The organism is Sulfitobacter albidus (assembly GCF_018200035.1).
Classification (GTDB): Bacteria; Pseudomonadota; Alphaproteobacteria; order Rhodobacterales; family Rhodobacteraceae; genus Sulfitobacter; species Sulfitobacter albidus.
In genome coordinates, this window is sequence record NZ_CP073583.1 from 1 (window position 1) to 87586 (window position 87586).

The following is an 87586-nucleotide window of genomic DNA, read 5'->3' on the forward strand; positions in this document are numbered from 1 at the left end:
ACCGTGAACAGCCTCGCGCCCGGCCCCTTCGTCAGCCGCATGACTGCCTTTGCCACCCACGACGAGGGCATGCGCGAGAGGGTGGGAAAGGACGTGCCCATCGGACGCGTGGGTCGCGATGAGGACATCGGCGGCTGCATGCTGTTTCTGTGCGGGCGCGGCGGCGCCTATGTGACCGGCGCGGTGATCCCCGTCTCGGGCGGGATCAACGTGATGAGCGGGCCGAACATCTTTGAACAGGCGCTGCCATGAGCATCCGTTTCGACGGGCGCGTGGCGATTGTGACGGGCGCGGGGGTTGGCCTTGGCCGCTCCCACGCGCTGGGGCTGGCCGCGCGCGGTGCCAAGGTCGTCGTGAACGATCTGGGCGTGGGCCGCGATGGCGCGGGCCAATCGTCGGAAGCCGCCGACGCTGTCGTGGCCGAGATCGAGGCAATGGGCGGCGAGGCCTTTGCCCACGGTGCCGACGTCTCCGACGAGGCGGCGGTCGAGGATATGGTCGCCCAAGCGGTGGACCGTTGGGGCCGCGTGGATATTGCCGTCAACAACGCGGGTATCCTGCTGGACAAGACATTCGGCAAGATGGAGATGCGCGCCTTTGCAAAGGTCGTCGACGTGCATCTGATCGGCAGCGCCAATGTGGCACACGCCTGCTGGCCGCACATGCGCGCGCAGAAATACGGGCGCATCGTGCTGACGTCGTCGGCCTCGGGGCTTTACGGGAATTTCGGGCAGTCGAACTACGGCGCGGCCAAGGCCGCGATGCTGGGGCTGATGAACGTGCTGCACATGGAGGGCGCGCGCGACGGCATCCGTGTGAACACGCTGGCCCCCACGGCAGCGACCCGCATGACCGCCGATCTGCTGCCCGAGGCCGCGCAGGAACTGCTCGCTCCCGAGACGATCACACCCGGCCTTCTGGTGCTGGTAAGCGAGGATGCACCAAGCCAGATGATCATGGGCGCAGGCGCGGGCAGCTACGCCGAAACCCGCATCTATGAGACGCGCGGCATCACGCTGATGGACGAGGACAACACGCCAGAAGCCGTGGCCGCGCGACTGAACGACATTCGCGATCCGCAGGATCAGGAACAACTGGGCGACGCCTTTGGCCAAACCCGCAAATACGCCCTCAGTGCAGCCAAGGCCCGTGGCCTGAAGCTGGACTGGTAACACATTCAAGGAGAGACATCATGCGTGACGCCGTCATCGTATCCACCGCCCGGACCCCCATCGGCAAGGCCTACCGGGGTGCCTTCAACAACACCACGCCGCAAGCGCTGAGCGCCCATGCCATCAGCCACGCGGTCGAGCGGTCCAAGGTCGACCCGGCCGAGATCGCCGATGTGGTCTGGGGCTCTGCCCTGCAGCAGGGCCATCAGGCCGGCAACATCGCGCGTCAGGCGGCGATCCGTGCGGGCCTGCCCGTCACCGTGGCCGGCATGTCGCTGGACCGCCAATGCGCCAGTGGCATGATGGCGATTGCCACGGCGGCCAAACAGGTCATCACCGACGGGATGGACGTGGTGATCGGCGGCGGCGTCGACAGCATCTCGATGGTGCAGACGCAGGAAATGCGCGTGAAGGCCGACCCATGGCTGAAAGAGCACAAGCCCGAGATCTACATGTCGATGCTGGAAACCGCCGAGACGGTCGCCGAACGCTACAACGTCAGCCGCGAGCGTCAGGACGCCTACGCCGCCGAAAGCCAGAAGCGCACCCATGAGGCGCAAGAGGCAGGCAAGCTCGACGACGAAGTCGTGGCAATGACGACCAAGATGATGGTCCAGAACAAGGAAACAAAGGAGATCACCGAACATGAGGTGACGCTCTCCAAGGATGAGGGCAACCGCCCGGGCACGACGGCAGAGAGCCTCGCGGGCCTGCAACCGGTGTTCAAGGATGGCATCCACATCAAGGAAGGCAAATTTATCACGGCGGGCAATGCCTCGCAGCTGAGCGATGGCGCCTCCGCGTCCGTGGTGATGGAGGCCAAGCGGGCCGAGCAACTGGGTGTCACGCCGCTGGGCCGCTACGTCGGCGTGATGGCCGCAGGGCTTGAACCGGATGAGATGGGCATCGGCCCGATCTATGCGGTGCCAAAGCTGCTGGCGGCCCATGGCCTCAAGATGGACGACATCGGCCTGTGGGAGCTCAACGAGGCTTTTGCCGTTCAGGTGATCCATTCGGCCGACGTGCTGGGCATCCCCTACGAGAACCTCAACGTGAACGGCGGCGCGATTTCCATCGGGCACCCTTACGGCATGTCGGGCGCGCGCATGGTCGGCCACGCGCTGATCGAGGGCAAGCGGCGCGGCGTGAAATACGTGGTCTGCACCATGTGCGTGGGCGGCGGCATGGGCGCGGCCGGCCTCTTCGAGGTACTGTGAGAACGGGGAGTGACACCTGCGGGTCGTTTCGCCCGGCCCCGGGCCGGGCAGCCCCCGACCGCCCCCACGGGCGGGGGCTTCACCCCCACCCGCGGTCGGGAACTGCCCTGCTCACTCCATAGCTCCGCCACATGCGTTTCGCCAATAAACGGGGCGGATTCTCCCGCCCTCTTACCGTCAACATGAGGATTCCTATGCCCCGCTCCGACGCCCATCTTCCCGCCGCGCTGCAAGGGCTGCGCATCCCGCTCATTGCCTCGCCACTGTTCATCATCTCGGTGCCCAAGCTGGTGATTGCCCAGTGCAAGGCCGGCATTGTCGGGTCGTTCCCCGCGCTCAACGCGCGCGAGGCGGAGGGCGAACATCCGCTGCTCGACACCTGGCTGACGGAAATCCGCGAGGAGCTGGACCGCCACAATCAGGCGAACCCGGATCAACCCGCCGCGCCCTTTGCGGTCAATCAGATCGTGCACCGATCAAACGCGCGGCTTGAGCGGGATCTGGAGATCTGCGTCAAACATGAGGTGCCGATCTGGATCACCTCGCTGGGCGCACGGGTCGAGGTCAATGAGGCCGCGCACAGCTGTGGCGGCATTGTGCTGCATGATATCATCAACAACAAATTCGCCCGCAAGGCCGTGGAAAAAGGTGCCGATGGTCTGGTCGCCGTGGCCGCGGGTGCGGGGGGCACGCGGGCCAGCAATCCCCCTTCGCGCTCGTGCGCGAAATCCGCGAATGGTACGACGGGCCCATCGCGCTGTCGGGCGCCATCGCCACGGGTGAGAGCCTGCTGGCCGCGCGCGCCATGGGCGCCGATCTGGGCTATACCGGTTCGCCGTTCATTGCGACCGATGAAGCGAATGCCGAACAAGGCTACAAGGACATGATCGTGGACAGCGGGGCGGAAGATATCGTCTATTCCTCGCTCTTCACCGGTGTCTGGGGCAACTATCTGAAAGGGTCGGTCAAGGCGGCGGGCATGGATCCCGATAACCTGCCGACTGCGGATGCCTCATCGATGAACTTTGGCACCGACCGCGAAAAGCCCAAGGCGTGGAAAACCATCTGGGGATCGGGCCAGGGCATCGGCGCGATCAAATCCGTGGGGCCTGCGGGCGCGATCGTCGACCGCATGGCGGATGAATACGCAGCGGCGGGCAAAAAGCTGGCGGCGGAGTTTTCCTGACATGGCCGAGCTGCTCGTCATACGGCACGGGCAGGCGTCGTTCGGCGCCGAGAATTACGACGTGCTGTCGGATCTGGGCCGGGCGCAGGCGCGCGCGGCCGGCGACTGGCTGCGCCAGATGGGATGGACGCCCGACCGCGTGCTGACCGGCACCTTGCAGCGGCAACGCGACACGGCGACCGAGATGGGATTTCCCACGGAAGAGACGCACGCCGGGTTCAACGAATACGACTTTGGCGCGCTGCTGGATAAACGGTTTCCGGACGGGCTGCCCCACGATGTCGCCGCCGACCGGCGTGTGCATTTCCAGACCCTGCGCGAAACCGTGTTCGACTGGCAGGATGACAAGATACCCGATCCCTACGAGACATGGGCCGCGTTCGAGGCCCGCACGCAGGCCGCGATGGATCACGCCACGGACACGGACGCGCGCCGCGTGCTGGTTGTCAGCTCTGGCGGGGTGATCGGGCAGCTGGTGGCGGCGACGTTGGGCGCGCCAAAACGCCAGATGATGCTGCTGAACCTGCAGATCAAAAACAGCGCCATGACCCGCTTTGTCTTTTCCAAGGGTCGTGCCAGTCTGACCGAGTTCAACGCCACACCGCATTTCGCCACGCCCGAGGGCGCGGCGTTGATGAGTTACAGTTAAGGGCCCCGAGATGAGCGATACACAAACATTGGATGAAGCGGCGGTCTCCGCCTATTTGCGTGACCACTTGCCGGGGTTCGAGGGGCCGATGACGGTGACCAAGTTCCAGGGCGGCCAGTCAAACCCCACTTTCCGCCTCGACACGCCCGGCCATGCCTACGTGTTGCGGCGCAAACCGCCCGGCGTTCTGTTGAAGTCTGCGCACGCGGTGGATCGTGAATTCCGCGTGCAACGCGCGCTGGAAGGCAGCGACGTGCCGGTGTCGAAAATGCACCTGCTCTGCGAGGATGACAGCGTCATCGGGTCGATGTTCTACATCATGGATCACGTCGAGGGCCGCAATTTCAACGAACCCGCCATGCCCGGCGTCTCCCCCGCCGACCGGACTGCCATCATCACCGAGATGAACCGCGTGCTGGCCGCGCTGCACGAGGTGGACATCGACGCCGTGGGGCTGGCTGATTACGGCCCGGAGGGCAATTATTTTGAGCGGCAGGTCGGACGCTGGTCGAAACAGTACCGCGCCTCCGAGACTGACAAGATCCCTGCGATGGATGCACTCATGGAGGCGCTGGTTGCCGAGCGCCCCGCCGATGACGGACAACGCACACTGGTGCACGGCGATTACCGCATCGATAACATGATCTTTGACGCGACTGGCACCGGGTGCCGCGCCGTCCTCGATTGGGAGCTGTCGACAATCGGCCACCCCTTTGCGGATCTGGCCGCCGTCATCATGCAATGGCAGATGCCCGCAGGCTCTGAGGGCCGTGGCATGGGCGGGCTTGACCGTGCAGCACTGGGTTTGCCGACGGATCAGGAGTTCGTCGCGACCTATTGCGCGCGGCGCGGACTGAAAGGCATCGACCATTTCGGCTATTACCTCGGCTTCAATTTCTTCCGCATGGCGGCGATCATTCAAGGTGTGCTGAAACGCGCGCTAGACGGGAATGCGTCGAATCCAGAACGGGCAATGAAGGTGGGACAATACGTGCCGGTCTTTGCACAACACGGGCTCGACGCCCTGAAGCGGGGCTAAGACGGGATGGATCATTTTGACCCCGATCTTGACGGGAAGGATCGCAATTTTGTCACGGCCCTCGCACGGGGGCTCGAGATCCTGCGGTGTTTCCGCTCGAACGAAGTCACGCTGACCAATAGCGATTTCTCGGAACGCACGGGGCTGCCAAAAGCCACGATCTCACGGCTGACACATACGCTTTGCGCGCTCGACTATCTGGTGGCCGACACGCGCGTGGGCACCTACCGGCTGAGCGGAGGCGTGTTGCAGCTGGGTTTTGCCGCGCTGTCGTCGATGGATATTTCAGACCGCGCCGCGCCGGAAATGCGGGCGCTGCGCGAAGAGGGGCCGAACCCTTTCATCACCGTCGCTCTGGGAGAGCAGCATCGCAACGATGTTGTATATCTGGCAACCGAAACGTCGAGCGAGGACGTGAGCCTCGTGATCCGTGTGGGCTCTCGTTTGCCGCTATACCACTCGGCCATCGGCAAGGCGATCCTCGTCGGCATGAGCGAGCCACAGCGCGCGCGGGTTTTCGCATTTGCCCGCGACGAGGGTCCGGAATTCGAGGCCGAAGCCCACGCCCTGTTCGACGCCGCGCATAGCGAGTTTGCCGAACGGGGCTTTTGCAGCGGGTACGGATCGTGGCGCCCGGATGTGAACGGGATCGCGGTGCCCGTCGTTCAGGCGCAGGAAGGTCGTGTCTACGGGCTCAACGTCGGCGGCCCGGCCTATCGGGTGAAGCCAAAGCAGCTTGAAGGGATCTACGCCGAGCGGCTCATCAAGGCAGCGGGTGCGCTGAGCATCCAGACCTGACACAGCGCGGATTCGCAGGCGGGCGCCGGTTCCGCTCTGCGGAACAATGTGGTTGATAGGCGGGGGCATCGGTTCCCCCCTTGCACGGCTCAAATCGGCCTGTCTCATTTTCTGAGACGGCTGTGCATGGCCTTAGTGCAAGCACGTTTCAGGGCGGGCCTGGATGGAAGCGATCTTATTTTTCATTTATTTTCATATACATAGATCCTTTCCCATTTATCACCTTGGACCCGCAGACAGGGCACGACGCACATTCCCTTGGGTCAATTCGCCGTGCGGGGGGCGCAAACCGACATCGGAACGCTTGACTTACTCAGGGGGTGTGCAACTCTGACGTCAGTGGCACCAAACCCAAAATCTCGCAGTTAGCGATGGGCCACCTTAGGGAGGACTTTATGAAGAATATCACTAAAATCGGTGCGGTCTCCGCGCTGTCACTCATCATCGGCGCCAGCGCCGCATTTGCCGAAAACATCAAGGTCGCGTTCATCGATCCGCTGTCCGGTCCATTCGCCAGCACGGGCACGAACGGTCTGCACCAGTTCGAGCACGCCGCCGACTACATGGTCAACAAGGACGGTGGTCTGCTGGACGGGCAGATGATGGAAGTCGTCGGTTTCGACAACAAGATCAGCCCCAAAGAGTCGCTGATCCAGCTTCAGGTCGCGATCGATCAGGGCATCCGCTACATCGTGCAGGGCAACTCCTCGGGTGTTGCGAACGCGCTGACCGAAGCGATCGACAAGCACAACCGCCGCAACCCCGACAGCCGCGTCCTGTTCCTGAACTACGCTGCCGTCGATCCGGCGCTGACCAATGACAAGTGTAACTTCTGGCACTTCCGTTTCGACGCGAACGCCGATCTGAAGATGGATGCGATCACGGATTCGATCACCCAGAACCCCGATGTCAGCAAGGTCTACGTGATCGGTCAGGACTATTCGTTCGGCAAGGCGGTATCCGCCGCGGCCAACCGTTTCTTGAGCGAGAAGTCCGAGACGATCGAGATCGTCGGCGATGAGCTGCACCCGATCGGCAAGGTCAACGACTTCACCCCCTACAGCCGCAAGATCGTGGCGTCCGGTGCCGATGCTGTGATTACCGGCAACTGGGGTGCGGACATGCTGGGCCTTGGCAAATCGATCATCGAAAACGGCTTTGAAGGGCCGATCTATACCTATTACGCGGCGGGCTCCGGCATCACGGCAGCCTTCGGCGAAAGCGGCAAGGGGTCGATCCGTCTGGTCGGCGAGGGGAAAATCAACCCCGGCCCAAGCGATGAGGTGACAGCCTACTACAACGCGTTCCTCGAAAAGCACCCCGATGGCAACCTTGACCAGACCCGTATCTCGAACACGATCGGGATGCTGGCACAGGCCATCGAAGAGGCAGGCACCGCCGATGACGTTGTCGCCGTGGCCAACGCGCTGGAAGGGATGGAATACCAGACCATCTTTGGCGGTACTGTCATGATGCGCGCCGAGGATCACCAGGCGATCCAGGATCTGCACATCTTTGAGCACACGAACGAAGATATCGCGTTCCCCTACGACGGGTCCGAGTACGGCGTGAAGGTGGTCAACACCATCGAGATGGCCGGCGCGGATAGCGAAACCACCTGCAAGATGCGCCGTCCGAACGAATCCTGATTTCGGACTGACGCGCGCCCGCCCCCGATCGCCGGGGGCGGGCGACACCAAATCTGCATCACTTCACATCGCGGAGGGGCCTGATGGACCTCATACTCGTCAATTTGATCGACGGGCTGGTGACTGGACTCTTGTTGTTCATGTTGTCCGCCGGCCTGACCCTTATTTTTTCGATGATGGGGGTACTGAACTTTGCCCACGCCAGCTTTTACATGTTGGGGGCCTATTTTGCCTATCAGATCAGCATCGCGCTGGGTTTCTGGATGGGGCTTTTGCTGGCGCCGCTAATCGTCGGGCTGATGGGTGCGGGAGTGGAGCGATACGGGCTGCGGCGCGTGCACCAATACGGTCACGTGCCCGAGCTGATCTTTACCTTTGGTCTGGCGCTGCTGATCGAAGAACTGGTGCAATTCGTCTGGGGCAAGAACCACGTCCCCTATAACGCTCCCGAGATCCTCGAATTCACCGCCTTTGCCATCGCCGGAAATTCGATTCCAGCCTATAAGGTTTTCATGATCTTCATCTCCGTGGGGATCTTCATCGGGCTGCTTTACGTGCTGACAAAGACCCGCGTCGGTATGATCATTCAAGCCGCACTCAGCTATCCGCGCACCGTTGAGGCCCTGGGCCATAATGTGCCGCTGATCTTCATGGGGGTCTTTGGTGTCGGCACCGCCCTTGCCGGGGTTGCCGGTGTCATTGCCGGGCCGGTACTGTCGACCTTCCCCGGTATGGCCTTCGTGCTTGGTCCCATCGTGTTCGTCGCCATCGTCATCGGGGGGCTGGGTTCGCTCTGGGGTGCGCTCGTCGCCTCATTGCTGATTGGCTGGATCACGACCTTCGCCAAATCCTACAACATCGAGATGGAGGCGATCCTGAACGGGATCGGCATCGCAACCCCCGAGAGCCTGAGCGACAGTCCGTTCCGGGATGTGTGGAGCCTGACCTCGCCGCAGATTGCGGATATCCTGCCGTATATCCTGATGGTTCTGGTCCTCATCTTCCGCCCCGCGGGCCTGTTCGGAAAGCGTACCCAATGACCGATACAAAATCAGACGTGAAGGGCGCACGCCCCAAGGAACAGATCACGACACCCGGCACCCCTGCCTCGCAGCGGATGCGGGCGGGGTCGATGACGATCTCGCTGGCGCCCTGGCTGATCGCGGCGTTTATCATGCTGATCCTGCCGATGGTCTTCACCAACAACTCCGCGCTGACGATCATGAACCAGATGTCGATCACGATCATCTTTGCGCTGGCCTACAACATGCTGTTGGGGCAGGGCGGTATGCTCAGCTTTGGCCACGCGGTCTATGCCGGGGTTGGCGGGTTTTTCTGCATGCACATCATGAACGCATCCGATTTCTTTGCAAGCTTCCCGCTGCCGGTGCTGCCGCTCTTTGGCGGGCTCTTCGGCATGGGCCTTGCGCTGATCATCGGCAGTTTTTCGACCCGCTCGGCGGGCACTGTATTCGCGATGATCTCACTGGGGGTCGGGCAACTGATCGCGTCAAGCTCGGTCATTGTCGTGGCTTTCTTCGGTGGGGAAGAAGGGATATCCGGCGACCGTACCTACGCGATGCCCTTCTTTGGCGTCGAATTCCTGCAACAGATAGAGGTGTACTACCTCACCGCCGGCTGGGTGCTGATCTCTGCCGCGCTGATGTATCTATGGAGCCGCACGCCCGTGGGCCGGATGGCCAACGCCGTGCGCGACAACCCCGAGCGGGCCGAGTTCCTAGGCTACTCCGCGCGCTGGGTCCGGTTCTACAGCTTCGTGGCGTCTGGCTTTTTCGCCGGCATCTCCGGCGGGCTATTCGCCATCAACTACGAGATCCTGACCGAAGAGAACCTGAACGCCACCTCTTCGGGGCTGATCCTGCTGGTAACGTTCCTGGGCGGCGTCGGTTTCTTCTTTGGTCCGATCCTCGGCGCCATCGTGTTCACGCTGGTACAGACGGTTTTGAGCCTTGAGACAGACCTGTGGTCGATCTACGCCGGTGCGCTCTTCGTGGCGACGGTGATGTTCTTTCCCGGTGGCCTCGCGGGGCTCATCATGATGCATGTGCCCGCGTTCAAGCTGGGCAAAGCACGATTACTGCTGATGCCTTACGTGAAAACGCTGATCCCCGCCGCCATCGGCATCCTCGCAATCTGCGCGCTGGTTGAGATGACATTCCACTATCGCCACGGTGCGCTGGGGGATAATGAGATGACGCTGTTCTGGACCACCTTCGACAGTCACAGCGTCCTGCCCTGGCTGATCGCCGCCGCAATCGCGGTCGTGGGCATCGGGGTCGCGCGCAAAACGGCGCCGTCCCTGCGCGAGGCCTGGAATGAAGCTAACACGGCAGGAGGCACCCGATGAGCGTTCCAGCACTGCAACTGACCGGGCTCAAGAAAAGCTTTGGCAAGGCCGAGATCATCCGCGGCATTGACCTCGAGATCGGTCGCGCCGAGCGCCACGCGATCATCGGGCCGAACGGGGCGGGCAAATCCACCCTGTTCAACCTGATCACCGCCCGCTTTCCGGCCACGGCCGGCACGGTCAAGCTGCACGGTGAGGATCTGGCCGGGCTGCAACCCTTCCAGATCAATCGCAAGGGCCTGTCACGGTCGTTCCAGATCACCAACATCTTTCCCAAGATGAGCGTGTTCGAGAACGTGCGCTGCGCGCTCTTGTGGTCGCAGGGGTACAAATACAGCTTCTGGAACCTGGTGGCGCGCAGCCGTGCGCTGACCGAAGGGGCCGAGGCGATCCTGGATCAGATCAACCTGCTGGAACGGCGCAACCTGCCCGCGGGCACGCTCAGCTACGCCGAGCAACGCGCGCTTGAGATCGGGATCACCATCGCCGGTGGTGCGGATGTCATCATGCTCGATGAGCCGACGGCGGGCATGTCGAACACCGAAACCGACTATATCACCGACCTGATCCTCAAGGTGACCGAGGGCAAGACGCTGATCATGGTGGAGCATGACATGGGCGTCGTCTTCGGCCTTGCCGACCGGATTTCGGTGCTGGTCTACGGTGAGATCATCGCGACCGACACGCCAGAGCGTGTGCGCGCCGATCCCAAGGTACAAGAGGCCTATCTGGGCGCTGCACTGGAGGCAGAACATTGATCGAAGTTCAGGACATGCACGCCTATTACGGCAAATCCCACATCCTTCAGGGGGTGACCATGAACGTGCAGGAAGGCGAGATTGTTGCCCTTCTGGGCCGCAACGGCGTGGGCCGGTCGACCACCTGCAAAGCGATCATGGGCGAAGTGGAGCCGCATGGCTCGGTCAAGTTCAAGGGGCAGGAGATCGCGGGCAAGAAGGCCTATGAGGTCGCCAACCTCGGCATCGGATACGTGCCCGAAAATCGCGATATCTTTCCCGGGCTGACCACACGGCAGAACCTGACGCTGGGCCTCAAGCCCGGACAAAAGGACGGCGCCGGGCGCTGGTCGATGCAGATGATGTTCGAGATGTTCGAAAACCTCGATCGTCGCGCGGATGTGGAGGCTTCGGTGTTGTCGGGCGGAGAGCAGCAGATGTTGACCATGTGCCGCACGCTGATGGGCGATCCGGATTTTGTGATGATCGACGAGCCGACCGAGGGGCTTTCCCCGCAGATGGTGCAGAAGGTGGCCGAGGTGCTGCAAGCGATTGCGCAGAAGGGCATCTCGACCCTGCTGGTCGAGCAAAAGTTGAGCATCGCGATGGATATCGCCGATCGTGTCTACGTGATGGGTCACGGGCAGGTCGTATTCGAGGGCACCCCCGCAGAGCTCAAAGCCCGCGATGACGTGCGCAGGGAGTGGCTGGAGGTGTGACCGCCCCCGACGAAAGCTGGATCACGCTTACGCATCCGCATCCGGGCATTGCGCGGCTGACGCTCAACGCCGCGCCCGTCAACGCCCTGACCCCGGCCAAGCTGATGGGCCTCAAGGCGGTTGCGGATCGGCTGAGCGGGCGGGAGCGCGTGCGCGCAATTGTCATCGACAGCGCGCTGCGGGTCTTCTCCGCCGGGCTGAACCTCAAGGACGCGCAACACTACGATGACGCAGATCAGGCGGCCATCGTGCACGGCCTGAATATCGGATTTCACGCGCTCTTTGCCTGTCCGAAACCCGTTATCGTCGCCTGCGACGGTGCCGCGATTGCGGGCGGTCTTTTCTTTGTGCTGAGCGCGGATTGGCGCATCGCAACGCCACGCGCTTCCTTTGGTCTCGCCGAGGTGCGCGTTGGCGTTGATTTCCCTGTAGGCCCGATGGAAATTGCGCGCGATACGCTGGATCCCACCGCATTGCGCCGCCTGATCCAACGGGGCCAACCCATTGACGCATCGACAGCGCAGGAGTGGGGTGTGATCGACGAGATTGTCGAGGCATCGCCGGTGGATCGTGCGCTGGAGGTAGCCGTCGAATACGCCGCCATTCCACCATTGGCCTACGCTCAGGTAAAACGGCAGGTTCGCGGCGCCACGATTGAGCGCATCGCAAAGGCGATGGACCGCACGCCCGACCCCTGGTTCAACGTAGAGACCCGCGCCGCGATGGCGCAGATGCTGAGGTAGCACCGAATGGCCGGATTTGACGCAAGCAGGCTCGACCGCATTCGCGATTGGATGCAGGGCTATATCGACACGCGCCGCTATGCCGGCGGTGCCGTGCTGATCGCGCGGGACGGGAAAGAAGCGTTCTATCACGACGCCGGGCTGCGCGATACCGCCACCGGTGCGGTCTGGACCCGCAACACCGTCGCGCGGATCTATTCGATGACCAAACCCGTGACCTCGCTGGCGCTGATGCAATTGGTGGAGCGGGGTTTGATCCACCTCGAACAGCCGATTTCTGATTTCATCCCTGAGTTTACCGACTGTCGTGCGCTGGTGCCCGGTGCCACCGACATCACCCGGACCGCGCCCTGCGCACCGCCAACGCTGCACCAGCTGCTTACCCACACCTCGGGCCTCAGCTACGCGTTCAATCCCGGATTGGTCGGCGCAGCGATGGCGCAGGCCAAGGTCGAATTTCGCGCCAATCAGGGCACTTTGGCGCAGATGTGTATTGAGGCGGCCAAACTGCCGCTGGCCTTTACTCCCGGAAGCCGCTGGGAATATTCCGTAGGGATCGACGTGATCGGCCGCGTGGTCGAGGTCGTTTCGGGCCACTCGCTGGACGCGTATTTCACCCAGAATATCTTTGACCCGCTCGGCATGTCCGAGACGCGGTTTTCGGTGCCGGAGGGCGCGCGCGACCGTTTCGCCGCCTGCTACACCCCGCTCGCGGAGGGCGGGTTCACCACCGGCAAGCCCGAGATGGGGAGCGACACGCTGCGCGAAATCGACGGCGCGCGCAAAAGCCCGTTTCTGAGCGCCACGCTTTTTGGCGGAGGCGGTGGGCTGGTTGGCACCATCGACGATTACATGAGCTTCTGCGAAGCGCTGCGCACCGGCGGCGCGGGCATCATCGCACCGCGCACGCTGACATTCATGATGCGCAACCATCTGGGCTGCGAGATTGCGGCGATGGGGCCATCGTCCTTTGCCGAGCAACCGATGGAGGGGATGGGATTCGGCATCGGCGGCGCGGTTGTGCTGGACCCCGCCCGCGCCCGCGCCCCCGGCAGCATCGGCGATTTCAGCTGGGGCGGCATGGCCTCGACATTCTTCTGGATCGACCCGGTGGAGCAGTTGTCGGTGGTCTTCTTCACCCAGCTCATCCCGTCGAGCAGCTATCCCGCCCGCCCCCAGCTCAAGGCGCTGGTACACGGGGCACTGACATGAGCCGCGTTCTGTGGACGCCATCGCCCGAGCGCGCCGCCGCCAGCACGATGGCAGAATTCGAGCGCTACCTGGCCGAGAAACACGACCTGACCTTCAGCGACTACAACGCGATGTGGGCGTGGAGCGTTGACGATCTGGAGGGCTTCTGGGCCGCGATCTGGGATCATTTTGGTATCCGCGCCTCCGCAGCGCCCGACCAAATGCTGGCCACACGCCAGATGCCGGGGGCCCAATGGTGCCCCGGCGCGATGCTGAACTACACCGATCAGATCCTAAAACACGCCGAGGGGCGCGAAGATGAGGATGCCATCGTGCGGTATTCCGAAAGCTTTGGCGCCCGCACGCTCAGCTGGGGGGCGCTACGCGCGCAGGTGGCATCGGTCGCACATCATCTGCGGGCGATGGGGGTCGTACCGGGCGACCGGGTCACGGCAATCCTGCCCAATACGGAAACTGCGCTGATCGCCTTTCTGGCGAGCGCCAGCATCGGCGCGGTCTGGTCGATCTGCGCGCCCGACATGGGTCACGTGGCGATCCTCGACCGGTTTCAGCAGATCGCACCCAAGGTGCTGATCACGCAGGATGGCTATGTGCACGCGGGCAAAACAACCGACCGGCGCGATATCAACGCAGGCATCGTCGACGCGCTGCCCAGCCTGACGCATTGCGTGACCCTGCCGCTGGTTGGTGATCTGCCAGACGGCCACGTGGCGTGGGACGCGATCACCGGCGATGATGTCGACTATCAATCCACGCAAGTCCCCTTCGATCATCCGCTGTGGATCGTCTATTCCTCCGGCACGACGGGCAATCCCAAACCCATCGTGCACGGGCACGGCGGCGTGGCGCTTGAGGCGGCCAAGCAATCCCTGCACCATGATCTACGCGCGGGTGATCGGTTTTGCTGGCTCACGTCATCGGGCTGGATCATGTGGAATGCGCAGTGGATGGCACTGGGGCAGGGGGCCGCGGTGTGCCTCTATGATGGGGCGCCAAATCACCCCGACATGCTGGCGGTCTGGCGCTTCGTCGCCGATAACGGCGTGAGTTTTTTCGGCGCGGGGGCCGCGTTCTTTCAGGGCTGTCTCAAGGCGGGGGTGATCCCGCGCGACGCGGTGGATCTGACCGCGCTGGCCTCTCTCGGCTCGACAGGTTCCCCGCTGAGCGAGGACGCCTATGACTGGATCTATTCAGAAGTGAAGCCCGATGTCTGGCTTGCCCCGATTTCGGGCGGCACCGATCTGGCGGGTGCATTCGTGCTGGGTCATCCCGCGATGCCGGTGCGCGCGGGCGAGATGCAGTGCCGTGCGCTAGGCAATGCGGTGCGGGCCTTTGATGCGCAGGGCAACGAGGTTGTCGGCGAGGTGGGGGAGCTCGTCTGCACCGAACCGTTGCCCTCCATGCCACTCTATTTCTGGGGCGACGACGACGGCAGCCGCCTGCATGACAGCTATTTCGACATGTATCCCGGCATATGGCGCCACGGCGACTGGATCAGCATCGCCGAGGACGGCAGTTCAGTGATCTACGGCCGCTCGGACGCCACGATCAACCGCCGTGGACTGCGACTTGGCTCGGCCGAGATCTATCAGGCGGTCGAGGGGCTGGACGAAATCCTCGACAGTCTGGTGGTCGATCTGGAGTTTCTGGGCCGGGAAAGCTTCATGCCGCTGTTCGTCGTCACAGCGCCGGACGTGACGCTGGACGACGCACTGCGCGACAAGATCAACGGCGCGATCCGCACTTCCGTCTCCGCGCGCTTTATTCCCAACGAAATCGTGCAAGTCGCTGAGATCCCCCGCACCCTGTCAGGAAAGAAGCTTGAGGTTCCGGTGAAAAAGCTGATGCTGGGCGGGGATCCGGCAACGGTCGTCAACCGCGATAGCATGGCCAACCCGGACAGTTTCGACACCTTTATCGCCTATGCGGATGCACGGGCGCCCAGCTGAAAGCCCCCCGCATGAGCACCGTTGCCGACGAACTCCTCAGCCTTCTCGACATCGAACAGCTGGAGGTCGATCTGTTTCGCGGCATCGGTTCGGGCGGGGAGACAAGCGTGCGGATCTTTGGCGGGCACGTGATTGCGCAGGCGCTGATGGCGGCCTACCGCACGGTGCCCGACCGGCTGTGCCACAGCCTGCACGCCTATTTCATCCGGCCCGGCGATCCAAAGATCCCCGTGATCTATCAGGTCGATCGCGCCCGTGACGGCGGCAGTTTCACCACCCGGCGGGTGGTCGCGATCCAGCACGGCAAACAGATCTTCAACATGTCGGCGTCTTTTCACATCGACGAAGAGGGATGGAACCACCAACACCCCATGCCGGACGTCGGCGCACCGGAGCAGTGGCCCAGCCGCGATGAGCTGCGCGAAACCCATGTGGACAAGATCCCCAAGAAATACCGCGCCGATTTCCTGCGCGAACGCCCCATAGAGCTGCGCGAGGTCGCGCCGCGCGATTTCTTCACGCCGCAGGTCACGGATGATCGCAACCAGCTGTGGTTCAGGATGGAGGCGGCAAAGGGGCAGGGGCCGATGATGCAGCACTGCCTGCTGGCCTATGCGTCGGATATGAACCTGCTCGGCTCATCCCTGCGCCCGCACGGGCTGACGTGGTTTCAGGGCAGCGTGATGAGCGCGAGCCTGGATCACGCCATGTGGTTTCACGCGCCCATCGAGTTCTCTGACTGGCATCTCTACGATCTGGATGCGCCGTGGACGGGTAAGGCGCGCGGGTTTAACCGTGGCGCGGTCTATGCGGCGGACGGCACGCTGGTCGCTTCCGTCGCGCAGGAAGGGTTGGTACGACCTTTAAAAAAGGGGTGAGCCTTGCGCGGCAGACACGCCGTGCTTATACTCCTAACCTATACGCATGATGGAGACGCCTGCGATGGGCCGGATCAAGGTCAATATGACGCTGGACGCGCAGATCGCCGATGAGGCGCGGGCGCTGGGGTTGAATATGTCGCGCCTCGCGGAGGCCGCGATTGAGCAGGCCGCCAAGGCCGAGCGTAACCGCCTGTGGCGGCAGCAAAACGCCGGTGCACTGGAAACCTACGAGGCCGAGATCGCGGGCGAGGGGCCGGCCCTCGCCAGATACCGCAGCTTCTGACGTGGCGCAGTTCGATGTGCACCGGCTGGACGGCGGGCAGCTGGTGGTGGACATGCAGACCGATCTGATCGGGATAGACGCGACGCGTCTGGTCGCCCCCTTGCGGATCGCCGCACGCTACGCGGAGTTTCCGGGCCTCACCCCCTCGGTCGACATCGACGACACCCGCTATATCGTGCGCATGCAGGAGCTTGCCGCCGTGCCGGGGGCCATTCTTGGCCCGCCGGTGTTGTCACTGGCGCCCGAGCGTGATGCGCTCAAACGCGCGCTCGATATCCTGATCGACGGCGTTTAACCAAAGACAAAAAAGCACAGCTTGTTGCCGTCCGGGTCGCGCACGTAGGCGCCGTAGAACCTGTCGGGGATGCGCTGGCCCGGGGCGCCGTCGTCGGTGGCGCCCAGTTCAAGCGCGCGGGCGTGCATCTGGTCGGCCTCTTGCTTGGTGTCTGCGGTGAAGGCGATCATCGTCCCGTTGCCGGGCGCCGGGTCGCCCTTGTCGTAGGGCTCGCACACGGCGACCATCGGCTGACCGCGCGCGACCGAGATGAACGCGATGCGCCCGTTGTCGATGACGACCTTGCCACCTTTGCCCTCGAAGAGGTTGGCGTAGAAGGCCTTGGCGCGCTCCATGTCGCGCACACCGATTGTCACGTATCCGATCATTCTCTTGTTCCTGTCCTAAGTGTCGAACGCACCGAAACGGCGGTTGAGCTTGCGCATCCCGCCGATCCAGCGGTCGTAATTGTCGGTCTTGTTCTTCATGTAGGTTTCGACCTCTTTGTGCGGCAGCACAAGAAACGTCTCATCACGAATAGTTGTGACGCAGGCCTCGGCGACGGGGCCGGGCTCCATCATGCCGTCGATGGCGGCGACGTGATCCTCGTGGCCCCGGGTCATTTCCGTGCGCACGGCCTGCGGACACAGGACGGACACCTTGATCCCCTGATCGCCGTAGGTCAGCGCCAGCCATTCGGCCAGTCCCACGGCCGCGTGTTTCGTCACCCCGTAGGGCGCGCTGCCGATCTGGTTGAGCAGCCCCGCCGCCGACGCGGTGTTGAGCAGATAGCCACCCCCGCGCGCGGACATCAGCGGCACCAGATGGCGCGCGGCCCAGACGTGGGACATCACGTTGATCTCCCAGATGCGCTGCCAGTCGTCGTCGGGCACCTCGACACCGCCCGCGACCGAGATCCCGGCGTTCGAGCAGAAGAGATCAATCGGACCGATGTCCTCAACCGCGTCAATCATCGCCGTGATCTGATCCTTGATCGCAACATCGACCCGGTAGGCCGTGCCGCCCATCATCGCCGCCGTCTCTTCGGCGCCTTTCAGATCCCGGTCAACACAGGCGATATAGCGCGCGCCCTCTTCGGCAAAACGCAGGCACATGGCCCGCCCGATGCCCGAGGCCGCCCCGGTGACGACAATGATCCTGTCCTTGAGTTCCATATCAGGTCCACATATTCGAGCCGCCGCAAACGGTCAGCGCCTGCCCGGTCATGTATTTGCTGGCGTCCGAGGCGATGAAGACCGCAAGCCCGGCAAAATCCTCCGGCTCACCCAGACGGCGCAGGGGGATTTCGTTCTCGATCCGCTTGGCGACCTCGGGGTTGTCCCACAGCTCCCGCGCGAATTCGGTCTTCACCAGACCGGGGCAGATTGCGTTGAAACGGATACCCTTGGGGCCGAACTCAGCCGCGAGGTTACGGCACAGCCCGATCAGCGCCAGTTTGGACATCCCGTAGGTGCCCAGCATCACAGATGGTTTGAACGCGCCGATCGACGAGGTGAACGCCATGGAGCCGCCGCCGTTGGCCACCATATCCGGCGCCACCATCTGTGCGAGCCACAGGTTGGATTTCACGTTGGCGTTCATGGTCTTGTCATAGGCATCGTCGGGGATCTCGGACGTGACGCCGTAGTAGGGGTTCACGCCCGCATTCCCGATCACCACGTCGATCAGCCCCGCGCGGTCGTGCGTTTGATCGACCAGCGCTTGCAGCTGATCCTTGTAGCCGACATTGCAGGCAATTGCGTGCGCGGTGCCTTTGCCGAGGGCGTTGATCCCCTCGGCAGCGGCGTCCAGCTGATCCTGCTTGCGCGCAGAGATGACGACGGTGGCACCGTGTTCGGCCAGCGCCGTGGCCATCGCCAGCCCCATCCCCTTGGAGGCGCCAGTAAGCAGCGCCACCTTGCCGGTCAGATCAAACAACGCGCTCACACGCCGCTCCGCGTGCGGCCCGTGGCGATTTCGCTGCGCGCGCGGTCGGTGCGGGCGTTGGAGGATTGGTAATCCTTCACCTCGGCGCGCGCGATCACGTGGTGGTGCACCTCATCGGGGCCATCCGCATAGCGCAGCGTGCGCTGTGCGGTATACATGCCCGACAGGGGCGACCATTGGCTGATGCCCGTCGCACCGTGCACCTGCATCGCCTCGTCGATGATGTTGCAGACCTTCTCCGGCACCATCGCCTTGATCATGCTGACCCAGATGCGCGCTTCCTTGTTGCCCAGCGTATCCATCGCCTTGGCCGCCTTGAGCACCATCAGGCGCATCGCTTCTATCTCGATCTTCGCGCGCGAAATCGTTTCCATGTTCTTGCCCAGATCAATGATCTTCTTGCCGAAGGCCTCGCGCGACAGGCCGCGTTCGATCATCAGATCCAGCGCCTTTTCCGCCGCCCCGATGGAGCGCATGCAGTGGTGGATGCGGCCTGGCCCAAGCCGGACCTGGCTGATCTCGAACCCACGGCCCTCACCCCAGAGGATGTTTTCCTCGGGCACGCGCACGTTCTTGAACCGGATGTGCATGTGGCCGTGAGGCGCATCATCATGGCCAAAGACGTGCATGGGGCCGACGATCTCGACACCCGGCGTGTCGATGGGCACAAGGATCTGGCTTTGCTGGCGGAAGGGCTCGGCATCGGGAGAGGTTTTCACCATCGTGATCATGATCTTGCAACGCGGATCGCCCGCGCCGGAGATATAGTATTTCTCCCCGTTGATGACCCATTCGCCATTCTCCAGCACCGCAGACGTGCTGATATTCTTGGCATCGGACGAGGCCATATCCGGCTCCGTCATGGCGAACGCGCTGCGGATCTCACCGCGCAACAGCGGCTTGAGCCATTGCTCCTTTTGCTCTTTGGTGCCGATCCGCTCCAACACTTCCATGTTGCCGGTATCGGGGGCAGAGCAGTTGAGGCTCTCGCTCGCCAACGGGCTTTTGCCCAGTTCGGCGGCGATGTAGGCGTAGTCGAGATTGCTCAGACCCTCGCCGGTCTCCGCATTGGGCAAAAAGAAATTCCACAGCCCGTTGTCGCGCGCCTTTTGCTTGGCGGTCTCCAGCAGCTCAAGCTGACCCGGGGCATAGGACCACCGATCCGCGCGGCCCTCGCCAAGGCGATAGAACTCCTCCGTGATCGGATCGACGTTTTCGCGGATGTGCTTGATCACGGCGTTCAGCAACGGTCGCGCTTTTTCGGACATCTCGAGGTTGTTCATTCCACTCGGTGTGGCACCAGAATCCAGCATTGTGTCGTCTCCCTATTTGTTGACCCATTCGGGTTTGCGTTTCTCGACGAAGGCTTGCACGCCTTCCTTGAAATCTTCGGTCTTGCTCAGATCCGCGATCACCTCGCGGGAAAATCCGATGCTGGCGGCCATGCCGTCGGCCTTTGCCATCTCGTTGAGCACACGTTTGGTGGCCTTCACCGCCGATGGGGACACGGTACACAACTCCTCGGCCTTGGCCATAGCCACATCCATCAGATCGCCGTGCGGCACCACTTGATTGACGCAGCCCATCGCCAGCGCCTCATCCGCCATGATGGTGCGGCCGGTAAACATCATCTCCTGCGCGGCGAGCCGCCCGATGTAGCGCGACAGACGCTGCACGCCGGAGGCGGCGGCGAAAAAGCCAACCTTCACCTCGGGCAGCGCGAATTTTGCGTTCTCGGAGGCGATCAGGATATCACACGACAGCGCCGTCTCAAACCCGCCGCCCATGGCAAATCCGTTCACGGCGGCAATGATCGGTTTTTCCAGATCAAAGCGTGACGACAGCCCCGCAAACCCACTGTCCGGCATCCCGCGTGCGTTACCGCCCGTGGCGGTCGCCTTCAGGTCGTTGCCCGCGCTGAACGCCTTGTCGCCCGCGCCGGTCAGCACGGCGACCCACAGATCCCGGTCGGCGGCGAAGTCATCCCAGCACGCCGCCATCTCGTGGTGCATGTCGGCGTGCACGGCGTTGTAGACATCGGGCCGGTTCATCGTGACCTTCAGGATATGCCCGTGCTTTTCGGTGGTGATGAAATCATAGCTCATACCTTGAGCCCTCCGGTGTCGATCTCGGTGAATTTGCCGCCGTCCTCGGCCAGTTTGCGCAGCAAAGCGGCGGGGGCAAAATCGGCGTCTTCCGCGCCCAGTTTCTCCATCCGGGCCAGCACCACCTGCGCGCCGACCATATCGCCGTAGAACATCGGCCCGCCTTTATCCGCAGGCCAGCCGTAGCCATTGAGCCAGACCACATCGATGTCCGACGGGCGCTGCGCCTTGTTCTCTTCGAGGATCTTCACACCTTCGTTGATCATCGGATAAATGCAAATCTCGATGATCTCTTCCTGCGAGATGGTGGATGCACTGGCCCCGGTAATGTCGCGGATGACCTCGGCCACCTTGTCGGACGGCACGGGCCGGCGGTTTTCATCGTAGTCGTAGAAACCGGCTTGCGTCTTTTGCCCCCGGCGATCCATCTCGCACAGCGCGTCGCGGATGGGATTGTCGGTGGTGGCCCCCTTGCTCCACCCGATGTCGAGGCCCGCCAGATCGCTCATCTGGAACGGCCCCATCTTGAACCCGAAGGCATTGAGTGCTGCATCCACGTCCCAGGGCATCAGCCCTGCCTGCAACAGCTTGTTCGCCTGCCGCTGGCGCATGAACAGCATCCGGTTTCCGACAAAGCCGGGGCAGACGCCCACAAGCGTCGCGATCTTGTTGATGTCTTTTGCCAGATCCATGCAGGTCGCCACGACATCATCCGCCGTATGCTTGGCCCGCACGATTTCCAGCAGCTTCATCACATTGGCCGGCGAAAAGAAGTGCAGCCCGATCACGTCCTGCGGACGCCCGGTCATGCCCGCAATCTCGTCGATATTCAGCGCCGAGGTGTTGGTGGCGAGGATCGCGCCCGGCTTCATCACGCGGTCAAGCTCGGTGAAGATGGTGCGCTTTAGCTCCATATCCTCGAACACCGCTTCGATCACCAGATCGCAGTCGGCAAGGGCCGCCAGCTCAAGCTTGCCATCAAAACGCGCCATGCGCGCCTCGACCTCGTCCTGCGGGAAACGCCCCTTGTCGGCGGAGCGTTGGTAGTTGCCGCGCACGACCTTCAGGCCCCGCTCCAGCGCCTCCTGCTTTGTCTCGACGATGGTGATGGGATAGCCCGCGGTGGCGAAATTCATCGCGATCCCGCCGCCCATGGTGCCCGCGCCGATGATGCCCACGGATTTGATCTCGCGCTTTTGGCTGGCATCAAGGCCCGGAACCGCCCACGCTTGTTTGCCCGCCTCGGCGATATAGGCGCCGATCTGTTCTTCGCTTGGTGTCATGTCTTTTCCTTTTGCAGACAGGCCGCTTGCAATCCGCGCCTGTCAATCTTGTCCGTAGCACCCCGCATCAGCGGCGTGTCCTGTGTCCACAGCTGCACCGGCAGCTTGAATTTCGCGATCTGCCCGTCTAGCGCCTGCGCCATCTCGTCCACGCTCAGGCTGGTGCCCGCGCGCAGTTGCACAGCGGCGCCCACCACCTCGCCCAGCCGGTCATCGGGCACCGAAAAGGCGCAGGCCTCCATCACCTGCGGCAAGCGGTGCAGCGCGCCCTCCACATCCAGACAGGCGATGTTTTCGCCGCCCCGGATGATGATGTTTTTCTTGCGGTCCAGGATGGTGACATAGCCCTCGGCATCCATCACGGCGAGATCCCCGGTACGCAGCCAGCCGTCCTGCAAGACCTCCGCCGTCGCCTCGGGCTTGTTCAGATAGCAGCGCATGTTGGCGGGGGATTTCACCGTGATCTCACCCAGCTGCCCCAGCGCCACATCGTTGCCGTCATCGTCCAGCAACCGCAGCTCTTGCACCGGCGGGTGCAGCTTGCCCGCGCTTTCGGGACGGTTGAGGTAGTCGTCCCCGATCATCCCGATCCCCAACGCGTTGGTCTCGGTCATGCCCCAGCCGGTGGCGATACCCGCGTTGGGAAAGGCCTCCGCCAACTGCGCCACCTGCGCGCCGGGCCGCTTTGCCCCGCCGGAGCCGAGATAATCGAGCGTTTCCAACCGCGTCTCCGCCGTGCGCGCGGCCTCCATCAGCTCTGCCGATTGGGTGGGCACGCTAAGGAAACGCGTGATCTTCTCCGCCTCGATCAGGCGCACGGCCTCGGCGGCGTCCCATTTGTGCATTAAGGTGATATGCGCGCCCGCGACAAGGCTCAGCAGAAACAGCGGATGCGTGGCGGTGACGTGAAACAGCGGTGTGACCACCAGCGCAGAGGGGCGCGGGGCGGGCGGAGCATCCGGCGCGGGCGGGTCGACCAGCGGCGCAATCACCGCTTGCATCAGCCAGCTGAACACCGCGTTTGTCGCGCCGCGGTGGGTCTGCACGACGCCCTTGGGCTGCCCCGTGGTGCCCGAGGAATACATCACCGCAAAATCATCGTCCGGCGCAATCGCCACGCTCAGCGGCGCATCGCTTTGCGCGGCGTTCAATAAATCGGCGTAGCTGTGCGCGGCCGCCCCGGCACCATCGCGCACCCCGATCACCGTCAAACCCAATTCATCGACGAGCGGGCCCAACCGTTCGACGCGCGGACCGTCGGCTATCACCAGCCGCGCGCCGCTGTCTTCCAGGGCATAGTGCAGTTCGGTCGTGGTCCACCACGCATTCACGAAAACCACTGTCGCGCCGGTAGAGGAAATCGCGAGGACCGAGGCCAAGAGCTCGGGGTAGTTGCGCATCGCGATGGCGACACGGTCACCCGGACCGACGGTAAAACTGGTGGCAAGCACCTGCGCCATGCGCCGCACTTCCGCGCAGAACTGCGCGTAGGTCCACCGCTCCCCTTCGTACAAAAGATAGGGCAGGGTGCCATCGGCATGCTGCGCGTGACCGGCAGCCATCAGGGCGGGGACGTTTGGCGGAATGTTCTGAAAAGCGCGAAACGTGACGCCGTCGACATCCGTCGGAGCGACCGCAAACGTCGGGTTTGTCGCGACCACATGCGCCACGGCCTCTTCAGGCGTCATGCCACTCATGCGGCCGCCGCTGCGGCGATTGACCGGTGTTTCATGATGACCCTCCCAAGTCGTCGGGGCAGCGACACCGCTCTTCCGGCGGGGCCACGACTCTCCTCGAAGGATAGCTTATGCGGAAAAATCCCGCGTGCCAATCCCGCAGAATGGAACCACGTTTCGCAATCTTGGCACGGTACGATTTCGCTTCTAATCCGTTTTATGTAATTATTATTCAGGTTCAAAACGCACAGTTGCATGATTCAAATATCTATGGACAGCTGCAGTATGGACCCCTGCACAGGAAACACACCCATGCCACAGCTCACGACAACCGCCGCGCAGATGGTCGCCGCCGCCCGCGCGCGGATCGATGAGGTTGAGACCCCAGATCTGATTGCCATGCTCGACGATCCCGATGTCGTCATCGTCGATATCCGCGACATCCGCGAGCGTCAGCGCAGCGGCGCGATTCCGGGATCGATACACGCGCCGCGCGGGATGATCGAATTCTGGGTCGATCCGGACAGCCCGTATTTCAAGGACGTTTTTGCACAGGAAGACAAGAGATACGTCTTTCACTGCGCCTCCGGCTGGCGCTCTGCGCTGACGGTGGCGACGCTTGCGGATATGGGGTTCAAGGCATCGCACCTGCGCGAGGGGTTCTCAAGCTGGGCAGACCAGGGCGGCCCTGTCGAGACGATCGCAAAGAAATAGCCCGCGTTGACGCAGGCGCGGCGCGATGGTCTGCTATGCTCAAGGAGGATCCGACCCATGATGCCCCAACTTCACCTCGACCACCATCCGGCAGTCACCTCGTTCTTTGACACGCAGTCAAATACGATCAGCTATGTGGTCAAGGATCCCGCGAGCAGCGCCTGTGCGGTCATCGATGCGGTGATGAATTTCGACTACCCCGCCGGGCGGCTCAGCTTTTCCTGCGCGGATGAGATAATCGCGCATATCACCCGCGAAAAGCTGACGCTTGAATGGATCATCGAGACCCACGTGCACGCCGATCACCTCTCGGGCGCGCCCTACATCCAGGAACGGCTGGGCGGCAAGATTGGCATCGGCGAGCATATCCAGACGGTGCAGGAAACCTTTGGAAAGGTATTCAACGAGGGGACAGCCTTCCAGCGCGATGGCTCGCAGTTCGACGCGCTGTTCAGCGACGGCGACACCTATACCGTGGGCGGGATGCCCTGTTTCGCGTTGCACACGCCGGGACACACACCCGCCTGCATGGTGCATGTAATGGGCGATGCGGCCTTTGCCGGTGATACGCTGTTTATGCCCGACGGCGGCTCGGCGCGCGCCGATTTTCCGGGCGGGGACGCGGGGCAGCTCTACGATTCCATTCAGCGGGTTTTGAGCCTGCCCGACGACGTCCGCCTGTTTGTGTGCCATGACTACGGCCCCAATGGCCGTGCCATCGCGTGGGAGACGACTGTGGGCGAACAACGCGCGGCCAATATTCACGTCGGTCAAGGCGCCAGCCGCGAAGCGTTTGTAAAGATGCGAACCGAGCGAGACGCGCAGCTGTCCATGCCGGGCCTCATCATTCCCGCATTGCAGGTCAACATGCGCGCGGGCGAAGTGCCGCGTGACGCCGATGGCAACATGATGATCAAGGTGCCCGTCAACAAACTGTAGCGCGGCACCGTTTCCGGCCCGCGCTACAGATTTTCTTTGTGAAAAGCCCGGAAACTCCGGGCCTTTGTCTTAGGCAACCAGATCGAAGCGATCCGCGTTCATCACCTTTGTCCAGGCAGCAACAAAATCACGGGCGAACTTTTCGTGATTGTCGTCCTGTGCGTAGACCTCGGCATAGCTGCGCAGGATCGAGTTGGACCCGAACACCAGATCGGCGCTTGTAGCGGTCCACTTGATCTCACCGCTGGCACGGTCGCGGATTTCGTAGGTGCCGTCGTCCAACGGGTGCCAGCTGTTGGACATATCCGTGAGGTTCACGAAGAAATCCGTGGTCAGCGCGCCCTCCCGGTCGGTGAACACACCGTGTTTGGCCCCGCCGTGGTTGGCGCCGATCACGCGCAGACCACCCAGCAGCACCGTCACCTCGGCTGCCGTCAGACCCATCAGCTGCGCACGGTCCAGCAGCATTTCCTCGGCAGAGACGGCGTATTCGTCTTTCTTCCAGTTTCGGAACCCATCCGCGACCGGCTCTAGCACGTCAAAGCTCTCGGTCTCTGTCATAGCGTCGTCAGCGTCACCGCGACCGGGGGCAAAGGGCACATCAACCGACTGGCCACCGGCCTTGAGCGCCTGCTCAAGCCCGACGTTGCCACCCAGCACGATCACATCCGCGATGGAGGCGCCGGTTTCCGCCGCAATCGGCTCAAGAATGCCGAGCACCTTTGCCAGACGCTGCGGCTCGTTGCCCGCCCAGTCCTTTTGCGGTGCCAGACGGATGCGGGCACCATTGGCCCCGCCGCGCTTGTCAGAACCACGGAAGGTCCGCGCGCTGTCCCAGGCGGTGGTGATCAGATCGACGGCGGAAAGCCCGCTGTCGGCAATCTTTGCCTTGACCGCATCGACGTCGTAATCGGTCGCACCGGCGGGGATCGGATCCTGCCAAATCAGATCTTCGGCGGGGACATCGGGGCCGTAGTAGTTGACGCGCGGACCCATGTCGCGGTGCGTCAGCTTGAACCAGGCGCGCGCGAAGGTGTCGCGGAAATAGGCCTCGTCTTTGGCAAACCGCTGGCAGATCTCGTTGTAGATCGGGTCAACCTTCATCGCCATGTCGGCGTCGGTCATCATCGGCATCTGGGCCGCACCACTGCCACCGGCATCAACGGGCTTTTCGCTGTCTGGCATGTCGACAGGCGCCCACTGCCACGCACCGGCGGGGGATTTCGTAAGCTCCCACTCGTAGTTGAACAGGTAGTCGAAATACCCCATGTCGAACTGCGTCGGATGCTTGGTCCAGGCGCCTTCGATCCCGGAGGTAAAGGATTTGGCCGCGCTGCCGCCGTGGTCTGGGTTGTGCCAGCCAAAGCCCTGCTGCTCGTAGGGGGCCGCTTCGGGCTCAACGCCGATCGACAGCTCTGCCGTGGCACCGTGCGCCTTGCCGACGGTGTGACCGCCACAGGTCAGGGCTGCGGTCTCTTCGTCATTCATCGCCATGCGCGCGAAGGTTTCGCGCACGTGCAATGCGGTGCGCGCCGGGTCGGGCTGGCCGTTCACGCCCTCGGGGTTCACATAGATCAGGCCCATGTGTACCGCCGACAGCGGGTTTTCCAGCGTGGAGGCGTCTTCAAGATCGCCATACCGGCCTTCAGATGGTGCCAGCCACTCGTCTTCGGATCCCCAATACACGTCCTTCTCGGGGCCCCAGATATCCTCACGACCGAAGCCAAAGCCAAAGGGTTTCAGACCCATGGATTCGTAGGCCATGTTGCCCGACAGGATGATCAGATCCGCCCAGGACAGGGCGTTGCCGTATTTCTTCTTCACCGGCCACAGCAGGCGGCGCGCCTTGTCGAGGCTGGCGTTATCGGGCCAGGAGTTCAGCGGCGCAAAACGGATGTTGCCGCCCGCCGCACCGCCGCGACCGTCCTGCATGCGGTAGGAACCGGCGGAGTGCCACGCAAGGCGGATCATCAGGCCCCCGTAGTGGCCCCAATCGGCGGGCCACCAATCCTGGCTTTCGGTCAGCAAGGCTTTGACGTCGGCCTTCACGGCCTCAAAATCCAGACCCTTCACCGCTTCGCGATGGTTGTAATCCGCATCCATCGGGTTGGTGCGCGCACCGTGCTGGTGCAGGATGTCGAGGTTCAGGGCATTGGGCCACCATTTGGTGACAGGCTTGTCCATACCGGTGTTGCCACCGTGGTTGACCGGGCAGCCGCCCATTCCGTGAATGCTGTTTCCGTCCATCGTGCGATCTCCTGAAAAGGGTGTCTTTGTGCAATATAGGTACAGCGCTATAGCTATAAATTCCAATTCATTATTCTTAAAGATGTGATAGGATCAGGTTATGATGAACGTGACCCTGAAACAGCTGCGCTATTTCGATGCGCTCGCCCGGTTGGGCCATTTTGGCCGCGCGGCGGAGGCGTGTTCAATCTCGCAGCCCGCCCTGTCGGTGCAGATCAAGGAGCTTGAGGCGATGCTGGGCGCGCCGCTGGTGGAGCGCGCGGCACGCCAGATCCGGCTGACCACGCTGGGCCACGATGTGCTGACCCGCGCGCGCAGGATCCTCACCGATGTCGACGAGATGGCCGAGCTTGCCCGCTCTGCCGAGGGGCCGCTGAAAGGGGCGCTGCGCATCGGGATCATTCCCACCGTCGCGCCCTATCTGCTGCCCGCCATCATTCAGGAGCTTGGCCGCCAATTGCCTGACCTTGACCTGATGCCGCGCGAATCGATCACCCAGTCGCTGATCAAGGATCTGCTGGACTCCCGGCTGGATTTTGTCGTCGCCGCCCTGCCGATCTCGGAGCCTGCGCTGCGGGAATTCGCCTTGTTCGACGAGGAGTTCGTGCTGGTGCGCAGCCACGCCGACGCGCATACCCCCGTGCCCAGCCCCGAATCCCTGCCGCAGATGAAGCTGCTGCTGCTCGAAGAGGGGCACTGCTTTCGCGATCAGGCACTGTCGTTTTGCGACATGCGCCCCTCGGATCCCAGTCTGGTGATGGAAGGCTCGTCGCTGTCGACGCTGGTACAGATGGTCAGCGCGGGCCTGGGCCTGACGCTGATCCCGGAAATGGCCGTCCCGCTTGAGACACGCAACGCCGATCTGTCGGTCGCGCGCTTCACGTCCTCACGGCCCAAGCGCACCATCGGCATGGTCTGGCGCCGCACCAGTCCGCTCAGCGCGCAATTGATGGAGATCGGCGCCATCGTGCGCCAGGTCGGTCAGGCGCAGGTGGCAAAGCTTCCGCGCTAGCACAGGCTCTCAGCCGAAGCCTCCAATTCACGCGGCTTCAGTCGAAGCCAACAAACCGCGCGACCTCATCCACCTCGCGGCGGCGCGAGACGACCGCGTTGGCGGAAAATTCCTCATCCGGCCAGCCGAGCGCCACACAGGTCATGATAACTTCATCCTCGGGGATCTTTGCGTGCTCGCGCACGACCGGGCTTTGCATGATGCCCTGCCCGTTGATAACGGCGCCCAGCCCCCGCTCCCACGCCGCCAGCACAAGTCCGTAGGTCACGGCACCCAGATCGAAATGCGCGATGGTGCCACCCTCAAGGCTCTTGTCGAAGGTCACGACAATGCTGACGGGCGCATCGAATTGCCGGAAGCCGCGCATGACCCAATCCTGCCGCATCTCCTTGTCCTCGCGCGCAATGCCCATCGCGGCAAACAGCTGTTTGGCGATCTCGACTTGGCGATCACGGTGCGGCCCGGCATAGGCACCGTGATCAACGATCTCGCGCACCGGCGGCACCCCTTCGAGCATGCGGGTGGAGTTCCCCTCCCGCACCCGCTCAAGCGGGGCGCCGGTCAGAACGTGGAAATGCCACGGCTGTGTGTTCATCGACGAAGGCGCGCGATTGGCCAGTGCGATGATCTCCTCGAGCAGCGCACGGTCGACCGGTTTGTCCCGGAACCCGCGGATGCTGCGGCGGGTCTGCATCGCCTCCGTCAGCTCCATCGCCGGCGCCTAGAAGTTGAGGTTGAACACGCGGCTCAGCCCCACGCGGATCCGGAACTGATCGTCCGAGCCAAGCTGCGTCACCGGGCTGTCTCCGGCATCGCCGATCAGCTTTTCGTAGGAAACCGCGCCTTCGATCGCCCAGCGATCATCGAGATAGTACGCCCCCTGAACCTCGATGCCGGCCCCCAGCGCACCGCCGTCCGCGTCAAACGCGTTCAGCGACGATGTTGCCGCCTCCACGCCGCTGACACCGAAATAGGTATTGGCGTAATCACTGTCGCCAAAATTCACCCGCGGTCCGGCGCTGATCACCCAACGCTCGGCGTCGCGGAAAATCACATCGGCGCCCAGCGTCCCGGTCACGCCCGAATGGCCGGTCACACCCTTGCGGACCTCACCAAACGCACGCCAGTTCGTTTGCTGGTATGTCAGACCAAGGCCAAGCTCCACCGCGGTGTCGATTTCATCGAGGGCTTCGATATCGCGACCGCCGATGACCTTGAACGCGCCCCGCACGCCAAACCCGTTTGCCGCAACACCCCGCACGCCGTTGCCCGCGCTGAAATTCCCCCACCGCAGCGCACCGAAGGTAAAGCCAAGATCGGGAACCGCCTCGTAATCATCCGAGCCGGGATACTCCGGTGCCGCACCCACGCCGCCGCGCAGCGAGAATTCGAATGATCGCTCCTGTGCCGCCACAGGCAGCGCCAACACCAGCGCCAGTCCCGTCGTCCCGATCAAACCAAACCGCATTTTACGTACTCCAAACACAAAGCGGGAATCCCCCGCCGTTCGCACCACCATAAAGCAGGCTAAATCCTTCGTATACGGTGAATTTCATCCTTCACCGCTCCGTCATAGCCCGGGCAGCCACAACGCGATCTGCGGAAAGACGATCAAGAGCGCCACCAGCAGCATCGAACAGGCCATATAGGGGATCGCCGCACCGTAGATCTCGCGCATGGTGGTATCCTTGGGGGCCACCCCTTTCATCACGAAGAGCAGCAGTCCGAACGGCGGCGTGGTAAAGCTGATCTCGAGCGCCAGCAGGATGATCAGCGCAAACCAGATCGGATCGAACCCCAGCGACAGCGCCAGCGGGAAGAAAATCGGCACTGTGAGCAACATCATCGAGATCTGCTCCATGAACATGCCCAACAGCAACAGCACCGCGAACATCACCAGCAGCATCGCAATCGGGTCCAGCTCGAACGAAGTGGCCCAGCGGATCAGACCCGACGATGCACCGGAGAACGCCAAAAGCTGGCTGAACGTGGCCGAGCCGAAGACGATCAGATAGGCCATCAGCGTCACACGCAGGGCGCCGACGATGGATTTCTTCATCGCCTCCCAGCTCAGGCAGCGGAACACCACCGCAAGGATCAGTACCCCCAGCGCGCCAAACGCCGCCGCCTCGGAAGGAGTGATCAAACCGCCCACCATGCCGATGACGATCAGAACCATGACCGACAGCATCGGCAGGATATCCTTGAACAGCAGCCCGAATTTCGCGCCCGTGCTCAAGGGCTCCACATCGTAGGCGGGCGCGGCGGAGGGATCAATCTTGGTCTGGATGTAAATCGTTGCGATGTAGAAACTCGCCAGGATCAACCCCGGAATGATCCCCGCAATTAGCAACGCGCCCACGTCGATGCGCGCCAATGTTGCCAGCAACACGGCCAACGCGGAGGGCGGGATGATGATCGCCAGCCCCCCGGTGCCCAGGATCGGACCGATGCTCATGTGTTTCTTGTACCCGCGCTGCGTCATCTCGGGCACCATCAGGCTGCCCAGCAGGGCGGTTGATCCCATGGACGATCCCGACAGCGTCGAAAACGCGGTGCCGCCCAACACGGTCACATAGCTCAGCCGCCCCGGCAGACGGCCCAACAGCTTGTCGATCGCGGTGAACATCCGCGCACCAAGCCCGGTATGGAAAAAGATCTCTCCCATCAGCAGGAACAGCGGGATCGGCACCAGCGCGAAATTCGTCAGACCGCCGAACCCGTTGTTCAGCATCAGGGTCACGCCCCGCGCGCCGCCCATGAAGAACCACGCGCCAATGATATTGGCCGCCAAGAACGCCAGCGCCACCGGCATCCCGATCGCCATCAAAACAAGGATAGAGCCGATCAGCAGGCCAAGCGCTTCGAACCATTCCATTACTCGTGAATCCCCGCTTCGCCCGAATGCATCAGCTCTGCCCCAAAGACAAAGCGCGCAAACTCAATCGCCATCAGCCCGAAACTGATCGGGAAGGCGGCGGTCAGGATCCACTTGGGGAAATAATAGGCGCGCACGTCCAGATCATTGCGCTCGATATTGGTGAGCATCAGCTCAAACCCCTTCCAGGCGAGCATCGCGCAGACCGCCACGCAGGTGATCGCCACGCCCCGGCTGACGATGCGCCGCGCCCCATCGGGCAGCGCGGCGGTTACCAGTTCGATATGCACATGGCCGCGTTCGCGCACCAACCACGGCGCGCCCAGCATCGTCATATACAGGATCGCGTATTCGCTTGAGGTGAACAGCCACGCAAACGGCTGCATCCCGAGGTTGCGCATCGTCACCGATACCACGACCGAGATCATCAGCCAGACAAGCATCGCCCCCGCGATCCCCGCCATTGCGTATAAAACGCCGAGATAGAGCCTGTTTGCCGCCTGCATTCCGATCCCTCGCATGAAATGCGCCGGAGGTTTCCCCCCGGCGCGATTGGCTTACTTGTCGTAGAAGAGCTCGATCAACTTGTCGTAGTTGTCAGCCCCCTGCGGCGCTTCCTCCATCAGACCTTTCATGCGGTCCCACGTCTTTTCGACAGCGGCGCCGAGGTAGGCATCGGCGGCCTCTCCCTCAAGCGTGACGACCTGCATCCCGGCCTCTTCGAGTGCCGCAAAATCCTCGTCGCGCTTGGCGCCAAGGTTTTCAGCGGATTCAACCTCATGGGCGATGGCCACGTCCTGCACGATCTTGCGCGCCTCTTCCGACAGGCTGTCCCATTTTTCGAGGTTCACGATCACACCCAGATCGGTCGAGAAAAAGCACGGCTCGATCCGGTAGTTCAGAAACTCGTTCCACTTGAGGTCGATCAGGCCGATCTGTGTCCAGCCCGTCGCGTCCACCACGCCCCGCTCCAGCGCGGAGTAGACTTCGGTGGTGGGCAGGTCGATCACCTGCGCGCCCAGATAGTCGGTAAAGAACGCGTTGTAGACCGCGTTGCCCCGCAGCTTCAGGCCGGAAACGTCGAGGTTGCCACCATCGTCCAGCGTCGGCTCGTCGCGGGTCCACAGGTTATAGCAGACACCGCTATCGAACCAGCCGAGGTATTTGACGCCCATCTTTTCCTGATGGATCTGGTCGATCAGCTCGATCCCGCCATTCTCGCGCGTCTCGCCAGCGGTCTTGTTCGACGTCACAAGCGCGTCCTTTTCGGGCAGCGCACCGGCGTAGAACGAACCCGGCGTATAGACCATATCGACCACGCCGTTGCGCACCGCATCGGGTTGCTGGAACATGCCGATGGCCTCCGGCCCGCCGCGCACTTCGATCTGCACAACGCCTTCGCCCGCCGCATTTACCTTGTCGACGAATTCGAGGAAGGATTTAGTGTAGATCAGGCTTTCGGGAAAAGCGTGCACCGCCGTGATCGTTTCCTGCGCGTAGGCCGTACCGGCAAGTGCTGTCGTGGCGAGGATCCCGCCGAAAATCGTGTGTTTCATCTGGTCTTTCTCCCTGGTTTGGTGACGCTTTTGCGTCGGTCTTTAGGTTGCGGGCACTGCCCACGGATACGCCGCCACACGGGCGGCGGCAAACTCGGATATCTCGGCGTCGTGTTGCGCGGTCAGGTCAATATCGTCCCAGCCGTTCATCAGTTTTTCGCGCCAGACGGGATCAAGATCAAAGGCGACCTCCTGCCCCGCGATCACCGCCGTTCCGGCAGCAAGGTCAACACGGGCCTCGGCCCGCCCGCCCGCCAGCACGCTTTGTAGCTGCGCAATGGTCTCCGCATCGATCCGCGCGGGCAGCAGGCCGTTATTCACGGCATTGCTGGCAAAGATGTCGCCGAAGCTCGGCGCAAACACCGCGCGCACGCCAAAATCAACCAGCGCGTAGACCGCCGCCTCCCGGCTCGACCCGCTGCCAAAGTTGCGGCCCGCGACGATCACCTCGACCGTACCGGCGTCCAGCGGATGCCCCTGCCCGCGCACATCATGCAGCAGGAAGTCCCCGTAGCCGTCCGCGCGCGGCTGCGACATGAACCGCGCCGGGATCAGCTGATCGGTGTCGATGTTGTCCTGCGCAAGTGCCACCGCCTGCCCCGTGATCTCATGCCAGCCGCTCATGCCCGCCCCTCCAACAAGGGGCGCACGTCGGTCAGATGCCCGGTGACGGCGGCGGCGGCGACCATGGCAGGGCTCATCAGATGGGTGCGCGCGCCGCGCCCCTGCCGCCCCTTGAAGTTCCGGTTGGTGGAGGAGGCACAGCGTTTGCCCGCTTCAACCAGATCGCCGTTCATGCCCACGCACATCGAACAGCCCGCATTCGCCCATTCCAGCCCCGCCTGCACGAATATCTCTGCCAGCCCTTCGGCCTCGGCCTGTCGTTTCACTGCCGCAGAGCCGGGCGAGACGAGCCCCGGCACCCGCGCCTGCCTTCCGGCCAGCACCTTGGCCGCCATGCGCAGATCCTCGATGCGCCCGTTGGTGCAGCTGCCGATAAACACCTGATCCACGGCCACCTGCGACAATGGTGTGCCCGGTTCCAATCCCATGTATTCGAGCGCGCCGCGCGCGTGCTCCGCCTTGCCATCGGCCAGGGCTGACGGCTCTGGAACAGTCTCTGTAATGGGCAATGCCTCTTCAGGAGAGGTCCCCCACGTCACCGTCGGCGCAATCGCGGCGGCGTCGATCCGCAGCTCACGGTCGAATGACGCGTCCTCCTCCGAACGCAGTGACCGCCAGTCTGCGACCGCCGTGTCCCAGCTGTCGCCCTTCGGCGCAAACGGACGACCCTTGAGATAGTCAAACGTCACCTCGTCGGGCGCCACCATGCCGAGGCGCCCGCCCCTTCGATGCTGAGGTTGCACAACGTCATGCGCCCTTCCATCGACAGCGCCCGAACGGCCTCACCCGCATATTCAATCGCGTGGCCCCGCGCGCCGTCGGCGCCCAGCCGCGCGATCCAGTGCAGCGCCATGTCCTTTGCCGTCACCCCCGGCGCGAGCGCAGCGTCAAAGGTGATCCGCATCGCCTTGGGCCGCTTTTGCCAGATCGTCTGCGTGGCGAGGATATGCGCCACCTCCGTCGCACCCACGCCAAAGGCAAGCGCCCCAAACGCGCCGTGGGTCGAGGTATGGCTGTCCCCGCAATTGATCAGCAAACCGGGCAAGGTCAGACTCTGTTCCGGGCCAATTACATGCACGATCCCCTGTTCGGGATCCTTGAGGTCGAACAGACGTACACCGGTGGCGCGCGCATTTTCCTTCAGCGTGCGCATCATGCGGCGGATGTCGGCGGCGACCTCAACATCGCGCGTGGGCGCGTAGTGATCGACCACGCCAAACGTCAGATCGGGCCGGGCGACGGGCATTTCACGGCCTGCCAGCTTGGCGAAGGCGTGATGCGATCCCTCATGCACCAGATGCCGGTCCACCCACATCAACGAGGTCCCATCCTCGCGGCGCAAAACCTCATGCGCATCCCACAGCTTATCCAGCAGGGTTTGGCTCATGCAGCGGCCTCCGGCACGGATGGCTTGATCACCGGCTCCCAGTGACGCCCCTCGCCCGCGCCGACCCGGCTCAGCGTCATCTCCAGCTTGAACATATCGGGGCGGTAGAGCGCGGAGAGGTATTCAACCCCCCTGCCCTGCGCGTCCCGCACCACCCGGTCCAGCGCCAACAGCGGCGCGCCGACGCTCAACCCCAGGTGCCCCGCCACATCCGGGGCGGCGAGCGTGGCGGTTACGCTTTGATCCGCGCTTTCGACCTCAACGCCCGACCGTTCGAGCAGTCGGAAAAGCGGCGTCGTCGCCAGCTCTGCCTCGGTGTAGTTCTGCGCGATTTCTTCGGGCACATAGGTCGTCAGATGCGAAAACGCACGATCCTCGATGAGCCGAAGGCGCACGGCGGTCTGCATGCGCGTGCCTGGCGCCACCCGCATGGCCTGCGCGACACCGGCGGGCGGCGCGCCATAGCTGAACGACAAAAGCCGCGCCGTGGTATTGTCCCCCATCTGCGCGACCTGCGGCATCAATGTCGCAAAATCCGCGGCGACCCCGGGGATCGGGCCAGGGCGTTTGACCATCGTGCCTGCTCCCGCGCGCCGCTCCACCAGCCCTTCGCCCTCGAGCACATCAAGCGCGCGGCGCACGGTCACCCGGCTCACGTCAAGCGTCGCAGCAAGCCTTTGTTCACCCGGCAGCAGATCGCCCTCGGCGTGCACCCCCCGCGTGATATCGTCACGCAACTGCAAATAGACGCGCCGCGCCTTGCCTCCTTCCGGAAGCCCGCTAGTTGACCGATCAACGACATCACGTGTCATGTACAATATGTCCTTCTTCTGATCTGGACGGTAGCGCAGAAAAACAAGATTGCAAGAAATCTATCTCTTTCCGAATACAAAATTGATCCTATGCTTATACGCTAAGCTGTACTATAGATAGTACCGGTTTGGAAAGGGAGATCCAATGCCCGTGATCGAGCTACACGTTATCGACGGCTATACCGACGATGACAAATCCCGTCTTTGCGCGGTCCTCACCGACGCGGTGCGACTGGTTGTGCCTGCCCCACCCGATGCTGTCACCGTCCTGATCCACGAGGTCGCTGCGGCAGGATACATGCGCGGGCGTCAACACCGGACCCCTGCCCCGGCCCTGCCCGATCCGACTCAGGCCGTGCGCGCGTTTCTCGCCGCAATGGAGGCGCGCGAGATTGACCGCGCCCGCGAGATGCTCGGCGCGGGGTTTGTGATGGAGTTCCCCGGCACCGGTCCGCTGCACCGCCTCGAAGACCTGATCGACTGGGCCAAGGATCGCTACCGATTCGTCACCAAAACCTACGAAGGATTTGACGCGCTGCAATCGCAGGGCGACGCGGCCATCGTCTATTGCCGTGGCACATTGTCCGGCGAATGGCCCAACGGCACCGCCTTTGACGGCATCCGTTTCATCGACCGGTTCGAGGTCACGGGCGGGCTGATCACCAAACAGGACGTCTGGAACGACATCGCAGAAATGAAGGATACCAAATGAGCGCCGACATCGATCCCGTAACCCTCGCCGTCCTGGCGGGCCGCATGGAGCAGATCGCCGACGAGATGGACGCGACGCTTTTCCGTGCGGCGTTCAATCCGATCATCGCTGAAGCACATGACGCCTCGCACGGGCTTTACCATGCGACGTCGGGCGATACGCTGGTGCAGGGCAAATCCGGTCTGCCGATCTTTGTCGGCGTGATGAGCTTTGCCGTAAAGGCGGTCATCGACAAGGCGGCGGAAAACGGCGATCTTGCCGATGGCGACGTCTATATCTTCAATGACGCGCATCTGGGCGGCACGCATCTAAGCGATATGCGCCTTGTCAGACCCTACTTTCACGACGGAAAGCTGTTTTGCTACCTCGCGAGCGTCGGCCATTGGCACGACGTGGGCGGCGCGGTGCCCGGCAACTACAACCCGGCGGCCACGGATGCCTTCCAAGAGGCGTTCGTGCTGCCCCCCGTGCGGCTGGTCAAAGGTGGCGAGACGCAGACCGACATCGTCGATATCCTGATGCGCAACACCCGCCTGCCACAATCGGCCCAAGGCGATCTGAACGGCCAGCTTGGCGCGCTGGATCTGGGCGTCAAACGCATGGACGAGCTGCTCGCCGACTACGGCGCCGACACCGTGCACGCGGGCCTCGACGCCCTGCAGGACCGCGCCGAAGCGCTGATGCGCGCCGAGCTGACGGATCTGCCCGATGGCCGCTGGGAGGCGGAGGATTTCCTCGACAACGACGGCATCACGGACGAGCCGCTGCCGATCCGTGTGGCCCTTGAGATCAAGGGCGACCGCATGACGCTGGATTTTGCGGGCACCGCGCCGCGCTGCGCGGGGCCGGTCAACATCGCCCTGCCCACCGCCGTCGCCACCGCCTATGTCGCGATCAAGCATATCTTTCCCGCGCTGCCCGCCAACGCGGGTGTGATGCGCCCGATTGACGTGAAAATCCCCGACGGCTCGCTGCTCTCGGCGCCCTTCCCCGCGCCCGTCGGCGGCTATACAGAGACGATTTTGCGCATGATCGACGTGATCTTTGCCGCGGCATCGCATGCCGCCCCGAACGCGTCGTCGCAAACGCCTACGGCACGATCAACGCGCTCTCGATCTCGGGCACGCGCGAGAACGGCAGCCCCTGGGTCATGTTCAGCTTTTACGGCGGCGGCCACGGCGGATCGGTGGAAAGCGACGGGCTGAACCACGGGAACGCGCCGATTTCCACGGCCACGATCCCCCGATGGAGATTCTTGAGGCCGCCTATCCGGTGATGTTCAAACAATGGTCCCTGCGCCCCGACAGCGCGGGTGCAGGCAAGCATCGCGGCGGCATGGGCGCCACCTACGAGATCGAAGTGCTGGAAGGGAACGGCGCCAAGGCGTTCCTGTTCGGCGAGCGGGGACGCTACGCCCCCATGGGCGCACAGGGCGGTGGCGCGGGCGCGCTCAATGTCTTTTCGTATGAGCAATCTGATGGCTGGCACCACCCGCCCATGGCGTCGAAAATGGTGGGTATCAGGCTCGAACAAGGGCAATCCGTGCGGCTCGACACCCCCGGCGGCGGCGGCTACGGCCCGGCGTCTGACCGCGCGCCCGAAGCGGTGGCACGGGACGTCGCCGCGGGATTTCTAAGCCCTGACAAGGCAGACGAGGACTACGGCCCGGCGTGGCAGGAGGCAGCACAATGAGCAAGATGATCGGCGTCGACGTAGGCGGAACCTTCACGGATATCTTTGTGCTGGATGAGGCAAAGGGCGTGGCCGAAGTGGCCAAGGTGCCGACCTCCCGGCCCGACCAGTCGGCGGGGTTTCTGGCCGGGATAGGGTCGAAAGTGGACGATCTGTCGTCTGTGTCGGTCGTCGTGCACGGCACAACCGCTGGCACGAACGCGCTGTTGGAGCGTAAGGGTGCCCGCATCGGTGTCATCACCACCCAAGGGCTGCGCGACGTGCTGGAAATGCGCCGCCGCGACCGGCCCCGCACCTGGGGCCTGCGCGGGGATTTCACGCCCGTGGTCGACCGCGCGCTGCGGCTCGAAGTGTCTGAGCGGACGCTGGCCGATGGCAGCATCCGCACGCCCGTGGACATTGACGCCGTCACCACCGCCGCGCAGCAGCTCATTGACGATGGCTGTCTGGCCGTGGCGATCCTGTTTGCCAACGCCTACGCCAACCCCGAAAACGAGGCGAAGGCGGTGGAGGCCGTGCGCGCGATGTGGCCCAATGAGCATGTCTCCTGCTCCTCGGAAATCCTGCCGGAAATCCGCGAATTCGAACGCTTTTCCACCACCGCGCTCAACGCCTATCTGCAACCCGAAGTATCCGGCTATCTGGGGCGTCTAGAGACTGCTTTGAAGGGCGATGGCTTTCAGGGCGAGTTCATGATCGTGCAGTCCAACGGCGGCGTGATGGATGTGGACACGGCGGCGAAACTGCCCGTGCGCACCGCGCTCAGCGGCCCGGCTGCCGGGGTGATCGCCGCGGGCTACATCGCGCAAGCGGCGGGTTTCCCCGACATCATCACCGGCGACATGGGTGGCACCTCCTTCGACGTCTCCCTGATCGCGGACGGACACTCCATGCTGTCGCCGCAGACCTCGATTGATTTCGGCATGGTCGTACGCTCCCCGATGATCGAGATCACGACCATCGGCGCCGGCGGCGGCTCCATCGCCTGGGTCGACAAGGGTGGTCTGCTCAATATCGGACCGGAAAGCGCGGGCTCCACGCCCGGCCCCGTCGCCTACGGGCAGGGTAACACACGGCCCACGGTGACAGACGCGAACGTGGTTCTTGGCCGGATCGACCCGGAAAACCCCATCGGCGGCAAGCTTGAGCGCCTCGACGTGGAGGCCGCCAAAGCCGCGATCCTCAAACACGTGGGCGATCCGCTGGGCCTAGACGCGCTCGCCGCCGCCGAAGCCATCCTGCGCGTCGCCAACAGCCGCATGGCCGGCGCGCTGCGCCTTGTTTCGATCGAGCGGGGGTTTGATCCCAAACGCTTTGCCTTCATGCCCTTCGGCGGCGGCGGCGCGCTGCATTCCGGCGCCATGCTGGCAGAGGTCGGGCTGGCCCGCGCCATCGTGCCCCGCTACCCCGGTGTGACCTCCGCCATGGGCTGCGTCATCGCCGACATGCGGCAGGATTTTGTGCAGACGGTCAACGCCATGTTGGGCGGCCTCGACACCACCGCCCTGACCGAACATATGCAGCGCCACGTGGACAGCGGCCTTGCCACCCTCGACGCCGCCCGCACCACGTTCGAGGCACGCGAGACGGCCTTTACCCTCGATATGGCCTACGCGGGTCAGACCCATACAGTCAGCGTCCCTCTACCCGTCACCGTGGACGCAGGCATCGTACAGGCCCCGACCGAGGAACAGATCGGCGCGGCCTTTGATACGACTTACCGCGAAACCTACGGGCGGCTTTTGCCAAATGGCGCACGCCGGGTGATCAACCTGCGCTCTGCCGTGACCGGCAAACGCCCACGCTTTGATCTGGCGACCCTCGCGCCCGAAGGTGGCTCCGTCGAAGGGGCGCTGAAAGGCACGCGGCAGGTGCACTTCGACGGCAGCTGGCATGAGACCCAGATCTACCGCAGGCTTGAGCTGCCCGTGGGCGCCGAAATCCCCGGCCCCGCGATCCTTGAGCAGCCAGACACAACCGTCCTGATCGAACCGGATCTTGTGGGCCGCATCGACAGCTACGGCAACACCCTCATCGAGAGGAAAGCACCATGACCCCCGACCGCACCGCCCTGCTGACGATTGATCTGCAAAACGATTTTCTGCACCCCGACGGCGCCTACGGCCGCGCGGGCCAGACGGCGGAGGCAATCACCGCCCTGCCCGACCGCATCGCGCCCGTGCGCGATGCGCTGGTGGCCGCCGGTGGCGTCTATATTTCGGCGCAGTTCACGTTGGTGCCGGGACGGGGCGGCGCGCCACTGATCGCCCCGCATCTGGCCAAGCTGCGCCCGTTTTTGACCAAGGGCGACTTTGCCCCCGGCGGGTTCGGTCACAGCCTCGTTGACCGCCTCGCCCCGGCCGATTTCACAGTGGAGAAAGTCGCCTATTCCGCCTTCTACCAGACCCGGCTCGAATACATCCTGCGCGCGATGGAGATCGATACGCTGATCGTCGGCGGCATCGTCACCAACGGCGGCGTCGCCTCGACCCTGCGCGACGCGCATCTGCGCAATATCCACACCTACACGCTCACCGACGGATGTGCCGCGTTTGACATGTCGGTGCACGAGGCGACGCTCACATCGCTCGGCACCGTGACCGAAGCACTCACCTGCGGCGAGATGATTGCCCGGATCGGAGAGGCATCATGAGCCTGCGCACCCGCCTGCAAGACAGCGCAATCCTCACCGCCCCCGGCGTCTACGATGGGCTGACGGCCGCCATTGCCACCGATGCCGGGTTCGAGGCGCTGTATCTGTCGGGCGCTGCCGTTGCCTATACGCGCCTTGGGCGGCCCGACATCGGGCTCAGCACCGCATCGGAAATGGCCGATACCATGGCCCTGATCGCCGATCGCACCCCCCTGCCCGTCATCATGGATGCCGATACCGGATTTGGAAACGCGCTCAACGCCCGGCGCACGATGCAAAACTATGAACGCGCGGGCGCTGCCGCCTTGCAGGTCGAGGATCAGACATATCCCAAACGTTGCGGGCATTTATCCGATAAGTCACTGATTTCATGCAATGAAATGGTCGGAAAGATCAAGGCCATGGTGGACGCGCGCCGCCACGACACCCTCGTGATCGCGCGCACCGATGCCATTGCCGTCGAAGGGTTCGACGCCGCCGTTGACCGCGCGGGCGCCTATGTGAACGCGGGCGCCGATGTGCTGTTCATCGAAGCCCCCCGCGACCGCGATGAGCTCAGCCGCATCCCGCAGACTTTCGGCACCCGCGTGCCTTTGCTCGCCAATATGGTCGAAGGGGGTGCGACCCCGATTTCCGAGACGTCCGATCTCGAAGCCCTCGGCTTCAGCATTGCTATCTTCCCGGGTGGGATCGTCCGCGCCTTGGCCAAGACCGCGCAGGACTATTACGCCAGCCTGCACGCCACCGGATCGAACCGCGCGTTCAAGGATCGGATGCATGATTTCGACAGCCTGAACGATGTGATCGGCACCCGCGATATGCTCGCCCTCGGAGGTCGCTATGACGACGCCTGAGGTCGCAGCCCCCCTGCCCGCCTACGATCTGGAGGTCGAGACGCTGATCATCGGCGCCGGTGCCTGCGGCATGGTCGCGGCGCTGGCCGCCGCTGAGCGCGGTCAGGAGGTGTTGGTGATCGAGGCCGATCCGGTACCCTCCGGCTCTACCGCGCTCAGCGCCGGGCTGATCCCAGCGGCCGGCACCCACTTTCAGCGTGAGGCCGGGATTGACGACACCCCTGCCCTCTTTGCCGCGGACATTCAGGCAAAGGCCAAGGACGAAAACGATCCGGCCCTTGTCGATTCGCTTGCGACCCACGCGGGCGGGGTGATCGAGTGGTTGGCGCAGACCCACGGTCTGCCGTTTTCGGTTGTGCATGATTTTGACTATCCGGGACACAGCCGCCGACGTATGCATGGCCTGCCCTCCCGCGCGGGGCGCGAATTGGTCGATGCCCTGCGCGCGCGCGTCGAAGCATTGGAGATACCCCTGATCTGCGATCGCCGCGCAACCACCCTGCACGCGCAGGAAGACCGCGTCGATGGGGTAACCGTTACCCTGCCCGATGGAAGCCAAGAGACAATCCGCGCGGATCGTATAATCCTCGCCTGCAATGGCTTTGGCGGCAACCGCGCGCTGGTGGCCGATCACATGCCCGACATCGCGGATGCCGTGTGGTTTGGCCACGACGGCAATCGGGGCGAAGCGGTTCTGTGGGGCGATGCGCTGGGGGCGAAACAGCGCCACCTTGGTGCCTATCAGGGACACGGAAACGTGGCTCATCCTCACGGTATCCTGATCACCTGGGCCGTGATTGGCGAAGGCGGTTTTCAGGTCAACGCCGAGGGGCAACGTTTCTGGAACGAGGCACAGGGATATTCCGAGGCCGCGCGCAATGTGCTGGCTCAACCCGGTGGCATCGCCTGGAGCATTTTTGACGCCCGCATTGCCGAGGTCGCCCGCCAGTTTGAGGATTTCAAGGACGCCGAAGCGCAGGGGGCTATCCTGCGGGCCGATACACTGCATGACCTTTCGGAGGCCTGTGACCTGCCGCCGTCCGCTCTCGAAACGATCACGGATTCCCTGCCGGTGGAGGGTCCTGACGCCTTTGGTCGTCATTGGGCAAGCAAACCGCTGCGGGCATCGTTTCATGCGGTGAAAGTGACCGGCGCGCTGTTCCACACGCAGGGGGGCTTGAGATTGCGCCCGAGAGTGGGCGTGTCTTGCGGATGCAGGGCGGCGCCTTTGCGAACCTCTATGCCGCCGGGGGCGCCGCTTGCGGCGTATCGGGGAGCGGTGACAGCGGCTATCTCTCGGGCAACGGTTTGCTCGCGGCGGTGGTGTTGGGCTATCTGGCGGGCGGTCACGCGGTGGACAGGTGACACCCCGTTGACAGCTGTCAACTTGGCACCTTTCTGTCTGACAACAGCGCCATGATCATCGGTCCGGGAGAGAATGCCCCGCGGGCTGCTTTGCGCGTCAGAGCACGCAAGTATCCGCCCGGGCTTTTGATCTCACTGACACGTTGAAGGATTGCGGTTACGGTTGTTGCTGCGCTCATTGCACCCATCACGCGCACGGCCTCTTCCCAAGCATCTTTGGTGATCCCCATCATGCCCCTCACATGGCTTGCGGCGGCGATCAGACCATGCCAATGGCGGATTTCATCCCGTGCGTAGGGCGCAATATCCGGGCAGGCATTGAGTATGAGGCGCAAGGGTAGTTTCGGTTGTACGACCTTCTCGGGATCGTTCTGGGATTCTGGCTCTTTCAAATCAGATAGATCTTTATTTGAATTCAGGTGGTGCCGCTCATTTTGGCTGTCACTGGCGCTCGAAATTGGTGTTTCCAAGGCGGCACAGATCGTCTCTAAATCCTGTTGCAGAGCCCTTTTGATCCGGGTCAGGGGAGCGATGCAGAGCTTGCGGCGCATTTGTTTTTGCAGCCCGTCGAGGGAGGTTTGAATCGAGGACCAATCGCCGGGAACACCTTCGCTCCGGGCATAGTCGCACAGCTTGATCGCATCACGCCGCAGGACGGTGATTTCCGCGCGGAGGTGGCGCAATTCTGCGGCAATTGCGCGTGCCGTTTCGGCGGCGGTGATGATGTCCTGAGCGTGCACAAGAAGTGGGCGCAGATCGAAGCCGTAGGCGTGGATCACATCACCCCCGATCCCGCGCGCTGCGTAGCGCTTTCCGTTCGGACTGTCGCGCCGTTGAATCAGTCCGGCGGTTGTGAGGGCCGCGAGGTGGCGGCGCAGTGTGCTCTCCGCCATGCCGTGGGCGCGGTCCGACAAAGTCCTGTTCGACGGAAAGACGATCAGGGAGTCGCCATCGGATAGCTCCGTTTTGGGGTGACACGACAGCAGCGCGTTCAGCACCACAAGATCCCGGTCAGATACTGCAAAATCCTTCCGCGCAGTGGTGAGGTCTCGCAGGAGGGACCATTTGTCGATCCCTGTGACGCTGGTTGGTTGTTGTGCGGCCATTGCACGGTGCATCAGGCCAGCCGTCACCGGCCGCTGCCCGAAGGGCGTCGTTGCATTTACGTCCATAGATTTTCACAAAGACAAGTTTTTTGGCCCGCAGGACATGCGGCTGTTGACAGCTGTCAACAAAGCGCCTTAGATTCAGAGTTGCTAGACACGAACCAAAGGCCTCTCGGGATCACTTTCCGGGGGGCTTTTTCTTTATCGCTTGTCTGGTCGTGCCTCCTTGTTGCTGCTCTGGGTCATTCGCCGCGCTCGTTCTTCCAGCGTCGGTGAATTTCGGGCAGATGATCGATCAGCCATTGATCGAAACCTGCGGTATTCTTGGCATCCAGGCTCAGCGTGGTGCGCGTGCCGGTCTGCTTGATCTGCGCCAGTGGTGTGCCCTCCGCGTCTGCAACGGTTTGCGGTTTTGGCGGGGCAGGGCGGGGCGCCTTGAGCGCGGCCATCACCGCGTTGAACCGTGCGTCCGAGCTGGCGCCCGTTGCGGCCTCCGTAAGATCGCGTTTGCCGATCCGCTCGGCCAGGGCCAGCCAACGGTCGCGCCCGATCCCTGGGGCCGATCCAATCGCCTCGATCAGCGCCAGCGGGACCTTGTCGGCGACGGCCAGCATTCGGCTGATCAGCGTCTTGTCCATCGACAGCGCGTCGCCCATGATCTTGCGGTCGTATCCCGCATCGCGCATCTGGCGCGCGAAATTCGCCTTTTCGATGAATGTCAGATCCTTGCGGGCGGTATTTTCCTGGCCCTGCGCCAGCACGAGCGCGCGGTCGTCCAGCACGCGCACCATCGCCTTGACCGGCAGGCGCAACGCCTTGAGGGCTGCCACCCGGCGACGGCCATAGACGACCTCGTACCGTTCGGGATCGTTGGGATTGGGACGCAGCAGCACCGGCACTTGCTGGCCGTAGATCTCGATTGATTTCTTGAGCGCGTCGAGTTCCGGGTCAACCGGATCGAGCCGGTCCTTGAGCCCGGCACCATCGACCATGCTTGGATCAACTTCGACAATCGAGCGGCGTTTGAGATCTTCGATGGAGCGGCTCACGGCGCCGATGGCGCCCTTGGAATAGCGCGGTTTTGCGGCGTCCACACGGGCAGGGGGCTCGGCCTTGGGAGTGTCGCTCATCAGCCCTTTCATCAGGTCCTTACGTGCCATTGCTGCGCCCCCATGCTGCCTGGATCAACCCTTCGATCTCGCCGTTCACGGCGTTCAGACTTTCCATCGCGCGCTCGTAGGTGGCGCGGGTGAATTGCCCTTTCTCGACCTCGTAGAGCGTTTGTTTGGTGATGCCCGCGTCCGAGATTGCGGTGGATTTCAGCACCGTGTGGTTCAGCACATGATCCCCGAACATGTTGCGCATGAAGCCCACCATCTGGTTTTGTGGCCCGTCACCCGGCTCGTATCTTGTCACGACATAGCGCAGCCAGTCGTAGGACATATCGCCCCCTGCGTCGGCCACGACGCCCAGCAGGTTCGACACCATCAGCAGGAACTGGCACATCGACATCACGTCGAGCATTTGCGGATGCACCGTCACCAGCACCGCGGTGGCCGCCGAGAGGGCGGACATGGTCGAGTACCCAAGCGTCGGCGGGCAGTCGATCACGACGGCGTCATACTCGCCCTCGACACTGGCAAGCGCGTCACCGACGCGGGTGAAAAACAGCCCCTCCTCACGCTCCAGCAGGGCGCGGGGCGTGTCGTGTTCGAATTCCATCAGGTCGAGGTTGCCGGGGATGATGTCGAGATTGGTGAAATAGGTCTTCTGGATCACGTCCGACAGCGGCACCGGATCGTCGTAGCGGATCGCGTCGTAGAGCGTGCCGCCGTCGAGCAGGTCGAACTCCGGCTGAAACCCGTGCAACGCCGACAGGCTGGCCTGCGGATCGAGGTCGATGGCCAACACCCGGTAACCATCCAGTGCCATTTTTTGCGCCAGATGCGCGGCGGTCGTGGTCTTGCCCGATCCACCCTTGAAGTTGATCACGGTGATGACCTGCAAATGATCCCCGTCGTGGCGGCCGGGCAGGTAGGTGCCGGGCTGTTTTGCGCCTTTTTCCAGCATGACCCGGAGGGACTGAATGTCGGCGGGCGAATAATAGCGCCGTCCGCCCGCGCGCACCTCGGGGGAGGGGCCGCGCCCGTCGAGGTGAAGTTTGCGCAGGTAGGCGTCTTTTACGCCCAGAAGGTCGGCGACCTCACCGGAGGTGAACTTGCGCAACACGCGCTTTGCGTCGGGCGGAAACAGCTGCGCGCGATGCGCCTGTAGACGCTCGGACAAAGTCCGGGCATGCTCGCCCACGAGAAAATCGATGCGGCTGCGCTGGCCATCCATCCTGTCTGCCTCATTCGACGACCGTTTGTTACGGTCTTTTGCGTCATTCATGCCTCTTGGCGTATATAGATGGCCGGCAATCTCGATTCTGACAAGTGAATTGTGGATATCTTGTGCAGGCGAGTGTCGGTGGCACAATTCGCGCGCAGGTTTTGGGGTGTCGGAGGTGGTGTCGCCAAACGTAGACAATCCGCAACACCTTCGCCGCAAAGCGTGTGTATGGGACACAATCGCGTCAGTTCCCCCTATCCACTTCCGCAGGCGGTCTTCTATGGATGGTTGAAACGGCGGGTAAACCGCCTTTCGAAAATGTCCGGCAGGCGGTGGTGTATGTTCTCAGGTGTAACTGGTGCGATTCGCGCCCTTGTGATTTTGACGCTGTCGCTTTTTGCGACGGTTACCCATGCCACGCAATTCACGCGGTCGGTGCCGGGGACGGCATTGGCGTTGCCGGATGACTATCCCGAAGCGGGCGGCGTTGCGATTGTGCTCGTGGGCGTCAACGGCAATGCCTATTTCCAGTTCTCCAATCCCGCCGGTGCGTTCCGCGGTTTCAACTTCAACGGTGATCCGGCGCGGTTCCGCGGCAACCCGTTCACCATCAACGATCCCATCGGGCTCGATTGCGGGTTCTCGACCTGTACGACCTATTTCGGCGGCGCCATCGCGACCGCCTACATCCGGTTCTCGGCGTTTGACGGCGACACGCAAGTCGGCGGTTTTGACGAAGATGACATCAGCCTGCGCCTGAACGGGTTTGACGTTGGCAACTGGTCGGATGTCACGACCGAGATCACCGACAACTCCGGCCTCAACGGGTTCGGTCAGGTGCGGGGCTTTGGCAACCAGACGTTCAACACCGGCTGGTTCACCACCAGCAACGCAGCACTGCTGAGCAACATCCTGACCACGGGGCAGACGACGACACAGGTCTTTGACCGCGATCCCAACGACAACTACTGGGATTTCCGGCGCGGCAACAATCTGGCGAACCAGGACATCGTGACCGTCGCACCCGGCTACACCATCGAGAAAAGTGCCGACGCCACGGCCTTTGCCACCGTGGGGGAGACGATCACCTACAGCTATGTGGTGACCAACATCGGGTCGGTTCCGATTCGCCAGCTTTCGGTGAGCGATGACAAGATCGGGGCGGTCAGCTGCAACAAGACCGTCATTCAGGATACCAACCCCGGCGGCACGGCGGATTTCGCGACCTGTCAGGCGACCTATCAGATCACGCAGGAAGATTTCGACGCGGGCGAGGTGACAAACATCGCAAAGGCCATCGGCGTGCCGGATTTCGGCACCCTTGGGGAGCTGACCGACACGCTGACGCTGACGGGCCCCGCCGCCACGCCAGTGCTGTTCGTAGACAAGACCAGCACCCTTTCGGCCTTTGGCAATGCGGGCACGTCCGTTCCCTACAGCTTTCTGATCCGCAATGACGGCGATGTGACGCTGAGCAATTTCACCGTCAGCGACAGCCTGATCCCGTCACTGGTCTGCGCGGTGCCGGACCTTGCACCGGGGGATGATTTCACATGCTCGGGCAATTACACCGTCCTGCAATCGGACGTGGATGCCTTTGCCAATAACGCCACCGATCAACTGAGCAATACGGTCACGGTCAGCGCGGATACGCCGCGCGACGGGCGGATCACGCAGACCGATACGCTCGATCTGCCCGGCCCGGCAACGAACGTCGATCTTGAGCTGACCAAGACCGCGGTCGAAACGACCTACGCCGCCGAGGGCGATCTGATCAACTACCAGATCGTGCTGCGCAACGCGGGCAACGTGACCTTCCCCGCCGCCCCCGCCGTCACCGATCCGCAGGCAGGCACGGTCAGCTGCCCCGCAGGCCCGATCGCGCCGGGCAATTCCGTGACCTGTACCGCCAGCTACGCGGTCATGCAGGCTGACATCGACAGCGGCAGTTTCACCAATACGGCCAGCGCCACCGTCACCGTCGCGGGGCAAAGCGACACCGCAAGCGACAACGCGCTCGTGAACGCGACCCGCACGCCGGGTCTGAGCCTTGACAAGACGCTCGATCCCACCTCGCCCAGCCAATTTGACACCACGGGTGTCGGGCTGACCTATGAATATCTGCTGACCAATACCGGCAACATCACGATTGAAAGCCTCTCGGTCTCGGACAACCGGGTGGGCGTGACCTGCGCCGTGACGACGCTGGCACCGGGGGAAAGCACAACCTGTACCTCCGCGACCTATTCGACGGGGCAGGGAGACGTGAACCGGGGGTTCATCCTCAACACCGCCACGGCAACGGGGACCGAGGCAGGCGGCGGTGGCGCCACCGTGACCTCCAACACCGATCAGGTCAGCGTGCCGGCCGTGCAACTGCCCGAGATCGAGCTGACCAAGACCGCACCGGTCGTGGCGGCGGCGGACTATAACGTGGGTGAGGTCGTCACCTATACTTTCGCGGTTCGCAACACCGGCAACGTGCGGATCGACACCAACATCGGCGTGACCGAAGTCACCATCACCGATGACAAGATCGGCACATTCACCTGTTTCACCGGGGCACTGACCCGGGGCCAGACGCGCAGCTGTACCGAGACGTATGAGCTTACGTCCGATGATATTGACGCGGGCGTTGTCATCAACACTGCGGTCGCCAGCGCGGGGCCGACGGATTCAGATCAAGTCACGGCGATCATCGCACCGGATTTCAACCCGTCGATCTCACTGGTCAAGTCGACAGGCACGGCGTCGGTGGATGCGACCACCGACAGCATTTCCTACAGTTTTGAGGTCGAGAATACCGGCGACGTTCGGATCCTGTCGACGATCCAGATCAACGATCCGTTGCTGAGCGCCCCCGCGGTCTGCACGCAGCCCGTCAACTTTGATCCCGGCGATACCTTTACCTGCACGGGCACCCGCACCGGCATCACGCAAGCCGAACTGGACGCCGGTCAGGTGCTCAACGAGGCGACGGCGAGTTTTGACTTTACGCGCAACGGGGTGACCACGACCGTGACGTCGGATGCGGACACGGCCACCGTGCCCGTTGTCGCCGCGCCGGATGCGGTGCTGAGCAAGACGGGGCCAACCACCTACAGTGCATTTGACGAGGCGCTGACGTACACCTTCCGCGTCACCAACCCCGGCAATGTCACCCTGCGCACGGCAACCGTGACCGATCCGCTGATCCCGACGCTGAACTGTACGCTGACGGACATCGCGCCGGGCACCTTCCAAGAATGTACGGGCCAGTACCGCGTGACACAGGCCAACATGGACGATGAGACGTTCACCAATCTTGCGAGCCTTCTGGCCCAACCCGCGCAGGGCGCGCAGCAGACCGATACCGCCACGGCGAACTCAAATCTTGCCGCCGGAGCGGGGACCAAGATTGCGGCGATCACAAAATCCGCCGACCGCACAAGTTTTTCGACCGTGGGCGAGCAGGTGACATTCACCATGGCGGTTGAAAATACGGGCACGCAGACGCTGAGCAATCTGATGGTCACGGATGTCCTGGACGCCGGGTTCAGCTGCACGATCCCGACCCTGGCGCCGGGCGTGATCGACCGGACCTGTTCGTTCCAGGTCACCGTTGACCAGGCGGATATCGATCGCGGAACGATCGTGAATACCGCTACCGTCGATAGCCCCGAAATCTCCGCCGTCAGCGCCGGCGACAGTGTGACGGGCCCGACGCGCACGGCGTCGTTCGTGCTGGATAAATCCGCGCCCGCCGCCTTTACCGGGGCTGGGCAGACGGTGAATTTTGAATTCCTGGTGCGCAACACCGGCAACGTGACGCTGACCAATGTCGTGGTGAGCGACGATTTCTTTGATCCCGCTTTCAGCTGCACGGTGCCCAGCCTTGCGCCCGGCGTCTCGGACCGCAGCTGTACCGCCAGCTACATCACCGAACAGGGCGATGTGGATCGCGGGTCGATCACCAATACCGCGCGCGCGGATGCAACAGCGCCGGCCGGGGTCGCCGCCCCCGCAAGACAGACCGATACTGTTGTTGTGTCCGGCCCAGCGGCCCGGCCCGCCGTGACGATCACCAAGGCTGCCACGGACGGCGCCTTCACCTCTGCCACCGATAGCGAAGCCTACACCTTTGTCGTGCGCAACACCGGTAATGTGACCCTGACCGGGTTGACGGTGGCCGATACCGATCTCGGCTTCAGCTGTGCACTCGCCGATCTGGCGCCGGGCGATACGGCGACGCGTTGCGCGGATGCCTCCCCGCTGGGCGCTGTCAAGAGCTTTGATCAGGCGGACGTCGATCTGGGCAGCTACACCAACGTGGCCACTGTCACGGGTCAATCCCTCGTCGGCGCCGCGCCGGTCAGTGACAGCGACAGTGTGACGGTCAACGGCCCCGCGCAGGTGCCCGCGCTTGAGATCGACAAGAACACAAATTTTGTCGGGCAGATCTCGACGGTGGGGGAGACGCTTTCCTACACGTACCGGGTGACGAACCGGGGGAATGTGACCCTGACAAACCCGATTACGGTGAGCGACGACCGTATCGCGACGGTGAATTGCCCCGCGCTTCCCGCATCGGGTCTGGCACCGGGTCTGTTCATCGACTGTAGTGCGCAGACCACCGTGACGCTGCAAAACCTCGACGACGGGTTTGTCGAAAATACGGCAACGGCATCGGTCACGCAGACGGTGATCCCGCAGACACCCGGTGGCCCGACACAGGTCACCGCGACGTCCGCCCCCGATACGGTTCGCATCGAGGCGGATCAGGCGCCCGCGCTGTCGATCCTCAAACGGGTGCAGGTCGGCTCGGCCGCAAGCTACGACAGCGTCGGCGATACCGTGAGGTTTGAATACGTCGTCACGAACACCGGCAATGTGACGACAACGGCGCCGATCACGGTAAGTGATGACAAGATCCCCGGCACGCTGACCTGCGGCACCGCCCCGATTGCGCCCGGCGCAAGCGTCACCTGTGCGCAGGATTACACGGCGGATCTGACCGCACTGAACGACGGGTCGGTGACCAATATCGCCACTGCAAGCACGGTATTCGAAGGACAGCCCGTCGTATCGGGCCCCGACAGCGTGACGATCAACGCGGTGCAGCGCCCGGCGCTGTCTGTGGTCAAGACCTTCACCGGCACCGACCGGCCCGGCTTTTTTGATCTGGGCGATACGCTCAGCTATTCGATTGTCGTCACCAACACCGGTAATGTCAGCATCGACGGGCCGATCACACTGAACGACAGCCTGATCTCCTTTCCGGGGGGCTTTGCCTGTGACGCGTTGACCGGCAACGTGCTGGATCCGACGCAGACCTATACCTGTACGGCCACCCACCGGGTCACGCAGAACGACCTTGATCTGGGGGCTGCGACCAACGTCGTGACCGCCACCGGCAGTTTTGACGGCACCCCGGTGCAGTCGCCGGCCGATGATGCGATCTATCCTGTTGACGCGCTTCCCGCGCTCTCGCTCGAAAAGGTGGCGCTGCCCGATCCTTCGATGCTGGGCATGGCCGGCGATATCGTCAACTACAGCTATACCGTGCGCAATACCGGCAACGTGGGTCTGGTGGGCGCGATCCTTATCGAGGATGACAGGATCGGCACGCGTGAGTGTAAACCGGCGGCCGGGGGCGCCACACCTGCGCTGACCACCTCACAGCCCGGAAATGTCATTACCTGTCAGTTCCCCTACACCCTGACACAGGCGGATGTGGACAACGGATCCGTCACCAACAACGCCACCGCCCGCACCACCTATGCCGCCTCCGGCGCGAGCCCGACGCGGGTCGTCTCGCCCAATGCGGATGCGACCGTGACGCTGGACGAAATGCCGGGGCTGACCGTCGTCAAGGAGATGATCACCGCCGTCGGTGCAGGTGCGCAGGCGGGTCAGGACCTGACCTACCGGATCACTGCGACGAACAGCGGCAACCAGACGCTGCGCGGTGTTGGCATCACCGATCCGCTGATTGCGGATCTAAGCTGTACCGTGACGCCCGGCGGCGCGGCGGCGCCCGCGAATGTGACCCTGCTGCCCGGCGCCGCGCTGGTGTGTACCGGCGAGTATACCGTGGGCCAGGACGATCTTGACCGTCAGACTCTGCTGAACACCGCAAACGCCAGTGCCACCGATCCGCAAGGCGCCACGGTGAGCGGCACCGACGGTGCAACGGTGCAGCTGGCCGCGCCCGTCGTCGACATGACCGTGACCAAGCGCACGCTGCGCGATACCGGGCCGGACAGCGATTTTGTCGTGGCGGGGCAGCAGATCACCTTTGCCGTCGCGGTCGAGAATACGGGCAATATCACGCTCTCCTCTGCGGTGGTGACGGACGCACGCAACGTGCTGCCCAGCAGCTGTACCGTGGGGCCGATCGCCCCCGGTGCGACGGATGACACCTGCCGGTTTACCTATGTGGTGACGCAGGCGGATGTGGATGCGATCAATACGGCCGCGGGCGAAACCTTTGGCGGGTTCACGAATGTCGCCAGCGTGACGGCCACGCCAAATAATCCCGACCTTGTTCCGATCACCGAGACCGGGGAAGTCTTTGTGCGTGGACCGCTGCGCGAGACGGATTTCCTGCTGTCCAAGAGCGCCGACGCGCCCCAGATCAATGTGCAGGGCCAGATCGTCACCTACACCTACCGCGTGGTGAACGCGGGCAATGTGACGCTGACCGAAGTGCCGCAGATCACCGATGACAAGATCGGTACCTTTGCCTGCGGTCCGCTGCCCGCAGGGGGCCTTCCGCCCGAGCAGACGTTGAGCTGTCGGGCCACATATGAGGTGACGCAGCCGGATCTGGATGCGGGTGGCGTGACCAATATCGCAACGGTGACCAGCTCCGAAGTGGCGCCGAAGCCCGCGCATACCGCCAGCCTGACCATCAACGCCGGCGGCGACCCGGCGCTGAGCCTCGTGAAGACTCCATCGGCCACGTCCGGGCTGCGCGCGGGCGAGGATGTGACCTATACCTACACCGTCACGAACATCGGGAATTTCACCCTGTCGGATGTGACGATCGTTGACCGGCACCAGTCGGCGTCGGGCATTGCCTCGCTTACGTTCGACAGTGAAACGCTGACGCGCGACGTCAATACCGTGGGCACCTCGACAGACACGGCGGGCCCCGGTGTGTGGAGCACGCTTGCGCCGGGTGACGAGATCACCTTTACCGCACGCTACCGCGTGACGGTCGCGGATATTGATCAGCAGGTGACGCTGGCAAACCTAGCCACGGTAACGGCAACCCCGCCCGCCGGGCAGACCGCACCACGCGCACAGGACAACTCTGCCGTGACCGTCGCTCCAAAGGCGCCGGGACTGAGCGTGGTCAAGACGGCGGATACCAGCAATCTGATCGCCCCCGAGGCGGTTGGCCAGCAGGTGCCCTTTACCATCGTGGTAACGAATACCGGCAATCAGACGCTGAGCGCGCCAAGCCTGACGGACACGCTGACCGATGCCGCCAACGGGGCGCTGACGCTGAACGCGGGGCCGACATTCGACAGCGGGGATGACAACGGCAATGGTGTTCTCGATACCGGTGAAAGCTGGACCTATCTGGCGCGCTATGACCTTACCCAGCAGGCGATTGACGCGGGCGGATTCACCAACGCCGTTGACGTGCGTGCGACCGATCCGCAAGGCCAGCCCGTCAGTGGCAGCGATACCATCGTGCCTGTCGTGATCGACAATGCGCCGACGATCGGCGTTGTGAAAACCGCCGTGGTGGATGACGGCGGGGATGGCACGGCTGTCGAAAATGATACGGTGACCTATACCTACACGGTCTCTAACACGGGCAATGTGACAGTTCTGGACGTGCAGCTGGCCGAGACGGGATTTGGCGGCACCGGCACGGCGCCCACACCGGTACGTGCGGCGGGCGGGGTCGAGATTGGCGGAAGCGCAAGCCTGCCTGATCTGCCCGTGGGCAGCGGGCCCCTCACCTATACAGCCACCTACGCACTGACGCAGGCGGATATCGACGCGGGCAACCTCAGCAATCAGGCGACCGCGACCGGCGTCAGCCCGGCGGGTGTGGCGGCGCGGGATCTGTCGGACGACAACAGCCCGGCAACCGGTGCCGATGACGCGACGGTGACACCGCTTGGCGCCGTGCCGTCGATGCGCGTCGAAAAACGCGCCGATACCAGCGCGCTTTCCGCGATCCCGCAGGTTGGCGAGAGCATCACCTTTACCATCACCGTCGCCAACACGGGCAATGTGACGCTGACACAACCCACGCTTGCCGATCAGTTGACCACGGCGGATGGGGGCGCGCTGGCGCTGAACGACGGTCCGCGCCAGATTGCGGGGGACGCCAACGCCAACGGGCGCCTCGATGTCGGTGAAACGTTTGTCTACACCGCGCGCTACGACCTGCAACAGGCCGCCCTCGACAGCGAGGGCATTGCGAACACCGTGCGCGCCACGAGTGCTGCGCCGAACGGCGATCCCGTCAGTGACATCTCGGACGATGATGCGGGGGCGACGGATAGCAGCGGCGACGGCAATCCGGCGAACGATCCGACGCTTGTACCGCTGGCGGTCAATCCCGGCGTGGCGCTCGTGAAAACCGCGACGCTCGACGATGGTGGCGACGGGCGGGCAGATGCAGGGGACGAGATCACTTATGTCTTTACCGTCTCTAACACGGGCTCCCAGACCCTGTTTGATGTGACCTTGCAAGAGACCGCCTTTTCCGGGACCGGTGCGCCGGTGGTGCCCGTCTATCAGAACGGCGGCAGTTTTGTCGGCAACGAGGCTGCGGTGGATCTTCCGGCCGGTGGCGCGCCGGCGGTCTTTACCGCCGTATACGCGCTGACGCAGGCGGATATCGACGCGGGCGGCGTGATCAATCAGGCAAGCGCAACCGTGACCGACCCCGATGGCGTGACGTTGAGCGATCTGTCGGATCCGGCAAACCCGGCGAGTGACGGCCCGACGGCCCTGCCGACCCCCCGCGCGCCGGCGCTGCAAACGGTGAAACGCGCGGCGCCCGCATTGTCGTCACCGGTGCAAGTCGGTGACCGGATCGCCTACACCATCGACGTGCGCAATATCGGCAACGTCACCCTTGGCACGCCAACGCTTGTCGACACGCTCACGGATGCGGCAGGCCAGCCGCTTACGCTGACCGAGGCGCCAATCTTTCAATCGGGGGACACCAATACAAACGACCGCCTCGATGTAGGCGAGACCTGGACCTACACGGCCGCGTTCACGCTCACCCAGCCCGCGATCGATGCGGGTGGTGTGTCCAACACGGTAACAGCGCAGGCCGTAGATCCATCCGGCGCAAGTGTCAGTGATGTCTCGGACGACAGTGCGGATGCGCCGGCCGATCGCGATCCGACGACCACGGCCCTGCCGCGCACGCCGGCCATCGGTCTGGTCAAGGCGGCAAGCCTTGACACCGGGGCGGACGGTGTTGCGGGTCTGGGCGATACGGTGACCTATACCTACACCGTGACCAATCTGGGCAACGTCACCCTGCGCGACATCACCGTGGATGAGACGACATTCAGCGGGACAGGGACGGCACCGGTGCCGTCCCTGCAAAGCGGGGGCGCGGATCTGGGCGGCGGCGCTGCGCTGGATTTGCCAGTGGGCACCACGCCGATGGTGTTCACGGCGACCTATACCCTCACGCAGGAAGATGTGGACGCGGGCGGGCTGAGCAACAGCGCGCTGGCCACCGGCACCGACCCGACCGGCACGCCCGTCACGGATGCCTCGGATGATGAGACAGCCGGGGCAGGGGCGGCCGACCCGACCGTTCTGGATCTGCCCGAAGCACCCTTGCTCGACGTGACCAAGACCGCCGACACCAGCGGCCTGCGCGATCCCGCGCAGGCGGGGGACGCGATTGCCTTCACCATCACGGTGGCGAACTCGGGCAATGTCACGCTTGATACCGTTGCGCTGGCGGATACGTTTACGCGCCGCGACGGCACGCCGCTGAGCCTCACACCGGTGCTGACGGGTGGCGACAATGGCGTCGCGGGTGATCTGGAGGTGGGCGAGACATGGACCTACCGCGCAAGCCACACGCTGACCCAGGCGGATATCGACGCGGGCGGCGTGCGCAATCAGGCGGTCGCGACGGCGAACACACCCGGCGGGACCGCGGTCAGCGATACCTCCAACAATGGCGACGACACCGATGGCAATGACAGCGATGATCCGACAGTCATCAATATCGGTGGCGCGCCGGTCTTTACGATGAACAAGCGGATCGCGGCGGATGCGCCTGCGGTTATCGACACGCGCGGCCAATCGGTGCCGTTCGAGTTTGTGATCACCAATACCGGCACGGTGACCCTGACCGCGCCCATCACCGTCAGCGACGCATTGATCGATGCGCAGGGGCTGGGCGGCGTCAGCTGCCCCGCGCCACCGATTGCACCGGGCGCGCAGATCATCTGTACCGGCAGCTATGCGGTGCAGCAGGCTGATCTGGATCGCGGCTCGTTTGTGAATACTGCCACGGCGACCAGCACCCAGCCTGTCGTGCCGGAGAACCCCGGTGATCCCGATACGGTAACGATTGTCACCGATCCCAGCGCCGTGACCACGCCGCTGACGCAAAACCCTGCGAGCCAGTTGGCCAAGGGGCTCGCGCCCGGCTCTGCCGCGACATTCGCCGCCGTGGGGGACCAGATCACCTACCGCTTTACCGTGACGAACGTCGGCAACGTGACGCTGCCGGGTCCGATCACCGTGGATGATGACCGTATCGGCACGGGGCTTTCCTGTGTGGCCGGTCCGCTTGCCGTCGGGGAAGAGGCGTTTTGCGATCATGTCTGGACGGCGGCGCAGCCCGATCTGGACGCGGGCGAGGTGACCAACACCGCCACCGCCGAGACGTCGTTCGGGCAGGTCGCGGTATCCTCGCCGCCGGTCAGCTATACCGCGCCTGCGGTGCAGACCAAATCACTGGGCTTTGCCAAGGCGCTCGTCAGTGCGACGCCGGATCTGTTCGATGTCGGCACGCGGCTGGACTATCGGTTTACCGTCACGAACACGGGCAATGTCACCGTCGACGGCCCGATTACCATCAGCGATACGCTGGCCGCCGACGCCAGCTGTCCGGCGCTGCCGGGCGGGACCCTTGCACCGGGGGCCGAGCTGATCTGTAGCGGCAGCTATGTTCTGCGTTCAGGGGATATCGCGCTGGGGGCCACGACCAATGTGGCGAGCGCCAGCGGCACGATTGATGGCGCGCCGATCCCCTCGAACAGTGATGATGCGATCTACCCGGTTGGCGCGACGCCCGCGCTGACGCTGAGCAAGGCGGCGGTGCCGGTGGATGTCACCTTTACCACTTTGGGCGAGATAATCACCTACAGCTACACGGTCACCAATTCCTCCAACGCGGGGCTGAGCGAGGATATCATCCTCACCGACAACCGTCTCGATGCGCCGTTTGTCTGCTATGACGCGGCGGCGAACGGGGTGTTCAACGTAGGCCAGACGGTGACCTGTAGCGCGCAATACGCCGTGACGCAGGCGGATCTGGACGCGGGCTTTGTCACGAACGAGGCGCTTGCAGGCACGACCTTTGCCCCCGGAACCCCCGACGAGATTGCCGTGCTGTCGCCCCCGGCGCGCGTGACCGTCGATGCGGTACCGGCCCCGGCGCTGACGGTGGCCAAGCAGATCGTGGATCCGCCCGCCGCCGCCTCTGCTGGAGACACGCTGAGCTATCGTCTGACGGCGACCAACACCGGCAACCAGACGCTGTCGGCGGTGTCGCTGGTCGATCCGCTGATCCCGGCGCTGGCCTGTACGGTCGATGCACAGCCCGCGCCCGCGAATACGGTTTTGGCGCCGGGGCAGGCGCTGGTATGCACCGGCACTTACACGGTCATGCTTGCCGACGTGAACGCGCAAGAGCTGTTCAATACTGCTACCGCCACGGGCCAGTCCCCGCAGGGCGTCGAAGCCAGCGGCAGCGACAGCGTGCCTGCACCGATCGCGCCCGCCGACCCCGCGCTGAGTATCGTGAAAACGCTGGAGCCCGTGCGCCCGGCGGGTGTTGCCGCCTACACGCAGGCGGGAGAGGTTCTGCAATTCCGCCTGACCGCGCGCAACGCGGGCAATGTCACGCTCAACGGGATCATGCTGAGCGATGCGCGGGCCACGGTGCCGGCGAATTGCGACATCGGCACCCTCGATCCGGGGCAGGAGAATGGCAGCTGTCTGGTTTCCTACACGGTGACGCAGGCCGATGTGGACGCGGTTGGCGCGCGGGCCGGCGATAGCTTTGCCGGGTTCGTCAATGTGGCAACCGGGACGGCGACCGCCGCCACGCCCGACGCGCCTCAGGTGCCGGGCCGGGCAGAGCTTTTCGTGCGCGGGCCAGAGCCTGCGCCCGCCTTTACCCTCGACAAGACCGCCGATGTGGCGGAGATTTCGCGGGCGGGGGATGCCGTTGCCTATACCTATCTGGTGACCAACAGCGGCAACATCACCCTGCGTGCGCAGCCGGTTGTTACCGATGACCGCATCGCCAATGTGACCTGCGCACCGATCCCGCAGGCGGGCCTGCTGCCGGGGCAAAGCCTGACCTGCACGGCGCCCTACACGGTGACGCAAGCCGACATCGATGCAGGCGGCGTGACGAACATCGCCTCCGTCAGCTCGCCCGAGGTGCCCCTGCCTGCCACACCGGGGGCGGAGACCGACAGCGTGACGCTGCCGGCCACTGCCGCGCCCGCCTTGCTGATTGCCAAGACGGCAGATGCGACCGACGCGCTGGTTGCGGGGCAAACGATCACCTACACCTACCGCGTCACCAACGCAGGCAACGTGACGCTGAGCGAGGTTGCGGTGACGGATCAGCACACCTCGGCCAGCGGTACGGTTGCACTGACGCTTTCGGGCGACGCCCTCGACACCGATGCGGCGCCTGCGGGCGACAGTAGCGATGCGACCGAGGACAACGCCGTCTGGAGCAGTCTTGCTCCCGGCGATACCGCGCGGTTTACCGCCACTTATCTGGTGACGCAGGGCGATGTGGATGCGCAGGACGCCATCGCAAACACCGCCAGCGTGACCGCCGACCTGCCCGACGGGCAGGGGGGCGTGACCGCCACCACCACGGTTGAGGTGACACCCGCCGCGCCAACGCCCGCGTTGACCGTGCTCAAGACCGTGGATCTGGCCAATGTCTCTACCCCGCCGCAGGTGGGTGAGACGCTGCCCTACACCATCACGGTAGCAAACACCGGCAACCAGAGCCTGCGCAACGTGACACTTGCCGATACGCTGCGCCGTCTGGACAACACCGAAGTGCCGCTTGCCCAGGCGCCGGTGCGTGTTGCCGGAGATGGCGGCGTGGCCGATGTGCTCGACGTTGGGGAGACCTGGACCTACACCGCGCAACACGTGCTGACGCAGGACGATGTGGATGCCGGCGGTGTCGCCAACAGCGCAATCGCACGCGGCCTGTCGCCGCAGAATATACCTGTCAGCGATCAATCCGACGACGGTGTGCCCGATAATGGCGCAGACAATCCCACGATCACTGCCGTGCCTGCGGCGCCGCTGCTGGACGTGGTCAAGACCGTCAGCACCCCCGCCACTGCGGTAGGCGAAACGGTCGTCTTTGACATCGCGCTGCGCAATGCGGGCAACGTGACGCTGCGGGACGTGGGCATCCTGTCGGAAACGCTGGTGCGGGCCGACGGCACGCCGCTGGCGCTCAACGGGGCGCCGATCTTTGTCGGTGCGTCCGGGGGGTCTTCGGTCGGGGATCTGGAGCCGGGTGAGACGGCAACCTACCGCGCGTTCTATACGCTTGTGCAGGGCGATCTGGACGCCGGGGGCATCCGCAATTCCGCGCGCGCCATCGGTACACCTCCCATCGGCTCCCCGGTGACGGACGTGAGCGACAATGGCGACGACACGGATGGGAACGCCACCGATGATCCCACCGTCCAGAGCATTCCCGCCGCGCCCGCGCTGAGCCTGCTGAAAGCGGTATCGGACGAGACGCCCGCAACATTTGACGGCGTGGATCAGCGGATCGACTACGTGTTTACCGTCACGAACACGGGCAATGTCACCATTGCCGGGCCGATCAGCGTCACCGACGCGCTGTTGAGCGACGGGGTAAGCTGCCCCGCGCTGCCGGCAAACGGTTTGGCGCCGGAAGAAGCGCTCACCTGTACCGGGAGCTATCTGACGACGCAGGCGGACGTTGATGCGGGCCGGATCGACAACACGGCGACCGCCAGCGCGAACGGCACGACCTCGCCGCCCGCGACGGCGACGATCCTTGCCCAGCAGACCCCGTCACTGAGCCTGAGCAAAACGGCCGAGCCCGTCCCGGCTGCGGAATTCTTTACCGGGAAGGTCGTGCGCTACACCTACGTGACGACGAATACCGGCAACACCACGATCACGGCACCGGTCACCGTGACCGACAACCTGATCCCGGCGGCGGGCATCACCTGCGATGCCTTCCCGGCAGCAGGGCTCGCCCCCGGTGAAACGACGACCTGCCGGGCGGATTACACCGTAACGGCAACGGATGTGGATCTGGGCAGCGTCATCAACATCGCGACGGCGACCGATGGCACGACCATTTCGCCGCTGGCCTCGGCGTTGATTCCCGATGCGGGCGTTCCGGCCCTGTCGATCGTGAAATCCGTGGCCGCAGGCGCAAGCTTTGATGCGGCGGGCGACACGGTGCCGTTCAGCTTTGACGTTACCAACAGTGGCACACGGGCCTTTGCGGCGCCTGTCACCGTGACCGACACGCTCTTTGGCGCGGTTGCCTGTTTCACGCCCAGTGCCGCCGACCCGGATCTGCGGGCGGGCGAGACTGTTACCTGCGGGGGCACCTATACCGTGACCCAGGCCGATCTGGACCGTGGGTCGATTTTCAACGAGGCCTTTGCCCAGACGACATTCGGACCTGAGGCGGCGCCGGTGACCTCGCAGCCAAGCTCGGTCGAGGTGCGTGCATTGATCGCGCCAGCCCTGACGCTGGCCAAACGCGCGGCGCCGCTCCCCGTCACGGGCGTGGGTCAGGCGCTGACCTATACGCTCACGGCAACCAACGCGGGCAACCAGACGCTGCGCAATGTGGTGATCCGCGATCCGATGCTGCGCGGATTCAGCTGCCAGCGCGACACGCTGGCGATTGCGCAGACGCTGGAATGCAGCGGCACCTACGCCGTGACCCAGGCCGACATCGATGCTGGCAGTCTGACAAACAACGCCACCGTGGGTGCGATCACGCCACAGGGCGGGGCCATCGGCGATGCGGCCAGCCTCACCGTGGCGATGCCGGCGGCTGCCGCATCGCTTGAGTTGATCAAGACGGCGACCCCGACACCGTTTGGCGCGGCGGGCAGCACGCTTGGCTATCTGTTCGAGGTCCGCAACACCGGCAATGTAACGCTGCGCGATGTGGTGGTGACCGATGCGATGATCCCGGACTACAGCTGCACCATCGCGGCCCTTGCGCCCGGCGCCAGCGATCAAAGCTGTGCCGCCTCGATTGAGGTGACGCAGGCGTTGCTGGACGCGGGAGAGATCGTGAACACGGCACAGGTGCGCGGCAGCGGTCCGGGCAACGTGACCGCCACGGCGCGCGATACGCTGCGCACCCCCGGTCCGACCCGGCGCGGCGCGTTGGAGGCGACAAAGGTCGTGGGCGCCGCCGCCTCTGTGCCCGGCGCGCAGGTGCCATTCACCTTGCGACTGGTCAATACCGGTAATGTCACGCTGCGCGACGTCACGGTGGTAGACGTGATGACAGACGCCACTGGCACGCCAATCACGCTTGACGCGCCTTTCGCGCTGCAGCCGGGTAGCGATGCGAATGGCAACGCGGCATTGGATGTGGACGAAATCTGGATCTACCGCGCGGTGCGGACGCTGACGCAATCGGACCTCAACGCAGGCGGTCTGCGCAATCAGGTCAGCGTGCGCGCGATTGATCCGACGGGTGCGCCGGTGACGGATCTGTCCGACAATGGCATCGACAGTGACGGCGATACCACTGGCGATGTGAGTGTCTTTAACGTGGCGACCGAGCCGGCGCTGGACGTGACCAAGACGGTTGTTTCTACCGCCACAAGCGTCGGGGAAAGCGTGACATTCGAAATCCGCGCGCTGAACATCGGCAATCAGGACGTGCGTGGGCTGAGCGTCGAGGACCGTATGACGCGGCTTGATGGCTCTTTGGTGCCTGTCACGGTCGACGCGCTGGCGGTCCCGGCCAGCCTTGCCCCCGGCGAGACGGCAATCTGGCGCATCGTGCACGTGTTGACGCAGGACGACGTCAACGCGGGCGGCTTGCGCAATACTGCCCTTGTCAGCGGTACCTCTGCCGGCGGCGACACCGTGCGGGAGGTGTCGGATGATGGCATCGACGAGGATGGCAACCTGACCGATGATCCGACCGAAGTGACGATCCCCGTCACGCCGGCGCTAGAGGTCATCAAGGTGACGGATGAAATCGGGACCCTGCCCGGCGATCTGGCCAGCTTTACGATCACGGTGCGCAACGCGGGCAACATCTCGCTTCGCGACATCACGCTTGACGACACGATGACCAACCTTGCCGGAGAGGACAGCCGCAGCCTGCCCGTGACCTTCACGGGCAGCGATGGCACGCCGCCTTCGCCGCAGGGCATTTTGCAGCCCGGCGAGACCGCGACCTATACTGTCACGGCCGCCCTGACCCAGGCGGATATCGACAGTGGTGGTGTGCGCAACGTGGCGGTGGCGAACGGGGTTTCGCCACAGGGCGCGCTGATTGCCGATATCTCCGACGACGACGGTGGTGGCTTTGACGACCCGACCGTGGCGGCGATCACGGCGCTGCCGAGTTTCGAGATCACCAAGGTCAGTGGCGCGGCGGAGTTTGTCTTTCCCACGGTTGAGCGGCGCACGTTCACGATCACCGTGACCAATACGGGCAACATTACCCAGTCAGGTATTCAGGTGCGCGATGATCTGGTCGCGTTCCTGGCACCGGCCACATTGCTCAGCGATGCTTTCCCGGTCACCACGACCGCGAGCGGTTTTGCCGACGGGGGCGCGAATGTCGCCTACGACGGTGTGACCGACACGGATCTGTTGAGCGGGGACGCCACGCTCGCCCCCGGCGCGGTCGGTACGGTGGAGATTACGGCCACCTACGCGGGCCAGCCCGGTGCGCCCAATACGGCGACGGTGACCTCGGCGCAGCTGAGCACCCCGACCGAAGGATTTGTCCCTGTCGTGACCCTTGATACCGACGGCGACGGCATCCCCGACAGGCTGGAATCGCCGACCGGCGACCGCGATGGCGACGGTGTGCCCGACCGCGTGGATTACGACCCAACGGGCGTGTTCTATTGCGAGGACGACGGCCGCGTTCTGACCGGCGGCACGATCAGCGTCTCGGGCAACGGCGCGACGCAAACGGGCGTGGGCACCAGCGGCCCGATCACCGTGGTGCGTGACGGGCGGCTTGGCCCTTATCAGTTCTTTGTCACACAGGCGGGCAGCTATACGCTGACGCTGACCTATCCCGACGGCACGGTGGCGTCGAGCACGCGGCTCACGCGCGGGACGCTGGATGCGACGGGCTTCCTGCCCTCCAATCCCGGCGTCATCGGCGCGGGACCGGTGGGCGAGACTGGTTTGCTGGGTGATTTCACGGCACAGGCCAATCCGTTCTACACCGCCTTTGCCTTTGCCCCCGGTGATCCGGTGCTGATCAACAACAATATCCCCGTGACGCAATGCGCGGGCCTGACCGAGGTTGTCGCGACCAAGACCGCGGATCGCAAAACGGCCGTGTTTGGCGAGACGGTGAATTTCACCCTGACCTTTGCCAATCAGACCGAGCTTTCCTACCCCGGCGCGCGCTTTGTCGATCTGCTGCCTGCGGGCATGGTCTATACCCCCGGCTCCGCCCGTCTGGACGGTGTCGCGGTCGAGCCTGAGGTGCAGGGGCGGCGTCTGGAATGGCGTGGCGATCTTGGGGCGAACCAGACCCGCGTGCTGCGCCTTGCGGTGCGGATCACGCGCACGGGCGAGTTTGGTGAGCGCACCAACCGCGCGCAGGTCGAGGACCGGTTTGGCCGCCGTCTGTCGAACGTGGCCGAAGCGTCGGTGCGGGTGGACCCGGAACACGTGTTCGACTGCTCTGACGTGATCGGAAGGGTGTTCGATGACCGCAACGGCAACGGCTATCAGGATGGGCCGGGTACGCTGCCTGCGCCGATCATCGAGGACAGCTATATCGGGAACGGTAAATTCGGCAAACTCGACCGTGCGCCCAAGCGTGAGGACCAGTCAGAGCCGGGCCTGCCCGGTGTGCGTCTGGTCACCCCTGACGGTATCCTGATCACAACGGACGAATACGGGCGCTATTCGGTGCCCTGTGCGGCGCTGCCGCGCAACATCGGCTCGAACTTCATGCTCAAGCTCGACACGCGCACGCTGCCCACGGGTTACCGGGTGACAACCGAGAACCCGCGCGTCGTGCGCCTGACCGCCGGTAAATTCGCCAAGCTGAACTTTGGCGCCCGGCTGGGCAAGGTTGTCGATGTGGATCTGACGGCGCGCGCCTTTGTGGCGGGCGGCACGGCGCCGAAACCGGGCCTGTCGGGTGCGGTGGACGGGCTGATCGGGCAGATTGCGCAGACGCCGTCGATCCTGAACTTGACGTATGTTCTGGACCCCGGCGAGGCGCCCCAGATTGCGCGCGAAAGACTGCGCGAGATGGAGCGGTTTATCCGCAAGCGGTGGCGTGGTCGCGGGACCTACAAGCTTGAGATCGACAAGACAGTGACGCGGACGCGGTAGGGGATGATCGGTATGTTTGGTAAAATCCACAAGACACGGGCATTTGCCCTCGTGACCGTCTCGACCCTTGCCATCGCCACGGCGACGGCAGCGCAGGAGGACAGCGGGTTCAGCATCGCCATCGACGGTCAGACGGTGGCGGGCGATCCGCGCCTCTCCACGACCAAGGCCCGCGAGGACCGCAAGCTGGAGCGCGCCAAGCTGCGCGTGCAATTCGACGGGCTGGAGGTCCGGCCGCGCCTCGCGGCACTCATCACCAACGCGCGCAGCCCGCGCGCGGGCGAGACGATGACCGTGCGCAGCGAGATGAACTATCCCGCTTACGTGACCCGGGGCGAGATCCGCATTACCGATGTGGCCGCCCGCGGCGGCGCGCGGGTCGTGGCCACAGCTCCCATCGCTGCCAATGGCGAGGCCTCCCTGCGCGTGCCCGAAGGCGAGACGCTGGTGATGACCTACCGCGTCTATGACAAGAACGGGCGTTTCGACGAAACCCGCCCTCTGCCGCTGACCCCGAGCGTGGATGCGCAGGGTGATTTTGCGGGCGAAGGGGCCGAGCTGGGCACCGATCTGGGAGGCATCCGCCGCATCCCCGTCTACGGCGGCGCGGTCACCGTGTCTGGCAGCGACGTGCGCCCCGGCGCCGTCATCGACACGCTGGGAGAACGGGTGCGCCCCGATCCGTCGGGGAATTTTGTGCTGCAACGTATCCTGCCCGCCGGCGACCGCGCCGTTGCGGTCAAGGTCACCGGCGCGGGCGAGAACACCTATATCGAGCGCGACATCTCGATCCCGCGCGCGGAATGGTTTTCGACGGCAATCGTCGATCTGACCTTCGGTCGGCGGTTCGATGACGCGGATGGCACTCTTGATCGGACCTACAGCTACGGCCGCATTGCGGGCTATGCCAAGGGCAAGACGCAGTCGGGCTGGGTGCTGACAGGCTCCATCGACACGGGCGAGGATGATCTGTCGGATCTGCTGCGCGATCTTGATGAAAAGGATCCGCAGGATGTGCTGATCCGCCTGCAACGCGAGAATGCCTACCCCACCTACGGTGACGACAGCACCTTTGAAGAGGGCGCGCCGACGGACGGCAAATTCTTCCTGCGGGCGGAAAAAAACGGCAGCCACCTGATGTGGGGTAATTACACCGCCAGCGTCGGAGGCGGGTATTATCTGCGCAATGAACGCACGCTTTACGGCGCGCAAGGCGTCTACCGCAGCCCGCAGACGACCTCGCGCGGGCAATCACGCGTCACGGTTGAAGCCTATGCGGCGAGCCCCGATCAGTTGCCCGGGCGCGACACGTTTCTTGGCACAGGCGGGTCGGTGTATTTCCTGCAACGTCAGGATGTCTCCGTCGATACCGAAACCGTCAGCGTCGAAATCCGCGACCGCGATACCGGCCGGGTGATCGAGACGCGCGGGTTGGTCGCCGGGCGCGATTACCGGATCAACTATCTGCAGGGTACCGTTGTCCTGACCTCCCCTCTGAGCGGGACGGCAGCGGCGGGCACCGTCGTGACCGAACCGGGCGGTGCCTATGACGTTGTGCTGGTGGTCAACTATGAATTCACGCCGGTCGCGGGGGATGTCGACGGCTATAGCTACGGCGGGCGGGCCGAGGGTTGGGTGACCGATAACGTCCGTCTGGGGTATACCGGCGTGGTCGAGCAGACCGATATCGCGGACCAGACAGCGCAATCGGTGGACCTGTTGTGGGAGCTGAGCGAGCGCAGCTTTATCGCGCTGGAATACGCGCAGACCGAGGGGCCGGGATTTGGCTCCAGCTTCAGCGCCGATGGTGGTCTGATCATCGAAAACACCGCCAGTGCGGGTGTGCAGGACGGCACGGGCGAGGGCTATGCCGCGCGCCTACAACTGGATTTCGAGGATATCGGCCTGCAAACGCCCGGCACTTTCGCCGCCTACTACGAGACGCGCGATGCGGGCTTTTCAACGCTCGACTACCAGACCACCGCCGATGAGGAGCTGTGGGGCGTGTCGGTTGGCGTGGCCCCGACAGAGCAGCTTGCCTACCGCTTTTACTACGACAGTTTCGAGAACGCCGATGGCCGCGAAAAACGCGAGGGCGGGGCCGAGCTGAGCTATCTTCTGTCGCAGCGCGTGCGCCTTGATTTCGGGGTCGAGCATCTGACCCGCGAAGACCCCGCCGCCGCTGCCGAGGATACCGGCAGCCGCACCGACGCTGCGATCCGCGCGACCTTCACCGAGAGCGAGGATTTTGCCTGGTACGTCTTTGCGCAGACGACGCTCGACCGGTCGGGTGAGTTGGAAAAGAACGACCGTCTGGGTGCGGGGCTTGCCTACCGATTTGCCGAAGGGTGGACATTTGAGGGCGAAGTCTCTGACGGATCGCTGGGCGTCGCGGGCAAGGCGTTGGTGACCTATAATTCCGACGACTATAATTCCGTCTATCTGGGCTATCAGCTTGATCCCGGGCGCGAATTCTCGGGCGCGACGCTGGTCGGGCGCGACCGGGGCAATACGTCGCCGGGGGTAAGCGTCGCCTGCGCGAGGATGTCGATGTCTACGCAGAGAATACCTATGATCTGTTTGGCAACCACCGCGCGCTGACCAGCACCTACGGCGTGGAATACCGCACCACCGAGGCGCTGACCCTGCTGGGCGGGTTCGATTTCGGCAGCGTTGATGCGCCCGATGGCGATCTGGATCGCAAGGCCCTGTCGTTCGGTGCCCGCTACCAGAACGAAGGCGGTCTGTCGTGGCGCGCGCGGGCCGAGTTCCGCCGGGATCGTGGCGAAAGCCTTGGCGCGGATCGCGATCAGGATGCGTTCCTGTTTGTCGGCAGTGGCCGCTATGACATTTCCGACGCGTCGCGGCTGGTCTTTTCCATTGACTATGCGGACATCGACGCGGATGACACCTCCTTCGTGTCGGGTGAATATATCGACGCACAGATCGGCTATGCCTACCGGCCGATCCTCGATGACAAGCTGAACCTGCTGTTCAAATACCGCTACCTCAAGGACACGGTCGGCCAAGAGATTGATGGCGGTGACGGGCGCGGACCGCGTCAGGTGAGCCATATCCTGTCGCTGGATGCCGACTATGACCTCAACCGTGCATGGACACTGGGCGCCAAAATCGGTGGCCGCTGGGGCCAGTCGGCGCCGGATGACACGATTGCACTGGCCGACAATGACGCCTACCTCGGCGTGATCAACGCGCGCTATCACCTCACACACAAGTGGGATCTTCTGCTTGAGGGCCGCTACCTTGAGGCGAGCGATGCCGGCCTGTCAGAGGCGGGATTCGTCGGCGCGGCCTACCGGCATATCGGCAACAACGTAAAGCTGGGCGTAGGGTATAATACCGGTCGGTTCTCGGACGATCTGAGCGATCTGACCTACGATGATGAGGGCGTGTTCATCAACTTCATCGCCAAGTTCTGAGGAGCGGATGCTGCCCGCCGTTCCCACTGAATTTACGCCAATCGCGTCCCTTGCCGGCGGGGTGCTGATCGGGCTGTCGGCCGTGATGGTCATGGCGCTTTTCGGGCGGATTGCGGGAATTGTCGGGATCACGACCGGAGCGGTCACAGCGCCGGATCGCGGTTGGCGGATCGCGTTTGTGGCGGGATTGCTGACGGCGCCGGTCCTTTGGATACTCGCCACGGGCACCGCGCCGCAGCAAAGCGTTGGGACAAACCTCTTGGCGATGGGCGCGGCGGGTTTGCTGGTGGGAGTTGGCACTGCGTTAGGGTCGGGATGCACCTCTGGCCATGGGGTGTGCGGATTGGCACGGCTGTCGCCCCGATCGCTCGTGGCGGTCGTTACGTTCATGGGGTTCGCCGCGCTGACGGTTTTTGTGCTGCGGTACGGGGGGCTCTGATGCGATTACTCATGGGATACCTCGCTGGGGTTCTCTTTGGGCTTGGCCTGATCCTGTCCGGGATGGCCGATCCGGCGAAAGTCCTCAATTTCCTCGATGTTTTTGGCGCCTGGGATCCAAGCCTTGCCTTTGTGATGGGCGGCGCCTCCGTCACCGCGTTCATCGGGTTTCGGCTTGCGCGACGTCGCGAACGGCCCGTGCTGATGCCCGCGTTTGATCTGCCTACGCGCGGCGATATTGATCCGCAGCTGCTGACGGGTGCCGCGATTTTTGGCGTGGGATGGGGCATCGGAGGCTTCTGTCCCGGCCCCGCGTGGACAGCCCTGCCGCTGGCCGCCCCCGGCACCGTGGTATTCGTGCCCGCAATGCTGATCGGGATCGTGCTGGGGCACCGTCTGAAAACGGTGCAAGGCGCTTTCCAGCGGTAGCCTGCCGCTTTTTGCACCTGTATTTTCGGGCCCGTGGGGGTAAGCAAACCGGACCCCATGCGAAAGAAACGGCGATGACGGACCTTTGGGCGGGCTTGATGAGCGCGCTGACCTTGCTGATCACCTTTGACGCGGAGCTGATCGAGATCACGCTGCGCTCTTTGCAGGTGACGCTGTCGGCGCTGGTCATTGCCTCGGCGCTCGCGCTCCCGCTGGCGGCGTGGCTGGCAGTGCGCCGGTTCCGGTGGCGCCGTGCGGTGATTGCGCTGCTCAACGCGCTGATGGGGCTGCCGCCGGTTGTCGTGGGGCTGGTGGTCTACGTGTTGCTGTCGCGCTCGGGGCCGTTCGGCGTGTTGGGGCTGCTTTTTACGCCCACGGCGATGGTGATCGCGCAGGTCATTATCATCGTGCCGCTCATCGCGTCGATTGCGCATCAAAGCCTGCGCGATCTGTGGACGGAATATCACGATCTGCTGATCTCTCTGAACGTGTCGCAGAGCCAGAAGATCCGCACGCTCCTGTGGGACGCGCGGCGCGCTTTGCTGACGGCTGCGCTCGCGGGATTTGGCCGTGCGATTGGTGAGGTTGGCGCGATCATGATCGTGGGCGGCAACATCGACAACGCTACGCGGGTGCTGACGACGGCCATCGCGCTGGAGACCGGCAAGGGCGATTTTGCGCTGGCGCTTGGCCTTGGGATCATCCTGATCGGGTTGGCGATTTCGGTGAACCTCGCGACTCACTGGCTGAGCCGGACAGAGAGGGGCGCGCGGTGGTAGGTCTGTTTCCGATGACAGCAACCGGTGTCACGGTTCGCAAGCGCGGCAAGGCCCTGCTGGGACCACTCGATCTGACGATCGCCAAACCGCAGACGACAGTGGTGATGGGTCCCAACGGCTCGGGAAAGACGACGCTGCTGCGGGTGCTGCACGGCTTGGCACGGTTGGGCGAGGGCAGGATCGACTGGACCTGTGACGCCCGCACCGCGCGCGCGGCACAGGCTTTTGTGTTTCAACGGCCAATCCTGCTGCGGCGCTCCGTTCTGGAAAATCTCAGCTATCCCTTGCACATCATCGGCGATCCTGAGGCCACGAGAAAAGCACGCGATTGGGCCGAACGGGTCGGGCTCGCACCGATGCTGGGGCGCAGTGCGCTGAGCCTGTCAGGGGGGGAGCAGCAGAAACTCGCCCTTGCGCGCGCTTTGATTACGGATCCCGCGCTGATATTTCTGGATGAGCCAACGGCCGCGCTGGACGGTCATGCCACCCGCGAGATCGAAGCGTTGCTGAGCGATGCGCGCGCGCGGGGCACCGCGTTGATGCTCGCGACCCATGATCTGGGGCAGGCGCGGCGGCTGGCCGATGAGGTTGTTTTTGTCCTGCACGGTCGTGCGCATGAGCACGCACCCGCGCCCGCGTTTTTCGCGCAGCCGGCGTCGCCAGAGGCGCGGGCATTTCTGAAAGGGGATATCGTCGCATGAAGGCTCTTACACTGGCGTTGACCCTTTTTCTGTCGAGCGCCGCGCACGCGCAGGAGGTGTTGCGCATGGCGGTGACGACATCGTTCAACAATTCCGGTCTGGCCGATGTATTGCTGCCGGAAATTGACAGCTCCCTCGGGATTGAGGTGCAGCTGCTGGTGGTCGGAACGGGGCAGGCACTCAGGCTTGGGCGGTCGGGGGACGTGGACGCGATCCTCGTGCATAGCCCCGCCGCCGAGGAGGCGTTTGTCGCCGAAGGGTTTGCCCCTTACCGGCGGCCGATCATGTACAATGATTTCGTTTTTGTCGGTCCGCTCGCCGATCCGGCGGGCGTGCGCGAGGCAGGGTCCGCCAGCGACGCGCTGCGCAGGATTGCAGGCAGCCCCTTTGTCAGCCGCGGCGATGACAGTGGCACCCATAAAAAGGAGCTGGCGCTGTGGCAAACTGCCGGCATCGCGCCCGAAGGCGCGTGGTACAAGGCGGTCGGCGCCGGAATGGGCGCCGCATTGAACACCGCATCGGGGCTGGGGGCCTACACGCTTTCGGATCGGGCGAGCTGGCTTAATTTCCAGCGAAAAGACGGCATGGCGCTGCTTTTTGCCGGGGATCCGGCGTTGTTCAATCAATACAGCTTCCTGCCCGGCAGTGCAGCGCGTCATCCGCATGTGAAACGCGCGCTTGCGCAGCGGCTTGAGGATTGGCTGACGGGACCGGATGCCGCCGCGCTGATCGATGGCTACCGGATCGCAGGGCAGCAGCTGTTTACCTTCAACGCCCGTCAGCTTTGATGCAGGCCACCCGGTGACCCGGTGACACTGAATCCAGCGGCGGCTGTGCGGCGCGGCAGGCGTCCGACACCAACGGGCAGCGGGAGGCAAAGCGACAACCGGGCGGCGGGTTCAGCGGATCGGGCGGATCGCCGGGGATCAGCATCCGCTCGACCTTGCGGGCGCGGTCAACGGACGGTACGGCGGACAGAAGCGCCTTTGTATAAGGATGTTGCGGGTTGTTGAACAGCGACAGGCGGTCGGCATATTCCACGATCTTACCCATGTACATGACCGCGATGTGATCGCTCATGTGCTGCACCACGCCGAGGTCGTGCGAGATGAACAGATAGGTCAGCCCAAGGTCGCGTTGCAGGCGGCGCAACAGGTTGAGGATCTGCGCCTGCACGGCCACGTCGAGGGCGCTGACGGCCTCATCACAGATGATCAGTTCGGGGTTGGTCGAGAGCGCGCGGGCGATGCCGATGCGCTGGCGCTGACCGCCCGAGAACTGGTGCGGAAACAGCTTCATCTGCTCGGGGCGCAGGCCGACCTGTTCAAACAATTCCGCAACGCGGGCGGGGCGTTCCGAGGCGGGCAGGGTGCCGATGCTGTCCATCGGTTCGCGCACGATGGCTTCGGCGCGCAGGCGCGGGTTGAGCGAGGAATAGGGATCCTGGAAAATTACCTGCACCTTGGCGCGCGCGCGGCGCAGCGCCTCGCCCTCAAGGCCCAGAAAATCCTCACCGGCCAGATCGACGCTCCCGCCAGAATTTGGCACCAGTCGTGCGACGCCAAGGGCCGCCGTGGTCTTGCCCGATCCACTTTCCCCGACGATGGCCAGCGTCTCCCCACGCTTTACCTCGAAGGAGACATCGTCCACGGCGTAAAGCCAGCTCGACCGCCCCCAGCGACGCTTGATCGGGAAGCGGACGGATAGGTTTTTGACGTCCAGAAGGCTCATACCGCATCCGCCTTCCAGCATGCGCTGATCTGATCGCCGTAAGCGACTTCTGGCGGGCGCGCGCTGCGGCATTTGTCGTCGGCCAACGGACAGCGCGAGGCAAAGAGGCAGGCATCGACGACAAAACTGCCGAGCGACGGCACGATGCCGGGCACTTCGGTCAGGTCCGGGCGCTCTTCGGTGAGGTTGGCCAGCAGGTGCGGCACGCAGGAAATCAGACCTTTGGTATAGGGGTGGCGCGGGTGGTCGATCACGGGGGCGACCGGCCCCTCCTCGGCCTTGCGGCCGGCGTACATCACCACCATGCGGTCGGCCATTTCGGCCACGGCGCCCATGTCGTGGGTGATGAGGATGATGGCCGTTCCCGTCTCGCGCCCCAGATCGCGCAGCAGATCAAAGATCTGCGCCTGCACGGTGACGTCGAGCGCGGTCGTAGGCTCATCCGCGATCAGGATCTTGGGGGAGCAGGCCAGCGCAATCGCGATCATCACGCGCTGGCGCTGGCCGCCCGACATCTGGTGCGGGTAGTCGCCCACGCGCGCCTTGGCGTTGGGGATGCGCACGGCGTCCATCAGCTCGGTCGCGCGGGTCCAAGCATCACGCGGGCCCAACCCCTTGTGGCGGCGCAGCACTTCGGCGATCTGTTCGCCCACGGTATAGACGGGGTTGAGCGAGGTCATCGGCTCCTGAAAGATCATGGAGATTTCGTTGCCGCGGATGGCGCGCAACTCGGCATCCTTCATCTGCGCCATGTCGCGCCCGTCAAAGAGGATGCGCCCCGAGGCGATGCGGCCCACCCGCTCGGGCAACAGGCCCATGATTGCGAGCGCCGTCATGGATTTCCCGCAACCGGATTCGCCCACGAAGGAAAGGGTTTCGCCAGCGTTCAATTCAAGCGACAGATCGTCGATGACGGGGGCGGGGCCAGAGCGCAGGGCAAGCTCGATCCGCAGGTTTTCGATTTTCAACAAGGGGCTCATCGCTGCCTCAGCTTCGGGTTCAGCGCGTCGTTCAGCCCGTCACCCACGAGCGAAATGCACAGCACGGTGACAAAGATCGCGACACCCGGCACGGTGACGGTATAGCTGGCGTCGAGGATATATTCGCGGTTTGACCCGATGATCTGCCCCCAGCTGGCGACGTTCGGATCGGTGAGGCCGAGAAACGACAGCCCCGCCTCGAACAGGATGGCGGAGCCGACCATGAGTGCGGCCTGCACGATGATCGGCGGCAACGCGTTGGGCAGGATCACGCCAAAGATCAGCTTGCCATTCTTCACCCCGCCCGCGCGGGCGGCGGTGACATATTCCAGCTCGCGGATGCGCATGAATTCGGCGCGGGTGATACGGGCGACGGCGGGCCAGCTGACCAGTCCGATGGCGAGCGTGATCATCGGCAGCGACGCGCCGAACAGCGCCACGATCACCATCGAGAACAACAATGTGGGCAGTACCTGAAAGAACTCGGTCAGGCGCATCAGCACCTCTTCGACCCAGCCGCGATAGAACCCCGCCAGCGCGCCCACGGTGATGCCGATGGTGACGGTGACAAACGCCGCCGAGAGCCCGATGGTCAGCGACACCTTGGCGCCGTGGATCAGCAGGGAGGTCAGATCCCGGCCAAGATAGTCGGTGCCCATCAGATACCCTTCCTCCCCCGGAGGGGTGAAGGGGATCCATACCATATCGAAGGGATCGCCGGGATAGACCATCGGGCCAAAAACCGCGACGGCCACGATGAACAGCAAGACGATGAGCCCAGCCACCGCCGCGTAGTTGCGGCGAAACATCTCGAAGGCTTCGGCAAAGGGGGAGCGCGCCTTGGGCGGCGTCTCCTCGACCGGCGCGGTAAAGGGCGCGTCTGGCGTTGGCGGGATCATGCGCGCCCTCTCACACGTGGATCGATCCAGCGCAGCACCAGATCGGTCAGCAGATTGCCAACGATCACCACGAGGGCCGAGAAGAAAAGGATGCCGAGGATCGTCGGTGTATCGCGCGCGAGGATAGACGTCAGCGCAAGCTGCCCAAGGCCCGGCCAGCTGAACACCGTCTCCACCAGCACGGCACCCGAGATCACGGCAGAGAATTGCAGACCCGCCAGCGTGACGACCGGGGGCAGGGCGTTTTTCAACGCGTGCTTGAGCGTGACTTCGCGCGGGGTCAGACCCTTGGCCTTGGCCGTGCGCACATAATCGCTGCCCAGCACTTCGAGCATGGAGGCGCGGCTGAGCCGCGAGTAAAGCGCAAGGAAGATCGAGCCGAGCGTAATCACCGGCAGAACCATGTGGTGTGCGATGTCGAGCGCTTCGACAAAAAAGCCGCCCTCGACCGTGACATCCGACATGCCCGCGACGGGGAACAGCGGGATTTTCAGCGAAAACGCGATCAGCAGCAGGATCCCTGTCCAGAATACGGGCGCGGCGTAACCGAACAGTGCGAAAAGCGTGACGAAATAATTGGTGATGCCGTTGGGATTGCGCGCCGAATAGACGCCCATCAGAACCCCGATCAACAGCGCCAGAAGCTGTGCTGTGACGACCAGCAGCAGGGTTGCGGGCAGGCGCTCGAATATCAGCTCGGTCACGGGGGCGTTGTAGAAATACGAATACCCCAAATCAAAGCTGAGCACGCGGGTGATGTAGGCGCCCAGCTGCACCAGAAAGGGCTGATCAAGCCCGTATTCAGCGCGAATCTGGGCCATCAGCTCGGCATCCGCGCCACCCATCGAGGCGGCAATCGTATCGGCCACATCGCCGGGGGCGAGGTTCATCATGCTGAAATTCAGCACCAGAACGGCAACCAGCAATAGCGCGGCGTAGGCGAGCCGCTGGAGGAGGGTCATCACAAAGGGCATGGAAATCCGGGGATAAGAGGATGGCCCGCCCCGGTGCCGGGGCGGGCCTGTGGAAAGATCATTCTTCTTTCAGGTACACCAGATCGTAGGGCGACGAGGACGCCCAGATGCCCAGTGGGGCGTTGCCGACCTTGTTGGAATAGACCGTGTGGTAGGGCAGGGTGTTGGTCCAATAGACCGGCAGGTCTTCGGCCAGGATCTGCTGGAACTCCTTGTAGAGTGCTGCGCGCTTGTCGGGGTCGATCTCCTGACCCGCCTGATCCATCAGCTCATCCACCCGCGGGTTGGAATATTGCTGCGTGTTAGACCAGATCACGCCGGGTTTGATGTTGTCCGACGAATAGGTGCGGTGCACCCCGATCACCGGATCACCCCAGTTGAACACCGTGTCCCACGTCATATCAAAATTGTGGTTCGAGATCTTCTGCGCCCAGGTCGGGAAATCGACAAAGCTGTTGACGGTGACGTCGATGCCGACCTTGCTGAGCGATGCTTTGGTGAACTCCGCCTGCGGCTTGGTCGTTGGGTTGCCGTGGTCGATGGTCAGGCTGAATCTTGTGCCGTCACTGCCGCGCTCGTACCCCGCCTCGTCCAGCAGGGCGTTCGCCTTGTCGAGGTCCAGCTCATAGGCGTTGACAGTGTCATCATAAAGCGGGGAGCCGGGGTGGATCCCTGTCTTGGCCTCCTGGCTCAGTCCCTGCATGATCGCCTTGAGGATGAACTCCTTGTCGATGGCGTAGGCGATGGCCTGACGCACCTTCACATCCGCCAGCGGCCCGTCGGATCCTGTGTTGAACGCCAGCCAGTTGATCGGACCGATGGCGGCATAGCCTTCATCGGTGACGGTCAGGTTTTCGTTCTCCTTCATCCGCGCGATGTTGCGCACGGTGTTCTCGAAGGTCAGCATGTGCAGCTCGCCGTTCTCGGCACCAATCGCGCGGGAGCTTGCGTCCTTGATGATGCGGTAGACGATGCGGTCGAGGTACGGACGGCCCTCGATGAAGAAATCGTCAAAGCGCTCAAGCACGATGTTCTGATCGCGGGTGAATTCCACCAGTTTGAACGGGCCGGAACCGACGACATTCTCGCTGTTTTGCGGGTGGGTCTTGGGATCCTGACCGTCGCCGTAGACGTGCTCGGGGATAATGGGCATCAGCTGGCTCGACATGGCGAGCAGCAGCGCGGGGTGCGGTTGGCTGAGGTTCAGCACCGCGGTGTGTTCATCCGGCGTATCGACGGAGGTGACGACGCCGAACATCGTCTTGAACGGGTGGTTTTCCTGGATCGTCTTGACCGAAAACGCCACGTCGGAGGATTTGATCGGCTCGCCGTCGTGGAACACCGCGTCCTCGACCAGCTTGAGCGTCATCGACAGGCCGTCGTCGGACCATTCCCAGGATTCCGCCAGATAGGGTTGCGGCGTCCAGTCCTCGTCATAGCGCAGCGGCGCGGCAAAAAGTTGTGCACCCGGCGCGCCGGTGGCGATGCCGGATTGAACGGCGGGGTTCAGGTGGCGCGGCGTTTGCGCCATGGCGTGGATCAGCGTGCCGCCGCGCACGGGCTCCTCGGCCTGCGCGCTGAAGGCGAATGCCGTGCCAAGCGCGGTGGCGAGCATCAGCGACTTGAAGTGCTTTGTCATGTTGTGACTCCCTGTTTTGATTATTGAGACAAAGGCTAGCCGCGCCCCTTCCCCACACAAAACAGTTTTTCTGCGCCGCATTACTTTATTCCTTGGGGGAAACGGCAGAGGCAAAATTTCGGGGAAATTTTGGGCACAGAGTTTCGGCGAAACTCTGGCGCGTTACGCCGGGCGCACTGCCATGCGTTCAAAGTGTCCCGCATTGCGCAGGGCATTGCAGTGGGTCTGAAAGTCAACGACCGCGCGCGGCTGGCGTACACGGGACTGCGTGACGACGCCAAACGCCCGGGCGGGCAGGATGTCAGATATCGGCACCGCGCGAAATCCACCGCGTCCGTCGATTGACGCCAGTGGCTGTGCATTCAGCACCGTAAACCCAAGGTCTGCCGCCACCATCGTGCGCACCATTTCCAGCGAGGTAGAGGTATGCACGGTTTCCACCTCCAGCCCCGCCTTGCGGAAAAGATCGGGGTAATAGGCACTGCTGCGCGGCAGGTTGAGGCGGATCATCGGACGCGCCGCGAGTTCCTTGAGCGTCACGCTGTGACGACCGGCAAGCGGGCTTTGTTCCGAGACAAGCGCGAAATGCGGCAACTCTATCAAGGGTTGAAAGGTCTGGCCCTCGCGCATCACTTCCCGGTAGGAGAAGGCCAGATCGGCGCGGCCATCCTCCAGATACTCGGTGACCGTATCCATGTTGCCCTCGACCATCTCGAAACGGATCCCGGGGTGGATGCGCTGAAACTCCGCGATGGCCTGCGGCAGGAAGGACGCGGCGGCGGCGGCGAAACAGGCGAGCCGGATGATGCCGGTGCTGGTGCCGCCAACGGCGCCCAGCTCGGTCTCGAACTCACGAAAGTTGCCGAGAAAATCAGAGATCAACGCCAGGCTTTGCTGACCTGCGGGCGTAATCATCAGCCCCTTTGCGGGCACGCGGGTGAACAGATCAAAGCCCAGCCCAGCCTCCATCGCGTCAATCGCCGCAGTGATCGAGCTTTGCGAGATATTGAGATCCAGCGCCGCTGCGGCGATGGATCCGGTGCGTCCCGCCGCCTCGACATAGCGCAGCTGCTTGATGGTCAGGTTGCTCATCCGCTTCCCCCAGACAATGTGGTTAGACTGCCAATTAATTCCAGTTTGTGTGGCAATGCAAATTCCATAGCCTGATCCGAAGCCCAGCCAGAAGGATCCCCGCGATGATCACCATCTATTCCGCCGCCAAGATCATCACGATGAACGCGATGCACCCGCATACCACCCATGTGGCCGTGCGCGATGGGCGGATTCTTGGCACCGGCAGCCTTGAGGATCTGGCGGGGTGGGGGGACTACACGCTCGACGAGCGGTTTGCCGACAAGGTGCTGATGCCCGGCCTTGTCGAGGGGCACAGCCACCTGATGGAGGGATCGCTTTGGGCGTATACCTACGTCGGCTTTTTTGACCGGATGTCGCCCGAAGGCGAGATGAACGCGGGCTGCAAGGATCTGGAGGCCGTCATCGCGCGGCTGCAGGAGGTTGAGGCGACGCTCGCGGACCCCGATACACCGATGCCCGCGTGGTCGCTCGATCCGATCTATTTCCCCGACGGTGTGCGGGTGACGCGGCACGACCTGGACCGGGTGTCCGCCACGCGGCCCATCGGGATCATGCACGCCTCGGGCCATATCATGAACGTCAATTCCAAGGCGCTGGAGCTGGCGGGGCTGTTGCGTCCGGGCGTCAATCACGACGGCGTGCCGCTGGGCGACGATGGCCTGCCGCTGGGTGAGCTGAAGGGGCCGGACGTGATGACCCCTGTCTCGCCGCACGTGGGCTTTGACCGCGATATGCTGGCCTGCGACGAGGCGGGGATGTGGAAATTCGGCAAGCTGTGCGTGCGCGCGGGCGTGACAACCGCCACCGATCTGGCGAACAAGCTGCCACCGGATGTGGTCGACATGATGGGTAAGGTCACAAGCGACGCAAAATACCCCGCGCGCATCGTCAGCCTGCGCTTCCACCACGGTGTCTCTCCCGAGGATCTGATCGCCCACGCCGAATCACTTGGCCCGCAAAGCACGGACCGCATGCGTCTGGGCAAGATCAAGGTGATCGTCGATGGCTCGATCCAGGGTTTTTCGGCGCGGCTGCGCGATCCGGGATACTATAACGGCGCGCCAAACGGGCTGTGGTACATCTCGCCCGAGCATTTGAGTTACGTGCTGGAAAAGGGGCTCGAAAAGGGCATCCACATCCATACCCACACCAACGGCGATCAGGCGACGCAGCTGGTGATCGAGACGATGACGGAAGCGCTGAAAAAGCACCCCAGCCCCGATCACCGCTATACGCTGCAGCACTGCCAGCTGGCCGATACCGCGCAATTCGCCAAGATCGCCAAGCTGGGAATGTGCGTGAACCTCTTTGCCAATCACCACTTCTACTGGGGCGATCAGCACTATGCGCTGACCGTGGGGCCAGAGCGGGCCGAGCGGATGAATGCCTGCGCCACCGCGCTGCGCCAGGGCGTGCGCATGACGATCCACTCGGATGCGCCGGTCACACCGTTGGGACCGTTTTTTACCGGGTGGTGTGCCGTCAACCGGCTGACGGCAACGGGCCGGACGCTTGGCGAAGCAGAAAAGATCGGCGTGCCGGAGGCGCTGCACGCGATCACACTGGGCGCCGCCTATACTCTGCACCTCGACCAAGAGGTCGGCAGCATTGAGGCGGGCAAGCGCGCTGATTTTGCCGTGCTCGAGGATGATCCCGAAACCATCGGCGGCGAAAACCTGCGCGATGTGCGCGTCTGGGGGACGGTGCAGGACGGGCGTATCTTCCCGGTTGCTGATCTGTGAGCCTGCCGGTCACGATCCTGTCGGGCTATCTGGGGGCGGGCAAGACCACGCTCGTCAACGCCCTGTTGCGGCAGGCGGACGGGCGTCGCATCGCCGTGATGGTCAATGAATTCGGGGATCTGCCGATCGACGCCGATCTGATCGAGGCGGAAGGGGATGACCTGATCGCGCTTGCGGGGGGCTGTGTCTGTTGCAGCTACGGTGACGATCTGATGGCGGCGCTTGCGCGGATAGCGACACTAGATCCCGCGCCGGATCATGTGGTGCTGGAGGCGAGCGGCGTCGCCCTTCCCGGTGCCATCGCGTCGAGCCTGACGCTGGTGCAGGGGATCAAACCTTCGGGCGTCGTGGTACTGGCCGACGCGCAGCAGATCGATGAACAGCTCGCCAATGAATATATCGGAGACACGGTCGTGCGGCAGCTGCGGGCTGCCGATCTGGTCGTCGTCAGCAAGGGGGATCTGGTCACCAGTCAGCGCGCCGCCGCCGTTGCTTCACTGGTGACGGAGCACGCCGGGCGTGCCATGCTGATACAGGCTGCACAAGGCGCGGTGCCGATTGAGCTGATCCTGTCGCCGAAAGCGCCGATGCCCGCCCGCAGCGATCAGGCACATGGGGATGCCACGGGGTTGACCCGCCGTACCGACCGCCCCGCCGGGCGCATCGACGCACGGGCCTATGCCCGCGACTTGGCCGAAAGAACCGAAGTTATCCGCGCGAAGGGCCACGTCGATACCGACGCGGGCCTGTGCACGGTGCAGATCGTGGGTAGTCAATGGGCGGTCACGCCCGCGCCCTCCGGGGCGGACGTGGGCGTGGTCGTGATCACCCTCTCGCCCTAATCCTCGAACACGGCAAGGCCCAGCCAATCGGCGATCAGGGCGGGCGTCTCTTCCCCCTCGATCTCGATGGTCAGGCGATTTTCGCGCAAGAGCTGCGTGGCGCTTTTGGCGCTGACGCGTTTGAGCGTGAAGCGCCCGCGCAGGCGCGAACCGGCGACCACGGGCTTGAGAAACCGCAGCTTGTTCATGCCGTAGTTGATGCCCATGGTCTGCCCCGGCAGCATCGCAAAGCAGTCGTAGGCAAAGCGGCTGGCGAGCGACAGCGTCAGGAACCCGTGCGCAATGGTCCCGCCAAAGGGGGTTTCGGCGGCGGCGCGGTCCGGGTCGATGTGAATCCATTGCTCGTCGTGGGTGACGGTGGCGAATTGGTCGATCATCGGCTGATCGACCAGAATCCAGTTCGACACGCCGACTTCGGTGTCGATCCTGGTTTGCGCGTCTTCCAGCGCGGCCTGCAGCGCGCTCACGACGGGTCCGCCGATACGCGCACCATGCGCTTGCCCTTGTTGTCACCGTTGAGCAATCCAATGAGCGCGGCGGGGGCGTTCTCCAACCCCTCGACGATATCCTCGGTCACTTTGATGTGGCCCGCGTCGATCAGGCTTTGCAAGGCGCGGATCGCCTTGGCATCGGCGTCGCCCGCAAAATCGGTGACGATAAAGCCCTCCATGCGCAGACGTTTCACGACAATCGCGCCGGGCAGGTTGCGCGGGCCGGTGGGGGCGGTGGATTCGTACTGGCTGATCGCGCCACAGCAGACGACGCGCCCCCGCTCGTTCATCAGGTTCAGCGCGGTTTCGAGGATCTCGCCGCCGACGTTGTCGAAATACACGTCCACGCCATCGGGGCAGGCCGCGCGGATCGCCTTGAACAATCCCTCGGCGCGGTAGTCGATGCAGGCATCAAACCCGAATTGATCCATGACCCAGTCGCATTTCTCGGGCCGCCCGCGATGCCCACCACGCGGCACCCCAGCGCCTTGGCGATCTGGCCAACGTAGCCGCCAACGGAACCGGCGGCGGCAGAGACCAGCACCGTCTCGCCCGGTTGCGGCTGCCCGATGGACATCAGGCCGTGGTAGGCGGTTTTGCCCGCGACGCCGTAGACGCTCATTAAATGGCTGAGCTTTGGGACGGGGGGCATTTTCTGCACCCGGTGGCCGGGGCCACGATGTAGTCGGACCATGTCGCCTCTGCCGCGACAATGTCACCGGGGGCGAGCTTTGGCGCATTGCTCTCGACCACTTCGCAGATGGCGTAGGTGGGCATCGCGTCGCCCTGTTTGACCGCCGCGCGGTAGGTGGCCCCCTGCAGCCACGAACGGTTGGCCGCATCGATGCTCATCAGGATGACGCGCAGCAGCACCTCCCCCGCGCCGGGGCTGGGCATGTCGGTTTCGGTCAACGTGAAGTTGTCGGGCTTTAGCTGGCCCTTGGGCAGCTCCGCGACGGTGATCTGGCGGTTTGTCATTGGGGTATCCTTATGCGTAGGGTCTGTCGGAAAGAGGGAGAGTGAGATGAGTGAAAAAGCCCGTCAGCACCGGTTCAGCCCGCCGCCCGGCGCCTGCGACATGCTGCTCATCCGGCACGGAGAGACGCAGGCGGCCGTGCGCGGCCAGAGCTTTGCCATGGTCGACGGGCAGGGCGACCCGGCGCTGCGCCCGGAGGGCGAGGCGCAGGCGCGGGAGGTGGCGGCGCATCTGGGTGGCTGGCCCATCGCGGCCATCGTGGTGACGAAGATGCGGCGCACCCATCAGACGGCGGCCCCGCTGGCAGAGCGTCTGAATCTTGCGCCGACGGTTGATCCTGATTTGCACGAGGTGCATCTGGGGGACTGGGACGGCGGTGAATACCGCTTCCGCGCCGCCGAGAACGATCCCGCATTCCTGCGTGCCCGCGCCGAGGGCGAGTGGGGCCACATCCCCGGCGCCGAGACCACGGCGCAGTTGCAGACGCGCGTGCGGCGCGGGCTCATGCGCGTGGCGGGGGCGCATCCCGACCGGCTGGTGGCGGTTGTGGTGCACGGCGGCGTCGTCGACGCGGCGATGTGCGTGGCCACCGGCGCACGGCCACTGTCCTTTGCCGGGGCGGCCAACGGGTCGATCAGCCGCCTGGTGATCGACGGCGAGCGGATGATCGCGCGGGGGTTCAACGATGTGGGGCATCTGGCAGGTTAGGCGGAGCATTTCAGGTCTGGTGCGCCCGGCGGCACGCCGGGCAACCCCCGATCGCCCCCCATGGGCGGGGGCTTCACCCCCACCCCCGCTGCCGGGGACTGCCCTCAGTAGTGTAGGCTCAGCCCACATCCAGCACGACTTTGCCCAGCACCTTGCGGTCCTCCATCAGCTTCAGCGCCTCCGCCGCTTCCTCCAGCGGGAAGCGGGCGGAAATGCGCGGTTTGATCTGGCCGTCGGCGTACATGCGGAACAGATCGGCCATGTTCTCGGCATGCATGTCGGGCTCGCGCAGGGTATGCGCGCCCCAGAACACACCGACGATCTGACAGCCCTTGAGCAGCGTCAGGTTCAGCGGGATCGACGGAATCCCCGCCGGGAAACCGACGACGAGGTATCGGCCTTTCCACGCCAGCGCGCGCACCGCAGGCTCAGCATAGGCGCCGCCGACCGCATCGTAGACGACATCGACGCCCTCGCCGCCCGCCAGTTCCTTGATCTGGGCGGAGAACGCTTTTTGCGCGGCGCGGTCGTCCATGTCGCGGGTGTAGATCAGCGTTTCATCCGCGCCCAGATCGCGGCAGAACTGCGCTTTTTCCTCCGAGCTGACGGCAGCGATGACGCGCGCGCCTGCGGCCTTTCCCAGCTCGATCGCGGCGGCGCCCACGCCGCCCGCCGCCCCAAGGATCAGCAGCGATTCGCCGGGCTGGATCTCGGCGCGGTTTTTCAGCGCGTGATGCGAGGTGCCGTAGGTCAGCACCAGACATGACGCTTCGTCATAAGGCATTGCGTCGGGGATCTTCATCACCCGCGCCGCCTCGACATTGAGGTGCGTGGCAAAGCCGCCGAAACCCGTCATCGCCAGCACGCGGTCGCCGACCGACAGCCCCTCGACCCCCTCGCCGATAGCCGCGATTTCGCCCGCGATCTCACCGCCCGGCGCGAAGGGGCGCGGCGGCTTCATCTGGTACATGTCCTTGATAATCAGCGTATCGGGGAAGTTCAGCCCCGCCGCGTGCACCCGGATCTGCACGTGCTTTTTCTTGGGTTCTGGCAGGTCGACCTCGGTCAGTTGCAGGCTGTCGGGTCCGCCGGGTTCGACGCTGAGCATGGCTTTCATGGGATCAATTCCTCCTTGAGTGGCGGCCATTGGGGCGAGACAACTGGCGCTTGTCAATCGAATTTCAGAATGACATTCTGCACAGCGGAATGGTCGCCCGCAATCGGGCGCACCTGCGCCGCGCCCGAAAGAGGCCGCGCATCCACACATGGGAGGATCATCGATGGGTACTGGCCTGACACCGGAAGAATTCCGCGCCGAGCTGCGCGATTGGCTCGAGGCGAACTGCCCCGAAGAGATGCGCGACGGCGGCATGACCGAGGACGCGATCTGCTGGGGCGGGCGTAACTGGACGTTCTCCAGCGACGCGCAGCGCCTCTGGCTGGAGCGCGCGGCGGCCAAGGGATACACCGTGCCGACGTGGCCGGTGGAATACGGCGGTGCGGGGCTGAGCCGGGACGAGGAAAAGATCTTTTCCGATGAGATGGCGCGCATCAACGCGCGCGTGCCGCTGCAAAGCTTTGGCATCTGGATGCTGGGGCCCGCCCTGTTGCACTTCGGCTCCCACGCGCAAAAGCTGGAATATCTGCCGCCCATCGCGCGCGGAGAGGTGCGCTGGTGTCAGGGGTATTCAGAGCCGAACGCAGGCTCCGATCTGGCGAACGTACAGACGCGCGGCGAGGACAAGGGCGATCATTGGCTGGTCAACGGGCAGAAGATCTGGACCTCCTACGCCGACAAGGCCGATCAGATCTTTGCGCTGGTGCGCACCGACCGCGAAGCGCCCAAGCACAAGGGGATTTCCTTCCTGCTGATCGACATGGACGATCCGGGCGTCGAGACGCGCCCGATCAAGATGATCTCTGGCATTTCGCCCTTTTGCGAGACGTTTTTCACCGACGTGCAGGTGCCCAAACACCGGATCGTGGGCGAGGAAAACCGCGGCTGGGACGTGGCGAAATATCTGCTGACCCACGAGCGGGAGATGATCTCGGGCGGGGCCGGTGGTCTGGCCGGGACGGGCCGTGCACTGGGGCGGTATTGTCGGAAACGATGGACGGGCTGGATGCGACGCTGCGCGCCGATGCGATGCGCTGCGAGATCGACAGTTTGGCGATTGGTCTGACGCTGGAGCGTTACAAGGATCAGGCCGAAGCCGGGCAGGGGCCGGTGATGCCTCGGCCATGCTGAAATACGCAGGCACCGAGCTGAACAAGCAACGCCACGAGCTGATGATGACCGCCGGAGGCTCCGACGCGCTGGAATGGGACGGACCGCTGGGCAACCGCGCGGGCGACTGGCTGCGGACCAAGGCGAACTCGATCGAGGGGGTACGTCGGAAGTCATGCTGTCCATCATCTCGCGCCGCGTGCTGGGGCTGCCCGCATGAGCAAGCTGGTGATGAGTGAAGAGGAAACGATGCTCGCCGATATGGCGCGCGGGTTTCTGGACGGCGCCGCCCCCGTATCGAAATTCCGCAAGATGCGGGATGCGGGGGAGACCCATGACGCGAAGCTGTGGAAAGACATGGCCGAAATGGGTTGGGCTGGGGTGCTGGTGCCCGAAGAGGCCGGCGGCTCAGACATGGGGCACGCGGCGGCCAACGTGATCGCGCGGGAGCTGGGCAAGACGCTGGTGGTCTCGCCTATCTCTCGACCGCCGTGATGGCGGCGACCGCGCTACGGCAGGTGAGTGACGCCCGCGCCACGGAGGCACTGCGCAAGATCGCCAGCGGCGACGTGACCTATGCGCTGGCGGTGGACGAGGGGATCAAGCACGATCCCGACGCCACGCAGATGCAGGCGACGGCCGACGGCAACGGTTTCCGCCTGACGGGGGCTAAGACTTTTGTCGTCGATGGGGCCCTGGCCGACCGGCTGCTGGTGCTGGCCAAAACGGACGCGGGCCTGACCCTCTTCGACATTCCCGCCGACCGCGATGGCATCACCCGCGTTGCAAGCAACATGATCGACGCCCGCGATGCCGCGCGCATCGCGTTCGAGGATGTCGAGGCCACGGGCGACGATGTGTTGGGCACGGTCGACAACGCCATGGACGTTCTGCGCCCTGCGTTGCGCGCGGGGCAGGCGGCGCTGGCCGCCGAGATGACGGGCGTGGCCGCCGGGGCGTTCGACATGACCGTCGGCTACCTCAAAGAGCGTAAGCAATTCGGGATCGAGATCGGGCGCTTTCAGGCGCTGCAACACCGCGCCGCACATCTGTGGAGCGAGACGGAGATCACGGCGAGCGCCATTCTGAACGCGGGCCGGATGCTGGACGAGGACCCGGACAACGCCGAGATGGCTGTTTCGCTCGCCAAGGCGCGGGCGACGGATACGGTCACGCTGGCGGTGCAGGAAGGCGTGCAGATGCACGGCGGCATCGGCATGACCGACGCTTACGATATGGGTTTTTACATGAAACGCGCGCGGGTATCGGCGGAATGGCTGGGTGATTACAGCTATCACGCCGAACGGGTCGCCGCGGCGAGGGGCTTTTGATGGATCTAGGCACACTCTTTGGGCTTGAGGGCAAGACCGCCCTTGTCACCGGCGGGGCCACAGGCATCGGGCGCATGGCGTGCGAGGCACTGGTGCGCGCGGGCGCCACGGTCCTGATGGCGTCGCGCAAGGGCGAGGCTTGCGAGGCCGTCGCGGCAGAGCTGAACGCACTGGGGGCCTCGGGCAAGGCAATCGGCTTTGCCGGTGATGTCGGGTCCAGGGAGGGCGTCGATGCGCTGGTGGCCGCCGTGCACGAGCGGACCGAAACGCTCGACATCCTGATGAACAACGCGGGCGTCACCTGGGGTGCGCCTATGGGAGATTTTCCCTTCGAGGCGTGGGACAAGGTGTGCGCGTGAACGTCGCGGGGCCTTTGATCTGACGCAAAAGTTGCTGCCGATGCTGCGCGCGTCGGCACGGTCGATGACCCGGCGCGCGTCGTCAACGTAGGCTCGGTCATGGGGGAGCGGGAAATGGGCGATGGCGCCTACAGCTACTCCGCCTCAAAGGCCGCGATCATGCACCTGAGCAAGATCATGCGAAAGAGCTGGCGGAGAGGCGATC

The 87586-nt window shown here is 63.8% G+C and carries 66 protein-coding genes and 5 pseudogenes; 42 read left to right on the forward strand and 29 right to left on the reverse strand.

The window, feature by feature from the left end:
- Positions 1-3: 3 nt before the first annotated feature.
- The 18 genes and pseudogenes from KDD17_RS18975 to KDD17_RS17795 all read left to right on the forward strand — a co-directional run bounded on the left by KDD17_RS18975 (position 4) and on the right by KDD17_RS17795 (position 16897).
- Positions 4-252, forward strand: coding sequence for an SDR family oxidoreductase (locus tag KDD17_RS18975; protein WP_254797002.1), 249 nt, complete (start codon positions 4-6; stop codon positions 250-252).
- The gene (locus tag KDD17_RS17715; RefSeq protein WP_212706469.1) at positions 249-1172 is read left to right on the forward strand and encodes an SDR family NAD(P)-dependent oxidoreductase; all 924 of its coding nucleotides are present in this window, start codon (positions 249-251) and stop codon (positions 1170-1172) included. Before KDD17_RS18975 ends, KDD17_RS17715 begins: the two co-directional genes overlap by 4 nt.
- Positions 1173-1192: 20 nt before the next feature.
- A complete protein-coding gene (locus KDD17_RS17720) occupies positions 1193-2389 on the forward strand; it encodes an acetyl-CoA C-acyltransferase (protein ID WP_212706470.1) in 1197 nt (398 codons plus the stop codon).
- Between the two features lie 194 nt (positions 2390-2583).
- Positions 2584-3575: pseudogene (locus tag KDD17_RS17725) on the forward strand (NAD(P)H-dependent flavin oxidoreductase).
- 1 nt (position 3576) lies between these two features.
- Positions 3577-4224: a histidine phosphatase family protein gene (locus KDD17_RS17730; protein ID WP_212706471.1), complete on the forward strand. Its 648-nt coding sequence runs from the start codon at positions 3577-3579 to the stop codon at positions 4222-4224.
- 10 nt (positions 4225-4234) lie between these two features.
- The gene (locus KDD17_RS17735; RefSeq protein WP_212706472.1) at positions 4235-5263 is read left to right on the forward strand and encodes a phosphotransferase family protein; all 1029 of its coding nucleotides are present in this window, start codon (positions 4235-4237) and stop codon (positions 5261-5263) included.
- 6 nt (positions 5264-5269) lie between these two features.
- Positions 5270-6061, forward strand: a complete 792-nt coding sequence (locus KDD17_RS17740; RefSeq protein ID WP_212706473.1) for an IclR family transcriptional regulator — start codon at positions 5270-5272, stop codon at positions 6059-6061.
- A gap of 395 nt (positions 6062-6456) precedes the next feature.
- Positions 6457-7710, forward strand: a complete 1254-nt coding sequence (locus KDD17_RS17745; RefSeq protein ID WP_212706474.1) for a branched-chain amino acid ABC transporter substrate-binding protein — start codon at positions 6457-6459, stop codon at positions 7708-7710.
- Positions 7711-7793: 83 nt separating this feature from the next.
- The gene (locus KDD17_RS17750; RefSeq protein ID WP_212706475.1) at positions 7794-8750 is read left to right on the forward strand and encodes a branched-chain amino acid ABC transporter permease; all 957 of its coding nucleotides are present in this window, start codon (positions 7794-7796) and stop codon (positions 8748-8750) included.
- Positions 8747-10078 carry a branched-chain amino acid ABC transporter permease gene (locus tag KDD17_RS17755; protein WP_212706476.1) on the forward strand — a complete coding sequence of 444 codons (1332 nt, stop codon included), beginning with the start codon at positions 8747-8749 and terminating at the stop codon, positions 10076-10078. The genes KDD17_RS17750 and KDD17_RS17755 overlap by 4 nt, the downstream gene beginning before the upstream one ends.
- Positions 10075-10836 carry an ABC transporter ATP-binding protein gene (locus tag KDD17_RS17760; RefSeq protein WP_212706477.1) on the forward strand — a complete coding sequence of 254 codons (762 nt, stop codon included), beginning with the start codon at positions 10075-10077 and terminating at the stop codon, positions 10834-10836. The genes KDD17_RS17755 and KDD17_RS17760 overlap by 4 nt, the downstream gene beginning before the upstream one ends.
- A gap of 14 nt (positions 10837-10850) precedes the next feature.
- Positions 10851-11534 (forward strand): ABC transporter ATP-binding protein, encoded by a 684-nt coding sequence (locus KDD17_RS17765; protein ID WP_212706501.1) that lies wholly within the window; start codon positions 10851-10853, stop codon positions 11532-11534.
- Positions 11531-12277 (forward strand): enoyl-CoA hydratase/isomerase family protein, encoded by a 747-nt coding sequence (locus tag KDD17_RS17770; RefSeq protein WP_254797004.1) that lies wholly within the window; start codon positions 11531-11533, stop codon positions 12275-12277. Before KDD17_RS17765 ends, KDD17_RS17770 begins: the two co-directional genes overlap by 4 nt.
- Positions 12278-12283: 6 nt before the next feature.
- A complete protein-coding gene (locus KDD17_RS17775) occupies positions 12284-13489 on the forward strand; it encodes a serine hydrolase domain-containing protein (RefSeq protein ID WP_254797005.1) in 1206 nt (401 codons plus the stop codon).
- Entirely contained in the window at positions 13486-15438 is a 1953-nt protein-coding gene (locus KDD17_RS17780; RefSeq protein ID WP_212706478.1) for an acetoacetate--CoA ligase, read from the forward strand. The genes KDD17_RS17775 and KDD17_RS17780 overlap by 4 nt, the downstream gene beginning before the upstream one ends.
- Positions 15439-15449: 11 nt before the next feature.
- Positions 15450-16316, forward strand: coding sequence for an acyl-CoA thioesterase (locus KDD17_RS17785; protein WP_212706479.1), 867 nt, complete (start codon positions 15450-15452; stop codon positions 16314-16316).
- 46 nt (positions 16317-16362) lie between these two features.
- A complete protein-coding gene (locus KDD17_RS17790; protein WP_254797006.1) occupies positions 16363-16602 on the forward strand; it encodes a type II toxin-antitoxin system CcdA family antitoxin in 240 nt (79 codons plus the stop codon).
- A gap of 1 nt (position 16603) precedes the next feature.
- On the forward strand, positions 16604-16897 hold the full coding sequence (locus KDD17_RS17795; protein ID WP_212706480.1) for a CcdB family protein: 294 nt from the start codon (positions 16604-16606) through the stop codon (positions 16895-16897).
- Here KDD17_RS17795 and KDD17_RS17800 read toward each other — a convergent pair.
- The 7 genes from KDD17_RS17800 to KDD17_RS17830 are packed head-to-tail and all read right to left on the reverse strand — an operon-like array spanning position 16894 to position 23908.
- Positions 16894-17265, reverse strand: a complete 372-nt coding sequence (locus KDD17_RS17800) for a VOC family protein (protein WP_212706481.1) — start codon at positions 17263-17265, stop codon at positions 16894-16896. The genes KDD17_RS17795 and KDD17_RS17800 overlap by 4 nt on opposite strands.
- A gap of 15 nt (positions 17266-17280) precedes the next feature.
- Entirely contained in the window at positions 17281-18051 is a 771-nt protein-coding gene (locus KDD17_RS17805) for an SDR family oxidoreductase (protein WP_212706482.1), read from the reverse strand.
- 1 nt (position 18052) lies between these two features.
- Positions 18053-18823: an SDR family NAD(P)-dependent oxidoreductase gene (locus KDD17_RS17810; protein WP_254797007.1), complete on the reverse strand. Its 771-nt coding sequence runs from the start codon at positions 18821-18823 to the stop codon at positions 18053-18055.
- Positions 18820-20106 carry an acyl-CoA dehydrogenase family protein gene (locus KDD17_RS17815; protein ID WP_212706483.1) on the reverse strand — a complete coding sequence of 429 codons (1287 nt, stop codon included), beginning with the start codon at positions 20104-20106 and terminating at the stop codon, positions 18820-18822. Before KDD17_RS17815 ends, KDD17_RS17810 begins: the two co-directional genes overlap by 4 nt.
- A 42-nt stretch (positions 20107-20148) precedes the next feature.
- Positions 20149-20928 (reverse strand): enoyl-CoA hydratase-related protein, encoded by a 780-nt coding sequence (locus KDD17_RS17820; protein WP_212706484.1) that lies wholly within the window; start codon positions 20926-20928, stop codon positions 20149-20151.
- On the reverse strand, positions 20925-22211 hold the full coding sequence (locus KDD17_RS17825) for a 3-hydroxyacyl-CoA dehydrogenase (protein WP_212706485.1): 1287 nt from the start codon (positions 22209-22211) through the stop codon (positions 20925-20927). Before KDD17_RS17825 ends, KDD17_RS17820 begins: the two co-directional genes overlap by 4 nt.
- Entirely contained in the window at positions 22208-23908 is a 1701-nt protein-coding gene (locus tag KDD17_RS17830; protein ID WP_212706486.1) for a class I adenylate-forming enzyme family protein, read from the reverse strand. The genes KDD17_RS17825 and KDD17_RS17830 overlap by 4 nt, the downstream gene beginning before the upstream one ends.
- 291 nt (positions 23909-24199) lie before the next feature.
- On the opposite strand from KDD17_RS17830, the gene KDD17_RS17835 reads away from it, so the two are divergent.
- Both KDD17_RS17835 and KDD17_RS17840 read left to right on the forward strand, forming a co-directional pair.
- On the forward strand, positions 24200-24601 hold the full coding sequence (locus KDD17_RS17835; protein ID WP_212706487.1) for a rhodanese-like domain-containing protein: 402 nt from the start codon (positions 24200-24202) through the stop codon (positions 24599-24601).
- Positions 24602-24658: 57 nt separating this feature from the next.
- Positions 24659-25540 carry an MBL fold metallo-hydrolase gene (locus KDD17_RS17840; protein WP_431358166.1) on the forward strand — a complete coding sequence of 294 codons (882 nt, stop codon included), beginning with the start codon at positions 24659-24661 and terminating at the stop codon, positions 25538-25540.
- 69 nt (positions 25541-25609) lie between these two features.
- Here KDD17_RS17840 and katG read toward each other — a convergent pair whose 3' ends face one another.
- Complete coding sequence (gene katG / locus KDD17_RS17845) at positions 25610-27787, reverse strand: catalase/peroxidase HPI (protein WP_212706488.1); 2178 nt, start codon at positions 27785-27787, stop codon at positions 25610-25612.
- A 100-nt stretch (positions 27788-27887) separates the two neighbouring features.
- On the opposite strand from katG, the gene KDD17_RS17850 reads away from it, so the two are divergent.
- Entirely contained in the window at positions 27888-28799 is a 912-nt protein-coding gene (locus KDD17_RS17850) for a hydrogen peroxide-inducible genes activator (protein WP_212706489.1), read from the forward strand.
- Positions 28800-28836: 37 nt separating this feature from the next.
- Here KDD17_RS17850 and KDD17_RS17855 read toward each other — a convergent pair whose 3' ends face one another.
- The 8 genes and pseudogenes from KDD17_RS17855 to KDD17_RS17890 all read right to left on the reverse strand — a co-directional run bounded on the left by KDD17_RS17855 (position 28837) and on the right by KDD17_RS17890 (position 36056).
- Complete coding sequence (locus KDD17_RS17855) at positions 28837-29511, reverse strand: nitroreductase (protein WP_212706490.1); 675 nt, start codon at positions 29509-29511, stop codon at positions 28837-28839.
- A 9-nt stretch (positions 29512-29520) separates the two neighbouring features.
- Positions 29521-30267 (reverse strand): MipA/OmpV family protein, encoded by a 747-nt coding sequence (locus tag KDD17_RS17860; RefSeq protein ID WP_212706491.1) that lies wholly within the window; start codon positions 30265-30267, stop codon positions 29521-29523.
- Between the two features lie 102 nt (positions 30268-30369).
- Positions 30370-31677, reverse strand: a complete 1308-nt coding sequence (locus KDD17_RS17865) for a TRAP transporter large permease (protein WP_212706492.1) — start codon at positions 31675-31677, stop codon at positions 30370-30372.
- Complete coding sequence (locus tag KDD17_RS17870; RefSeq protein WP_212706507.1) at positions 31677-32183, reverse strand: TRAP transporter small permease; 507 nt, start codon at positions 32181-32183, stop codon at positions 31677-31679. Before KDD17_RS17870 ends, KDD17_RS17865 begins: the two co-directional genes overlap by 1 nt.
- Before the next feature lie 51 nt (positions 32184-32234).
- Complete coding sequence (gene dctP, locus KDD17_RS17875; protein ID WP_212706493.1) at positions 32235-33233, reverse strand: TRAP transporter substrate-binding protein DctP; 999 nt, start codon at positions 33231-33233, stop codon at positions 32235-32237.
- Between the two features lie 42 nt (positions 33234-33275).
- A complete protein-coding gene (gene leuD / locus KDD17_RS17880; RefSeq protein WP_212706494.1) occupies positions 33276-33857 on the reverse strand; it encodes a 3-isopropylmalate dehydratase small subunit in 582 nt (193 codons plus the stop codon).
- Positions 33854-35244 (reverse strand): annotated as a pseudogene (gene leuC, locus KDD17_RS17885) (3-isopropylmalate dehydratase large subunit). Before leuC ends, leuD begins: the two are co-directional and overlap by 4 nt.
- On the reverse strand, positions 35241-36056 hold the full coding sequence (locus tag KDD17_RS17890; protein ID WP_212706495.1) for a GntR family transcriptional regulator: 816 nt from the start codon (positions 36054-36056) through the stop codon (positions 35241-35243). The pseudogene leuC and the gene KDD17_RS17890 overlap by 4 nt, the downstream one beginning before the upstream one ends.
- Before the next feature lie 145 nt (positions 36057-36201).
- Between KDD17_RS17890 and KDD17_RS17895 the strand changes: the two genes are divergently transcribed.
- From KDD17_RS17895 to KDD17_RS17920, 6 genes and pseudogenes are all read left to right on the forward strand, one after another.
- Complete coding sequence (locus KDD17_RS17895; RefSeq protein ID WP_212706496.1) at positions 36202-36768, forward strand: nuclear transport factor 2 family protein; 567 nt, start codon at positions 36202-36204, stop codon at positions 36766-36768.
- Positions 36765-38460 (forward strand): annotated as a pseudogene (locus KDD17_RS17900) (hydantoinase B/oxoprolinase family protein). Before KDD17_RS17895 ends, KDD17_RS17900 begins: the two are co-directional and overlap by 4 nt.
- On the forward strand, positions 38457-40514 hold the full coding sequence (locus KDD17_RS17905; protein ID WP_212706497.1) for a hydantoinase/oxoprolinase family protein: 2058 nt from the start codon (positions 38457-38459) through the stop codon (positions 40512-40514). The pseudogene KDD17_RS17900 and the gene KDD17_RS17905 overlap by 4 nt, the downstream one beginning before the upstream one ends.
- On the forward strand, positions 40511-41113 hold the full coding sequence (locus tag KDD17_RS17910; protein ID WP_212706498.1) for a cysteine hydrolase family protein: 603 nt from the start codon (positions 40511-40513) through the stop codon (positions 41111-41113). Before KDD17_RS17905 ends, KDD17_RS17910 begins: the two co-directional genes overlap by 4 nt.
- On the forward strand, positions 41110-41967 hold the full coding sequence (locus KDD17_RS17915; RefSeq protein WP_212706499.1) for an isocitrate lyase/PEP mutase family protein: 858 nt from the start codon (positions 41110-41112) through the stop codon (positions 41965-41967). Before KDD17_RS17910 ends, KDD17_RS17915 begins: the two co-directional genes overlap by 4 nt.
- Positions 41954-43332: pseudogene (locus KDD17_RS17920) on the forward strand (FAD-dependent oxidoreductase). The gene KDD17_RS17915 and the pseudogene KDD17_RS17920 overlap by 14 nt, the downstream one beginning before the upstream one ends.
- 17 nt (positions 43333-43349) lie before the next feature.
- Here KDD17_RS17920 and repC read toward each other — a convergent pair.
- The 3 genes from repC to repA form a co-directional block, all read right to left on the reverse strand.
- Positions 43350-44504 carry a plasmid replication protein RepC gene (gene repC, locus KDD17_RS17925; protein WP_212706500.1) on the reverse strand — a complete coding sequence of 385 codons (1155 nt, stop codon included), beginning with the start codon at positions 44502-44504 and terminating at the stop codon, positions 43350-43352.
- 176 nt (positions 44505-44680) lie between these two features.
- Positions 44681-45598 carry a plasmid partitioning protein RepB gene (gene repB / locus KDD17_RS17930; protein WP_212706449.1) on the reverse strand — a complete coding sequence of 306 codons (918 nt, stop codon included), beginning with the start codon at positions 45596-45598 and terminating at the stop codon, positions 44681-44683.
- Positions 45588-46778, reverse strand: a complete 1191-nt coding sequence (repA, locus tag KDD17_RS17935; RefSeq protein WP_212706508.1) for a plasmid partitioning protein RepA — start codon at positions 46776-46778, stop codon at positions 45588-45590. Before repA ends, repB begins: the two co-directional genes overlap by 11 nt.
- Positions 46779-47144: 366 nt before the next feature.
- Between repA and KDD17_RS17940 the strand changes: the two genes are divergently transcribed.
- From KDD17_RS17940 to KDD17_RS17975, 8 genes are all read left to right on the forward strand, one after another.
- The gene (locus tag KDD17_RS17940; RefSeq protein ID WP_212706450.1) at positions 47145-65600 is read left to right on the forward strand and encodes a DUF7507 domain-containing protein; all 18456 of its coding nucleotides are present in this window, start codon (positions 47145-47147) and stop codon (positions 65598-65600) included.
- 12 nt (positions 65601-65612) lie between these two features.
- Positions 65613-68201 carry a hypothetical protein gene (locus KDD17_RS17945; protein WP_212706451.1) on the forward strand — a complete coding sequence of 863 codons (2589 nt, stop codon included), beginning with the start codon at positions 65613-65615 and terminating at the stop codon, positions 68199-68201.
- Between the two features lie 14 nt (positions 68202-68215).
- Positions 68216-69040 (forward strand): hypothetical protein, encoded by an 825-nt coding sequence (locus KDD17_RS17950; RefSeq protein ID WP_212706452.1) that lies wholly within the window; start codon positions 68216-68218, stop codon positions 69038-69040.
- 7 nt (positions 69041-69047) lie between these two features.
- Positions 69048-69479, forward strand: coding sequence for a YeeE/YedE family protein (locus KDD17_RS17955; protein ID WP_212706453.1), 432 nt, complete (start codon positions 69048-69050; stop codon positions 69477-69479).
- On the forward strand, positions 69479-69907 hold the full coding sequence (locus tag KDD17_RS17960) for a DUF6691 family protein (RefSeq protein WP_212706454.1): 429 nt from the start codon (positions 69479-69481) through the stop codon (positions 69905-69907). Before KDD17_RS17955 ends, KDD17_RS17960 begins: the two co-directional genes overlap by 1 nt.
- Positions 69908-69981: 74 nt before the next feature.
- Positions 69982-70686 (forward strand): ABC transporter permease, encoded by a 705-nt coding sequence (locus KDD17_RS17965; RefSeq protein WP_212706455.1) that lies wholly within the window; start codon positions 69982-69984, stop codon positions 70684-70686.
- 11 nt (positions 70687-70697) lie between these two features.
- Positions 70698-71387, forward strand: coding sequence for an ATP-binding cassette domain-containing protein (locus KDD17_RS17970; protein ID WP_212706456.1), 690 nt, complete (start codon positions 70698-70700; stop codon positions 71385-71387).
- Positions 71384-72175, forward strand: coding sequence for an ABC transporter substrate-binding protein (locus KDD17_RS17975; RefSeq protein WP_212706457.1), 792 nt, complete (start codon positions 71384-71386; stop codon positions 72173-72175). The genes KDD17_RS17970 and KDD17_RS17975 overlap by 4 nt, the downstream gene beginning before the upstream one ends.
- On the opposite strand, the gene KDD17_RS17980 is transcribed toward KDD17_RS17975, so the two are convergent.
- The 6 genes from KDD17_RS17980 to KDD17_RS18005 all read right to left on the reverse strand — a co-directional run bounded on the left by KDD17_RS17980 (position 72156) and on the right by KDD17_RS18005 (position 78702).
- Positions 72156-73118, reverse strand: a complete 963-nt coding sequence (locus tag KDD17_RS17980; protein ID WP_212706458.1) for an ABC transporter ATP-binding protein — start codon at positions 73116-73118, stop codon at positions 72156-72158. The two genes, KDD17_RS17975 and KDD17_RS17980, sit on opposite strands and share 20 nt — an antisense overlap.
- Positions 73115-74086: an ABC transporter ATP-binding protein gene (locus KDD17_RS17985; RefSeq protein ID WP_254796997.1), complete on the reverse strand. Its 972-nt coding sequence runs from the start codon at positions 74084-74086 to the stop codon at positions 73115-73117. The genes KDD17_RS17980 and KDD17_RS17985 overlap by 4 nt, the downstream gene beginning before the upstream one ends.
- Before the next feature lie 8 nt (positions 74087-74094).
- The gene (locus tag KDD17_RS17990) at positions 74095-74997 is read right to left on the reverse strand and encodes an ABC transporter permease (protein ID WP_212706460.1); all 903 of its coding nucleotides are present in this window, start codon (positions 74995-74997) and stop codon (positions 74095-74097) included.
- Positions 74994-75959 carry an ABC transporter permease gene (locus tag KDD17_RS17995; protein WP_254796998.1) on the reverse strand — a complete coding sequence of 322 codons (966 nt, stop codon included), beginning with the start codon at positions 75957-75959 and terminating at the stop codon, positions 74994-74996. Before KDD17_RS17995 ends, KDD17_RS17990 begins: the two co-directional genes overlap by 4 nt.
- A gap of 70 nt (positions 75960-76029) precedes the next feature.
- Positions 76030-77610 carry an ABC transporter substrate-binding protein gene (locus KDD17_RS18000; protein WP_212706462.1) on the reverse strand — a complete coding sequence of 527 codons (1581 nt, stop codon included), beginning with the start codon at positions 77608-77610 and terminating at the stop codon, positions 76030-76032.
- A 162-nt stretch (positions 77611-77772) separates the two neighbouring features.
- The gene (locus tag KDD17_RS18005) at positions 77773-78702 is read right to left on the reverse strand and encodes a LysR family transcriptional regulator (RefSeq protein ID WP_212706463.1); all 930 of its coding nucleotides are present in this window, start codon (positions 78700-78702) and stop codon (positions 77773-77775) included.
- 104 nt (positions 78703-78806) lie between these two features.
- Here KDD17_RS18005 and KDD17_RS18010 point away from each other — a divergent pair, with 104 nt between their 5' ends.
- Together KDD17_RS18010 and KDD17_RS18015 are read left to right on the forward strand one after the other, a co-directional pair.
- Positions 78807-80447: an amidohydrolase gene (locus tag KDD17_RS18010; RefSeq protein ID WP_212706464.1), complete on the forward strand. Its 1641-nt coding sequence runs from the start codon at positions 78807-78809 to the stop codon at positions 80445-80447.
- The gene (locus tag KDD17_RS18015) at positions 80444-81289 is read left to right on the forward strand and encodes a CobW family GTP-binding protein (protein ID WP_212706465.1); all 846 of its coding nucleotides are present in this window, start codon (positions 80444-80446) and stop codon (positions 81287-81289) included. The genes KDD17_RS18010 and KDD17_RS18015 overlap by 4 nt, the downstream gene beginning before the upstream one ends.
- On the opposite strand, the gene KDD17_RS18020 is transcribed toward KDD17_RS18015, so the two are convergent.
- From KDD17_RS18020 to KDD17_RS18985, 3 genes are all read right to left on the reverse strand, one after another.
- Positions 81286-81756, reverse strand: a complete 471-nt coding sequence (locus KDD17_RS18020) for a MaoC family dehydratase (protein WP_212706466.1) — start codon at positions 81754-81756, stop codon at positions 81286-81288. The two genes, KDD17_RS18015 and KDD17_RS18020, sit on opposite strands and share 4 nt — an antisense overlap.
- A complete protein-coding gene (locus KDD17_RS18980; RefSeq protein ID WP_254796999.1) occupies positions 81753-82211 on the reverse strand; it encodes an MDR family NADP-dependent oxidoreductase in 459 nt (152 codons plus the stop codon). Before KDD17_RS18980 ends, KDD17_RS18020 begins: the two co-directional genes overlap by 4 nt.
- Positions 82212-82401: 190 nt before the next feature.
- Positions 82402-82758 carry an MDR/zinc-dependent alcohol dehydrogenase-like family protein gene (locus KDD17_RS18985; RefSeq protein WP_254797000.1) on the reverse strand — a complete coding sequence of 119 codons (357 nt, stop codon included), beginning with the start codon at positions 82756-82758 and terminating at the stop codon, positions 82402-82404.
- Between the two features lie 46 nt (positions 82759-82804).
- Between KDD17_RS18985 and KDD17_RS18030 the strand changes: the two genes are divergently transcribed.
- On the forward strand, positions 82805-83464 hold the full coding sequence (locus tag KDD17_RS18030) for a histidine phosphatase family protein (protein WP_212706467.1): 660 nt from the start codon (positions 82805-82807) through the stop codon (positions 83462-83464).
- A gap of 118 nt (positions 83465-83582) precedes the next feature.
- Here the strand turns inward: KDD17_RS18030 and KDD17_RS18035 are convergent, their stop codons facing one another.
- The gene (locus KDD17_RS18035; RefSeq protein ID WP_212706468.1) at positions 83583-84581 is read right to left on the reverse strand and encodes an NADPH:quinone oxidoreductase family protein; all 999 of its coding nucleotides are present in this window, start codon (positions 84579-84581) and stop codon (positions 83583-83585) included.
- Positions 84582-84744: 163 nt separating this feature from the next.
- Between KDD17_RS18035 and KDD17_RS18040 the strand changes: the two genes are divergently transcribed.
- The 4 genes and pseudogenes from KDD17_RS18040 to KDD17_RS18990 all read left to right on the forward strand — a co-directional run bounded on the left by KDD17_RS18040 (position 84745) and on the right by KDD17_RS18990 (position 87381).
- Entirely contained in the window at positions 84745-85647 is a 903-nt protein-coding gene (locus tag KDD17_RS18040) for an acyl-CoA dehydrogenase family protein (RefSeq protein WP_431358164.1), read from the forward strand.
- A gap of 58 nt (positions 85648-85705) precedes the next feature.
- On the forward strand, positions 85706-85930 hold the full coding sequence (locus KDD17_RS19305; protein WP_431358165.1) for a hypothetical protein: 225 nt from the start codon (positions 85706-85708) through the stop codon (positions 85928-85930).
- Between the two features lie 10 nt (positions 85931-85940).
- A pseudogene (locus KDD17_RS18045) lies at positions 85941-87022 on the forward strand (acyl-CoA dehydrogenase family protein).
- On the forward strand, positions 87022-87381 hold the full coding sequence (locus KDD17_RS18990; RefSeq protein ID WP_254797001.1) for an SDR family NAD(P)-dependent oxidoreductase: 360 nt from the start codon (positions 87022-87024) through the stop codon (positions 87379-87381). The pseudogene KDD17_RS18045 and the gene KDD17_RS18990 overlap by 1 nt, the downstream one beginning before the upstream one ends.
- The last annotated feature ends 205 nt before the right edge of the window (positions 87382-87586 follow it).

What these genes read in the sequence shown, in the direction of transcription:
- KDD17_RS17715 (WP_212706469.1), top strand. Translation starts at nt 249, where the DNA reads ATGAGCATCCGTTTCGACGGGCGCGTGGCGATTGTGACGGGCGCGGGG.
- KDD17_RS17720 (WP_212706470.1), top strand. Translation starts at nt 1,193, where the DNA reads ATGCGTGACGCCGTCATCGTATCCACCGCCCGGACCCCCATCGGCAAG.
- KDD17_RS17730 (WP_212706471.1), top strand. Translation starts at nt 3,577, where the DNA reads ATGGCCGAGCTGCTCGTCATACGGCACGGGCAGGCGTCGTTCGGCGCC.
- KDD17_RS17735 (WP_212706472.1), top strand. Translation starts at nt 4,235, where the DNA reads ATGAGCGATACACAAACATTGGATGAAGCGGCGGTCTCCGCCTATTTG.
- KDD17_RS17740 (WP_212706473.1), top strand. Translation starts at nt 5,270, where the DNA reads ATGGATCATTTTGACCCCGATCTTGACGGGAAGGATCGCAATTTTGTC.
- KDD17_RS17745 (WP_212706474.1), top strand. Translation starts at nt 6,457, where the DNA reads ATGAAGAATATCACTAAAATCGGTGCGGTCTCCGCGCTGTCACTCATC.
- KDD17_RS17750 (WP_212706475.1), top strand. Translation starts at nt 7,794, where the DNA reads ATGGACCTCATACTCGTCAATTTGATCGACGGGCTGGTGACTGGACTC.
- KDD17_RS17755 (WP_212706476.1), top strand. Translation starts at nt 8,747, where the DNA reads ATGACCGATACAAAATCAGACGTGAAGGGCGCACGCCCCAAGGAACAG.
- KDD17_RS17760 (WP_212706477.1), top strand. Translation starts at nt 10,075, where the DNA reads ATGAGCGTTCCAGCACTGCAACTGACCGGGCTCAAGAAAAGCTTTGGC.
- KDD17_RS17765 (WP_212706501.1), top strand. Translation starts at nt 10,851, where the DNA reads ATGCACGCCTATTACGGCAAATCCCACATCCTTCAGGGGGTGACCATG.
- KDD17_RS17775 (WP_254797005.1), top strand. Translation starts at nt 12,284, where the DNA reads ATGGCCGGATTTGACGCAAGCAGGCTCGACCGCATTCGCGATTGGATG.
- KDD17_RS17780 (WP_212706478.1), top strand. Translation starts at nt 13,486, where the DNA reads ATGAGCCGCGTTCTGTGGACGCCATCGCCCGAGCGCGCCGCCGCCAGC.
- KDD17_RS17785 (WP_212706479.1), top strand. Translation starts at nt 15,450, where the DNA reads ATGAGCACCGTTGCCGACGAACTCCTCAGCCTTCTCGACATCGAACAG.
- KDD17_RS17790 (WP_254797006.1), top strand. Translation starts at nt 16,363, where the DNA reads ATGATGGAGACGCCTGCGATGGGCCGGATCAAGGTCAATATGACGCTG.
- KDD17_RS17800 (WP_212706481.1), bottom strand. Translation starts at nt 17,265, where the DNA reads ATGATCGGATACGTGACAATCGGTGTGCGCGACATGGAGCGCGCCAAG.
- KDD17_RS17805 (WP_212706482.1), bottom strand. Translation starts at nt 18,051, where the DNA reads ATGGAACTCAAGGACAGGATCATTGTCGTCACCGGGGCGGCCTCGGGC.
- KDD17_RS17815 (WP_212706483.1), bottom strand. Translation starts at nt 20,106, where the DNA reads ATGAACAACCTCGAGATGTCCGAAAAAGCGCGACCGTTGCTGAACGCC.
- KDD17_RS17820 (WP_212706484.1), bottom strand. Translation starts at nt 20,928, where the DNA reads ATGAGCTATGATTTCATCACCACCGAAAAGCACGGGCATATCCTGAAG.
- KDD17_RS17825 (WP_212706485.1), bottom strand. Translation starts at nt 22,211, where the DNA reads ATGACACCAAGCGAAGAACAGATCGGCGCCTATATCGCCGAGGCGGGC.
- KDD17_RS17830 (WP_212706486.1), bottom strand. Translation starts at nt 23,908, where the DNA reads ATGAGTGGCATGACGCCTGAAGAGGCCGTGGCGCATGTGGTCGCGACA.
- KDD17_RS17835 (WP_212706487.1), top strand. Translation starts at nt 24,200, where the DNA reads ATGCCACAGCTCACGACAACCGCCGCGCAGATGGTCGCCGCCGCCCGC.
- KDD17_RS17840 (WP_431358166.1), top strand. Translation starts at nt 24,659, where the DNA reads ATGATGCCCCAACTTCACCTCGACCACCATCCGGCAGTCACCTCGTTC.
- katG (WP_212706488.1), bottom strand. Translation starts at nt 27,787, where the DNA reads ATGGACGGAAACAGCATTCACGGAATGGGCGGCTGCCCGGTCAACCAC.
- KDD17_RS17850 (WP_212706489.1), top strand. Translation starts at nt 27,888, where the DNA reads ATGATGAACGTGACCCTGAAACAGCTGCGCTATTTCGATGCGCTCGCC.
- KDD17_RS17855 (WP_212706490.1), bottom strand. Translation starts at nt 29,511, where the DNA reads ATGGAGCTGACGGAGGCGATGCAGACCCGCCGCAGCATCCGCGGGTTC.
- KDD17_RS17860 (WP_212706491.1), bottom strand. Translation starts at nt 30,267, where the DNA reads ATGCGGTTTGGTTTGATCGGGACGACGGGACTGGCGCTGGTGTTGGCG.
- KDD17_RS17865 (WP_212706492.1), bottom strand. Translation starts at nt 31,677, where the DNA reads ATGGAATGGTTCGAAGCGCTTGGCCTGCTGATCGGCTCTATCCTTGTT.
- KDD17_RS17870 (WP_212706507.1), bottom strand. Translation starts at nt 32,183, where the DNA reads ATGCAGGCGGCAAACAGGCTCTATCTCGGCGTTTTATACGCAATGGCG.
- dctP (WP_212706493.1), bottom strand. Translation starts at nt 33,233, where the DNA reads ATGAAACACACGATTTTCGGCGGGATCCTCGCCACGACAGCACTTGCC.
- leuD (WP_212706494.1), bottom strand. Translation starts at nt 33,857, where the DNA reads ATGAGCGGCTGGCATGAGATCACGGGGCAGGCGGTGGCACTTGCGCAG.
- KDD17_RS17890 (WP_212706495.1), bottom strand. Translation starts at nt 36,056, where the DNA reads ATGACACGTGATGTCGTTGATCGGTCAACTAGCGGGCTTCCGGAAGGA.
- KDD17_RS17895 (WP_212706496.1), top strand. Translation starts at nt 36,202, where the DNA reads ATGCCCGTGATCGAGCTACACGTTATCGACGGCTATACCGACGATGAC.
- KDD17_RS17905 (WP_212706497.1), top strand. Translation starts at nt 38,457, where the DNA reads ATGAGCAAGATGATCGGCGTCGACGTAGGCGGAACCTTCACGGATATC.
- KDD17_RS17910 (WP_212706498.1), top strand. Translation starts at nt 40,511, where the DNA reads ATGACCCCCGACCGCACCGCCCTGCTGACGATTGATCTGCAAAACGAT.
- KDD17_RS17915 (WP_212706499.1), top strand. Translation starts at nt 41,110, where the DNA reads ATGAGCCTGCGCACCCGCCTGCAAGACAGCGCAATCCTCACCGCCCCC.
- repC (WP_212706500.1), bottom strand. Translation starts at nt 44,504, where the DNA reads ATGGACGTAAATGCAACGACGCCCTTCGGGCAGCGGCCGGTGACGGCT.
- repB (WP_212706449.1), bottom strand. Translation starts at nt 45,598, where the DNA reads ATGGCACGTAAGGACCTGATGAAAGGGCTGATGAGCGACACTCCCAAG.
- repA (WP_212706508.1), bottom strand. Translation starts at nt 46,778, where the DNA reads ATGGATGGCCAGCGCAGCCGCATCGATTTTCTCGTGGGCGAGCATGCC.
- KDD17_RS17945 (WP_212706451.1), top strand. Translation starts at nt 65,613, where the DNA reads ATGTTTGGTAAAATCCACAAGACACGGGCATTTGCCCTCGTGACCGTC.
- KDD17_RS17955 (WP_212706453.1), top strand. Translation starts at nt 69,048, where the DNA reads ATGCTGCCCGCCGTTCCCACTGAATTTACGCCAATCGCGTCCCTTGCC.
- KDD17_RS17960 (WP_212706454.1), top strand. Translation starts at nt 69,479, where the DNA reads ATGCGATTACTCATGGGATACCTCGCTGGGGTTCTCTTTGGGCTTGGC.
- KDD17_RS17965 (WP_212706455.1), top strand. Translation starts at nt 69,982, where the DNA reads ATGACGGACCTTTGGGCGGGCTTGATGAGCGCGCTGACCTTGCTGATC.
- KDD17_RS17970 (WP_212706456.1), top strand. Translation starts at nt 70,698, where the DNA reads ATGACAGCAACCGGTGTCACGGTTCGCAAGCGCGGCAAGGCCCTGCTG.
- KDD17_RS17975 (WP_212706457.1), top strand. Translation starts at nt 71,384, where the DNA reads ATGAAGGCTCTTACACTGGCGTTGACCCTTTTTCTGTCGAGCGCCGCG.
- KDD17_RS17980 (WP_212706458.1), bottom strand. Translation starts at nt 73,118, where the DNA reads ATGAGCCTTCTGGACGTCAAAAACCTATCCGTCCGCTTCCCGATCAAG.
- KDD17_RS17990 (WP_212706460.1), bottom strand. Translation starts at nt 74,997, where the DNA reads ATGATCCCGCCAACGCCAGACGCGCCCTTTACCGCGCCGGTCGAGGAG.
- KDD17_RS17995 (WP_254796998.1), bottom strand. Translation starts at nt 75,959, where the DNA reads ATGACCCTCCTCCAGCGGCTCGCCTACGCCGCGCTATTGCTGGTTGCC.
- KDD17_RS18000 (WP_212706462.1), bottom strand. Translation starts at nt 77,610, where the DNA reads ATGACAAAGCACTTCAAGTCGCTGATGCTCGCCACCGCGCTTGGCACG.
- KDD17_RS18005 (WP_212706463.1), bottom strand. Translation starts at nt 78,702, where the DNA reads ATGAGCAACCTGACCATCAAGCAGCTGCGCTATGTCGAGGCGGCGGGA.
- KDD17_RS18010 (WP_212706464.1), top strand. Translation starts at nt 78,807, where the DNA reads ATGATCACCATCTATTCCGCCGCCAAGATCATCACGATGAACGCGATG.
- KDD17_RS18980 (WP_254796999.1), bottom strand. Translation starts at nt 82,211, where the DNA reads ATGGATCAATTCGGGTTTGATGCCTGCATCGACTACCGCGCCGAGGGA.
- KDD17_RS18985 (WP_254797000.1), bottom strand. Translation starts at nt 82,758, where the DNA reads ATGACAAACCGCCAGATCACCGTCGCGGAGCTGCCCAAGGGCCAGCTA.
- KDD17_RS18030 (WP_212706467.1), top strand. Translation starts at nt 82,805, where the DNA reads ATGAGTGAAAAAGCCCGTCAGCACCGGTTCAGCCCGCCGCCCGGCGCC.
- KDD17_RS18035 (WP_212706468.1), bottom strand. Translation starts at nt 84,581, where the DNA reads ATGAAAGCCATGCTCAGCGTCGAACCCGGCGGACCCGACAGCCTGCAA.
- KDD17_RS18040 (WP_431358164.1), top strand. Translation starts at nt 84,745, where the DNA reads ATGGGTACTGGCCTGACACCGGAAGAATTCCGCGCCGAGCTGCGCGAT.
- KDD17_RS19305 (WP_431358165.1), top strand. Translation starts at nt 85,706, where the DNA reads ATGCTGAAATACGCAGGCACCGAGCTGAACAAGCAACGCCACGAGCTG.
- KDD17_RS18990 (WP_254797001.1), top strand. Translation starts at nt 87,022, where the DNA reads ATGGATCTAGGCACACTCTTTGGGCTTGAGGGCAAGACCGCCCTTGTC.